This is a genomic window from Candidatus Poribacteria bacterium, from assembly GCA_016866785.1.
Classification (GTDB): domain Bacteria; phylum Poribacteria; class WGA-4E.
On record VGLH01000002.1, the window covers coordinates 1 to 105,406 of the forward strand.

The window sequence follows — 105,406 nt, forward strand, 5'->3', positions numbered from 1 at the left end:
TTAGCCAAGCCTTCGAGGGCGGCGTTCAGACCGTTGACGTACGCCTGATGGTGCAGATCGTGGTGGATCCGCATCGTCTGTTCGTCGATGTACGGCTCTAGGGCGTTGTAGTCGTAGGGCAGAGGCAGAAGCGTGTACGGCATGGTGACTCCTAGCTTGGTCATAGCAGACGGCGTGATATGCTGACTCGGGCTCAGCGGATCGTCCTGCGCCTCACCGATTTGGACGCGGGGTCGTCGTGAGTGTTGCCGCCTGGTCTGATTATAGAGGTCGTGTGTCTCGGGTGTCAATGCGAATGAGCGCGAGATGGCTTGCCGCCTATACGCTCGGCGGATACCATCCTCCATCGGGCTGGTCCGTCGCGATCACGCAGGTTGTCTGTAACCCAGCTTCTGACACTATATTCGGATTCTCATGTCCAGACGGAGCCCCAAGCACTCGTCGGCGAGTTCGCCAGCCCGCGATGGACTGACTGGAGACTCGGATTGTCGCTGATCCGCCTTGAACGCGTGACGAAAACCTTCGACCCGCAGATCGTCCTCGACGACATCTCGTGGCAGGTGGCGCGAGGAGATCGTGTGGGTCTGGTCGGAGCCAACGGCACCGGCAAGACGACATGCCTGGAGATCATGGCGGGTCTTCAGGAACCGACGCAAGGAGCCGTCTATCGCGCCAAGGGACTGCGGCTCGGATACCTCAGCCAGGACTCGTCGCTGCCGGAGGACCGACCTCTGCGCGACGCCATGCTCGACGTCTTCGCGGAACAGCGGAGGCTCGAGGAATCCATGCACGATGTGTCGGAGCGGATGGGGGCTGCGGACACGGATGCCGAGCTCGAGGAGCTGCTTGCGCGATACGACCGCCTCCAGCACACGCACGAGCTCCAGGGCGGATATGCGTACGAGCACCGGATCGACTCCATCCTTGGCGGACTTGGGTTCGACCCCGATGAGTTCGGCAAGCAGATCGGTGTGATGAGCGGCGGCGAAAAGGCGCGCGCATCGCTCGCTCGGCTGCTGCTCGAGGACCCGGAGCTCCTGTTGCTCGACGAACCGACCAACCATCTCGACGTCAACGCCGTCGAGTGGTTCGAGTCGTTCCTCGGCACCGAGTACAAAGGCGGATACGTCGTCGTGAGCCATGACCGGTACTTCCTGGACAAGGTGACCAAGAAGACCGTAGAACTGCGCGACCGCCGCATCACCGAGTACCGTGGCAACTACAGCCAGTATGCAAACACGCGCGAACGCGACGCCCTCGCCCAACAGCGGCAGTACGAGCTACAGCAGGAGTACATCGCACGAACCGAGGAGTACATCCGCCGCAACATCGCGGGTCAGAACACCAAGCAGGCTCAAGGACGCCGGAAGATTCTCAAACGCCTCGAGCGCGTCGAACGCCCAGACGCCGACAAGCCGCGCATCCGCGTGGACCTCAAGGCGCAGACGCGCGGTGGCGACGACGTGCTGATCGCGGACGACGCGGCGATCGACTACGGATCGGGTCCCGTCTTCTCAGGCGTGTCCTTCCACGTCCGACGCACGGACGTGTTGGGCATCATGGGACCGAACGGCGCAGGCAAGACGTCGCTCTTCCGCCTCATTCTGGGTGAAGAGGAGCCGGTTGGCGGGATCGTTCGAGTCGGTGGAGGTGTCGAAGTCGGCTATCTCGGTCAGGAGCACGATGGACTGCGGGAGGATCGCAGCGTGCTCCAGGAAGTGTGGGCTGCCATGCCCGCCAGCTCGACGGAGGGCGACGTTCGTTCGCTGCTGGCGCGGTTCCTGTTCTTCGGCGACGACGTGCTAAAACGCATCTCGACGCTCAGCGGCGGCGAGCGTAGCCGCGTTTCCCTATGCCGCCTGTTGTTAACGCGCGCCAATCTGCTGCTCTTGGACGAACCGACGAATCATCTCGACATCCCGTCCCGCGAGGCGCTGGAACAGGCGCTAGAGGTGTATCCGGGCACGCTCGTCATCGTTTCCCACGACCGGTACCTGCTATCGCGACTGGCGACCAAGCTGCTGGTCTTTGGCGACGGTACGGCGCAATTCTGGCAGCGCTCCTACGCCGAATGGGAGCGATGGCGCGCAGAGCAGCAGGATCGCGCCCGCGAGCAACGCGCAGAACCGAAGAAGCCTCCAGCCGCAGCCCAGTCGCAGCCCAAACCCAAGGGCAAGAAGTCAAAGGGAACCCCCCGCCCGGCGAAGCGTCCAGTAGAGGGGAAGGCAGACAAGCGGCGCTAGGTTGTCTCGACGCGGATCAATGCCACGGGAACGCATAGGAGGGCGTGTGCGTGTAGCGCCGCATGCCCAGCTCGAGGCGTATCGTCGCGCCCGGCGCCAGCCGCGCCACGAAATGCTTGCCGTCGACCGGCGTTTCGCCTCCGCCATCAACGATGCGCGCCGTGGTGAACGCGTGTTCGCCGAACGCTCCCGCCTGAACGAGCACGTCGCGGCTTCGCACTGCGTCGGTGTTCGCCAGCTCGACGACGACGCCATCGCTATCGATCCGGGAGACGAGCGCCGCCACGCCGTCAGGCAGACCGGGACGCCGAAGCGCCGGATCGAAGTAGCGCAGACTCGCGTGAAGCAGTCCTCCGTGGTAGATGACTCCCGGAGATCCCATCGTGAGCTGAACCAGGGCTTCGCACGCGACCGGGTTGATGTCTTGCCAGTGGTGAACGTCCCATTGGGACGGGTCGCCATCGTCGTGCCGCATGCGCTCCATCCGGCGGCACACTTCGAGGTACGTCGCTGACAACATCTGTTCGGGTAGGTCGGGGTTGCTTCCGTTCAGGTAGGCGTGCCACGCCTGCGGGCTGTACTGACCGCCCTTGCCGAATCGGCTCTGCTCGTGCCAGCGCTCCCGACCTTCGAGATGGTGGAGCCGGTCTCGGTCGGCGGCGCTCTGGGTCAGGTAGTCCAGGTGGATGTAGTACCGGGGGTCCGGCGGACGATACGTGAACCAGCCGGCATCTCCACGCCGATGCGGTACCTGGAACGCGCCGTCTCGTCGCTCGCCTAGCTCCCACAGGTAGTCGAGCTGTGAGCGATGCAGATCAAGATGCCGGTCGTCTCCGGTCAGCAGAAGTGCGTTGGACCCGGCGATCAGCGTCGATTCGAGGATGATGAACGCGCCGTGGGGCCATCGCCAGCCGTAGTAGCCTCCCCACCACTTACCGCCCATCTGCTCGCCAATGATGTTGTTCGGACCGACGTTATCCGGCATGACCCCGCCGTTGCGCCGCGTTCGCTCCTCCCAGGCGTCGAGGTAGTCGAGCACCCACGTTCGGTACTTCTCTTCGCCCGTGTAGAGATAGGCGTTCGTCACCAGACTGGTCGCGTTCAGGTTGAGCGGAACATCGCCGGGAACCATCCGCTGGTTCATCAGCTTGAGGATACGGTCGAACGTCTCGCCGTCGTTCCAGTCGGCGATGACCATTGGATCGCTGGCGTCGATGCCGGGCACGTCCTCGTACGGTGTCGGGTAATGCGCCAGCACCGGTCGATGAGTCTCCCAATCGACACCGGTCATCTCGAACCGAGGACCACGGCTCCCGTTGATCGGCGACCGGATCATCCGTCGCTGCGCGTCCCAGTTCGGTGCGCTGTCGTCCTCGCCGATGTACATCCCGGCGAATCGCAGGGCACGGGCGCGGTCTTGATGGACGGTCGGGTCCGCCAAGCCGAAGTAGTAGAAGTAGGTCGAGCTCTCTCCGTGGTGCATCCAGTCGTAGTAGGCGTCGAACTCGTTGTGGATTTGCCCGTAGCCGGTGAACTGCCAGGTCACGGCGTTCCACTCCCGCCGGGCGAGATCGTGGATCGCGTCGGAACCTCCGAGCGCGTAGAAGAGAGGAAAGCTCGTGAAGCTCTCGTAGGCGTCGTCGGAACCGTCCATGCCGGGCCACTCGTCGCGCCACACGAGCGTTCCGTCGGGCCTCGTGTACCGCCGGACATAGACGACCGCAGCGCGGTTCATGGTGTCGATCAGCAGGCGTTCCATGAGCGCCCACTGGGGCGGCGGGGCGGCTTGAGACGCGGCGGCGACCGGGACACCATTCATCGACATCGAGCTTGCCTCCACCTACGCGGTCGTCCTCGCGACTGCTAGCCGCCAGAGCCTCTGCGGAATGGGGTCGATCCTGTCATTCCCCTGCCTTCGGTCACTTCGATGGTCTGCCCCGCCGACACGTTGTTGAGCGTCTGCGTACGTCCAGAAGGAAAGCGTATCTGCACCTGACTGGCACGCGTCTGCGCACCCAAACCGAACGTCAGTACCAGCTCACTTGTCGAGCAATAGCTCGAGCCCGCGCGGACGACCTGCATCTGCGCCCGCCCTCCGGACGTCACGGTGACCACAGACCCAACACCCGATCGATTCGACTTCGTGCCGTCGCCGACGACTCGGATCCGAAGCGCGTTCGGCTTGGTCGTGTCGTTTCGATAGACGCGCGCCTTGCCGCCCGAGGCGGTCACGACGATATCCAAGTCGCCGTCGCCGTCCAAGTCGCCGTACGCCGCTCCGCGTCCGACGAACGCCGTCGCCATGCCGGATTCCTTGGCAACGTCGCGGAACGCGGTTCCGCCCTGACTGAGGAAGAGATGCGGAACCTGCTGGTAGAACACGTTCCGTTGGACCTTGTTGATCCCGTCCTCGACGTGACCGTTCGCCGTGAACAGGTCCAGCCAGCCGTCGCTGTTGGCGTCGAGGAACATCGCGCCGAAGGTCAGCGTCAGCAGGCTCGCCTTGCCCAGCCCCGTCTGGGGAGCGGAGTCGATGAACAGCCCGTTCCCCTCGTTCCGGTAGAGGCTCAGCATCTGGTTCGAGAAGTTGCCGATCACGAGGCTGAACCTGCCCGACCGGTCGAAGTCGCCGACATCGACTCCCATGCCAGCGCGGGCGACGCCGCCGTCATCGAATGCTACGCCAGCGACCATCGCAATTTCGTCGTAAGTCCCGTCCCCGTTGTTCTCGAACAAGAGGTTCGGCTGCGTGTCGTTCGCAACGAAGATGTCGTCCCAGCCATCGCCGTTGTGGTCGAACGCGACGACGCCCAGGCTCTTGCTGTTCGGCGCAACGACTCGCGCCTTCGTCGAAACATCCGTGAACGTCCCGTTCCCGTTGTTTCTGTAAAGTCGGTCCTGAACCCCCTTGTAGGACTCCGGCGTGCAGTAGGACTTGGTGACACCATCGAGTGTGCAGTAGATATCGGTCTCGGGCGTCCATTCGACGTAGTTGCAGACGTAGAGATCGAGGTACTGGTCACCGTCGTAGTCGAGCCAGGCGGCGCTCGTCGAGAAGGCGGGGTTGCGGATACCCGCGCTGCGCGTAACGTCGCGGAACTTGCCACCCCCCTCGTTCCGGAACAGGTGATCCTCGCCCACGCAAGCAATGTAGACATCCGCGTCGCCGTCGTTGTCGTAGTCGGCGGTTGACACCCCCATGCCGTACATGGGCATGGCGAGCCCGGACTGCTGCGTTCGGTCGGCGAATCGCCCGTCTGTCTGGATGTAGAACGCGGGTAGGTTCGACTTGCGCGTGGGGTGACCCGACCAGTCCATCCCGTTAACGAACAGCAGGTCGAGGTCGTCGTCGCCATCGGCATCGAACACGGCGACTCCGCTGCCCATGGTCTCCGGCAGGTACTTCGCCCCGAACGCCCCGTTGTTATGCTCGAAACGAACGCCCAGGGATGTCGTCGCATCGGCGAAGCGAACGGGACCTGTCTGCGCAACGACTCCCAAGCACGTCGCCCAAAGGACTGTCGCCTGCCAGACGGCTACAGCGCGGTTGAGCCGACGCGTGATACGTGGCATGTTGATCGATGACTCCCTGCGAGGAACGCACGTCAACTCACACCGAAGCGTCAAGACGCGAGTTGACATTACCGCACTTCGACAGCTCTGGGAAGTCGGCGGCATGCGGCGACGCTGGCGTGTACCGCCGATCCTGGAACGCAATCGACGGCGAGGAGACCTGGCATGGCTTTCCCGGTTTGCGGCGATGCGACCGTGCTTCCGCTGCACGAGAGGGCGCGCGTCGTCAACGAGGTGCTGGCGCGACGCTTCGAGCGTCTGCTCCCGTCGGTCATGCGCGAGACCGGCTTCGACATGTGGATCCTCGTGTGCAACGAAGACAACCACGATCCGGTCTGGCGCACGATGGTTCCCTGGCAATGCTGGGCTCCGATCCTGCAGATCGTCGTGTTCCACGACGCGGGCGGCGAGGGCATCGACCGCATCAACATCTCGCGCACGGACACGATGGGGTTGATGGCGTCCGCATGGGAACCGGAGACCGACGCGTGGGATGTCCTCGCTCGCATCGTACGCGAACGGAACCCGCGACGCATCGGGATCAACGAGTCGGATACGATCTGGGCTGCCGACGGACTCACCGCCACGCTCAAGAACCGCCTCCTCGACGCGCTCGGACCGGAACTCGCCTCGCGGACGGAATCGGCGGAACCGATGTCGATTCGGTGGCTGGAGACGCGACTGCCGGAGGAACTCGAGCTCTACACGCAGGCGTGCGCCATCGCCCACAGCCTGATCCGCGAGTGCTTCTCACGCCGCGCCATCACGCCGGGAGTCACCACCATCGAGGACCTTCGCTGGCACTACTGGCAGAGGGGGGCTGAGATGGGTCTGCCCGTCTCCTTCCCCCCGTTCTTCCTGCGGATTCGCAGCAACGCGATGCAAGAACGCTGGGGACCGGACGACAAGGCGATCCGCGCAGGCGACGTGCTCCATTGCGATGTCGGGGTCGAGTACTTGCGCCTCACGACCGACCATCAGGAGCTGGCGTACGTCCTTCAGCCTGGCGAAACGCAGGCGCCGCAGGGCTTCCGCGACGGGATGGCGCAGGCGAACCGGCTGCAGAACGTCTTCACGGGAACCTGGCAGGCGGGTCTGACCGGCAACGAGATTCTCGCCCGGGCGCTGGCAGCAGCGAGAGCCGCAGGGATTCCGAACCCGCGCATCTACTCGCACTCCCTCGGGCACTACCTCCATGAACCCGGTCCGTTGATGGGGCTGCCGTGGGAACAGGTATGTTGCCCGGGACGCGGGGACGTCGTGATGCACTACGACACGGTCTACACCGTCGAACTGAGCGTTACAGTTCCCATACCGGAATGGGGTAGTCAGGAAGTGCGCGTCATGCTGGAGCAGGATGCGGCGATCACCAGGAAGGGAGTGCGGTTCCTCGACGGTCGGCAGACGGCGTTCCACCTGATCTGACGACTTCTCACCAGCGTGGACTGATCGGCTCCCACGATGGGTCGAAGCGGCGCATCTCGGTCACGTCGTCGCGGCGATCTCGCCCCCAGCGGATGCGCGTTTCGGCGAGTTCGGCAAGCGCGTCTTCGTCCAGCGTGACGCCGAGCCCGGGCCCGTCGGGTACGCGGAGACATCCGTCCTCGAAGCGGAATCGCTCGCGGATCACGTCGTCCTTCGCCCACGGGTAGTGTGTGTCGCAGGCGTAGTCGAGATTCGGAATGCTGGCGCCGAGATGCACCATGGCAGCCATCGAAATACCGAGATGGCTGTTGCTGTGCATGCTGACGCCCCATCCGAGCCCTTCGCAGACCCGCGCGAGCTGCTTGCACGCGACGATGCCGCCCCAGGCGTGGTGATCGACGAGCACCACCTGCACGCAACCCGACGCGAAACCGGTTCCGATGTGCTCGAAGCGCGTCACGCACATGTTCGTCGCGAGGCGGAAGCGCGTCTCTCGTTGCACCTCCGCCATGCCGTCCTGCCCGCGCGTCGGGTCTTCGACGTACTCCATCGGGAGGTCGAGCCGCTCCATCTCACGGCATGCGCGGACCGACGCCGGAACCGACCAGATCGCGTTCGGATCGATCCGAAGCCCGATGCCATCGCCCAGATGGTCGCGCATCAGCCGGAGCGACTCGATCTCGTCTTCAGGTGACAACACGCCCCCTTTGAGCTTCAGCTCCCGGAACCCGAAGCGATCGACGAACTCCCGCGCCTGTCCGAGCATGGCATCCGGTGTGAGGACCTCTCCCGGCGACAGATCGGCAAACTCCACGTCGGGATGTACGTCGTTGGCGAACTTGTAGAAGAGATAGGCGCTGAAAGGCACATCGTCCCTCACTCGCCCGCCGATCAGATCGACCAGTGGTCTATCCGCGACCTTGCCCATGATGTCGAGACACGCGGTCTCCAAGGGAGCGAAGACGCCGCCCGCGATCTGCCGAACCTCCTCGAGCTGGAACGGGTCCTTGCCCAGGAGCTCCGGCGTCAGACGCGTGATGGCTTCCGCGCCGCCGTGGGACTCGCCCAGCCCGACGTAGCCGTCGTCCGTGAAGACCTGGAGGATGGTCCTCAGCGCGTACGGCTCGTGAATGCCGGTCGAGTTGCGCAGCGGCGGATCGGAGAACGCGATGGGCGTCGCCCGTATCTCTGAGATGCGCATGCCCAGCCTCCCTAGGAGCGGTAGGACGCGTTCTCTTGGATGTAGCCCTCGGTGAGGTCGCACGTCCAGAACGTCGCCTCGCCCGAACCGGCGTGCAGGTCAGCCCGAATGTGAAGCGGGTCGCGGCTGAACAGAGCCGTCGCATCGGCTTCCTGGTAGTCGGTTCGCATGCCGCCTCGGACGAGCTGCAGATCCTCGATCCAGAGGTCTGTGGCGTACGGGTCGAACGCCGCGCCGGAGTAGCCGATGGCGCACAGTATCCTGCCCCAGTTGGCGTCGTTGCCGTAGACCGCCGTCTTGACGAGGTTCGATTCGGCTACGGCGCGCGCGGCGCGTTCGGCGTCCCCATCGTCGCGTCCTCCGACGACGGTCACCTCGATGAGCTTCGTCGCCCCTTCGCCGCCATGGGCGATGCGGATCGCCAACTCCTGGCACACCGACGTCAGCGCATCCGCGAACTGGCGCTCGGAGGACGTGTGCGATTCGACTCGAGGCCCGGCTCCAGATGCGAGGATCAGCACGGTGTCGTTCGTGCTCTGGTCGCCGTCGACGCTGACGCGGTTGAACGAGCGCGCAACGGATTGCCGCAGCAGGATCTGGAGAAGCGCCGGATCGATGTCGGCGTCCGTGGTCAGGAAGCAGAGCATCGTCGCCATATTGGGCGCGATCATCCCCGCTCCCTTGCAGCATCCGCCGATGCGCAACGGGCTCCCGCCGACGCTCGTCTCGATAGCGTAGACCTTTGGCGTGGTGTCCGTCGTCATGATGGACCGAGCGAACTGGTCGCCGCCGCCGCGACCCAGAGCCCCGGCGGCTGCCGTGATTCCTTTCCGCACCGCTCCCATCGGCAACGGCTCGCCGATGACGCCGGTGGACGCCACGAGCACCTCTCGCGCGTCGATCCCAAGCAGACGCGCGGTTTCGGCTGCCATCTCGCGAGCGGCGGCAAGTCCGGGATCGCCGGTGCAGGCGTTCGCGTTGCCCGCGTTGACGACGACGGCTCGCGCGAACCCGTGGGTCTGAGCCAGGTGCTCGCGACACACGTGGATGGGAGCCGCCGAGAAGAGGTTCCTCGTGAACACGCCAGCCGCCGACGCACGACGGTCGCAGCGGATCATGCCGACGTCGTGGCGGTCGCGATAGCGGATTCCGCCTTCCCCGGATCCTGCCTCGAAGCCAACGGCGGCTGCGACTCCACCATCGATCACGTCGAACGTGTCTGACATCGGCGACTCCTTTGCCATCGGGTCGGTATTGGTGGCAAGTGTAGCCGCCGGTTGAGCGCCAATCCAGCCCATGTTGCCACTCGATGACAAGGCGCGTTCGACATGGGCGGAAACCGTGGCAAGGCTCCTACGAGCTCACCAGCAGCACCTTTCCCGTCTTCGACTCGTCGGCAACGCGATATGCCTCGGCGCCGTCCGTGATCGGGAACCGATGCGTTACCAGCGACTCGAAGCTGACACGGCGCTGCTCAAGGAACGACACGAGCTCGTACGACAACGGCAGCGACAGGACGAACGACCCCATCAGCACCAGTTCCCGGCTGATGATCTCGGTCGGGTTCAGTGTGGCTTCGACACTTCCCACGCCGCAGAACACGGCTTTGCCTCCGCGACGCAGACAGGCGACTGCGTTGCGTCGCCCTTCCGAGCTTCCAGACGCTTCGAAGGCGTGTCCGGGACCCTCGGGCCCGCATGCCTCTGCGATGCGCGACACGAGATCAGCACCGTCTGCTTGAAGAGCCGTGTCCGCGCCGATCCGACGCGCGAGCTCGACGCGTTCCGCGATCACATCGACGCCGACGACTCGGGCTCCCATCGCCTTGCCCACCAGCACGCCACTGAGACCCACGGGCCCCAGCCCGAAGACGACGAGGCTGTCGCCGACCGATACATCCAGCTTGCGGAGCGCCGCGTACGCGGTTCCCCCAGCGCAGGCGACGAACGCGCCGTCGGCGAAGCTGACCGAATGCGGCAACGACACGCAGTTGCGCTCGTCCGCCAGGATGTAGTCGGCATGGGAGCCATCGACGGGACCGCCGTACCCCCGCGCGCTGCGGCACCATTGGAACTTGCCGGCGGCGCATTGGCGGCAGTAGCCGCAGCTACGGTAGTGGTTGACGCAAACCCGGTCGCCGATCTGCACACGCTCCACTCCCGGACCGACTGCGTCCACGACGCCGCTCGGTTCGTGACCCGGGATCCGATGCGCCGAACCGGAGAGCTCCTGGGCGGAGCGCCGGTAGACGTGCAGATCGCTCCCGCAGATGCCGGTCTCCCGCATCGCCACACGCACTTCGCCGTGCCCGGGATCCGGGTCGGCGAAGTCGCGCACGGCGGCGCGCCGGTCCCCAAGCAGCACAACACCCTTCATCGTGGGCTCCTTGCGACGGACACGAGCGCTCGAACGCCGTCGAGCAGTCGGTCGGGCATGTCCAGCGAGAACGGCGCGGGCAGGAGGTAGTAGAGCTGGGAGGAATCGCCCTCGTAACCACCCTCTTCAATGATCTGGCGCGTCGGGATGTACGCGAGGACGTCCTCGGCGTATGCGAGAACCAGGGTGCGATGCCCAGGAAACAGCCCGCGCACGGCTTCCGCGATGCCGCCGCACACCTCGCCGCCCAGAGCGATGATCTGTGCGTTGTCGGAAAGCCGCAGCCAGTGCGCGTGGAGCTCAGCAGAGGATGGGGGAGCGCCGCCAGCCTCGATGGCAGCGATCTGCGGCTCCGCCCATGCCCGGAGATAGGGATCGCCCTTGTCGGCGATTGCGCGGAGCTCTTCCAGGCTCTTCGAGCCCTGCAGCGGAAGATCGATCCTCGACATCCGCGTGTCCAGGGAAAGCTCGACGGGCTCGCCAGGAGACTCCAGGGCAGTGAGAACCTCGTCGCGTAAGGTCTCGCCGAACGTTCGCGCCTGCTCGTACGTGCCCGCTTGGAACCGCGAGCGGTCCTCGGTGACGACGTTCACGCGAACGTCTCCGCAGGCTCCCTGGCAGAACATCGCCTGAGATCCATCGCCAAGGTTCGCCTCGAGCCCTCGCTGGGCGAAGCCTGGATAGTCACCGGAGAACTGATACCAGCTCAGCGTCGTCGGATGGCAGGCGATGGAGAACAGGACTACTGGCGGAGCCCCGCTGCGCTCGACGCGCAGCGCGGCGAGCTCTCGGTAGATCGACACGTCGGGGTTCGGCAGCATCTGGATCTGCCCGTTGACCATCTTGCGGCGATGGATGCCCAGCGTCGTCGAGCCTCGATGGAGTGTCGCGGACGCCGGGCGCATCGATTCGAGCGCATCCGTCGCGGCTTCGACGGTCTTCGCCACAAGCTGCGCGACGTACTCCGCCGGGAACCGATCAGGAGCCGTCGTCGTCCGAGTCGGGTCGACAATGGGACCGGAATGCGTGTGGCTCGCCGTGAACAGCACATCTTCGCGCGACAGGTCGGGATAGGACCCTCGCAGAGCCGCGCGAACCGCGTCGTTGATGCTGGGGTGCCATTCGATGATGTCCGCTGTGATGACAATGGTGCGCTTCCCAGAGCGATCCTCGATCGCCAGCGCCTTGACGATCAGGTCGTCTGCGACGTCTTCTGCGGGTCGCGTCCGCGACGCGTAGCCCGCCATCCAGACGCCGATAGGCGGCGTGATCGTCCGCCGCCCGGTTCCCGCTCGCATGGAGCATCCTCCCGACAACAGCGCCTACCAGTGTCGTATGCGAAAGTCGGCGTAGGTCCCCGACGGCTCTCTGGGTTCCACCGACGCCGTCTCCACTCGCGCGCCCGTGGATCCTCGGCGCATCCGCGTCACCAGTTCCTCGACCGCCTCGGGTCTGCCCTCGACGAACGCCTCGACGCGCCCGTCAGGCAGGTTCCGCACATAGCCGACGACCCCGAGGCGCTCTGCGAGCTCGAGCACGAACGCCCGGAACCCGACGTTCTGCACACGTCCGCTCACGAGGACGCGGCAGGCGACAATCGGCTCGTTCATGGCAACGCCTTCGCCGGGCGCATCGCACCTTGATCGACCGGGGATCATGCGCTATTAGAACCCCACCGACCTCCACCGTCAAGAGCAGCCGCCAGCGTCCCGCCACCGGACGCGCGGCAAGAGATCTCTTACGCCAACGATAGGGTTCCACATGCAGAAAGCGGTCATACTCGGCGAACGACAGGCAGGCTTGGTCGACGTTCCTGATCCGAAGGCGAAGGACGACTGGGTCGTCGTGAAGGTCCACGCGGCGCCCATGTGCACCGAGTACAAGGGATGGCTCGGAGGCGGCACATCCGATTTCATGGGTCACGAAGCCGCCGGCGAGGTGGTCGAAGTCGCGCAACCGGGCAAGGTCCGCGTCGGCGACCGCGTCGTCGTCATGCCGCAAACGCCTTGCGGCACGTGCGAGCTTTGCGTCGCGGGCGACTACATCCACTGCGAGCGACCGATCAACTTCCGCGAGTTCCACGGCACGCCGGAGGGAAATGCCACGATGGCGCAGTACCTGCTCAAGCCGTCCTGGCTCCTTCCGAAGGTCCCGGATGGCGTCTCGTACGAGCGCGCCGGGCTCGCGTGCTGCGCGCTGGGTCCCTCGATGGGAGCCTTCGAGACGATGGGCGTCGGTCGGTTCAGCACGGTTCTCATCACCGGGCTGGGACCGGTCGGGCTGGGCGCGGTCGTCAACGCCAGGTTTCGAGGCGCTCGGGTCTTCGCCGTGGACTCCGTACGGTTCCGCGCGGATCGAGCTCTCGCCATGGGCGCAGAGCGCGTGTTCGATCCGAACGAGGAGGACATCCCTCGTCAACTTCGGGAACTGACGGGCGGCAAGGGCGTCGATGCGTCGCTGGATTGCTCTGGGAACATCCAAGCGGAGCGCCTGGGTATTGACGCCACGCGTCGTAAGGGCAAGGTCGCTTACGTCGGCGAATCGGGAGCGGACCTGGCGATCCGCGTCAGCCCGGACATGATCCGCAAGGGGCTCACCATCATGGGGTCTTGGCACTACAACCTGAACCTCTTCCCGAAGATCATGCAGGTGATCCAGGAATCTGACCTGCTGGACTTGCTGGTGACCCACGTACTGCCGATGCGTGACATCCAGCGCGCGATGGAGCTCTGTGCGTCTCACGACACCGGCAAGGTGATCCTCCAGCCGTGGGCTTGACCATGTTGCTGGCGATGTCATAGGCATGTAATATGCCCGCCATGGCGAGGATGAGGTGGCGTTGGGGGTTTATCCTTGTGCTTGCATCTGCGACGTAACCTCATTACGGGCGACACGGAGTGCGCCCGGGAGACCTACAATGGCACAGCCGAGATCGAGCGTCAGAGTCGGTTGGGCATCCTGGCTTGCGCGGATCAGCATGTTCGTGTTGCTCTTCGAGGCGATCACGGGCCTCGCCATCACCTTCGGTCCTTTTCATCCGGTAGTCCAGTGGGGTGTCGTAGCGCACACGATCCTCGGCATCGCTCTGCTGATCCCCATGGCAGCCTACTATGCGTGGCACTGGGACGACTACAAATCCTACTCGCTCACGTACGTCGTGCTGCTGGGATACGTCGGCCTGGCAGGTCTGATCGTGTGCACGCTCTCCGGCATCGTCGTCACCTGGCAGGGGCTGTTCGGCATCAAGACCTCGTCGTTGTGGCGTACGATCCACTTGGTGTCCACATTCGTCGTCCTGATTCCCGGATTGCTGCACGTGGCATTCATTCTCTCCCGCGTGTGGTCGCGACCTGAGAGCCGCGCGTCGCGGGGCTTCGTCCTGACCACGGTTGTCGCGACCGTCGTCGGCATGGTCGCGATGGGCGTGCTCGGAGTCGTCTACTCGGGCACCGAGTACGTCAACGAGTTCCCATCGGACTACAGCTTCCTCTACGGTGAGGATCGAGCGTTCGCGCCGAGTCTAGCCCGCACGACGACCGGTGGAGCCTACGACGCTCGTTCCCTGAGCGGCTCGGAGTCCTGCGGCACGTCTGGATGCCACGAAGAGATTCTGGAGGAGTGGACCCCCAGCGCCCATCGATACGCGGCGAAGGATGTCCTGTTCCAGGGCATCCAGAACGTCATGGCGCAGCAGAACGGACCGGAATCGACCCGATACTGCGGTGGATGCCACGACCCCATCTCGCTGTTCTCCGGCACGAAGAACATCTTCGTGGAGGACCTCACAGGGCTTCAGGGCTATCAGGAGGGCGTGTCGTGCCTCGCGTGCCACGCGATCCGCGAGACGGACGTGCAGGGTAACGCGAACTACCTCATTGCCCAGCCCTCGGAGTACCTCTGGCAATGGAGCACGTCCGGGCTATCGCGAGTCATGCGCGACTTCCTGATCCGCACCTACCCAGCGCAGCACAACACGCTCAGCAAGCGGCTCTACAAGGCTCCTGAGTACTGCGCCGCGTGCCACAAGCAGTTCATCGACCAGGAGGTGAACCGCGTCGGATGGGTGCAGCTCCAGAACCAGTACGACAACTGGAAGGCGAGCCACTGGAATGCCGAGACGGAGGATCAGAAGCGCGATCCCAAGAAGTCCATCGAGTGTCGTGAGTGCCACATGCCGCTCGTGGATTCCAGCGATCCGGCGGCTGGCGACACGGGCGACTACAACCGCAAAGCGAACGACGGCAAGCATCGGAGCCATCGTTTCATCGCGTCGAACCAGATGATGCCAAAGCTGCTCGAGTTGCCGGGGTGGGAGAAGCAGGTGCAGTTGACCGAGGAGTGGCTGAAAGGCAGCTTCCCGGTACCAGAGATCGCCGACAAGTGGACTGAGGGCCCCATCGTCAAGATGGCGCTCGAAGTGCCTGAGTCCGTCGCCCCTGGCGAGAAAATGCCGATCCGCGTAGTGTTCACCTCAAACAAGGTGGGACATGACTACCCGACGGGCCCGCTGGACATCATCCAGAGCTGGCTCGAAATCCAAGTGACCGACCCGGATGGGAACGTCATCTTCACCAGCGGGACGCGAGACGACAAGAACTTCATTGAGCCTGGGTCGTTCCTCTTCAAGGCGGAACCGGTGGACCAATACGGGAACCTGATCGACCGCCACAACCTGTGGGAGATGGTCGGCGTCCGCTACCGTCGCGCGCTGTTCCCGGGTCACTCGGACGCTGTCGAATACAGTGTGACCTGCCCATCGGGCGTCGCATTGGCGCCGAACACCAAGTTCAAGCAGCCTACAGGGGACTCCGCCGCCAAGTCGATGGATGTGGACGCCCCGGCGACCGAGGGTGTCTACCGCGTGTCGGCGAAGCTCCAGTACCGCAAGGTGGACCAGTTCCTGCTCAATTTCCTTCTCGGCGAGAAGTCGGGCGTGAGTGCCCCGACGGTCGAAATCGACCGCGCCGAGGCTGAGGTCCGCGTCCGGAGGGGCACATGACCGGAGGCACTGGCGAGAATCCGTCGCGGCGCAAGCCTGGACGACGAGTCCGACGGCTACGGTGGACCCTCATCGGGCTCGCCGTAACCGCAGCGGTTGGGGGCGCTATCGGCATCGGCGCGTACTGGGCGTCGCGCCCGAAAGCGTATGAACCGGGCAGCGAGGACAAAGACATCACGTCCGTTCTCCGAAAGGACATCCCGGCGGACGCCCCCTCTCCCAAGCTCGTGGACGTCACGCGGGAAGCCGGCATCGCCGACTTCCAGACGTTCGTTGGGGCGAGGACGTCTCAACTCCCGGAAGATATGGGTCCGGGGATGGCTTGGGGCGACTTCGACAACGACGGCGACGAGGACCTCTTCCTCGTTAGCGCAGGCGGTCCGCTGACTGCCCCGGAAACCCAACTCGCGCCGTCGTCGCTCTTTGAGAACCGGGGCGATGGCACGTTCCAGAGAGTCGTCGGCTTTGCGGAGCCGCGTATCCACGGCATGGGCGCCGCATGGGGCGACGTGGACGGCGACGGGTGGCTCGACCTACTCGTCACAGGCTACGACGCTCTCCAGCTTTACCGGAACCGCCAAGGCAAGCTGTCGCTCGACAAAGGGTTCTCAGCCCCCAAGGGCTTCTGGGCAACGGCTTCGTTCGCCGACTACGACCAGGACGGCGACCTCGACCTGTACGTGTGCGGCTACGTCCAGTACAAGCCCAGCGATGGCTCGCAGCGAACGTCCACGCAGTACAGCTCTTCGGTTCCCTACACGCTGAACCCGTCTTCATACGAGCCGGAACAGAATCTCCTCTTCCGCAATCGCGGCGACGGGCGGTTCGATGAGGTCGCCGAGAAAGCAGGCGTCTCGAACCCGGAGGGACGCAGTCTGTCTGCCATCTGGCATGACTTCAACGCCGACGGATGGCTCGACCTCTACGTGGCGAACGACGTGTCCGACAACGTCCTTTGGCTGAACCGTCGAGGGAAGTTCGAGGACATCAGTCACGCAGCATGGGTCGCCGACTATCGCGGCGCGATGGGGCTCGCCGCAGCCGACTGGAACCGAGACGGCGACGACGACCTCTTCATCACTCACTGGCTGGCGCAGGAGAACGCGCTGTACGACTCCCTGTCCAACGACATGAAGGGACAGCCCGGAGCCGGCAGCGATGGGTTGCGGTTCATGGATATTGCGGATGCGCAGGGCTTGGGACAGGTGGCGCTGCAGTCGGTCGGTTGGGGAGCCGAGTTCGTCGACCTCGACGCCGACGGTTGGCTCGACCTGGTCGTTGCGAACGGTAGCACCATCGAGACGGAGGAGACACCGAAGCGCCTTCGCCCTCAGCCCATGTTCGCGTTCTGGGGCAACCACGGAGAGCGATTCTACGACTTGGCTCCCCTCGACCCGATTCTCGCGACGCCGAGAGTTGCGCGCGGGCTGTCGATGTGCGACTACGACCGCGACGGGGACATGGATATCCTCGTCTCGACGGCGGATGATGGCGTTCGGCTGTTCCGCAACGACATGCAATCCGGCAACTGGGCGGAGTTCCGGATCCGCACAAAGGACGGATCGGGCCCGGGACGCGATGGAACCGGCGCGACCGTCATCGTGACCGTTGGCGGCGTCCGCATCCGACGTTCGCTGTCCCCCGCGTCCTATCTCTCGCAGAGCTCGCGCGTCATTCACGTGGGATTGGGCGACGCGACTCGGATCGACCGACTGGAGCTCCTCTATCCCGGCGAGAAGCCCACGATCTACACCGACCTGGCGACGAACACCGCGTGGGAGCTCACCGTTGGCGACACGACGGCGCGACAGGTCGGCAAGTCGGCGGCAGGCTCGTCCGCCAAATCGTCGTTGAGCCGCGAGCAGGTCGTCGAGTTCTGGCGGCTGCACCGCGCTGGCATGGACGCCATCAAGCGAGACAAGGACTTCGCAAGAGCCGTCGGGTCCTTCCGGCAGGCGTTGGAAATCGACCCTAACCACGAAGACGCCCGGTACTACCTGGGCAACGCGCTGGCGGAGATCGGCGACATCGCCGGAGCCCTGAACCAGTTCGAGGCGTTGACGCGCGTCAATCCCAGCAGCCATCGAGGCTTCGCGCGTCACGGAACTCTTCTTGCCATCATGGCGAAGTCCCAGCGCGACCTCGATACGTCCCAATCGATCCTTGAGAAGGCGCTCGCACTCAACCCGGAGGAGACCGGCGCGCTGCTGACGCTTGGGGAAATCGCCCTGATGCGCGGCGACCTCGAGACAAGCCGACAGCGGCTCGAATGGGCTGCCCATAGCAATCCGCGAGCAACGGGGTCGTACTTCCTCCGAGCCTACATCGCGTGGAAAGCAAAGGACGCGGCTCGCTCGACGGAGCTGCTGCGCAAGGCGCGCGAGACGCTCGGGCCCGACTGGAAGCCCGAAGGAACTACCGCCGAAGGCGACGTGATCCACAAAGTGCACGACGACACGACCCCGCTCTCACCGTACTGGGACAGTTGGGATGGCAAGCCGAACCCGTCGACGGCGTTTGTGGCACTGGAGCGGGCGCTGCGCCTGCACTTCTGACACACGCGCTCGAGGAAGGACACGATGGATTCCCCTCGACTTCGTGGTTCCGACGGACCCCTCCGGTTCAGCGCCTACGTACCCGCCGAGAACGTGACGCGGCTCTTGTCAAGCGCCGAGGGACTGGACGAGGCGATCCGGCTGTGGCGCGCCAATGGCGTCACGAAGGTGTACCTCGACTGCCTTCGCGGCGGGCATTTCCCCGGCGAGCAAGTGCTCAGCACCGCGCGCGACACGATCCGACAAGCTGGGATCGGCGTCGCCGCAGGCATCACGCCGACTGCTGGCACGGGCAAGGCGTCGACGCACGGACGCTGGTGGCTGTGCTACACGAATCGGTCCACTCAACGAGAGTTGGCGGACATCGTCACGCGGACAGCGCGTCTGTTCGATGAGCTCATCGTCGACGACTTCCTCTGCACTCAGTGCCAGTGTGACGAGTGCCGGGATGCGCGTGGCACGTCAACGTGGGTCGATTACTACGCATCGCTCATGCGTCATATCGCCGCTGAGTGCATCTTGGGTCCTGCGCGAGCCGTCAATCCGGATATCCACGTCGTCATCAAGTACCCGCAGTGGTACGACCGGTTCCACGCCTTCGGATACGATGTGACGAGCCATCCGAGCCGCTTCGACGAGGTCTGGGTCGGAACCGAGATCCGCGATACACTGGTCGAGTATGTGCATCCGTACCAAGCCTTCGCCAACTACTCTTGGCTCGCGTCGCTGTCCGGGGAACGCATCGGCGGCGCGTGGTTCGACTTCATCAACTGCTACCCGGAGCGCTACGTCGAGCAGGCAGTGCAGAGCGTCCTCGCTGGAGCCCGCGAGTGCATCCGGTTCCACTACGATCCTGCGCTCTGGGACCCCGCCGTCGAGAACACAGCAGCGCTGTTGAGGGAGACCCTTCGCCTCGCCCGGCTCGCCGACGCACTGGGATCGCGCCGGGCGCAAGGCGTCACGTTCGTCAAGCCGACGGGCTCCGATGGCAGGGACGAGACCTACCTGCCGGACTATCTCGGCATGCTGGGGTTGCCACTCGTGATGGCGCACGAGTTCCCGGTCGAGGCAGATGCCGTCTGCCTCGCCGTCCACGCAGCCGGCGACGCGGATCTCTCCGAGCGGGCTCTCGCGTTCGCTCGCAGCGGCGGAACGCTCCTGCTGACGCCGGGCTACGTCGAAGCGATGGCGCACGACACGCATGTCCTCGAAGCGGCGGGACTTGCGAGCCCGCCCGTCGCTCGGAGCGACTCGTGGACGTTCCGGTTCGCCGTCGGCGGCGCACGAGCCGATGGCGAGGCGCACGTCCGGTTCAGCGCGCGTCCGGTTCCGGCAGGAGCGAACACGCTCGCATCGGCGATCTGCGCCAACGGTTCCTTCCCGGTGCTCACATCGCGTGCATATGGGCAGGGCACGGTGCACGTGCTGAACACGACGACCTTCCAGTACGCCGAGGGATCGGGACGCGTGACGACGGGCGAGCCCGTGTCGCTCCCCCATCTGCCGCAGGCAGTCGTCGACGCGATCCGGACTGCGGCTCTCCCCAAAGCGCCGGTCAGCGTGTCGGTTCGCTCTCAGGTTGGCGTCTACCGATTCGGCGACCTGTTCGTGCTGTGCAACTTCAACGATCAGGCTGTGTCGGCGGTTCTGTCCAGCGCGACAGCAACGGATGGACCCATCGTCGATCCGACCAGCGGCGAGCGAGTCGCGAGCTGGCAGGACGGCGAGACGACAGTGCGCATACCGAGACGCGACTACGTCGTACTTCGGGTTGGTGAAGGAGCCATGTGATGCTGCGGATCGCCATCACGGGCGCGGGCTCGATGGGAAGGGCTCACGCGCGATCCATCGGAACCTACGGGGCCCGCGTCGGCGCCGTCCATGATGTCAACGCCGAAGCAGCCAGCGCGCTTGCCAACGAGTGCGGCGCGGAAGCGGCTACGACCCATCTCGATGAGCTCTTCACGGGGGAGCCCGACGGGTTGGTGGTCGCGACGCCGCCGGCGTCACGTATCGAGCCGATCCGGCTGGCTTGCGAGCATGGCGTCGCATTGATGATCGAGAAGCCACCGGCGCTCACGATGCGCGATGGGCTCGCCTGCCAGCGCCTGGTCCGCGACGCAGGCGTGCTGGCGGCTGTCGGGCTGCAGCTTCGTTACCATCCGCTCTACGAACGGCTGCGCGAAATGCTCGCCGGTCAGACCATCCACCTGGCGCGGACGGTGTGCACCGTCGACTACTACCTCAGCTTCCGCATGAACCCATGGTTCCTGCAGATCGAGCACAGCGGCGGGCCCCTGCCGGAGCAGGCGGGGCACATACTCGACGCCCTGCGTTACGTCCTTGGCGACCCGAAGCCGATACGCGCCCACGCCTTCGCCGTCAAGAACATGGCGCACGACCGTGCCGAGTTCGACTCGGAGAACGCCATCCAGGTCTCCTACGAGCTCGACAACGGCGTCTTCGGGACGCACATGAACCACTGCGGGACCGAGCGATTCGCCTTCGACCTGGAGGTCACGGGTCCGCATCTGCGGCTCCAAGCCAACATCACCGAGGGTCGGATCAAGGGCTACCTGCACGGCAAGGACGTTGACGAACCAGCTCCGGCGCAGAGCTCGCTCGGGCTGGACAAGACGGCGGCGTGGCTGCGTGCCATCGAGACGGGCGATACGTCGCTTGTGCGCTCCCCGTTCGACGATGCGTTGCAGACGCTCGCGCTCATCGACGCAGCCGTGCGCTCCCGCAACTCGGGGGTGTTCGCCGATGTGAAGGGCTCCGATGGCTAGGGCTCGCGTGCTCATCACGGGCGGTTCCGGCTATCTTGCGGGCTCCATCGCATCGCGCCTGCGGCAATCCTGCGATCTCACGCTGATGGATCGTGTGGAACCGCCCGCCGACCGCTCCGACCTGCCGTTCAGTCGCGGGGACATCACGTCGTTCGATGACGTGCGTGCCGCCTGTCGTGATCAGGATGCTGTCGTGCACACGGTCGCGCTCGTCCGCGAGCGTTTCGGCAAGCCGCATGGGCTCTTCGCCGATGTCATGGTGAAGGGCACCTGGAACGTCGCCGAAGCGTGCGCTCAGCAGGGCGTGAGACGCATCGTCCACATATCGAGTGTCATCGCGTCCGGCACTCCGGCGCGTTCCGACCATCCGTACGCTGTTGGCGATCCGTGCGTCTACGCGCCCGGCGATCTTTTCTACTGCCTCGCCAAGCGACTCGCAGAGCAGGTCTTGGACGCGAGCGCACAGGCACACGGCTTTCGTGTGATCCACCTGAGACCCGGCATCATCGCCGGAGACGGGCTGAACCGCGAGCCTGCCAAGCCCGCAGGAGACCCGCGCTATTGGTTCATGCATGTCGATCCGCGAGATGTTGCGCAGGCGGTCGAGCTGGCGCTGGTATCAGACCTGACGTCGGGCTGCTACCACATCGTGGCAGGACGCGCCGACAGCCGGTACGAGTGGGAGAGCGCGACCCGTGATCTGGGCTACACTCCTGAGCACAACTGGAAGCACATCCCCGTCAGTGAGGTGAACCCATGACCGTCAAGGGCCAGCACGTCGTCGTCACGGGTGCTAGCCGTGGTCTGGGCAGAGCGGTTGCCGAAGCGTTCCTCGCCGCCGGAGCACGCGTCTGCGGAACCGGTCGCGACCCGGAAGCGCTCGAGGAGACGCGCTCGCGGCTCGAAGCCATCGGCGGCGACTTCGAGCTCGTGACCCTCGACGTCCGTCACGAGGAATCCGTCTGCGACCTGATGCAGCGGTTGGATCGACTCGATATCGTCGTCAACAACGCCGGCATTGCTCGCATCAAGCCGCTGCTCGATACGGCAACAGAGGAGCTGTGCCAGACATTTTCCGTCAACGTCGTGGGCGCGTTCGTCGTCATGCGCGAGGCGGCGCGTCGCATGGTGGCGTCGGGCGGCGGACTAATCGTCAACATCGCGTCCGACGCGGCGATCCGGGGCATCCCACGGATGGCTCCTTACGTCGCGAGCAAACACGCGCTGCTGGGCATGGGACGCTCCGCGAGCCTCGAACTGCGCGGATCCGGGGTGCGCGTCACCACATTCTGCCCGGGGCCCATCGCCACCGACATCTTGGGGCCCGGAACCGCGAGCCCAAACGCGATGACCTGCAAGTCGCTCGCAGAACTGATCGTCAGCATCGCATCGCTGCCGCCCAACGCAGAGCTGCAGGAACTCCTGATCCAGCCGTCGCCCGTCGTCTCCTAGCCGAACACAGATGGGAGGGTCCGCCCATGTCGGTTCCGCGTCTCTCGAACGATGCCATCGGTTGGCTGGCGCGTCGCGTCGCTGAAGCCTCCGCGAAGTTGCCGCGTGAGTTCGCGGACGTCGCGTCCTGGGAGGGCTGGCGCGACGACATGCGCGCTCGGCTCCGTTCCCGTATCGGCGTCCCGTATCTCGAACCGACGGAGGAAGCTGTCATTCGCAGCGACACGGTGATCGCCTCTCATGCTCGGCTTGAGCGCGTCGATATCCCCGCCGACGCCGACTACGCGATCCCTGCCTTCGTCGTGAAGCCGGCAGAACCGAAGGCAGACGGCGGACCTGGCATCGTGCTGTGCCCCGGATGGCCCCAGACGAAGTGGGAGCCGCAGTTCATGCGGTTCGGCGAACGGATGGCGAGGCACGGGTTCGTGACGGCGATTCTCGATCACGCGCCCTTCGGCGAGACGAGCCACAACACGATGCCCGGCGCGATGACCCACGTCATGGGCATCGGGAACCTGCTGGGCATCAGTCAGCTCGCGCTCCGAGCCGCCGAGGCGATGTGCGTCGGCGAGTACCTGCGGATGCGCGACGACGTGCGGTCGGATCGGGTAGCAATTACAGGCCTGTGCCAGGGCGGGATGACGACGTGGATGGCAGGCGGGCTCGACAACCGCTTCGCCGCCGTCGCTCCGGTCGCGTCGGGAACCACGTTCACGGCGTGGGCAGTCGAGATGAGCCGCTACCGGGCGCTCGGAGACGTGTCGCCCTATCCGTTCGGGCTCATCGAGGTGTGCGACACGGAGCACCTGCACGCGGCCGTCGCGCCGAGGCCCCTGCTCGTTCAGGCGAACACGCCGGACGACTGGTGGCCCCTCAGCGGGTTCCAGCAGATCGAATCGTTCTCGCGGCAGGTGTACGAGCTCTACGGGGCGGAGGAACGCTGCGAGTTCGTCGGCGAGATGCACGAGCACGCGATCACGGGGCCCTTCGCCGACCGACTCGAAGCGTTCCTCCTCAAGCACCTGGGCTAGAGCAGCGCCCGCAGGTAGTCCACGGACGCCTTCGTCGCCGCCGAGTATTCCTCGTCGGTCAGAACGCCGCCACCGTGGTCTTGGATGAACTTGAGCTGCGACGCGGGACCCTCCGCCGAGTCGTCGGCGCGTGTCCCAGCGAGAATCGTCCGTTCGACGGGGTTGACGAACTCGACCGTGAGGTGCCCTTCGTAGCCGACCGACTTGAGCGTGTCCACGATGTCCCTCCAGTTCACGTGCCCCAGACCCGGAGGCTTCCGGTTGCTGTCGGCGACGTGAAAGTCGAGGAGGCGCTTGCCCAGAGAGCGGATCGTCGCCAGCGAATCCTCTTCCTCGATGTTCATGTGGAAGGCGTCGACGCAGATGCCGATGTCCTCCCCGATGGCGTCCGCGAGGGCGACCGCCTGCTCGCCACGGTTGATGAAGTAGGTCTCGAACCGGTTGATCGGCTCGATGGCGATCTGGACACCGAGCTTGCGGGCGACGTCGGCGACACGCTTCATGCCATCGACCGCCCACTCCCATTCCTGCTCGATGGAGGCGTCCGGAGCCGTCTTTCCGACCGTCGCCGGCACGGTCGTCATGATCTGACCGCCCAGACCGGCGACCATGCGGATACAGTCCTGCAGGTAGAGGATCGTTCCCTCGCGGAGGTACTTGTCAGCGAGTGTGAGTCCCCGTCCTTCCGTCATGATCGAAACGGAACCTCGGCACGTGATCCCGTGCTTTTCGAGGGTCTTGCGCGTCTCGTCGATGGGGTACAGCTCCGGTTCGCCGCTGATCTCGATGGCGTCGTAGCCGAAGCGCGCCAACCGCTCGACGGTCTGTTCGAGCGGCTCGGGTCGCATCCAGTTGTGCATCCCGATCTTCATGGTCGTCTCCTCCGTGTCGTCGGGTCTCGGACGAGCTAGAAGGCGCGGTCGACGAACTCGCGGTCGTGGACGTTGACGGGCACCTTCGTCAGCTCCTGAACGCCTCGGGCGACGTGCTCCGCCAGCCGACGAAAAGCCTCTTCGCCCTTCTCCGCCGTCGCCCTCAGCGGATTCCCGATGACGCCGCTCTCGATGAACTCGTGGTGATCCATCGGGAACGTGAAATACTTGTAGCCCTCGAACTCGACGTCGGGCATACCGTCCTTCTTCTCGAAGCTCTTGGGGAGGTATTCGGGGATGTGCGCCTTCGTGAACTCCGCGCGCTCCATGCGCACGAACTCCTGGCTCCAGGCGAGGTCTTGGGACGTCTCCAACTCGCTGGCGTGCCAGCCGGGCGTCTCCTCGGGCGGGTTCTCCATGAGTCCCTTGAGGATGCCGACGTAGTTCTCCATGTAGGGCTTCACAAAGGCGATCAACGCGCCGGTTTCGTAGCGCAGCTTGCGCAGGATAGGATCGACGATCTTCACATTGGAGCCGTGTCCGTTGATGAAGATGATCCGGTTGAACCCATGGTGGATGAGGCTCCGCGCGACGTCGTACATAAGGTTCAGCAGCGTCGTGCTGCGAACCGTGATCGTGCCTCGCCCCTCGCCCGGACGGTGCATGTGCTGGGGCGAATAGCCCATCCAGATGGGCGGCGTGTGCAGCACGGCGATCTGGCTGCAGACCCGTCGCGATATCTCGACGGCGGTCAGCGTGTCCGTCCACAGCGGCAGATGGGGCCCGTGCTGCTCCAGACTCGCCATCGGAACCAGCACCGTGTCCTTGTGCTGGAGGTACTCCTTGATGTCCGTGATCGTCAGCTCAGCCAGATTCCACGATCGGAACTTAGCTCGGAACTCCGCATCGCTCACGCGCGATCCTCCTTCGCCATGACGTTCAGGAACACATCCGCCACCTCCAGTCCGAACGCCGTCTCGTTCACATGGCGGTCGAACATCATCACCGGGATGTCACTTCGCAGGTCGGCTCGCAACGCGGCAAGGAAGGCAGCGTCCGCGTCGGGATTCCAGAACGGACCCGTCGGCGTGTTCGGGATCGACAGTCCGCGTGTCGGAACCGCGATGACGACCGATCCCTTCGCAGGATTGAGCCTCTCGGCGAACAGGTGACCCAACTGGATCATCTCGTCGTGCGATGTGCGCACGAGTGTGTACTCAGGATTGTGGTCGTAGACCGGGCGGTCTCGCAACGGCTCGGGGACCGTCCCGGCGTTGAAGACGCTGAAGTCGATGCAACCGGGAACGATCACCTGCGGGAGCCCGACGGCTCCGACGCGCTTCAGGCGGTCCGGTCCGCCGTCGTGGATGCCCCCGACCATCGGGTCGTAGACCTCGTTCGTCGTGAAGTCGATGACACCGACGAACTGCCCCGCCTCGGCGAGCTCCTCCATGGCGGGCCCGCCGACGCCGTTCGAGTGGAAGATGACCGCCTCGTACCCGTGTTCCGCGAGACGCGTCTTCAGCGACATGACTGCCGTCGTCGTGTTCCCAAGCATCGTGACGGCGACGTACTTGCCCTCGGGCTCGGGCAGCTCGTGGCCATGCGCGAGCATCCCGGCTATCGCCGCCGCGACATTGTCGAAGACCGTGCAGGCGACGGGATTCAGCCCGAGGATGTCCACGATCGAGTGGACCGTCATGATATCGCGCGTGCCGACCAACGGCGCGAAGTAGTGCTTCCCCGACGCGATGGGCGAGACGAGCACCTTCGGCACGCCGACTGGCAGCACCATCATCGCCGCAGCGCCCATGACGGCTCCCTCGGCGCCGCCCATGCTCACCATCGCATGGCACTTCCCTTGTCGGTATAGCTCAAGGGACAGCGTCCGAAGCGCCTCGCGCATCCCGTGGACGGCACGGCCCCGGCTCCCTGCGTTCCGAAGCTGCTCGATCGTGAAGCCGCCGTACGTCGCGGCTTCCGCGCGGGAGATGTCCGGCTCGATGCCCAACGGCTCGCCCAGGATACCCGAATCCACGACGATGGGAGACAGCCCCAGCGACCGTAGGCGATCCCGGAGATAGGCGATCTCGGGGCCCTTCGTATCGAGTGTCCCGATGACAACGACGCTCTTGCTCATGCGTTGCGTCTCCTCGATTGCCGTCAGGCGACGTTCGCGGCGAGCAGCTCGTAGAGCCCCTGCACGCGCACGCCGAACTTCGGGGCGTGCTTGGCAAGCTGCGCCAGTGTGCCGGAGCACTCGGTCACGACCGTCTCCGCCCCGACGTTCTTGGCGTCATCGAGACGCGAGTACGTCAGGTGGTTCGATATCTTCGGCTGCGTGAACTGCAACGCCGTGTTGCCCGACGGGTGCGCACGCTCTCGCCGCCAGAAGAGCTCGACCGGCGGACCCCCGACGACCGTACCCAAGAGCCGACGCGGGGCTTCGTGACGCGATGCGACTCGGACAGCGTGCGTCGGATCGACATAGGCGCACTTGCCCAAACCGTCCGCCGCGCGGAGCCGCAACCGACCCGACTCCGCCGCCCCAGACAGGAACGACACGACCTCGATCACCTCGACGCCGTCAGGCAGAGCCAGCCCGAGCCGTTCGTCGTAGAGCCGCGCGAAGGCGTCGTAGTCGCCAGCCGAGAGGACGAACAGCCGCCGCGCTCCCGTTGCAGCGAGCTCCGCCAGGTTCGCCTCTGCGATGCTCTTTGCCGTTTCGTAGAGTCCGAGCGACGCCGGCAAGTAACCGCTGTTCCGCCCAACACCGATCAGGGCTGGCTTTACGCCTGCGCGTTCGAGGAGGCTGAGTGCGGCGTCGAGCGCCGAGCTCCAGGCGTGTTTCGCGTCGTCCCCCACGAACAGGGCGTCCGCCGCCTTCGCGACGGGGTCCGAGGACGATGGTTCGCCATACGGGTTCCCGAACTGGCGAAGCCTCGCGTCCAGGTCAGCGACGACGTCAGGCATCAGACCTGCCGAGATCACCGACTGCCTTGCCAGTGCGATGGCGTCTGGCAGCGCCTGATCCGTCACGCAGTTGGCGCGGCATGTGCCGCAGTCGGCACAAGCGTAGAGGACATCGACCGTCTTCTCGTCCCACGCGATCAGTCCGCGCTCGACCGACGCGATGAGCAGACCCCAGCCGTGGGGCGTGAGCGACTCGCGCCGCGTCACGTGCCCGACTGGGCAGACGTGCCGGCACATGAGGCAATAGCGGCAGTTGTCGCTGATCGGAGTGGAGTCGATGATCTGCATGGCGGTCTCCTAAGCTCCGAAGCCGATCTTGCCGGGGTTCATGATGCCGTTGGGGTCGATCGCCTTCTTGAGGCTGACGAGCAGGTCCCACGCGGGCCCGTACTGCATCCGCGCGAAGCGGCCGAGCTTCAGTCCAACCCCGTGGTGGTCATTGATCATCCCGCCGTGCTCGAAAGACGCCCGCACTGCCGTGGTCCAGACGCGGTTGTGGAGGGTGAGCGCCTCTTCGGCGTCCTCGGGCGGCTCCTCGATGATGAACCGGTCGTAGAGGCTGACACCCCAGTGGTACCAGTGCGAGAAGTGTCCGATGTACTGGACGCCATGGTCGGCGTAGGTCTCCTCGACTGCGCGCTTCTTCGCCCAGTAAAGCGCCTCGATCTTGTCATAGGTCGTGACCGTCTCCGTCGTGCCGTACATCCACGGAAGCTTGAGGCTCTTGGGCGGGTAGTAGAAGTCGTAGCGATGGTTCCACCAGCGCTCGCCGGGCTCCCTGCCCAGGTCGCGTGCGCCGAGCTCGTCGAAGATCGCCATCGCCTTCCGTTCCTGGAGCGCGGCGATGTCCGGGTCGCCGTCGAACCCGACGACCATGTAGGAGCCCTCGAGCTCGTAGCCGAGCACGCGCTTCACCTGCGACGCCGTCGAATGTGCGTCGTAGAGCCGAATGACGAACGGATCGAGCCGCCGCGTCATCAGCCGTCGTCCCGCTTCGAGAGCCTTCGACAGGTCCTCGAACAAGAGCGCTCGGAGATACCGCGCCTCCGGGATATGATCCACCTGAACCGTCGCCTCGGTGATGATGCCCATCGTGCCCTCAGCCCCGAGGAAGATGCGTCCGAAGTCGGGACCGGACGAGTGGTTGGGGACAGCCGGCGTGCGGATGATCGTCCCGTTGGGGAGAACGACTTGCATCGTCATGACGAGGTCTTCAGCTTTTCCGTACTTCGTGCTGATCGTACCGGTTCCTCGCGCGGCGAGAAAGCCAGCGAGCGTCGCGCAGTTGGAGGATGCGGGATAGTGAGGGAAGGTCAAGCCCTTCTCGTTGAGCGCCCACTCGAGCTGCTCGTTGATGATCCCCGCCTGCGCTGTGGCTTTGAGCGACTTCTCGTCGATCTCGATGATCTTACTGAGCCGCTTGGTATCGACGACGATGCCTCCGTGCGTCGCCAACGCTCCGCCCTGCGTTCCCGATCCGCCGCCGTAGGGTACGACGGGAATCCGGTACCCGTTGGCGATCTTCATGATGTCCGCGATCTCTTCCGGAGACCCCGGATGCACGATGACGTCCGGCTTCGACAGCGGCTGGCCCCTGTCGAGCCACATCTGCGCCATCCACGACCAGTCGGTCGAGTAGACGAGCCGATCCGTCTCGTCCGTCGAGACGAACGCCTCGCCGACAACGTCCTCGAGCTCGCTCCGGACCATCTGCCCGAATATGCCCAACGCCATTGCTGCCCCCGATGTGACGGATTGCCTCTTCCCAATGCCCGACGTGCCGTGGATTGATGCCTTCCGCGCCTGTGTGCTAAGGTCGTGTCCCGCGACACGACCCGCGCGCTCCGAGGAGTCCCACTCATGCGTTGCCCGGCGTCGCTCATGTGCCTGCTGGCAGCAGTCGTCCTCTCGCCTTCGGCGTTGTCGCCAGTGTGTGCCGAACCGATCGTGCCGACAAGCTGTCTGATGATCGCTCGCGTCGCCCGGACCGGGCGAACGCCTCTTCACACAGACTTCGTCGAGGCTCAGATTATCCGCGACGCCCCGCCGCCGCAAGAGGGAGACGCCATCGCCTTGGCAGACGGCGAGAGCGCCGTCTGGGAGCGGTCCGAGCTCGACGCCGACGGGAACTTCTCGGGCTCGTTCCGAGGCGGATACGCCTATGTCGCCGTGGACGTGCCGGATGCGCGTGTGATGATCCTCGAAGCGTCAGGCACGCGGGAGGTCACGGTCAACGGAGAACCACGCGTTGGCGATCTCTATGGCACAGGGATCGTTCGGCTTCCCGTCCGTCTCCGCTCAGGCAGGAACGACCTCTATTTCGCCGCCGGGCGAGGCCGGCTGCGCGTCCGACTCGTCGAGCCCGACGCTCCGTCGATGATCCAGGCGCCCGACATGACCCTTCCCGACCTCATTGCCGGCGAAGCCTCCGACATGTGGAGCGCTGCCGTGGTCGTCAACGCCTCATCGGCTGCGCTCACTGGCGCGCGGATCGCCGCCCAGATCGGCAACTCAGTTGTCGAGACGGACACACCGGCGATCGCGCCGCTCAGCATGCGCAAGGTCGAGTTCCGCATCGCGGCAGAGCCGATCGCTGACCACACCGAAGTCCCGCTCCGGCTGACGCTCCTGAGCGCGTCCAGAGCCGCCCTTCACGAGCAGACGACGACCCTTCGCGTCCGCACCTCGACGCAGACGCGAAAGGTGACGTTCGTCAGCGGTATCGACGGGAGCGTCCAGTACTACGCGGTGAATCCCTCCTACGGTGAGTCCGGCTCCCGTCCGGCGCTTGTACTGACGCTCCACGGCGCGGGCGTCGAAGCCATCGGTCAGGCGGACGCCTACTCGCCGAAGTCGTGGGCGCACATCGTCGCGCCGACGAACCGTCGCCCCTACGGTTTCGATTGGGAGGATTGGGGCAGGATCGACGCCATCGAGGTGCTCGACTTGGCACAGTCATCGCTGCGCACCGATCCGTCGCGGACGTACTTGACGGGACACTCCATGGGCGGGCACGGCACGTGGCAGGTGGGAGGTACGGTTCCGTCGCGCTTCGCCGCCATCGGGCCCAGCGCTGGGTGGATCAGTTTCCGCACGTACAGCGGCCGGCGCGAACCGGACTCGCCCAGCTACTTCGGCGACGGGCTCCTGACGCGTGCTGCGGCATCGAGCGACACGCTGGCGCTCGTGCCGAACTACGAGCACTACGGCGTCTACGTCCTCCACGGCGACGCCGACGACAACGTGCCGGTCGAGCAGGCGCGACAGATGCGCGAGCAGCTCGAGCCGTTCCACAAGGACTTCCAGTACTTCGAGCAGCCGGGCGCGGGGCACTGGTGGGACGCGTCGGACGAGCCGGGCGCCGACTGTGTGGACTGGGCACCGATGTTCGATTTCTTCGCCCGCCACGCCGTGCCTTCTGACCGGGCAACACGACGCGTCCGGTTCATCACTGCGAATCCGTCGGCGTCTGCCGACTCTCACTGGCTTCGCATCGAGGCGCAACAGCGGGCGCTAGTACCGAGCTCGGCAGATGTGACCATGGACCCACACCGACGCCGGTTCCGTGGAACCACGGAAAACGTCGAGAGGCTGTCGCTCGACGCGTCGGTACTGACCGACGGAGAGATCGTCGTCGAGCTCGACGGTTCGCACCTCACGGTTCCAGCGCCAACGAACGGTCGGCTGGTCCTGGCACGTACGCCCGATGGCTGGACTCATGCGCCGGCTGCCGATAGCTGGTCGAAGGGCCCAGTGCGCGGTGGGCTCTTCAAGGCAGCCTTCACCAACCGGTTCGTGTTCGTCGTCGGGACGCGCGGCTCGGAAGCCGAGACGACTTGGGCTCGGGCGAAGGCTCGGTACGACTCCGAACAGTGGTGGTATCGCGGAAACGGTTCTGTCGAAATCATCGACGACGCGGCTTTCTCGCCGTCGGAGTACACAGACCGGAGCGTCATTCTCTACGGGAACGCCGACACGAACGCCGCGTGGAGCGTCCTGCTTCCCGACTGCCCGGTACGTGTGACACGGGGATCGGTCGCCATCGGCGACAGGGCGGTCCAGGGGGATGACCTGGCGTGCCTATTCGTCTATCCACGAGCTGACAGCGACACGGCAAGCGTCGGTGTCGTCAGCGGAACCGGCATCGTGGGCTCGCGCCTCACAGACCGCCTGCCCTACTTCCTCTCCGGCGTTGGGTACGCCGATGTGACCGTGATGGGTTCGGAGACGCTGACGGAACCGACGGCAGGCGTCCGGGTCACCGGCTTCTTCGGCAACGACTGGAGCGTCGAACGCGGCGAGTTCGTCTGGCGCGACGCCGCTCCGTGACGCGCACGACCGCGGGAAGGACAACCCATGGCTCGACCCAACATCATCTATCTGCACTCGCACGACACAGGTCGGTACATCCAGCCCTACGGTTACGACGTGCCGACGCCCAACTTCCAGCGGCTCGCCGACGAAGGCATCGTGTTCCGCCATGCCTTCTGTGCGGCTCCGACCTGCTCTCCGAGCCGAGCCGCGCTCCTCACAGGCCAGTCCGCACACTCCAGCGGCATGTTGGGGCTCGCGCATCGCGGCTTCTCGCTGAACGACTACCGGCAGCACATCGTCCATGTCTTGCGGGAAGCCGGCTACCGGTCAACGCTGTGCGGCGTGCAGCACGTCGCGCGAGACGCATCCGCCATCGGGTACGACGAGATTATCCTGACCCCCGGCCGCGATATCGCCGGAGCGGCAGCGCGGTTCCTGTCGAACGCTCCGAGCCAGCCGTTCTTCCTGTCGTGCGGATTCTTCACGACGCACCGCGAGTTCCCGCAACCGGGCCCGGAAGACGATCCGCGCTACTGTCGTCCTCCTGCGCCATTGCCTGACACATCGGAGACGCGGCGAGACATGGCGGCGTACCGCACCTCAGCCCGGCAACTCGACACAGACATCGGAACCGTCCTCGACGCCCTCGAGGCGTCCGGACTGGCTGGGAACACGCTCGTCGTGAACACGACCGATCACGGGCTGGCGTTTCCCGGGATGAAGTGCAACCTGACCGACCACGGGATCGGCGTTCTGCTCATCATACGAGGTCCCGGAGGCTTCAGCGGAGGACGCGTCGTCGACGGGATCGTGTCGCACATCGACATCATGCCGACGCTCTGCGAAGTCGCCGGTATCGACGTTCCGTCGTGGGCGCAGGGGAAGTCGCTAATGCCGCTCGTGCGCGGCGACGCGGACGAGGTAAACGAGGACGTCTACGCCGAAGTCACCTACCACGCCGCGTACGAGCCGCAGCGCGCGGTGCGCACGAAGCGGTGGAAGTACATCCGTCGCTACGGGAACCAGCCGACGCCGGTGCTGCCGAACTGCGACGACAGCCCCAGCAAAAACGTGTGGCTAGAGAACGGATGGCGCACGCGGATCGTCGCACGCGAGCAGCTCTACGACCTGGCGTTCGACCCGAACGAGACGTCCAGCGTCGTCGCGGATCCCGCGATGGCAGACGTGCTCGCGGACATGCGCGGTCGGCTCGACCGATGGATGGAACGCACGGACGACCCGCTGCTGCGCGGCGATGTGCCCGCGCCATCCGGCGCGCAGGTGAACGACCCCCTTGGGCTGTCGCCTCGTGAGCCGACGATCCCCGTGTCCTGAGTTGCCTTGGCGCCTTTGGAGGCAACGTCGATGGAAAACCCATCAACTGTACCAGCACGACCCAAGAGGAGAGCGCGTCCCATGCTCCTCCCGACGCTCGTCATGGCGGCGCTTGCCGTTGTCCTGGTGTTCGTGGGCTACCGCAACGGGACGAACCAGCACATCGCAGGGGCGAAGCTGGCAGGGAATATGCTGCTGTCGATCCTCCCGCTGCTCGTCTTCGCGTTCCTGGTGGCAGGCATGATGCAGGTGCTCATCCCCCGCGAGCTGCTCTCGAAGTGGATCGGGGCGGAATCGGGGTGGCGCGGCATCCTGATCGGAACCGTGGTCGGTGGCTTCATGCCGGGCGGGCCCTACGTCAGCCTGCCGGTCGTGCTCGGACTGTTGAAGGCTGGGGCGAGCGTCGGCACGTCCGTCGCGCTCCTCACGTCGTGGTCGCTCTGGGCGGTCGCCCGGTTGCCGATGGAGATCGGGATACTCGGCTGGCGGTTCACGCTCGTGCGGTTCGTCAGCACGTTCGCGTTCCCGCCCATCGCGGGCTGGCTTGCTCAGGCTGTCTTCGGAAACTTCCGCGTGACGTGAGCCTACGCGCGGAACAAGTCGCCCATGCGCCGACCCAGTACCTTGGCGGCGACGAGCAGCGCGACCGTGAGCAATCCCATCGCCAGGACGCCCATCGCGCTGGCGACGTACTGTCCGTCTCCGAGGCGGTTCGACAGCTCGTAGATGACCTTCGTGATCGGATCGTAGCCGACCGCGAGACCGCCCAGGATCAGACTGTCTGACACCTCCAGCATGGCGAACGAGAACGCCAGGATAGCGCCGGCGATCAGGTTCGCCGTCACGAGCGGCAGCGTAATCTTGAGCATCGTCTGCGCCGGTGTGGCGCCCAAGTTGCTCGACGCCTCTTCCAGCGTCACGCTCGTCTGTTGGAACCCCGCCACCGCCGACCTCATCATGTAGGGCAGCCGCCTGACCGAATAGGCGATGATGAGTAGCACCGTCGGGTTGATGCGCGGATTGAAGATGTCTAGCGCGTTTCCCTCGGCGAATACGCCGATCCCGAAGCTCCCGACGTAGCCGAACGCCATGACGATCCCCGGCAGCGCCAGCGGCATCATCGCGGCGGCGTCGAGCGTGTTGCGGAACGGGATGCGTCGTCGGGTCAGCATCCACGCCAGTGCGACGCCGAGAACCAGGTCGATACCCGTGCTGGCGATGGAGTACTTGAAGCTGTTCTGGATGCTGCGAAGGGCGTCCAACGACTGCTCGCCGCCTCCGGGGGCGAAGATGCGCCGGTAGTGGTCCCCGACGAACTCGCGCGGCAGGATGCTGCCCATCCACTCCACCTGCTCATAGAGTCCACCGGACCACGTGCCTGCCTGAGCCACCGAGGTCAGCACAACGCTGATGTGCGGCAGGATCGCGATAGCAGTCACGCCCAGTACGACGAAGTAGACGAGCGGTATCCGCCAGCCCTCCGCCTTCACCTCCAGCGATCCGGTGTGACCTCGTGCCATCATCTCGTAGCGCCTCGACCCGGCAAGGCGCTTCGCCACGAAGAAGAAGAACGCCGTCAGCAGAATGACGATGACGACGAGTGCGTACGCTCCCTGCGAGGACGCGACCTCGCGGCTCGCGTCGAAGATGCGCACCGGCACGACGCTCCGATAGTCGAACATGAGCGGCGTTCCGAGATCGGTGAATGCCCAGATGAAGACGAGGATGGCCCCGGCGAAGCAGCCGGGCATCATCAACGGCAGCGTGACGGTTCGGAACAGCGTGAAGCGGTCGGCTCCCATGTTCCGCGCGGCATCTTCCAGGTTCGGATCGACGTTTGCCAGGGCGGCTGCGACGTTGAGGTACATGATCGGGTAGAGGTGGAGCGTCGAGAGGATGACGACACCCCAGAACTTGTGCGCGTCGCTCCCCCCGAACCAGTCGATGGCGCTCGCCTTCGACATGAGTCCGAGCTTCATCAGCAGCGAGTTGACGCTGCCGTAGACGGCGAAGAGCTGCTTGATCCCGACGGCTCCGACGAACGGCGGCATGATCATCGGAACGAGGATGACGCCCTGGAGCAGCCCCTTGCCAGGAACCGAGTAGCGCACCAGCACATAGGCGAGAGGCAGGCTGAGCAGCGTCGTCGTCATCGTCGTCGCGGCAGCCACAACGATGCTGTTCCAGATCTCGCGCGCTTCCTGCGAGTCCAGGCGAAAGAAGCCGACGTTGAAGTTGCCGCCGAGGAAGAAGGCTTCCTTGAGGATGTAGGCGACGGGGTACACGAGGAAGGCGGCGAAGAAGACGATGACGCCCGCCAGGAGGGCGCTCGTACCCCACGTGAGGTCGAACTGCGAAGCCCAACGCCGGAGCCACGCCATACAGTACCCCGACCTCGGTCAGTGGAGCTCGGTCACTTCGCCTTCGCGGCAGCCGCGTACTTGTCGCGCGCGAACGCCCGCCACTTCGATACGGTGTCCTTGCGGGTCAGCGCGTAGTCGTCGCTGTTCCACCGTTCGGACAGCGCGTTCGCCTCGGATTCGGTGATGGGCATCGCGGCGAAGGCAGCGCGCGCCGATTCGGACGCCCCGGAGACGCTCTTCCAGGCGGCGGTGAGCTCCTTCGCCGAGTCGATGAGGAGCGAGCCGTAGAGATCGTTAACGAGGCTCCAGCGCCGTCCGCCCAGTTCGGCGTCGTAGTGTACCGTGTTCTGGATCTCGAACGGGTTCGCGGCGATCAGGCGCTTGTCGCCGAGCTCGTCGTAGAGCCCCGGTAGCACGCTGGACCGCGCGACGACTTCACTCTTGGGTCCTCCGGGCTCGCCGACAGGCAGCATCAGGAGCTTTTGGGCATCAGGAGTCAGGCAGTATTCGACGAACCGCTTGGCGAGCTCCATGTTCGGAGCGCCCTTGAGGATCGCGATGGCGTCCGGGTTGATGACCGAAAGCCCCTCCGGAGTGACGTAGGCGATCTTGTCTGCCCCGGTCTTCACCATCTGGGCGTAGGCGTAGAAGTCGATGACAGGTCCGTAGATGACGTTGCCGAGGGCGACCTCGTTGGGTACGTCGCTCGCCCCCGCGGTAAAGGACTTCACGTTCGCCGCCATCTCGGTCAGGACGCGCCAACCCTTCTCCCACCCGTACGCCTGCAGGATGATCTCGTAGATCATGTGCCCGCTGCCGCTATTGCGCGGGTCCGGTGCGGCGATCTTGCCCATCAGCGCCGGATTCGCCAGGTCTTCCCATGTCGCAGCGGTGGGCAGGTTGAGCTGCGTTTGGAGGAGACGGTTGTACATGATCCCGAACCCCGCGAGCGCCACTCCGTACCAGCGGTACTGCTCATCGTAGACCGGCACGCCGGCGATCTGCCTACCGACGGCGCTCAGGATGGTACCGGGAACCGGGTACGGTTCCAGCAGATTCTGCTCGACGAGTTGCAGGTAGGAGTCGGTGCCTCCGCCGAAGAACAGGTCCATGTTGATGCCGGACGGCGAGCGCTTGTACTCTGATACGATGAAGCGCATGATCTGGGACGTGCCGCCCTGGTCGAGCCATTCGACGCCGGCATCCATGCCGTGGTTCGCCTTCATCCACGCCTGGAAGCCTGCCGTGAACTCATCGCGGAGGGCAGGCGGATGGGGCGACAGGATGCGAACCTTCTGAACGTCCTTCTGCGCTTCCTTCTTGCCGCAGCCCGAGGATCCGAGCAGAACGACTGCCGCCGTGACTGCGAGCCAAATAGCCTGACGCATACGCACCATGGATCGTCCTGCCTTCGCCGTCTGGGTTCAGCGGATGAACCGCGTCACGAGCTGGGGTTTCACGATCAAAAGGATGAAGATCACGAGCAGTATGAGATACCACACCGCGCGCCGGATCGATGCGCGAGCCCGAGCCTGCCGCTGTTCCGGCGTCTTGGGACGCGTGAGGAAGTCGAGCATCGAAACGTCTCCACGAGCCGACGGTACACCGCGTATCGTCCAACGTCAAGCGGATGCGGCTCTAGCGGATGAGCCGCCAGCCGTCGGCATCGACCGCGAGCGCTCTCGCGCCAGCGTGTTCGTCGTACGCGCTGTTCATCTCGTCAATGGAGTCGAAGTAGCCGATCCCGTGAACCGCCCCGAACGACTCGCCCGCGGCGACGCGCCTCCCGCCGAGCTCGTGGATGAAGCAGACGTACCCGCGCTGGTGGCACCACGACTCGTAGACGGTCAAGGGGTCAAGCGCCATTCCCCCCAACCAAGTGCCGTTGGCGAGCTCGTAGGCGCGGATGAACCGGTCCGGTGTCGCCTCGCCGCGCTGGTACAGGAACCGCGCGTCTGGCGGGAACTCTGACTGGAACCGCGAGGCTGGGATTGTCCCGGCGTAGCTCAGGTAGATGCGGCGAAATGTGTCGCCGCCCGTGTGCTTCAGATGCCCCGGCATGTCCGTGCGAAGAATCAGTCCATCGACCGTGTTGACGCTCTCGACGCGATCGTACGCGAGGAACCACCGGACGCCGTCCGGGAACACGAGCCACTGATGCCATCGCGAGCCCGGGCGGTACGGAGGGCGTGCTTTCGTCCACGTGAACGACAGGTGCACCGCGACGAAGCCATCTCCCCGGACCGTCTCCCAGCCGACAGAGCCGGCCTGCGTGCATATCTGGGGTGTCTCCACGTAGCGCTTCGCCAGGCTCCCGTGGTACGCGTTCCGCCATTCGTAGCGCATGTCCGAGGGCGTCGAGTCGTCGTCCTCTCCGGGCTCCATCAGGAAGTCGACGATCATCAGCCCGAATCCTGGGTCGCGCGACCCGGACTGGCGGTCCACGAAGCTCCCCGCCATCACACCGGAGACGTACCCGGTCGTCGCGACGCGAGCCGAATAGCGGTCCGTCTCGACGTGAATGACGCCGCCGCGCGCTTCGACCTGTGCCATTCGTGCGCCCCTTTGCGAGTCGATGTAGAATCCGTGTTCGCCACTTGCCCTGCGCCGACCACACGGTGAGGAGTTGCCGATGACCGACGTTTCTGCCGCCGTCGAACGGTTCCATCGCGACGGATATCTCGTGCTTCGCGGCGTGCTCTCCGGCGACGAAGTCGCCGTTCTGCGCGAAGGCGTCGAGCGCGCGTTCGACGGGCCCGACAGCGGCTACGGGCCCTGCATCCGAACCGCGATGTTCGAGCGCGATCCGGCGTTCGAATCGCTGATCGACCATCCCAGCGTGATCGACATCATCGAGGCTCTGCTGGGGTCCGACTGCCATCTGATCGCCGATAGCTCGCTCAAGACGGGACCAACGCAGAGCGTCGCGCCTGGCTTCCACGCGGATGAAACGGTTCGGTTCCCGCTGCCGGAGGGCGTCGAGCTCGACCCTCGAATCATCATGCATCCGTTCGTCGTCAACATGAACTTCTATCTCGTGGATGTCGATGAGGAGCTTGGACCAACGGAACTGGTACCCGGCAGCCACCGCAGCGGTCGGAACCCAGCGCCGGGCGCGCCCGTCGAGTACAAGGGGAACGGGCCCGTGATGGCGACCGGCAGCGCGGGAGACACCATCATGTGGCACGACCAGACGTGGCATCGCGGCGCTCCGAATCGCTCTCAGGACCGTTGGCGGTACGTGCAGCAGGGAGCCTACGGACGACGGTGGGTGTCACAGCGGTTCTACCCGTTCATCAACCGGAGCATCTCCGAGGAGATTTTGGAGCGGGCGAACCCACGCCGACGTCGACTGCTGGGCGTCCATCCACGGGGCGCGTACGGTTGATGGCATGTCAGAAGATGAAGTAGATGAACGGGTTGTAGGCTTGTACGGCGAGCATGGCGAGGGACAACCAAAGCAAAGCGAGGCACGCCGCCGCCTTCAGCCACGACAGCCTCTCCGTCCAGTCCAGCGCCTGAGGAGCTGTCCAGACGACAACTCCGGCACAGGCGAACGACATGAGCAGGTAGGGCTCTCGAAGCACGGCACGGACGACATACGCGGCTGGTTGCGTCGGCGTGACTCCAACCATCGTCGACAGGTACCGCACCGAGTCGCCGAGAGAGTCCGACCGAAACACCACCCATCCGATCAGCACGACCAGGAACGTCGCGACGACCCGTACCGGCTGAGGTAGCGCACGATGGAGGCTCCGTTTGCCCTGAGTCCGTTCCACAGCAAGCGCGATCCCGTGCAACGCGCCCCAGACGACGAAGGTCCATGCTGCGCCGTGCCAGAGCCCTCCGAGCAGCATGACGACCATCAGGTTCACGTAGGTCCTGACGGGTCCGCGACGGTTGCCTCCGAGCGGAATGTAGAGATAGTCGCGCAGCCATGTCGAAAGCGAGATGTGCCAACGCCTCCAGAACTCGGTGATCGACGCCGACCGGTACGGCGAATCGAAGTTCTTGGGGAACCCGAATCCCAGCAACATGCCGAGCCCGATCGCCATGTCGGAATAGCCGCTGAAGTCGAAGTAGATCTGGAACGCGTATCCGACCGCGCCATACCAAGCGTCGAGCGGTGTCAACGACGAGGCTCCGAACGCCGTGTCGGCGATCTTCCCGCACGGATTCGCCAGCAGCACCTTCTTCGACATGCCGAGAGAGAAGAGCGCGGCTCCGCGAGCGAACTTCGCGACCGTGTGACTTCGGTTCCGCAGTTGGTCGGCGACAGACGAGAACCGGATGATGGGTCCCGCCACAAGCTGCGGGAACATCGAGACGTAGCACGCGAAGTCGACGAAGTTGGTCAAAGGCTCCGCCTTGCCGCGGTACACGTCGATGGTGTAGCTCATCGACTGGAACGTGTAGAAGCTGATCCCCAGCGGAAGCGTCACGCGCAACGCGGTCTCCCAACGCGCCGCCGTTAGCCCGAGCGATGAGACGAAAGCATTGTAGTTGTCGAGACCGAAGTTGAAATATTTGAAGAAACCCAGCAGCGACAGGTTCGTCACAACGGACACGGCGACGGCGGCGTGACGAATCCGGCTCGAGGCAAGGCTTTCGGCTGCGCGACCGATCACCAGCCCGCACGCGTAATCGACCAGCGTCGATGCGAACATCAGGAAGACGAACTTCGGGTTCGCCCACCCGTAGAAGACGTAGCTGGCGATGGTGAGAACCAGATGACGGACGCGGCGTGGCGCGATGAAGTACGCCGCCAGCGCCGCCGGCAGGAAGTAGTAGACGAAGATGTGGGAGCTGAAGACCATCCCCGGTCACGCCCTACGGGACGACGTAGTAGTAGGGCACGTCCGGGTCGGGTTCCAGCGTGTCGGACGTGTACACGCCGGAAAGCTGCGGGTTGGCGTCGAGCGGCTCCAGAACCAGCCGACGCGGATCGCCGCCAGACGGCAGACGCAGCGGGCTACTGTCGAGGATTCCCCACTCCACGAGACGGATCCGCTCCGGAGTCGCTTCGCCTGCACCGACAACGCGGTATTCCGCTGCTACGAGCGCTTCGCGATAGGGTGCGATCTCCTGCACGGACGGAACGTCTGACCTCGCCATGAGCACCGCCTCTACGTCGATGGAGCTCCGGTGCGCGCGGCTGAAGAGGATGTTCCTGTAGGCTTCGTAGGAACCGAGGGCCTCGTTCGGCGACAGCGCCCGATCGTACACCGCGACGCCTTCCAGCGCGCCGGACCAGTCGCGCTCCCCGCTCCATTCGTCGCCGAACAGGAAGCGGTGGGTCGACCAGTTGTCGAAGCCTCCTTGGACGACGTTCGTGTCGATGATCGTTTCGCCGTTACGGTAGGCGATCAGCCTGCCCGGAACGTAGGTCACGACCACATGCGTCGGTTCCGACGCCGGTACGTCGAAGAGCTGGACTTCAGGGCTGACGCCGTTCGTCCCGGTCTTCGGCGTCCGCAATCGGAAGACGAGTCGAGCCCCGTCCTGCCCGAGCGTGAAGTTGCGGCTTCCCGAATCGGTCGAGAAGGTGGCGATGCGCGCGGGTCCCGACTGCCGATCCGATGCGGGCATGATCGTCGCCTCCAGCGTCAGGGCGCTCGTTGCGCGAAGGCGGTCGAGTATTGCCGCCGACACGCTGTCCGGGGCGATGAACGCGCCGTTGGCGAGCCACATCGCCGATGCGCCGGTGAGTACCCCTCGTCCCCGCGGGCGCAGCACGACGTTCGTGCCGGAGTCGCGGTCGTCTGCCGTCTTCCATGCGAACACCAGCCCATCCCTCGAAACGGGCCACGTCGGTCGGCGCACGGTCACGGCCTGCTTCTTCATGCGGTTGGGCTTCTGGGCCCGGTCGAACACGCCTTCAACCGCCAGCGTATCTTCCTTGCCCAGGTCAGCCCGAGTTCGGATGGTCAACTGCGTGCCGGAGTCATCGAGCGACCAGGACTCCACGCGTCTCCCTGAGTCGAACCGGAGGCCAGGCTTGTTCAGCGTCACCGGTTCGTCAAACACGACGACCACCTCGCGTCGCCCTCGAAGGACGCTCCGCAGCACGCGAGGAGGCTCTGCCGGGAGGGCTTCGACTCTCCCTCGGCGTTCGATTCCGTCCACGACTGCCCTCACGACGTAGGTTCCCGGCGTCGCGTACGTGTGCCGGGCGGACTTGCCCGTGGCACCGTCTCCGTAGCCCCACGAATCCACACGTCCGCCCGGAGGTGTGGGGAACGTGATGGTCAGGGGCACTTCGCCGCGATGCCTGCCGAGCTCCAACGGAGCGACGAACACGTTCGGGTACCGGTCGACACCTGCGTCGAACGTCATCCGAACCGGCTTGCCGACGATCTCCAACGTGGCGGGGTCCGACGGCGCGACGAACACGTCGTAGTCCGAGTTGTCGTGGTCGTGCTGGTCAGGCGATGCGGCGAATGTGAAGAGCCGACCATCTGACGAAAAGTGAGGAAAGTAGACGTAGTTGCGCTCCGGCGGAAGACGCGCGTCGTCGAGCGCCAGGATCGTCGAGGGCTCGTTCGTTGACAGTCGGACGCGATTCACGGGTCCGCCGGCTCCCGCCATCCAGTAGCCCCACACGCCGTCGTGCGAGAAGTACGCCTCGCAGCCGCCGTATGCCGGTTGCTCCGTGATCTGCCGGCTCTTGGCGTCGTAGAGAGCGAACTGCGCCGGATGCCCACGCGTCGCTCGCGTCATCGTCGCGTTGATCAGCCAGCCGTTCTCCGGGTGCCCCTGCGTCGTCAGCGGCGTTGAGGTTCCCGAGCGGACGTCGAATCTCTGCGACACTCCGTCCCCGTCGATGTAGGCGAGCGCCTCGTCACTCAGCCACACAGCGGATCGGTCGCCGCCGTAGTTCCGCGCATTCTCGACCAGGACGCGCCGCTCGCCGGTCGCCATGTCAACGAGGTAGAGGGGAGCCTTCGCGGACCGAGCCGCGAGGTGGGCAGCGTCGCCGCGTGGATAGCTGATGTAGACGAGGCGTTTGCCATCCGGCGAGATCATGGGCGAGAAGTGGTTTCGTCCCGGTTCTTCCGGGCTGAGTTGCCTGGGCGGCGAGCCGTCCAAGTCGCGCATCCAGATGCGCCACAAGCCGGTACGGTTCGACTCCCATACGACGAAGCCGCTGCCGACAGCGGCAAGCTCTTCGAGCTCGGCGGCAGACGGACCTGCCGCTGCCACGCCAGTACGAGCGAGCGTGATCAAGAGAAGGACTGCGGTCGCAGCCCAGCGACCGTTGGTACGTTCCGACATGGTATTGCCTGCTTACAACTCCTGGCGGCTGGGTTCCCAATGACATGATGGGACACAAATGACAAGCGCCGATGAGCATGCTGTTAACGTGTGTGGCGCCGGATCGCGGCTACCCGGCGGTCGAATCGGTTGCGGTTAGCGAGGAGCCATACGGGGCCAGGCGAGCTCCATCCCCTGCGAGCGGAGCAGGCTCTGGAAGCTGGAAAGCAGCTCTTGGGATGCTCGTGTTGCGCGTGGTGACGCGTTCCGGTCGATACAGTACGCCGCCAGCGCGCCAGCAGCTTCGCCGATGTTCCACTCGACGGGGTGGAGCCGGTAGCAGCCGTTCGTGATGTGAGTGACGCCCAGGTTCTTGCAGCCGGGAATCAGGTTCTCGACGCGGACCGGAACCAGTGAGCCCAGCGGAATCTGAAACGGCAAGGAGCTCACGTCGATGTAGTTATCGCCGCCGGAGCTCGGATGCAGATCGATCCGGTAGCTGCCGACGCCCACGGAGTCCGCGAACGGCTCCGCCGAGACCTCTTCGCGCGGCCTGCCGGTCAGGGCAGCTCTCGCGTCCGTCCCGACGTGCTGCTCCACGACAGTGAACTCCGCCCGGATGCGGCGTGACTCGCGCATGTAGGGATACTTCGCCAGTCCGTCGGGCGTGCCCACGATATCCCGCCTGAGTCGCAGACCTCGCCATCCTTCGCCGCCGTCGGACCGCGGAGCCGCAGTCTGCAGCCAGTAGAGCAGCGACAGGCTGAGCTGCTTGGCGCGCTCGACGTGCCGGTCCGCCTCTTCTGCGCTGACTCCGACCAGGTTCCCCAGCCAGTAGTCGTTCATGGGCCAGTTGACGAGACAGACGTCCGACCGCAGTGAACCGCGCTCGAAGTTGGCGGCGTGCAGGATACGTCGGTAACGCCACAGCCCGGACGCCTCACCGGAGCTCTCGCGCTCCGGATCGAACGCGTAGCCGCGCCGCTCCAGCGTGATCGGATGGCACCCAATCAACGAGAGCAGGGGTCCTGTCCATGGCGGCGTCATCGCCGGCACGTAGTCGCGCCAGAACGCCCACTCCGCCGGGGGATCGATGGTGTGATCCTCGCCGGGCAGGTAGTCCATGGCGAAACAGCAGGTGAAGGCTTGGTGATTGTCCGGCTGAGCCTCACTCGGGGCGTGCGGCTCACCGGTCTCCGCCTGCGACTCGGCTCCCGTCACGAACTCCGTGCCCGTCAACGGCAGTAGGTCGCCGAGCTCCGTCGCATCGATCACGTAGCTGGCGCGGATCGTCGTCGGATGCCCCGTTGGCGTGTGCATGACGGTCACGGCGCGTACCCGATCGCCTTCCATGTCGGCGGACACGGCGCGCGTGTCGAGGAGCAGTGCCAGGCGGCCGCTGTTCAGGTGGGGCGCGAGCATGTCGCTCAGCACGGCGAGCGCGGCGCGAGGCTCGTGACACAGCCGGGATACGTTGCCGTTGCCGGGGTTGAGGTCGGCTCGACGGGACGCTTCGCCGGTCAGCGGATAGGTGCGCCGGTAGTAGTCGCGCACCCCGTCGCGGAATGCGCGATAGGATCGAGTCGCTCCGAACTGCTCGATCCACGGATGCTCGTCGGGGGGAACGGCTTGCTGCGTGAGCTGGCCGCCGATCCAATCGGTTTCCTCGGTCAGAACCACGTTCCGGCCGGACCTCGCTGCTGCCAGCGCGGCGGCGCACCCCCCGGTTCCGCCGCCGACCACGAGTACGTCTGTGACGAGCTCGCCCGGACGCCCATTCCGCGTCGCCCATCGAGGTTCGTTCATCTCCGGCTCCCGTGATGCCGTCGGTCGTGACAACTGTCGCGAGTTTCGCTCATCGCGGACCCATCCGCAACCTGCGCTGCGGCTCGGCTCGGTCGTTGTCGGAGTACGACCCGTGTGATACGCTCTGGCGCATCGGCACGGGCCCGATCCGTTCGACCCCACGACAAGGAGCGACGCTGTGGCAAGCACACCGATACGCGGCGCAGTCATCGGCTACGGGGCAGCCTTCAACATGGGCAAGCATCACGCCGTTGCCATGAACCGAACCGAGGGCATTCAGACCGTCGCGATCGTTGACGTGGACAAGGCTCGCACTGAAGCCGCCAAGGCTGACTTCCCGGATGTGCAAACGTTCAACAGCGTTGCCGACCTCATCTCGTGGGGCGAGTTCGATGTCGCGGTCAATGTCCTGCCGCACTCGCTGCACCATGGACCGACGCTCGCGTGTCTCCAAGCTGGCAAGGGAGCCATCGTCGAGAAGCCGTTCACGATCACCATCGCTGAAGCCACCGAGCTGATCGAGGCGGCGAAACAGAAGAACGTGGTATTGACGGTTCATCACAACCGACGATGGGACGCCGACTTCTGGACTCTGAAGGGACTCGTCGCCAGCGGCGTCATCGGTAAGGTCTTCAATATCGAGATGTGGGGCGGCGGCTACGGCAAGCCGAATCCCAACTGGTGGCGCAGCGTCAAGCGTGTCAGCGGCGGCGCGTTCTACGACTGGGGAGCCCATTTCCTCGACTGGCTGCTGAACGTCATTCCCGAGAAGATGGTCAGCGTGACGGGCTTCTTCCACGATCTCGTGTGGCACGACATCAGCAATGAGGATCACGTCCACGCCATCATCCGCTTCGCCAGCGGATGCAGCGCCGACATCCAGATGTCGCAGATCGCCAAGATCGGCAAGCCGAGATGGCGTCTGCTGGGTTCGCACGGCGCGATCATCGACGCGGGCGGGAACAAGTTCAAGGTCTACTCCGAGGTTCCCGGACAGGAGAAGGAACAGGAAGTCGCCTACTCCGGCCGACCTGGACCGTCGTTCTACGAGAACTTCGTCGCCCACGTGAACGACGGAACGCCGCTCATCGTGACCGCCGAGGAAGCGCGGCGCGTCATCGCCGTCATGGAGCTCGCCGAGAAGTCGTCGCGCACCCATCAGGCGGAGACGATCCCGTACGAGTTCTAGCTCGAAGGCGTGCTGAGGAAGGCTCGATGCGGATCGGTGTCGCGCAGTTCTATCACGAATCCAACTCGTTCTCGTCGACCTCGACGCGAGAGGTGGATTTTCGCGACACCTCCGCATCGGGACCTGCCCTTCTCGACAGATGGCGCGATACGAACAGCGAAATCGCCGGAGTCATCGACGCAGCCGAGGAGTCGGGATCAACGTCTCAGCCCGTCGAGCTGGTTCCCCTGACGGGAGCGTGGGCATGGCCCTCCGGTCCCATCGTGGACGAGTTCTACGTCCGCTTTCGCAACGATCTGGCGCAGCGCGTTGCGAGCGCCGGTCTGGACGGGCTCCTGCTTTCGTTGCACGGAGCCGCCATCACGACGGCGCGCGCGGACGCCCAAGCAGATCTGTTGGCGGCGATCCGGGGGCGTGTCGGAGCGGCGCTCCCCATCGTCTCGACGCTCGACTTCCACGCCAACCTGTCGCCGGAGGTCGTCTCGGCGCTCGATGCGCTCGTCGGGTATCGAACCTATCCGCATGTCGATTACCGCGAACGCGGGGCCCAGGCGCTGCGACTGACTGCGGAACTGGTCGAGACCGGGCTGAGACCCCAGACCGGCTTCACGCAGCCGCCGATGATGCCGGTCCCGCAGCGGCAAGGCACGTCGGGCAACCCGATGGCGGCAATCATGGCGCGCGCCCGCGAGATCGAGTCGGCGCCGGACGTGCTCGTCGCGAACGTGTTCGGCGGGTTTGCCTACGGCGACTCGCCAAGTGCAGGCTTGTCTGTCGCGGTCGTCTCTCGTGAGAGCCACGAAATCGCTCAGAACTACGCCGACGAACTCGCGATGATGGCTTGGACGTCACGCGCCGAGTTCGTTCCTGACCTCCTCAGCCCGCGCGACGCCGTGCGGACCGCCTACAGCCACGACAGCGGCTTGTCCGTCCTCGTGGATGTCGGGGACAACGTGGGGGGCGGTACGCCGGCAGACGGCACGGTGCTTCTCTCGGAACTGCTGAGAGTCCGAGCGGAACGTGCCGCCGTCGTCCTATGCGACGGCAAGTCGGTGCGCGAGTGCGTGCAGGCGGGCGTTGGCGCGGAAGTCCGCCTGCGAGTCGGCGGCAAGACCGACGGCTGGCACGGCGCGCCGGTCGCTGTGACGGGACGTGTCCGCATGCTCTTCGACGGCGAGTTCACGAACGTCGGGCCCATGCGCGAGGGAATCACGGAGCGTCAGGGATTGACGACTCGCGTGACGGTCGGTGGCATCGATCTCCTGCTGACGACGCGTCGATTGCCGCCGTGGAACCTTGAGCAGCTTCGCGCCGTCGGTATTGAGCCGACGCGTCTGCGTGCGTTCGTCGCGAAGTCCGCCGTGGCGTTCCGAGCCGCATGGGAACCGATTGCGGACCGGGTCATCGAGGTGAACACACCGGGGTTGACGTCTGCCGATCTCTCCGCGTTCCCGTACAAACACGTTCGCCGACCCGTCTTCCCCCTGGACGAAGCGTGCGCGCCCGGGAGGGATCGGTAGTGGGCAAGGTTCAGTCCGAGCCTTTGGTCAAGCCGATCTGCGGGGCTCTCTTCATCGACCCGATGGTCCTTGAGCAGGCGTGGGTTGCGCTCGAAGAGATGCTGGGTCCGCGACAAGATACCTCGGAGCCGGTGGCTTTCACGTACTCGACGTACTACGATGCCGAGATGGGCCCGGGAATCCGCCGCTGCTACGCTTCGTTCGCCAGCCCTGTGGACGCGGGATTCCTCGCGTCTGCCAAGCACGCGACGAACCGCATCGAGCGAACGCTGGCGCAGCCCGACGGCCGCCGACGCGTCAACCTCGACATCGGCTATCTCGGCGCTGGGCAGGTCGTTCTCGCCACGACGAAGGGCGTCAGCCATCGTGTTGCCATCGGCAGAGGAATCTACGGCGAGCTCACCTACACGTTCGCGGAGGGCGAGTACCGACCGCTTCCGTGGACGTACCCCGACTACCGCGACGAAGGCACGCGGTCGTTCTTCCTTCAGGTGCGATCCGACTACATGAGGCAGCATCAGGCGTGGAGCAGCTCTCCCGGAGCTCGCCACTTCACGCGACGGAGAGAGAGTGCATGAATCGCCACGGTGCAACGCGAATCCTTCTGCTCTGTGCGTTGGCAGCCTGGGGCTCCCAGGCATTCGGATGGGGGTATGAGGCGCACAAGCTGATAACGCGGAAGGCGTGCGACGCAATGCCGGAGCCGGTCCGCGGCTTCTTCATCTCGCATTCCGACGAGCTCGCCGAGCGCTCCCTCGATCCCGATTCCTGGCGCAAGACGGACAAACTGGAGCACTCCAACCACTTCCTGGATATCGACTACAGCGGCTTCGGTCCGTACCCGTTCTCGGACCTTCCCAGGTCGTACGCCGAGGCGTCCGCGAAGTTCGGCGAGGAGGCACTCGACCAGTACGGGCGGCTTCCCTGGCGCATCGACCGCTACATGGAGGATGCCGTCCGCGCGATCAAGTCGGGGGACCCGGCGAAGGTCGTCGGCGTTCTCGGAGCTTACAGCCACTACATCGAAGACGCGCACATGCCGCTTCACGTCGTGATGAACTTCAACGGTCAGTTGACCGGGCAGCGAGGCGTCCACGGACGGTGGGAGTGGAACATGGTTGACCGGCATCTGCCGGAGCTCAGCGCGGCAGTGCTCGCGGATCCGTCGAAGGTCGCACCGGTAGAACAGCCGTTGGAGACGGCGTTCGAGATCATCTTCGACTCGTACGGCAAGCACTTCGCTCTGCTGGACGCCGACCGCCACGCGGCGGCTGGCATCGAGGGCGACCTGGAGGAGAGCGACGTCTACTTCGACCGGCTGTGGCGCCGTTCCAACGAGCTTTGCATCGCGCAAATGACAAGAGCCGCTGAGTACGTGGCGAGTTTTTGGACGACCGCATGGGAGCGCGCAGGCAAGCCGAAACTCCCTGCGGACGTTCCAGCACGGCGCGAACGGGCCCGCGACCTGGGAATCCGCATCGGGTCTCGAACGCCGGGTCCTCTGAACGCGATCACCGACGTCCTGGGCGTACGGGTCGGTCACGTCACTCATGTCCGAGGTAGCGGCAAGAACGCGGTCCGCACCGGCGTTACGGCGATCGTGCCTCGCGATGACATCTGGCACCGGAAAGCTCCCGCTGCTGTGTTCGCCATGAACAGCAACGGCGAAGTGATGGGTTCCCACTGGATCCGGGAAGCCGGCAGCCTCGAAGTGCCCATCGTGCTCACCACGACCCTGAACGTCCCGGCGGCGGCGGCTGGTGTAGTCGAATGGATGGTTCGTGTGCACCCGTCGATGGGCAGAGGCGACGACGTCGTGCTGCCCGTCGTCGCGGAGTGCGACGATTCTGGGCTCAACGACTCCCAGGCTCGCGCGGTCACAGCCGAGGACACCGTTCGCGCGATTGAGACATCTCGGTCGGGCCCCGCCGAGGAGGGGTCGGTCGGGGCTGGTACCGGGCTCAGGAGCTACGGGTTCAAGGGCGGCATCGGCACGGCGTCGCGCGTCATTGAGGGCGGATACACGGTGGGTGCCCTGGTCGAGGCGAACGGCGGACGTAGGTCAGAGCTTCGAGTCGATGGCGTCCCCGTCGGCGAGGAGATCGCCGACCTGCTGCCGACTCGACCGGATCCCGAGAAGTCGTTCATCGTCGTCGTGGCGACGGACGCGCCCCTCGATGCCCGTCAACTGGAGCGCGTCGCCAAGCGGGCGTCATGGGGCATCGCCCGAACCGGAACCGTCGGTAGACACGGCAGCGGCGACTTCGTGATCGCCTTTTCCACCGCGAACCCGATGCCCCACATGCCCGACGAACCGACGTATCCCGGTGTCTCCTTCGTCGACGCGCACATCAACGAGCTCTTCGCAGCAACCATCGAGGCGACGGAGGAAGCGATCGTCAACGCGCTCGTCGCGGCGGAGACGATGGTCGGCTACGGCGGCGCGACAGCGCACGAACTGCCGAGTGATCGGCTGCGCGCGATCCTGTACCGCCATGGCAGGCTCTTCCCGTCCTCGACCCAGCCAGTGGAGGCGGCGGAATGAGATTCAGAACGCTCGGCGCATTCGCACTAGTCGCGTTGGCGCTCGCCTCGGGCTGTCGGCGCGGAGACCAGACCTCGACGGAACTGCATGTGTTCGCCTGGTCCGACTACTTCACCGACGAGGCGATCCAGCGGTTCGAGAAGGAGCACAAGGCTCACGTCGTCCTCGACACGTACGAGAACAACGAGGACCTCGTCGCCAAGCTCCAGGCGGGCGTGAGCGGGTACGATGTGGTGGTGCCGTCGGACTACGCCGTGAAGCAACTCGCCGAGCTCGGGCTCCTGGAGCCGCTGAACCGGGGCAACGTCCCGAACCTGCGAACCCTCGATACGAACTTCCTGAACCAGTACTTCGATCCCAGCAACCGGTACTCGGTTCCCTACCTCTGGGGCACCGCCGGGATCGGTTACGACTCGACCAAGGTCACGCCCCCGCCGGTGAGCTCCGCCGTCCTATGGGATAAGCAATACGGCGGCAACATCAACATGCTCGACGACGTGCGCGAGTCCTTCGCCCTCGCCCTCAAGCGGCTGGGCTACTCCGTCAACACGCGTGAACCGAATGAGATCACGGCGGCTCAGGAGCTCCTCATCCAACAGAAGCCGCTGGTGCGCAGCTACACAACCGAAACGGACGTGCTGATGCTCTCCGGTCAGGTAGTGCTGACGCACGCGTGGAGCGGCGATGTGCTGCGCGTCGCCGAGGAAGCCCCTCACTGGAAGTACGTGATCCCCGAAGAGGGGAGCACGATCTTCATCGACAACCTGTGCATCCCCAAAGGCGCGCCGAAGAAGGAGCTCGCCGAGGCGTTCATCAACTTCATCATCCAGCCGGACGTGATCGCCGGCGTCACCGCCTTCACGCACTACGCGAACTGCGTTCCGGCGTCGAAGGAGCATTTGCCGCCTACGCTGCGCGACAACCCAGTGATGTCGCCGCCCGAAGATATCATTCGACGGCTGGAACCGCTGCAGGACCTCGGTGAACTACAGACGCTCTACGGAGACGCCTGGACCGCCGTCAAGGCAGCCCAGTGAAGAATCCGCGATTGGTTTGGCTCCGCGTCCTCGTTCTCGCCGTCCTTGCCCTTGGGGCGGCGGTCGTCGTCGCGCCGCCGTTGCTCGAGTCGCGGCACGTCGCCCAGGCGATCAGCGATCTGGAACTCCTGTCCGACGCCGCCAGGCAGTACCTGCACCACACCGGCAAGACCTGCGAAGAACTCCAGGCACTCATCGACGATCCAGGCGTCGCCGGTTGGCGCGGGCCCTACTTGGCAAGTGACGCCGTACCGCCGACGCCCTGGGGCGGCTCCTATCGGATCGATGTCGCTCGCGGGGTCGTTGGGATCGCCGCAGACGCCGCGCGCGCGCCTGAGAAGTTCCGTCTGGGAGGCATCGCCGAGCTGTCCCAGGCGGTGCGAGCGGATCCGCATTGGTGGGCGGACGACAATGGTCCACGCTGAGGCGGCGATCGCTGCCGGAGTCGTCGGGATGTGCGTCGGCAGCTTCGGGAACGTCGTCGCCCACCGGATCCCCATCGGGCAAACGCCCTGGTTCCCGCAACGCTCCTACTGCCCGCATTGCCAGTCGTCGATCCGCTTCCGCGACAACATCCCACTGCTGAGCTTCTTTCTGCTGCGGGGCAAGTGCCGGGACTGCCATGGGCCCATCTCGTGGCGCTACCCGGTGGTCGAGGCTGTGACTGCGCTCGGGTTCTCGCTGGCGTTCTTGCTGCACGGACTGTCCATGCGGGCCCTGAGCGGGTCCCTTTTTGCCGCCGTTCTTGTCGTCCTCGCAACGACGGACTCGGAGCACGGCAGACTCCCCACCGCCGTCGTGGCTTCAGGAGCCGTCCTTGCCGCGTTCGTTGCGCTCGCGCGCGCGCTGAGCGAGGGCGCTGGCAGCCTTTGGCATGTCGCATCGGCGGCGCTCACCGGGTTGGGACTGCTGGGATTGGTGCGCTGGGTCGCCTCGAGATTGGCGCGCCGGGAGGCAATGGGGTTGGGCGATGTCAGACTGGCGGGGATGATGGGACTCTACATCGCCTCGCCGTCGCACACGCTGCTGGCAATCGTCCTGGCGTCCTTGGCAGGGGCATTGTGGGGAACCGTTCTGATCGCCATGGGACGCGCGCGGATGGGAAACCAGATGCCCTTCGGACCATTCCTCGCCGTAGGCGGGATCGTGTCGTTTCACGCCGGGGAACCGATCCTGGGCTGGTACCTCCGGCTTTTCGCCCGGTGATCCCTGCGAGGTGGCAATGACTCGCCTGGCGTACGTGCTGTGCCGTATCGCTGCTTTGTGCTGCGGCTCACAGCGCCTGGGCGCTCTGTCGCGCGGCGAGCTCGAGTCGGTCATGGCGCTCTACGCGCACCAGCCTTGGCATGTCCGGGCGCATGTCGGCGCGCGCGCGGCAACGCTCTCGGACGTTCTGCGTCACATTGATGCCCTGCCCGACGATGCGAGCGTGCTTGACGTCGGATGCGGCTACGGGTTCGCGTCCCACTGGGCGGCGCGGGTTCCGACCAGGCAGGTCGTAGGCATAGACGCCTCGGCTGGACGTGTCGCCATCGCAACCAGCGTCGCGTCGCGCGGCAATCCGTCGTTCCGGGTCGAGGTCGTCGAGAACGCCACGGGGGTGGCGACGTCGCTCGACGGCGTGCTGTGCGTCGATGTGCTCCTCTATCTGGCGCAGGTCGATCAGGAGCGGCTGCTTGCCGCGCTCCGCTGTCGGTCGACGGATCAATCCCGTCTCATCGTCAAAGATACGCTGGCGACGCCGAAATGGAAGCTGGCGTGGACGCGCGCCGAGGAGCGGATCAAGCTTCGCGCCGGTCTCTATGGCGGGTGCGCCAGAGGTACCAGCGTAACGTACCGGACTGAGGACGATTGGCGCGACTGTCTGACACGCTGCGGCTGGCGCGTCGTCTCGTTGCACCGGCATGGACATGTGTCGCCGTACCCTGGGTTCATCGCAGTGTGTCACGCAGGCTAGGGTTCGCGTCGGCGTGTGCCATGGTGACAACGCCATCGATGCGGGGCTGTGGTGAGAGTCGCGCCGCGTCGCGGGTCCTCGGTGGCATGGTAGTTGCGTGGAGTGCCGCGTGACGACTGTCTTCGTACGCGATGCGGCATGTCGTGTGCTGCGGATTGGCTTGGGCGATGCAGAACGCATCATTTGGCGCGGACTCAGCCTCGACACCGACGTTGCCTCCGACGGTCCTCATCGTCGATGACGATGAGGTCACGCTCGAGCTCCTGCGCCAGGTCGTCGAGAGGGACGGGTACCGCTGCCTGACCAGCGGAGACGGGCAATCCGCCCTCACGCTCTACCTGACGCACGACGTCAGCGTCGCGCTTGTCGACCTGGAGTTGCCCGATGTAAGCGGAATCGAGCTCTTGCGATTGTTCCGCGCCGAGCGGCAGTGGGTTCCCGTGATGCTAATGACTGGGAACCCGTCCCAGAAGGCGATGATGGAAGCCGCAGAGGCTGGCGCATACACGTTCCTGACGAAGCCGCTCGACCTGCTGGGGCTTCGTCGTCTGCTCGCGAAGTCGAGGACAGCGACACCCTCGTACCAATTGACGATGTCACGAGTCGAAGTAAAGCGTTCGTCGGTCTTCATCCGATGGAGCCGATGGATCGTCGGCAAGGACTGAGAAGCCGGCACGTACCGGCAATGCGCACCTGACAGGAAGGGAATCCGTCACCGATGGGCAAAGTCATAGGGATCGATCTGGGAACGACGAACTCGTGCGTGGCGATCATGGAGAACGGCAAGCCCGTTGTCGTCGCCAACTCGGAAGGTGCGCGCACAACGCCCTCGGTCGTGGCGTTCACCAAGGACGGTGAGCGGCTCGTGGGCCAGGCGGCGAAACGACAGGCAGTGACAAATCCCAAGAACACCGTGTTTTCGATCAAGCGATTCATGGGACGCAACTACAACGAGGTCACCAACGAACTCGCCCAGTTCCCGTACGAGGCGGTCCGCGCCGACAGCGGCGGGGTCAAAGTGCGCGCGGCCGGAAAGGAGTACACACCGCCCGAAGTCTCCGCGATGGTGCTCCAGAAGATGAAGCAGACCGCGGAGGACTACCTCGGCGAGCCGGTCACGCAGGCAGTCGTCACGGTGCCAGCCTACTTCAACGACGCGCAGCGACAGGCGACGAAGGATGCGGGCAGGATCGCCGGGCTCGACGTCCTGCGAATCATCAACGAGCCGACGGCGGCATCGCTCGCCTACGGCCTCGAGAAGAAGAAGGACGAACGCATCGCCGTCTTCGACCTCGGCGGCGGGACGTTCGACATCTCGATCCTTGAGATCGGCGACGGCGTCTTCGAGGTGAAGTCGACCAACGGCGACACCCACCTGGGCGGCGATGATTTCGACCAGGTCATCATCAACTGGCTCGCCGACGAGTTCAAGCGCGACAACGGGATCGACCTGCGCAAGGACACGATGGCGCTTCAGCGACTCAAGGAAGCCGCTGAGAAGGCGAAGATCGAACTCTCCAGCTCGATGTCCACCGACATCAATCTGCCGTTCATCACAGCAGACGCCAGCGGACCCAAGCACCTGAACGTACCGCTGTCGCGCGCCAAGCTGGAACAACTCACCGAGGAACTGATCAACCGGACGCTCGAGCCGTGCCGCAAGGCGCTTGCCGACGCCAAGGTGACGGCAAACGGCATCGACGAGGTCGTCCTCGTCGGCGGCATGACGCGCATGCCCAAGATCCAGCAGGTGGTACGGGAGTTCTTCGGCAAGGAGGCGCACAAGGGCGTCAATCCCGACGAGGTCGTTGCGGTCGGAGCGGCTGTCCAGGGCGCGGTGCTCAGCGGTGACGAAGGCGTCAAGGACGTCCTGCTGCTCGACGTAACGCCGCTTTCGCTCGGGATCGAAACGCTTGGCGGCGTGATGACCAAACTCATCGAGCGCAACACGACGATTCCGACGCGGCGGAACCAAGTGTTCACGACCGCCGAGGATGGTCAGACGAGCGTCGATATCCACGTGCTTCAGGGCGAACGCGAGATGGCTGCCTACAACAAGACGATCGGCAGGTTCCGTCTCGACGGCATCCCACCGGCTCCTCGAGGCGTGCCGCAGGTCGATGTGACGTTCGATATCGACGCGAACGGCATCCTCAACGTCTCGGCAAAAGACACGGCGACCGGCAAGGAGCAGAAGATCACGATCACGGCTTCGTCCGGGCTCAGCGAGCAAGAGATCAATCAGATGGTCAAGGACGCCGAGTCCCACGCCGACGAAGATCGCGCCAAGCGCGAGGAAGTGGATACGCGCAATCGTGGCGAGCAGCTTGCCTATCAGACCGAGAAGCAGCTCAAGGAGTTCGAAGGCAAGCTGTCGGATGACGTGAAGGGAACCGTCGAGACGACTCTCAAGACCCTCAAGGAGACGCTCGAAGGTGGCTCGACGGCAGCCATCAAGTCGGCGACCGAGGAGCTCCAGCAGGCGTGGTATCAGGCATCGGCGACGCTCTATCAGCAGGCGGGGGCTCCGGGCGATGGCGGAGCCGAGCAGGCTGCTGGCGGCAACGGAGCCGACGACGACGTGATCGACGCGGACTACGAAGTCGTCGACGACGACAAGAAGTAGACCCGATCAAGGGAACGCGAACGAGGAGGGCTGGCGTCAGCGCCAGCCCTTCATCGCTTGAGGCGCCGCCGCCGAACGACCGCCACGATGACCAGGTACGCGACTGCAGCCATACCGGCGACCGTAGAGCCTCCGAGGAGACCGTGCCCGAACCGCGGATCAGCCGAAGCGCCTTGCGCGACCAGACGCGACGCGTACCCGAAGTACGTGTAGGCGGGACGCCGGGTACCATGGCAACCGCTGAAGCCGCAGCATAGGGCAGGAACCGTATCGGCGTCAGTCCAAAGGCGTAGTTCAGCAAGCCGAATGGAAAGAGCGGCACCAGGCGCACGACCACCACGTACTTCCAGCCGTCCTGCTCTATGCCCGACCATACGACGCGCGCGCGCGATCCCAGCGCTCGATCGAACCAGTCGCCAGCGGCATGTCGCGCGATCAGGAAGCTCACGCTGGACGCCACCATGGCGCTCGCCAGTGTCAGCGACGCACCGACCGTCACGCCGAACACGTAGCCACCGGCGAGCGTCAGCGGGATACCGGGCAGCGCCATCGCCGCGATGAATACGTACGCAGCGCAATACGCGAGGAGCGCCCAGCTTCCCATCTTGGAGAGTCGCGCAGCCAGCGCGTCGGAACCGACCTCATGGCGTAGGAGCCAGAAGCCTCCGATGGCGACCGCCAGCCAGGCGACGACGGCCAGGGCGCGTCGCAGCGCCACACCGCGTGACGCCTGTCTCTGGCGACCTCTCATGAGCTCGTGGGTTTCCGCGCGGTGATGTTGATGCGGTCGGAGTTGCCGTGGTAGCGCGAGAACGTCCAGGCGTCGAACGCGCTCAGGTAGTCGAACCCGCGCTCGACCAATATGCCCTTGATCTCCGGGACTTCGAAGATCCTCTGGATGTGCGTCTCGACGTGTCGCTCGAACAATCCATCCGGGCGCGCGATGAAGAACGTGAGCTCGGTGCAGCAGGTGGCGTCGTGGCGAGAGTAGACGTTCTTCCAGACGTAGGAGTATCTCGGCTCGTTCTCGGCGAACGTGTTCATGTGGAAGTGCTCGACGATGTTCCGCTCCGTGGTCACATCGAACGCGAACAAACCGCCTGGCTTGAGAACACGCCACACGCAATCGACCACTTGGCGGAGCTCGCGCGCGTCGCGCGCGTAGTTGATGCTGTCGTAAAGGCACAGGACGGCATCGAAGGGCTCCCCGAACGAGAAGTCACGCATGTCGCCCTGCACCCACTCGACCGTGACGCCGCGCTGGCGTGCCTTGTCCGCGCCGACATTCATCATCTCCTGAGCGCGGTCGAGCCCCACGACCTCGAATCCACGCTCAGCCAGCGGCACGGCGACCGAGCCCGTCCCGCACGCCAGGTCCAGCAGCCGTCTGGGCTTGACTTCGTAGTGCCGGAAGAGATCGATCACGTAGTCCACCCACCGACGGTAGTTGACGTTGGACATTATCTCGTCGTAGGCGTACGCGAACCGGCTGTATGGCACGACGTCCGACACGCGCATCTCCGAAGGGATGGGCAGATCGTCAGGAACCCAAGGGAATGTCACGCAGCACCAGCCACGCCAACGATCCGCAGGCTTGGACGATGCTCGCCACAATCCCCGGCACAAGCGAGCGAGAGCGCACGAACAGGTATCCGTTCGCCGCTCCCAGCGCTACGAGAGGCACAAACGACAGAGCCGATCCGGACGCCACCGCAAACGCCACGGCGGCTCCCCACACCGATAGATGGACTGTGCGTTTCTGACGCAGCATCCGAAGCAGCATGCCTCGGAAGAAGATCTCGCTCCCGAGGGGTCCCAGCGCGAGCACCGTCGGGAGAATCAGCACCCACAGCGGGTCAGATGTCTGCGTCGGAAACAGTTGAAGCACCTGTTGACGCTCCTCGCGCAGCACCGGCACGAGCGACGCCGCCAGCTCGAACAACTCCCCAAACGCGAATACCGCCGCGCCGGCTCCGACCCCCATCACGAGTGCGCCGCGCAGATCGTCTGTGTGGAGCCCGATGTCCTCGAGCGACCAGCGGAACCTTCCGTTCAACATCCAGATGCACAGGACGGCGAAGAGCGCCGACTTCAACAGCTCGAGCGACCAGAGGATGTCCGGGGCAAGGAGCGCTTGCAGCGTGCGCGGCTCGGACGTATCGGTCGGGAGCTTGCCCATGGCCGTCAAGACGACCATCCCGACCATGAAGCTGATGACCCACGACACGAAGAAGATGGCGACGAGGTCGCGCGCGCGCCAATCGGCACGTGTTCGCCGAGGCATCTCCTCGCGAGCGATCATCAACTCGCAGTGGCTGCACTGACGAGTGTCCACGGGGTTGTGCCCGTCGCATCGCGGACACCGCCAGTAATACGGTGGCGGAACCCGCCAGACAAAGAACGGGAGACCCAGCACGCCGGCAGTCACGACGAAGAGCAAGCCCTGAAAGATGCTTTGGGCGATCGCGTCCATGCACCTTGCCTAGCATGCGCGCGAGACGATGGCAGACCGGACCAGCCGCGCCATGCTATCACCGCGCATGTAGACGAGTCAAAGGCTCCGAACCTACGACAGACGCGCCTGGATGCCGGTCTGCTCCGCGAGACGGAGGAGGCTCGCCAGGCGCTCTGGAGACTGGGTTCCGCCGGACACGGTGTAGGGCATTCCGAGCCATTCGTACTTGGCTCCGGCTGAGGCGTTGTAGGGCAGGAAGGAGATGGCAGTCAGACCTGTATCTCGCATGAAGTCCAGGATTCCGACTACGTTCTCGTCAGTGTCCGTCACCGATGGAATCAGCGGAACGCGAATCTCGACGTTTCGTCCCGCGAGGCGGCGCGCGTTCTCGAGGATTCGCCGGTTCGATGCGCCGGTCCATGACCGGTGCGCCTCGTCATCGATGAGCTTGAGGTCGTAGAGCACGAGGTCGGTGTGTTCGAGCACTCGCGCCAACGGCTCCCAGGCGGACATGCCGCATGTCTCGATGGCGGTATGGATGCCGCGCTCTCGGCAGCCTTGGGCGATCGCCGCAGCGAACGCGTGCTGCAGCGTGACCTCGCCGCCGGTCAGTGTGATGCCGCCGCCGGAATGATGGAAGAAAGCCTTCATCCGCGACGCCTGATCGATGACCGCGCCCGCTGTGGTCTCGTACCCCTTGATGGCGACCGCCTGGTTCTGGCACACGGAGACGCACCGCCCGCAGGCGTCGCAACTCTCCCAGTGGACGTGGTGCTGCTCGTCTGCGACCTCGTGAACGTCGTTGGGGCAGACTTCGGCGCATGCCCCGCAGAACGCGCAACGGCTCCCGGCGAACACGAGCTCGGGGTCGGCGTCCTGCGACTCCGGGCTGTGGCACCATGCACACGTCAGCGGACAGCCTTTGAGATAGACCGCCATGCGCACGCCGGGACCGTCGTGCACGGCGAACGTATCGACGTCGAACACGACGCCACGGACTTCGCCCGAGGTTCCAGACGGATCGGTCATGACCGACCCTCCTGGCGGCGGATGTGGTGATCCTGTTGCTCGCGGCTGAGCATCGTGAAGTAGGCGCACCATCCTCCCATGCGAACGCGAAGGGAGCGGTACCGGTCCGGGTCGCGTTGAGCCGCGCGGAGCTCCTCCGTGTCGGCGACGGTGAGCGTCATCATCGCGCCGCCTGCATCGACGAACCCGCGCACCAGCCCGGACATGCGCGTCGTGCCCTCCTCTCCAGCCACCAGATGCCGCGCCACTCGCAGGTCGATGGGACCGCCGGCAGGCAGGTTCTCGTGGTGCATCTTGGAGTAGGACAGGATCGCGGCGGTCAAGCCGGCAGCATCGCGTCCGAGCGCCGGTGAGAAGTTGCTCGCGACGGGTTCCCCGGATCGACGACCATCGGGCGACGCGCCCAGTCCTTCGCCGATCCCGATGTACCACGAGAACGTGCCGACGCCGCATGGAAAGCGGATCAGCGAGGCGTGAGACACCGCGTGCCGCGCCACGGCATTGGTGAAGGCGTCGATGACCTGTCGTCCCATCGCGTCGGCGACCGGGTCATCGTTCCCGTACTTCGGCGCGGCAATGAGCTTGGCGCGCAGCGGTCCCCAGCCCTCGAAGTCCACGTCTAAAGCGTCGCACAGCTCAGTCATCGACGCCTCGCGCCGCTCGAAGACGGTCTGTCGGATCGCCGTCAGGGAATCGATGGCGTGCGACGCGCTCTCGGCGAGCATACCGAACGTGCGATAGCGGGCTCCGCCCGCCGTGAGATCGCGGCGGCTTTCGACGGCTCCTTCGATCAGGGCGCTCAGCAGTGGCACGGGCGCGATGGTCGATCGGTTATCGACGGTCGAAGCCACGCGCTGGACGACGTAGCCGACCATCGCGTCGATCTGCTCCTCGAACGCTTGCCACACGTCGTCGAAGGACGAGAAACGACGCGGATCGCCTGGATCGGGTCCGTGCGTGCCCGGAGGCGGGTCGCCCTCGCCTCGTCGATGGTTCCCTCGGTTCAGCGCCCTCTCGAGGCATAGCATCAGGCTCAGACGCTGGAACCGGAAGTCGGTCCGCCCGGGGATGATCACTTCCCAGCAGCCGTCGTTCGTGTAGTCGCGCGCGTCGGGCTGGTCGATCCCGATGCGCATGAGAGCCGGAACTAGCGCTTCGTCGTTGAAGAACGCCGGCATTCCGCCACCGTCCTTCAGCACTTCGCACGACGCGCGGATGAGTTCCTCCGGCGACCGCCGGTGGACGCGCACCGTAAGCAGCGGATTCGTCATCCGGTTCCGTCGGTAGCTCTCCAGCAGCAAGAACGTGAGTGGATTCGTGCCGTCGTCGCCGTTCGGCGTCACGCCGCCGACGATGATGTTCTGCAGCCAGTGGTTTGTGGCATCGACGCTGTCGCGACGGGTTCCGCGCTGGGAGGATGTGTCGTGCCGCGTCTTGCTGCTTGGGCCCTTGGGCTCATCCTCGCGCGCCTCAGGGCGTTGATCGTCGGTCGTCTTGGCTCGCTCGTTGAACTTCAGCGTGAAGCAGTCGACGAGCTCCGCGCCAAAGCCGAGGTCGATGGTTCCCTGCGTGAGATCTGTCTCGAGGTAGGGAGCGGCGTACTGGTCGAGACGCCCGACGGCGTTCCCGTTCATGGTCGAGTGGAAGATCATGTGGAGCAGCCACACGCTCTGCAGCGCCTGCCAGAACGTCTGGGCTGGTTCGCTGGGAACCTGCCGCAGATTCGCCGCCATGGTGCGAAGCTCGACGCGGCGCTCCAGCGTCAGGTCAGCGCGTTCGGCTTCGGAGTCACAGCGCTGCGACAGCCGATCGGCGAAATCGCAGACAGCGTCGCACGCGATTTCCACCGACCGAAGAAAGGCGAGTTCGTCTTGGGTCCGTGCCGACGTCGCTTGGCGCCGGGCGTCTTCGGCGATGGCGCGGAGCCCCCTGCCGAGCAGGCGAGGGTAGTCCGGGACGATGTGACCAAAGACCGAATGGATGCTCAGTCCCCGGCTGGATGCCGCAGCCTTCTCCTCGGGAGTCACGTAGTCTGGGAACCCGCGTTCGGCGTGGATGCGTGGGTTCTCGAGCGTCATCGATCCGGCGATGAGCTGATCGTCCCACAGATCGGTCGGCATCGCCTCCAGCTTGGCGCAAATCGCGAGCGCCTTTCGGACCGCCAATGGCTCCGACATGTGCGCCTCGTCGATGCGAGGTGGGCAGCGGAACTCGGCGGGAGGCTGCTCCATGGCGTCGCGGACGCGGCGACGCAGCGACTCCACGCGAGGCGTGCTGGGCAGCTTGCGGATCACATCGGCGTTCATCGTCGGACTCTCCTCTCGCCGACTCGGCTGAAAACCGAGCCCCGGGTCATCGCTCCACAGTCGCCGTCGAGCCCTTGTCGCTCCGTGTCCGGTGGCTCTCAGATGCCATGGGCCCAATCGATTCCACTGGGACAAAGGACGGAAGCGCGGGTTGGCGCGTCGCCTGCCCGCATCCGGCGCACGGCATATGGGAGCCCTTCCGGCTTCGAACCCCCTGGGCAATGAGCGCCACCACAGCCGCGCTCACCGTGGCGAACGCAGCGGCTTCCTGCCACATGAGCCGCCTCCTCTCGACCGCCTAGACCAGCGCCGTCGTCACCGCCTTCGCGATGAACGCTGCAGCATAGGCAAGGACAGCCATATAGCTCCACGCGAACACGGGCCAGCGCCACGAGCCCGTCTCACGCCAGATCGTCGCCACGGTAGACATGCACTGCAGCGCGATCACATAGAACACCAGCAGCGACACGACCACCGGCAACGTGAACACGGGATTCCCGGCGTGCGGACCCAACTGCCAGGTGGCAGACCGGAGACGATCTGCCAGCGGCGAAGTGTCCTCGGTCACATCGCCGACGCTGTAGATCGTTCCGAGCGTGCTGACGAACACCTCTCTGGCGGCAAACGACGACAAGATGCCGATGCCGATCCTCCAGTCGAAGCCCAGCGGCGAGATGACCGGTTCCATCAGGCTTCCCAGTCTACCTGCGAAGCTGACGCGCAGCATGGCGGACGCCTCTTCCGCTTCCAGCGACGCGAGTTGCTCGTCTACGTCGAACGCTTGTTCGGCGGCGATCAGATCGCGACGCGACGCGTACTCGCCCGCGATGACCGGCGACTTGGGATAGGATGCCAGGAACCACATGATCACAGACACGCTCAGGATCACGGTTCCAGCCCGTTGAAGGAACATCCGCGCGCGGTCCCACATGTTCAGCAGAACCGACCGGATGTTCGGCAGTCGATAGGGAGGCAGTTCCAGAATCAGCGCCGGTGTTTCGCTGCGGAAAAGCGTCTTCTTCAGAAGCAGCGCGACACCGATGGCGATGACGACGCCAGCCGCGTAGAGGGTTCCCAAGACCAACGCCTTCGTCATCGCAGACCCCGCGATGAAAGTCGCGATGATGAGCGTATAGACAGGCAGGCGAGCGCTGCAGGTCATTAGCGGCGCGACGAGGATCGTGACGAACCGGTCCTTCCGGTTCTCGATGGTCCGAGTCGCCATGATGCCCGGCACGGCGCACGCGAACGAGCTCAGGAGGGGGATGAACGCCTTGCCGTGCAAGCCCACGCGCCGCATCAGCCGGTCCATCATGAACGCGGCGCGCGCCATGTAGCCGGTGTCTTCCAGCAACCCGATGAAAAGAAACAGAAACAGAATCTGGGGCAGGAAGATGACCACGGAACCGACTCCGGCGACGACGCCATCCACGAGCAGGTCTCGGAAGGGCCCGGGACCCATGCGAGACGACAACGCCGCTGCGAGGGCGGTCATTCCTCGGTCGATCCAATCCATCGGAACGGCAGCCCATGCGAAGATCGCCTGAAAGACCAGACCCATCAGGATGAGAAACGTCAACGGGCCGGCGACTCGATGGGTCAGGATCGCATCGGCGCGGTCGCTGCGGCTGGGTCGGGTCGCGTCACGGCGTTGCACGCAATCCCGGGTGATCCCCCGAATCCAGCGATATCTGGCTTCCGCCTCGAAGGCTTCCGGGTCGAACCCCTCGGCAGTCAGCGTGGAGCGTCCCGTCTCTATGGCGCTGCGTAACGCTTCCGACGTCGGACGTCCCCAGACCTCCCCGACGGACACAGCGCCTAGACACCGAATGGCTTCGGCGTCGGCCTGTGCCGTCGTGTATCCTCGATCCGACCGGAGGAGAGCGGCGACCTCGGCGATAGCGCGTTCCGCCCCTTCGGAGAGTCTCCATCGCCTTTCGGGCGGAACCGGGGGATCGCCGGACGCCAGAAGCGACAGGAGACCGTCGATTCCGATTCCTCTGCTGGCGCACATCGGCACGACGGGAACGCCGAGCCTGCGAGACAACTCCGGGGCGTCGATGACAACGCCTGAACGCTCCGCCACGTCGATCATGTTCAGCGCGATGATCGTCGGCGCCCCCAGGTCGAGCACCTGTCCGGCAAGATATAGGTTGCGGTCGAGGTTGCTGGCATCGACGACGACGACAACGACGGTCGTTCGCGGCGTGTCTTTCGCTTCGCCCAGGATAACGGTCCGCGCGATGCGTTCCTCGGGCGAACGGACGGTGAGGCTGTATGTCCCCGGAAGGTCGAGGACGTCGTGGAGGGCAGTTCCGAGCTGGAGGATACCCATCTTGCGCTCGACGGTGACGCCAGGGTAGTTGCCCACCTTCTGGCGCAGCCCAGTCAGCGCGTTGAAGAGCGTGGTCTTACCGGAGTTCGGGTTGCCAGCAAGCGCGATAACGTGCTTGGAAGACGCGGCGGCGACTGCGCCCGCAGCGGCCTGCCTCATCGGATCGTTCCTCGGAAGCTACTGCGCTACGCGGAAGCCTTCGCGCTCGACGTCGATGTAAGAGGCTTCGTGCTTGCGCAGCGAAAGGTGGTATCCACTAACCAGCAGTTCGATCGGGTCGCCGAACGGCGCGTACTTCAGCAGCTTGACGGGCTCGCCGCGAAGGAGTCCCATCTCCATGAGCCGCGTTCTGACCGAGGGCTCTCCGCCCACTCGGACGATGGTTGCCGATTCCCCGGGCTTGAGTTGAGAGAGAGTCATGTTCCGGTAGTGCCTCGCACCAGATGACCTGGTATGATGTTGCGACTCAGTCTCGCTATAGGGTCCAAAAAATGCGTCGGCACTCCTGCCGAACGTCTTCGACACTAATCTAGCACTTGGGGCACATCGCTGTCAACGGTCGGTGCGGGTCGTATCAGCCGCACTCGACGAGTCGGACGTCGCTCCGAGGCGCAGCGCCGGCAGATGGTTGGACAGCACGTCCGCGTCGTAGTTGAAGAGGACGAAGCCCTGCGCCCCGAGCTCGCGCAACGTCACGACCTGACGCACGACCTGTTCGGAGGTCAGTCCTGGCGCTGAAGCCCCGATGCCCGGGTACAGCGGCACCCTCCCGCCGACCGTCCCCAACTGCGCCTCCACGAGCCGGCGAAACCGCGCGTCGTTGTCCGTGTAGTCCATCGGGCACACGAAGTCGAGATAGCCTTCCTGAATCCATGCCGCCCAATCCTGCCCGACGGTATCGCGACACGTTGGGTAGTCCGCGAAGACAGCAGCCGACACCTGAACCCCGGGTCGCGCTTCGCGAACGCGCTGGTTGACGGCCCGCACCAGGGCGGTGATCTGGTTTCGTCGCCAATCGGCGAACGCAGCGGCGAGGCTTCCCGTCGTGGCATCGGCGGGCCACTTGCGGACGAGCTTGCCCGTGGCTCGCTGGAACCGCTCAAGGCACCCGTCGCAGAAGCACGAATCCGAGTCCGGGTACCGAATGTAGTCGAAATGGATTCCGTCCACCGGGTATCGTCGTACGACTTCGACCATCGACTCCGTCTCGAGCTCCAGGTTCCGTGGATCCGACGGGCAGAGCCACAGCCGTTCGGATCCATCGCGGTGTCGCTGCAGCCTCTTCTCAGCCCGCATGCGAGCGACGAAGCTGTCGGGAGCAGTGGAGAGGCCCCAGTTGACTTTCCACACGTGCACGGCGATCCCATGGCGGCGAGCGGCGTCCAGGCATTCTTGGATCTGGTCGCCTCGCTCGGAGACCTCCGCAGCAACCGGCAGGATGTCGCTCGGGTAGTAGGCGAGCCCTCCCCACAGCATGTTGGGCAGCACCGCGTTGAACCCCTGGTCCGACAAGCGACGAAGGGCTTCGTCCCACGTCAGCCCCGGCACGCCGAACGCCGAATGGCACCAGACCGCCCGGAACTCATCGGGCTTTGGCGGAACCGACGCATAGTACACCGAGAGCGATGCGCGTCGCGCTTGGGAGGCGAGGGCAAGTGCGTCGCCCGGGCTCCCAGCGTCCAGTGCTCGCTTCGCCGCAGCCGCGAGGTTCGAGCTCTCCGATCCGTACGGCTGATCGTTGACGCCGACTGCCGAAGGCATCGCGGGCGGGAGCTCGTCGAAAGCGGGCTCAACCCATGTCTTCGACAAGCCGGGCAGCAGACGACATAGCAGCGCGCGAACGAACTGCACCTTGGCGTCGCGATCTCCCGGCAGCAGCACGTGACCGATGAACGCTCCGTTCGCATTGACCGTCACTGCGGGGAGCCCGGTGTCCTCGCCCGATGCGCGTTCCCAGTAGCCAATCGCCTGTGCGCTCGTCGCTCTCGGCACGTTGACGTTCCACGAGCCCTGCAGCACCCGTTCCGGCGAACCCGCGAACGAGCGCTCAAACCGGATCGCCGAATACTCACCGGGCTCGCGTTCCTGCCGCCATGTCGAGCCCTCGATGCCAAGCAGCCCCGCCAACGTGCTCGGCAGCGAATAGCAGACGATGACTTTCCCGCCGGCTCTGACGAAGCGAACCAGCTCGCGCCCGGCTGCAGGCGGAAGGTCCGGCGTGTGGGCGAGCACCGCGACGCGCACGCCGTCGAGACTCCCGACGCGCACGTCGCCCGCTGTCACCACGTCCCTTGGAAGGCGGGCTGCCTCCAAGACTCGCGACCACTCCCGCGCGAAGCGTTCCGTCTGGGAGCTGCCTGCTCGGATAATGCGGATCAGCGGCGCGTTGGACGCGGCGTGGCTGTCACGCGCTGGCGTCAGCAGGAGCGCCGTCGCAAAGGCGGTGACAATGCTCAGCAGATGGGCTGCGGGTGTGCACCTGTGGGTCATTCGTACCCGAACTCGCGCAGCATCGCGTCTTTCTCGCGCCAGCCTTCACGAACACCGACCCACAGATCGAGGAAGACCTTCGTGCCGAGGAACTGCTCAATGTCTTCTCGCGCCGACTGCCCGATGGACTTGAGCATCTCGCCTCCCCGACCGACGACGATCATCTTCTGATTCGCACGCTCCACGTAGATTGATGCGCGGATGTAGATGCGGTTCGCGCCTTCCTCTGCCACGAACTCCTCGATCACGACGGACGAGGCGTACGGGACCTCCTGGCGCGTGCGCAGAAACACCTTCTCGCGGATCGTCTCCGCGACGAAGAATCTCTCCGGGAGCTCGCTCATCTGGTCAGGTGGAAAGAGCATGGGGCTCTCAGGAAGGTACTTCTCCATGCAGTCGAGGAGTCGGTTCAGACCCTCGCCACGCCGGGCAGCCACGGGCACCATCTCGGCGAAGAGGTCTCGCTTCCCGTACTCGTCGAGGATCGGTAGCAGCAGCGGCTTGGCGATGCGATCGATCTTATTCAGGACGAGCAACACGGGTCCTCGGTGCCCAGGGAGCTGCTGGAGAATCACATCGTCTGCGCGGTGGGGCGCGGTGCTGGCGTCGATGACATAGAGGACGAGGTCTGCGTCGCGCGCGGCATCGAACGCCATCTTGACCATGCGCTGCTGGAGGCGGTATCGTGGCTCCACCACACCTGGCGTGTCGAGAAACACGAACTGCGCGCGCGATGTCGTCAGGATCCCCGAGATCCGGTTCCGCGTCGTCTGCGGCTTGCTCGTAACGGCAGCGAGCTTGCTGCCGACCAGGGCGTTGAGCAGCGTGGACTTCCCGACGTTCGGCCTGCCGAGCAGGCTGGCGTATCCAGCCCGGAACGGCTGAGCGGACGCACCCGATTCGAGCGTCTGTGTCGAGTCATCAGACATGGTGAGGTCCGGAGAGTCGTCAGCGCCAGGTACTGGGGCGCGACAATCATATCACCCGGCAGTCCGTGCGGGTAGGGCGCACTACTGATTAGGTCCGCAGCCATCTCCGATTGCGTCACCGGACAGGAGGTCAACAGATGAAACTCGCAAGCGCTCGAACCGCCGTCCTGCTTGGCGCTGCCTGCCTGGCGACGCTTGGGGCTCGCGCTCCAGATCGTCAGACGATCGTCTTCACATCCACCCGCGATGGTGATCGCGAAATCTACACGGTGGACACGCTGGGACGGAATCCGCGCAACCTGACGAATCTGGTCGGGAGCGATCTCGCGCCGTTCTGGTCGCCCAAGGGAACGGCAATCGCGTTCACCTCCAAACGGTCGGGCAACGACGAGCTCTACACCATGGGTCCCGACGGCGAGGACTTGCGCAACCTCACGAACCACCCCTCGGCGGACATCTGGGCGGCCTGGTCGCCTAACGGAGCCGATATCGCGTTCGTTTCGGATCGCCACGGCAACTACGAGATCTACGTCACCGACGCCGAAGGAACCTCGGTCCGTCGATTGACGTTCGAGGGCGCTGCCGACATCCAGCCATGTTGGTCGCCGGACGGTCGCTACATCGCGTTCGCGTCGAACCGCTTCGGCCGGTACGAAATTATGGTCATGGATCGTGACGGCGCGAACGTGGAGAACGTTTCCCGCGATCCAGCCGTCGATGTCACGCCGCGATGGTCGCCCGACGGCAAACAGCTTCTGTTCACATCGGACCGGTCAGGGAACGACGAAGTCTGGGCAATGAATGCCGACGGGACGAAGCCCCGCAACCTGACGAACCACCCGTCGACGGACTCGCTGGGAACCTGGTCTCCGGACGGCAAGTGGATCGCCTTCGTGAGCGACCGCGAGGACGATGGCGACATCTTCGTGATAACCACCAATGGCGAAGGCATCCGCAATGTGACGAAGTCGCCCGGTGTCGACAGTTGGCCCTCGTGGTTCGACCCAGCCAAAAGGAAGCCCTCGCCCATCGCGAAGAAGCTTGAGATATGGGCGCGCCTGCTTGTCGCCGAGATGCCCAAGAGCCAGTAAACGCTTGCGCCAAGGAGTCGTGGTGTCGAAGCTGAGCATTGCGATCATCGGTTCGGGCGGCATGGCGAACCACCATGCCAGGGAGCTCGCCCAGGAGAGCGATGTCACAATCGCCCTGGTGGCGTCGCGCAACCGCGAGACGGGCGAGGCTCTTGCCCACCAGCACGAAGCGCGGTACGCCCCCCAGTGGGAGGACGCCATCGCCGATGGACGCATCGACGCCGTCGTCGTGTGTACGCACAACGCCTCTCACGGCGAGATCATCCTCGGAGCGCTCGGAGCCGGCAAGCACGTCCTCAGCGAGTACCCCCTTGCGCGGTCTATCGAGGAAGGGCGCGAGATCGTGCGCCAGAGCACCGACGGCGAGTCGATCCTGCGATTGACCCACTCCGAGACCGTGTCGGGCATGCATCGCGCTCTTCGACGCGAATCGCGGGCTCTCGGTTCTCTTCTTCTGTCTTCGTTCGTTCGGTTGACTCCCGGACGAGGTTCCCGACCCGAAGTACTGTTCAATCTGCCGGTGTCAGGTCCGCCCGCGCATTTCTTCATCTACCACGTGTATCCCGTGGTAGACCCATTCGGGCCCGCCGCGTGGGTCGATGCGTCGTGCATCTACGAAGGACTGCAGCCGGACGGTCGCTACGACCGGTTCGTTAACGTCGTGACGGCGGGAATGGTCGGAGGCGGTATCGCGCAGTGGACGTGGGCGGGCGGCATCGAGATCGACAGCGCGAAGCAGGAAGTGCGCTACGTGATGTCCGACGGCACGCTGCATCCGGGAGGCGATGGCTGGGTCAGCTCTCGGCGCGACGGGTCAAAGGGTGTTCACTCGGACACCGATGGGTCGGACTCGCTTTACGCCCAGTGGCTCCGAGAGATCCGAAACGGCGAGACCGCGCGAGCTCGGGCGGACGCGCTCACGGCATTCGAGGCGATCAACCTGTCTCTGTCCGCGGAGAGGGCGATGGCAGAGGGGCAGCGCGCCGTGTTGGGGCGTTGAGCCTCGTGAGTCAGGACTTCGCGTTGCTCCCGGTGCACTCGCAGAGGTATCCTCCCTGGCACATGCAACGCACAGCATTCTGAGAGCTACCGACGCACAACGGTCAGAGGGAGACGATGAAGACTGCGGCAATAGCACTGACGGCGGTGCTCGCGGCGGCGACGCTCACGGCATCCGCCGCTCCGATCAAGATCAACTGGGAAGACGGCAAGCTCGACGCCTGGTCTGCGGTCGACGAAAAGGACCTGGGAGACAAGGGCCCCTCCAACTGGGTCATCGCAGCCGGGCCCATCGACGGCAAGGCGCTGAACCAGACCTCCAACATCTGGGGAGACGCGACAGACACGGTCGCGATCGGCACGTTCTTCATCTACAACGCGGCGGAGTTCGTCAGCTTCACGCTGGACGCGGACGTCGTCGCACAGGACAACGACGGTGTCGGCATCGTCTGGGCGTACAAGAGCCCGGAGGAACACTACCGCATGTTCATGATGCTGGACGCCAGCAATCCGCCCAACGGCGAGAAGGGTCCGTGGCGCAAGTTGGAGAAGCGGCTCGGACCCGGCACAGGCTCGAAGCTGCCCTTCTACGACAAGCCGATGGACATCAACAAGGGAGAAGCCTACTCCCAAGGCGCCAAGATGCACTGGCGACTCGAGGTCAACGCTGGCGAGTTCAAGTTCGCGCTCGACGGCAAGGATGTCCTCAAGGGCAAGGACACGACCTACTCGAAGGGCAAGATCGGGTTCCAGCTCTACGCCGAGAGCAACATCTTCATCGACAACATCGCCATCGAGGACTTGGGTCTCGCTGTCTCGCCAGCCGGTAGGCTTGCCTCCGCCTGGGCTGACCTGAAGCGATAGCCGTCCCGGAACACACAGCCCATCAGATGGCGTGCCGCACCTCGTAGATCGCGGCACGCCGTCCCAGCAGTTCGATCTGCCAGCGACGGCGCAACTTCCAGACCGACGTCCCTTCCAGCGCGCGCTCTAAGAGCCGGCTTCGGCTTGTCAGCAGTATCATTCTGCCCTCTGGAGCCAGGACCCGAGCGGCTTCGCGCAGGAACGCCGGATAGAGCGCGGCGTTCGACTCCTCCGACCCGACTTTGATGCCGAACGGCAGGTTCGTCACGAGCGCCGAGACGGAACCCGACCCGAGCGGCAGAGCTCCGGCGTCCCATTGATGCAGCCCGATGGGCTGGAACCGTGGACCAACGTTGGCTCGCGTCGCGGCAACAGCAGAGGCTGCGTGATCGCCGCCGATCAGCAGGCGGTATCGGGCGTCATCCCCACGCTCGATGAGGATCGTCCCTGCTCCGCACATCGGATCGAGGAACACGTCGTCCGGGCTCGGTTCAGACAAGTGGACCATGCACCGAGCTACGACGGGGCGCAGCGACGCTTCCACATGCGCCGACTTGTAGGAGCGATGCCGCATGGTCCGGTCGGATAGCCGGACGCCGCACAGGAGCTCGTCCCCATCCTGCCGCGCCCAGACCTCGATGTGGGCATCGTCTTCGACTTCGCGCCAGCGAGGGAACCTCGACCCGATGGCAGCGCCGATCCGCGTCTGGAGATCGACGCGACGGTACGCGTGAGCGTCGTGGACGCGCTGGCAGACGACACGGTAGGTGATCCGGTGGGCGCGCGACCGGCGCAGTCCGCGCAGAACCGCAACCGCTGCGTCGAATCGGTCGCGTCGCATGACGAGGGCTTCCGCTTGTCGCAGCCCATCGCGCTCTCGTGAGATGGTCCCGGAACCGACCAGCGCGAAGACGTCCTCCGTCGTCCTGAGACGGAGGAGCCGGGCAGCGTCGCCGCCGTACTCGAAGTGGACGATACCCCGCGACGTCGGCGACGAGGTAGCGCTGTCGAGGCGACGAGCGATCTCTCGGCTCGTCAGCTCCTCGAGACCGATCGTCGTGAAGGCGTAGAACCTCATGCGAGGTCGTTGAGGGCAGCCGCCAGCCCGTCTTCGTCGTTTCCGCCGGTGATGCGAAACCCCAGACGATGGAGCTCAGGAGCCGCGTTCCCCATCAGGACGCCATGGCCGGCGTACCGGAGCATGTCAAGATCGTTCAGATTGTCTCCGACCGCCATAATCTCGTCGGCTGTCAGCCCGCGCTCGGCTGCGATCTGCTGGAGCGGCAGAGCCTTCGTCACGTCGTGATGGGCGATCCCGATATACCCGATGCGCCCGCCGTGTGCCGGAATGACGCTCACGCGCGAACCGAGCCGTTCGGCAACCGCGCCAGCGAGCTCGCCCGTACGCGCCTTCGGAGCCGTGAGCATGACCTCCAGCGCGTTGCCGGAGAATCCGGTCAGGTCATCGACAAGGGTGACGTAGGCGGCGTTCCGCTGAACGTAATCGCGGAAGTAGGGCGCCAGACTCTCATCCGCGCGCTCAGGAGCCATGCAGAAGATGCGCGTGAACGGATCTCCGGAGTCGTCTTGGAAGGCGAGCGGATAGGCGTCGAGCTCGTCGGCGAGCCGTCCGGCGGCGTGGATGATGTCTTCAGACACGCGGCGCGCGTAGAGGTAAGAACCGTCGCGGCGACGCAGAGCGGCTCCGTTGTGGAGCCCGTACAGGGCTGGCACGTAAAGGTCGCCCGCGACCGCCATCGCGGACTCGAAGCGCCTGCCCGACACAATGGCGATCTCAATGCCCAGTCGGTGCGCGCGGTCCAGGGCTCGGTGTGTCGCATCGGTGATGCGCCCCGACGGATCAAGGAGCGTCCCGTCGATGTCGATGCCGACGAGCCGCACTCCGCGCGTCACGTCGCCGCGCCTTCATGGTGCTGCTCGACGAGCCGCGACACGACGTCGAACGAGGGCTTGAGCGCCGGATACAGGGCTCGATAGACGCCGTAGTAGTCCTCGTACCGCCGGACGTTTTCGGCGACAGGGGTCGTCTCGGTCTGCTTGCGGACGAGTGCGTCCGCCGCCGCTTCGCAGGACTCATAGACTCCCGCGCCCACGCCTGCGAGGATCGCAGCGCCGAACGCCGGGCCCTCGGCGATGTTGATCGTCACGACGGGAGCGTTGTAGATATCCGCCTGCATTTGTCGCCAGACCGCGCTGCGCGCTCCGCCGCCGGTCGCGGTGATCTCCGTGACCGCCAGCCCCTGCGCTCGGATGATCTCCAGCGAATCGCGCATGCCGAACGTGATGCCCTCCATCGTCGCGCGGATGATCTCAGGCTTCGCGTGCCGCAGCGTCAGCCCGAAGTAGACGCCCTTGGCGTTGGCGTCGGCGTGCGGCGTCCGCTCGCCGGTCAGGTAGGGCAGAAAGACGAGACCCTCGCTCCCGACCGGAGCGTCTGCCACCGCTTGGGTCAACACGTCGTAAGGATCGGCTCCGACTGCGAGCGCGTGCTCTTTCTCGGCGACTGCAAGCGCATCGCGGAACCAGCGGAACGCGCCGCCCGCCGAGAGCATCACGCCCATCGTGTACCATCGGTTCGGGACGGCGTGGCAGAAGGTGTGCGCCCGCAGGTTCGGATCGACCAGCACTTCGTCCGTGTGCGCCAAGACGACGCCGGATGTGCCGAGGCTGGCGCTGACCCGTCCCTCCCGGACGATGCCATTGCCCACCGCGCTGCACGCGTTGTCCGCGCCGCCAGCCATCACGGGGGTTCCCTTGGCGAGGCCGGTCTTTTCGGCAGCGTCCGCCGTGATGCGCCCGGCGACATCCACGGACTCGCAGATCGGCGGCATCCAGTCCGATGGAATCCCCAGAGCGGACAGAACCCGGTCCGACCACCGACGTTCGCGGACGTTGAACAGAAGCGTTCCGGCGGCGTCGGACACCTCCATCGCGAGCTCGCCCGTCAGTCGGAGCCGCACGTAGTCCTTTGGCAGCAGGATGCGCTTCACCTGCTCGAACACGCGGGGTTCATGCCGACGCATCCACAGCACCTTGGGAGCCGTGAATCCTTCGAGAGCCGGGTTACACGTCTCCGACAAGAGCGTTTCTCTGCCGACAGTGTCCGTGATCTCGCGGCATTGCTCCGTCGTGCGGACGTCACACCAGAGGATGGCAGGACGCAACGGCGTGTGATTGCTGTCGAGCAACACCAGTCCGTGCATCTGTCCCGAGAAGCTCAGCCCGCGGATGTCGGACGGCTTGGCGCCGGAGTCGTGGATGACCCGCCGGATGGTCTTGACGGTCGCCTCGTACCAGTGGTTCGGGTCCTGTTCCGCCCACTTGGGTCGGGGTGTGGAGAGGGGATACTCCTCCAGCGCACTCGCCACCAAGTCGCCGTCTTCGGAGACGAGGATCGTCTTAGCCCCGGTCGTGCCGACGTCGATGCCCAACAGGTATGCCACAGTGCCGCCCTTTCGTGACGATGGGTCCCTGAAGTGACGCCATTGTGCCGCGCGGATGCGTGTCCGGCAACGGGATCGACGGGCAGCGGCTCAGAGCGCCCGCAGATATGCCAGCAGGATGTCGGGTCGGTTCGTGCTGATGCCGCTCACACCCAGCCCGATCATCGCCTTCTGCTCGCGCAGCGTGTCCGGGTTCCATGCGCGGATCTCCAGCCCGGCGGATAGCGCCCGTTCGACGATCCCGAGACGGACGTTCTTGTATTGCACGCCGACCGCACTCGCGCCGATGTCAACCGCCCGCGCGATGTCGGAATCCGATGGGTTCGAGATGATCGCGCCGATCCGCAGGTCATCGGACATCTGCCGGACACGCTCGACCCGGTCGAGGGCAAAGGACGTGAACACGACCTCTCCCTCCATCTCCCGCGTCCGGACGCACTCGACCGCCGCATCCTCGACGCCCTCACCCTTGAGCTCGCACAGGAGCCGAATCCTGCCCTGTGTCACGGCGAGCACCTCGTCGAGCGTCGGAACCTGGTTCCCGTCGCCCGCGTCGAGCGCGCGGATCTCGTCAAACGTCAAGTCGCGGATCGCGCCGGAACCGTTCGTCGTGCGGTTGACAGTCGCGTCGTGCATGACAACCAGCCGGTCGTCACGGGTAAGGTGGACATCGCATTCCGTGTAGGTGCACCCGAGCCGAATGGCGTACTCGAACCCCGGTACCGTGTTCTCCGGCAGAACGCCCGCCGCTCCCCGATGCCCGACGACGTAGACCATTCGTTAGCCTCCCAAAGCTCGCTGAATACCTGACGCTCAATCGGCTAGCCCGAAGCACGAGCCAGCGGTAGAATGCCGCGCGTAGCTGATCGCGTCACCGAGGAACCGCACCATGTCCGAGCACCACCTGTCCGAGCCGGTCGTCCTGGCAATCGACATCGGTTCGTCATCGACGCGCGCGATCCCTTTCGACGCCAGCGGCAACGCCTTCGCCGACACGACAGCGACCCGGAGCCATGCGGTCCGCGCGACTCAGGACGGCGGAGCGACCCTCGACGCCCTCGAGGTCGTCGAAGGCGTGGTCGCCTGTGCTTCGGAGTCGTACGCTCGACTTGGTGACCGAGCTGCGTCGCTCCGAGGCGTCGGCATTTCCATTTTCATGCATTCTTGGCTCGGAGTCGATGCCCAGGGTGAACCGACCACGCCCGTTATCATGTGGTCGGACACCCGTAGCACCGCCGAAGTGACATTCCTTGCGCGCGAGTACGGAGCGGATCGGTTCCACCGTGAAAGCGGTTGCCCTCCGCACACGTCTTACGCTCCACCGAAGTACCTCTGGCTCAAGAAGCACGACCCGGGCGCCGTCCGGCGGACGCGACGCTGGATGAACATCGGCGACTTCGTGCTCTACCGGCTCTTCGGCAGCGAAGGCAGTAGCCGGTCGTTGGCGTCGTCTTTGGGGCTCCTCAGAGCCGACACCGGAGACTGGAACCGCGACCTCCTCGACTTCCTGGGCATCGCCGCCGAATCGATTCCCGAGTTGGTTCCACATGACACCCGCTTCGAAGGTGCGTCGGGCCCGTACCACCAAGCCCTGGGACCCGCAGGGCTGCTGCCGTGGTTCCCCGCAAGCGGCGACGGCTCCTGTAGCAACGTCGGCAGCGGAGGCTTCGACGCGTCCACGTACGCGCTGAACCTGGGAACCAGCGGGGCTCTGCGAGTGCTCGACCGCTCGCTGCCGCGTCACGCTCCCGAAGGGCTGTGGTGCTACCTGACAAACGACGACCGTCCCTTCATCGGGGGCGCGATCACGAATGCCGGAAGCCTGTTCGCCTGGCTGTGCGACCGACTGAGGCTCGAGCCCGGCGACAAACTGGAAGCGGCATTGGCGACTATGGAGCCCGACAGCCACGGGCTGACGATGCTGCCGTTCCTCATGGGCGAGCGCAGCGTCGGGTGGCGGGGAGACGCCACGGCGGCAATCGTCGGGCTACGCGGCAACACGTCGAGTCTGGATATCCTGCGCGCGGGCTTGGAGACGGTCGCCCTGCGCATCGGGCTCATCCTGGAGCGCCTTCGCCCGGTCTCTCCGAACACCGATCGCATCGTCGCGGGAGGCGGAGTCACGAAGTCGGCGGCGTGGATGCAGATCATGTCGGACGTTCTGGAGGTTCCCTTGTATGAGAGCGAGGAGCTTGAGGCGTCCGCGCGGGGGGCTGCCGTCTTCGCCCTGCACGCTCTCGGCGACATCCCCGACTTGAGCGCGGTCCCTGCACGGCTCGGGCGTTGCTACGAGCCCCGTCCTTGGGCGTCCGAGCGCTACCGCGCAGCCCGAGCGCGCCACGCGGACCTCTACGGCAAACTGGTTGGCGGCATCGACGCCTAGGTTCTATCATTGGCGAGATGCGTTGCTGCTCTCTCGCCGGATGGGACCCTGACGCATGTTCCGCAACCTGTTCCGCAAGGGCGACAAGCCCGCCACGCCAACGACCGAAGCACGACCAGCGAGCCCGAGCCCCATTCCTGCCGAGACGCCAGCCGAGCCCGCGCCGAAGAAGACGGGCTTCTTCCAGCGGCTCCGCGAAGGCTTATCCAAGACGCGGGCGAACCTCACCGACCAGCTCGCCGGTCTGCTCCGTATGGGACGCCGCATCGACGATGACTTGATCGACGAGATCGAGGAACTGCTCATCCGCGCGGACGTCGGCGTCAACACGACGATGGAGCTCATCGAACGCGTCCGCGAGACGGTGAAAGCCAAGGGACTGAGCGACGCCGGCGATCTGCACGGCGTCCTGAGGGACGAAGTCCTGAGAGTCCTCGGTGACCAAGCAGCGACAATCGACACGACCACGGCGAAGCCCTTTGTCATGCTCGTGGTCGGCGTGAACGGAGTCGGCAAGACGACCACAATCGGCAAGCTGGCTTCGCGGTACCGGAGCGAGGGCAAGCGCGTGCTGGTCGCCGCCGCAGACACGTTCCGAGCGGCAGCCATCGATCAGCTCGAGGTGTGGTGCCAGCGAGCCTGCGTCGAGATCATCAAGCAGGCGGAGGGGTCTGACGCCGCCGCCGTCGTCTTCGACGCGATCGCCGCGTCGCGTTCGCGCGGAACGGACGTGCTGATCGTCGACACGGCGGGTCGGCTCCACACGAAGACGAATCTGATGCAGGAGTTGGCGAAGATCAGCCGCGTCGCTTCGCGGGAAGTGCCGGACGCTCCGCACGAAGTGCTGTTGGTTCTCGACGCGACGACGGGACAGAACGCGGTGAGCCAGGCGCAGAAGTTCCGCGAGATCGTGCCGGTCTCGGGGATCGCCTTGACGAAGCTCGACAGCACGGCGAAGGGCGGCATCGTGATCGCCGTGAAGCACGAGCTCGATATCCCGGTGAAGCTGATCGGGATCGGCGAAAGCATCGAGGACCTGCGCGACTTCGTTCCGAGCGACTTCGTCTCCGCGCTCTTCACGCTCTCGAGCGACGAGGAGTCCCAGGGATGAAGTCTCATCTCCGCTGGACGAAGCACGAGGACCTCGCCATCCGCAAGACGCCGACCGTCGGGCGCGAGGAATACCTCGACCACATGACCTTCCAGGCGAACGTACGCCCTCTGTTCACCGAGATCTTCGGACCCATCATTGGTCTGAAGGAGGAATGGCTCGAACAGGGCGCGACGCCCGATGAGTTGGACTTTTCCGCGTTCCGGTACCGTTGCACCAGCCACGGCGGCGTACCGGTCAACACCGGATGGATCGGCGGCGACCGGGAAGTGATCCTCGAGGAGACCGACGACTACCGGATCACTCGCGACCGCATGGGCAGGCGCATGAAGCTGCACAAGAACGTCGCGACCCTCGCTCTGCCGATGGATCACCCGGTCTCGACGATGGACGATTGGCGGCGCATCAAGCACCACTACGAGTTCTCCGAAGCGCGCTTCGGAGACGGATGGGAAGAGATCGCGAGGCGACACTACGAAGCCGGTCGCGTCGTTACCGTCGGCATCCCGGGTGGCTTCGACGAACCCCGGCAGCTCATGGGCGAGGAGGGGGTTTGCATCGCGTTTCACGAGAACCCCGAGCTCATCCACGACATCCTCGCGACCATCGGCGACACGGCGTTTCGCGTGCTCGAGCACGTCAGTTCGGCGGTCCGAATCGACCAACTGAGCGTTCACGAGGACATGGCGGGCAAGAGCGGACCTCTCGCCGGTCCCGCTCAGATCCGCGAGTTCATCGCGCCGTACTACCGGCGCATCTGGGACCTGTTGAGCGATCGCGGAGCCCGGCTGTTCGACCAAGACTCAGACGGAGACATGAACGCCGTCATCCCGGCGTTCCTCGATGCGGGTGTCAACGTCATGCACCCCTTCGAAGCCGGCGCGGGAATGGATGTCGTTCAGGTACGAGAACGCTTCGGCAACCGGCTCGCGTTCTACGGCGGCATCGACAAGCACATCATCCGCCGGACTCAGGGCGAGATCGTCGCAGAACTCGAATACAAGATTCCACCGCTCGTACGCTCCGGCGGATGCGTTCTCGCTCTCGACCATCGCATTCCCAACGGCACGCCGCTCGCCAACTACCGCTTCTACCTGCAGAAGGCGTGGGAGATCATCGAGCGCGAAGCCTCCACGACCGGCATCGCCTCCTAGCCCCCGTTCTCGCCCATCACATTCGTGCTCTTTGGCGTGCGCTTTGGTGGAATAAGCCCGGTCGTTCCGCATCCTGGATAGCGCGATGATGGGTTTGTCGAGCCACGGAAAGGCGCGCTGGATGGATGGTTCCACACTCAAGCAGCGCTTCGGCGAGCTTGTGGCGGAGCACCGCCACGAGGTCGTGATGCTTTGCCTGTCCATCGTGGGCAGCCCGGAAGAGGCTGAGGACCTGGCGCACGACGCCTTCGTCGAGGCGTACCTGAAGCTGGAACAACTGCGCGAAGCAGACAGGTTTCCGTCGTGGCTGAGAACCATCGCGCGGAACGTGTGTCGAATGTGGCTGCGGAGGCAGCGACGACACGTGCCGTGCCCCTGCGACGTGCCCGTGTCACGCGACGCGCACGACACGGCTCCTGCGCTGGCGGACGCGTACTCGCAACTGTCGCCAGACCACCGGTTGGTCGTCAGCCTGCACTACGGCGAGGGGATGTCCTATCGCGGCATCGCGAGCTTTCTGGGTCTGCCCATCGGAACGGTGATGAGCCGGCTCCACCGCGCGCGCCTGTCGATCAGGACGACCATGGAACGGGGCGGAACGCTGAGAGGATCGGACATGACATCGGAACCGGACTTCGCCGCCGACATCGATGCTGAGATCGCGCTGCTGCTGGACATGTTTCGGGAGGACCCGCAGGCGGCAACGCGGTTGTCCGTCGTGCTCGAGCACTCGCCGGAGCGCCTGCGTCGGCTGGTCGCCGAGCCGGGTCGCCCGGAGACGCTCGATCAACTGGGAGCCCTACTACCGAGGCTTGGGAAACCAGCGTACGACGCGGTCGTGGACGCGGTTCTGGGCACCGACGCATCGGCTCGCGCCAACGCCGCCCGGGTGCTGGCGCGCTGGGCTTCGGTGGCAAGAGACGGAGGGGGGGCATTCACGGTCGCAGCGCCGCAGACGTACTGGATCCTCGACCGCGCCCTCGCTTCGGACGGTGCGAGTGAGCTCGTCGCGGAAACGCTGCTCGCCATCGCCGAATCGGCGTCCGACCCATGTACGCGCAATCTCGTGACCGAGGCTCTGCTCTGTCTGGATACCGCGTACCCAATGCTCGTCGCGCGAGCGCGTGAAGCCGTTCCCGACGACCTGAAGCGCGAGCGGCGCGCGCTCCTGTTCGCCCTCTGCCGTCACGGCGCGAAGGCATGCGACGAGTTCGTCAAGGACCTGATCGCCTTCGACCCGGAGGTCCGTCGCGTGGCGCTGGAAGTCATCGGCGCGGTGGCGACGGGACGGTCGCGGGCAGGCGTTGGCGTCGAATGCGAACCGGCCGACCTGGCGCTTCGCAAGCGCGGCATCGCGCACTACGCCGCCGTCGCGCCTCGGAACACAGACGGCGACCAGCTCGCGAACACGCTCGACGCACTCGGGGCTCTGCTGGAGGATACGGACCCTGAGACCGTCGAAGCGGCGATCCGGGCGATCGGCCTGTACGCCGAGCCCGTCCATCAAGATCGGCTCCGGCGGCTGGCGCAGGATGCTCCCGCATCGGTTCGGGCCGCCGCGCTCCACGCGCTCGGATCGTATGCGTACGAGAACGCCCATGTCTTGCTCGCATCGGCGGCCGACGACGATGCGACGGTGCGCACGGCAGCCGTCATGTCGCTCCGGAGGGTGCAGTTGCCGAACGATGCGCCGCTGGACGTCCCGTGGGCTGGCCACGCCGATTCCGCAGTGCGCGAGGCGGCGAAGATGACCCGAGCCATGGCAAGCGTCGCTCGAGGCCATCTGCCGCCGGAGATCGAGGAACGGAAGCGACGGCAGGCTGAGCGTGAGGACCGCCGGAGGAAGCGCCTCGACGGCGCGGAAGCGCAACCGGCTGGCCGACCTGCCCACAACATCTCGGTCGAGGCAGCCGTGCGCGCGCTCCCCGAAGTGGACAGTTGGGGCGAGCTCGAGATCACGCGACGCATCGGGTCCGTGTGCTGGGACTACTCGACGACGCGGCGGTTCCTCGTCTCCGGTGGACGCCACCGCATCATGACGCGGGACAACGGGGTGTATCGGCTCACCGATTTCGGCCTCGCCGTATGGCGCGTCGAGCGGCGGCTGGCGGCCGCCTACCTGGCACCACCGGAGCCGGGGAGCACATAGAGGTCGCACATCGGCGGGCTGGATGTCGGTGTCTCCAGTATGTCCGCCAGCGTCGTCTCGGAAAATGCTCGCTCGAACTGTGCGATCGCGTCATCGAGCCGTCGGTGCAGGGGACACAGAGCCACGCCGTGGGACTCGAGCTCCAGTGGGCACGTGTGGATCCGCTCAATCGGATCGACCGCGTTGACGACCTCCAGCAGCGTAATGGCGGACGGCTCACGGCGCAGGCGGTAGCCCCCGCCAAGTCCTCGTTGTGCGTGTACGAGTTTCGCCTTGCGGAGCATCTGCATCACCTTGGCGAGATAGTCCGCCGGGACCTTGGCGATCTCGGCGATCCGAGCCGTGGTCATGCCTTGCTCGCTCTGGGCAAGGCATATCGCAGCGCGTAGCGCGTACTCGATAGTGTAAGAGAGCATGGTAGGCTTTCTATAACAGATAAATCGCTCTTGAACTCCACTTTATCCCATGCTAAGATCATAGGCAAGGATTCGCGTCTCGCACTTCGAGGAGTTCCCGATGCCCATGTTGGATCCCAACGCCACTGTTGGCGCGTTCGTGACGGAGCGTCCAGGCAGGTCTCGCGTGTTCGAGGAGTTTGGCATCGACTACTGCTGCGGCGGAAAGACCTCGCTGTCGGCTGCGTGCGAGCAGGCGGGCATCGAAGTCGATCAGGTGCTGGCGGCAATCACGGACGCCGATGCCTCGACGGGTCCCGATGACATCGACTGGTCGCAGAGGTCCGCTCTGGACCTCGTAGGGAACATCGTCGAAACGCACCACGCGTATCTGGTTGCCGAGCTCCCGCGACTGGAGGGGCTGACACGCAAGATCGCGCGCGTGCACGGCGACAACCACCCGGAGCTTCGCACCGTCGCCGACGTGTATGCCGCTCTACAGGAGGAGCTCCGCTCGCACATGATGAAGGAAGAACAGATCCTCTTCCCCATGGTCGAGGAGCTCACGTCGGCTCAGGTGCGCCCTCGGTTCCACTGTGGCAGCGTCAACAACCCGATGGGCGTCATGGAGATCGAACACGACAACGCTGGCGGCGCTCTCGTCAAGTTGCGCGAACTGACGTCCGACTACTCGCCACCGGAGGACGCGTGCAACACCTATCGGGCGGCGCTCGACGGACTCGCCGCGCTTGAGCGCGATCTGCACATGCACATCCACAAAGAGAACAACATCCTGTTCCCGATGGTCAGCGCGATGGAGGCATCCCTACCAGCGCGGGCTTGACCCGGCTCCGCAGACAGGACGGAGTGCGCGCGCCCCGTCCTGTCGAGGGCGATGCCGTCAGGACAGAGACTTCTCGAACGCGTAGCACGTGTCAACGGCTCGGTACCCGAAGTTCGAATAGAACACGATGGCGCGGTGGTTCCGCACGTTCGTGCTGATGAGCGCGTCGCGGTAGCCGACCTGCCTCATCTCCCGCACGGTTCGCGCGAGGAGATAGGCTCCCCACCCTCGACCTCGGTAGTCCTCGGCGACGCCCAGCCACTCCGTGAAGAAGGTCGCGTGGACGGACTCGTCGTCCGAGAACTTGCCCACCGACGCCGACCAGCACTCGCCGATCTCAACGCCGTCCTTCACGGCATGCACGTGGATGTCCGGCAACGCTCCGCGACCGTCTTCGAACGCGACGACGGTCTCTACGCCGGACTCCGGCGCCGCGACATCCGGCGCGGCGGCGTCAGACCATTCGAAGAACACCTCGCCGTTGTTGATGGTATACCCCCGCAACTGAGCCAAGCCAAGTACGTGCGCCAGGCGATCCGACAGCAGTCCGAACCCAAGGTGGTAGAACCGGTAGCTCGTCGTGTGCGGGAACGCCGTGACGCTTCGGACGCCGAGGCTTCGAAGCACATCCTCCGTACCGGCGAGCACGCGTTCGCCTGCTGCGCGTGCGCCGGGCTGGTGTGTTAAGAACCGAATGACGCCGGTCGGCTCGCCGCTGCATTCGGGCTCCCGGACGGCGAAGTGCGAGTAGGCGTCGATGCCGCTTCGGTCGCGCGAGACGAGGATCGTCTCATCGCGTAGGTCTGCGAAGGGCTCCTCCTTCTCGCTGACACGCGTGCGCGCCACGAACTCGGACTCGGTGACTCCGTAGCAGAACGGCACGTCGCGCATCTGCTTCAGATAGAACAGCCGGAGCTCGGCAACGTCGCTGAGCGCGATGCGTTCGATGCTCACAAGGCACTGCCTCCATTGCTGGAGCTATCCACGTCCGCCCAGGTACCTGTCGCGACCCTGGGCGAGCGCTCGCATCTTCCCGTCTGCGACGCTCCGCTGAAGCATCCAGAACCCGCAGTCCGGGTGGACGTATCGGACTCTCCCGGGCCCCAACGCCCTCTCCGCCCTCTCGATGGTTCGCGCTATGTCGTCGGGCGACTCGATCTCGTTGTCCTTGATGTCCACGACGCCCAGCCCGATGCCGATGTCGGCGCGAAGATCGCGCAGCACGTCCAGCTCAGCATAGCCGCGACGCGAGAACTCCAGCACGAGATGGTCGGCTCGCAGAGCGTCCATGAAGGGGGCGAGGGATGCGTAGAGCCCCTGCTGCACCGTCTGACCGCCGTAGTTGCCGAAGCACAGGTGCACCGCCTTCTCGCCCGGAATGCCGTCGAGAACGCGGTTGATCGCCCGCGAAGCCCATTCCGAATCTTCGGGATGACCCGCGATGTTCGCTTCGTCGACCTGGATGACGTCGGCATCGATCGTCTTCGTCTGCTCGTGAAGCACGTCGGCGATCGCCATGGCGACATCGGCGCGGTTCCCGTAGTGTCGATCCATGAGAACCTTCGAAAGCATGTGCGGGCCCGTTAGCGTGAACTTGGTGCGCCGGTCAGTCAGATGGCGGAACGACTCGAAGTCCTTTGCGAGGTCGAGCGTGCCGGAGCCGATGTCGGCGGCGACCACACCGGCGGGCTCGCGCCGGTAGCGCAATCCCTCGTCGCGGGAGAACTCCACAGTGTCCCGCGCCGTGACGGACGTCTCGATGCCGCTCATCCGGCGCACAAAGTAGTCGACCATCCCGTTCGTCTCGGGATGGTTCACATCGAAGCGGTAGAGCTCGCCGTCAGCGACGACATCGATACCTGCCAGTTCCTGCGTCCGCACGACCACCATCGTCGCATCGCGAAGGTGGGGTCTGGAAGGGTACGCCTTCAGCCAGTCTGGCGTCGGATAGCTGCCAACGACGGTCGTCAGTATCTCGGACGTGGGCATCGAATCCTCCTGCGTCGGGATCGGTTGACGGTACTGTACGAATGCGCAGGCTGTGCCGCAACACGCGCGATGCGCGTCAGACGCCAGGCTCCAGGCGCAGCACCGGTTCGAAGTCGATCTGCGCCCCGAACGCGTCCGCCAAGCCCGCGAATCGTCCGCGCCCAACGTCGATAGTCGGCACATGCGCCAGCGAACCCAGGACGGGCACGTTCGTCAGACGCGCGACGACATCGGGGTTCGTCCGCTCGGCGATTCCGTCCTCGTCGCCGTCCGAGCCGTTGAGCACGATACCGGCAACGTCCCAGCCGCGTGTGCGCGCAAACTCGACGGTCATCACCGTGTGGTTGATGGTGCCCAAACAGCGACGAGCGACGACCCACATCGGCAGTGGGAAGATCGCTCGCAGGTCTGCGACGAGCGCATCGTCTGTTACGGGAACCGCGATGCCTCCCGCCCCCTCGACGACGACGAACGCATACCGGCGGCAGAGCCCTTCGAACGCCTCCCGGACGATATCCAGGTCGATGATCATGCCACTGCGCTCTGCAGCGACGGCAGGAGCCAGAAGTTCCCTCAGGCGAACCGGGTTGATGGCAGTCAAGGGGTCGTCGATACCTGCGCACGCTCGCAGGAACCTGGCATCCTCCGATACGAGTTCGCCGTCCTCCCATTCGCACCCGGTCGCGAAGGGCTTCATCACACCCACGGAAACGCCTCGACGCCGCAGGACGGCAGCCAGCCCTCCGGCAACGACGGTCTTGCCGACTCCTGTGTCCGTACCCGTGATGAACACACCGCGCATCGCCAACGGCAGGGCTCCTAGAACACGCCGGTTTCACGCGCCGACGCGACGAGTGTTTCGACCGCCTTCGCCAGGTCCTCCGCCGTGTGCGTTGCCATCACGGAGAGGCGCAGGCGGCTTGTGCCTTCGGGCACGGTCGGAGGACGGATCGCCGACGCGAGTAGCCCCCGCCGCTCGCATGCCTCTGCCAGGCGAACCGCGTCGCGCGCAGGTCCGATGAGCAGCGGAACGATGGGCGTTTCACCGGACGGAACGCGGAAGCCGTGGCGCCTGAGTTCTGAGCGCAGATAGGACGAATTGCTCCGAAGCTGCGACACGAGCTCTGGCGACGACTGCAGAATCGTAAGCGACTCCCGGGCGGCGGCGAGCGCCGCCGGAGGCAGTCCGGTCGAGAACACGAGCGACCGAGCTTTCTGCCTGAGGAGCTCGACGACGGCATGCGAGCTCGCCACATAGCCGCCGAGCGCTCCCAGAGCCTTGCTGAGCGTCCCCATCTGGAGCAACGCCGGGTGGTCAGTCAACCCGAAGCGCTCTGCTGTGCCAAAGCCCGCCGGACCGACCGTTCCCAGCCCGTGCGCATCGTCCAGGAGCACACCCGCGCTGAACTCCTCGGCGAGCGCGCAGACCGCGTCGAGTGGCACGATGTCGCCGTCCATGCTGAACACACCGTCGGTCACGATCAGCACTCGGCGGAACGCGTTGCGGTCTCGGAGCGAGAACGCGATGTGGTCGGGGTCGCCATGTGCGTAGACCCGCTTCTCGGCGCGAGACAGCCTGCATCCATCGATTAGCGAAGCATGGTTCAGCGCGTCCGAGAGGATCAGGTCCCCTTCGCCGACGAGAGCCGGGATCGTGCCTGTATTTGCCGCGTAGCCACTGGAGAACACGACAGCGGCGTCGGTTCCCTTGATTCGCGCCAGGTCCATCTCCAGGTCGGAGTAGAGGGCCAGGTTCCCCGTCGTCAGACGCGATCCGCCGGAACCGGAGCCATACCGGCGCGTGGCTGCCTCGGCAGCAGCGACAACGTGGGGGTGGGTCGCCAGCCCGAGGTAGTTGTTGGAGCCGAGGACAAGCATCTCTCGCCCGTCCATGCGGACGCGAGGCTCAGGCGACGACTCGACCCACCGCAACCGGCGCTCGAGATCTGCAGCGCGGCGTTCCGCCAACTCCGTGCGAATCGGGTCATCCCAAAGCACGTTCCGGCTCCAGTCACCAACACGTCCACGGTCGATTCCCGACACGATTATATGCGCCGGACTGCCACCTGACACTTGACTTGTCGGCTCATGTGCGATACGACTGGCGTTCCCAAGGTCTGAGGTGTCCCGCCCGATACCGTCTAGGAGGACGGCATGCTCTGTGACATCCTGCTCGCGGCAGCGGTCGCCGGATCCGCCGCCACCTCGGAGCTGCCGGTTCTGGTGTGTCCCAAGCTCCCGGCGGGAACGGCTCCGCCCACGATCGACGGAAGGCTGGACGATCCGGCGTGGCTCCTGGCGGAGCGCGCTGAGCTGCGCCTCGCGGCGACCGGCGAGACTCCCAGGCAACCGACAACGGCAGGGCTGACGTGGGACGACGAATACCTCTACGTCGCGTTCGACTGCGTGGATGCTGACACCGAACCCAACGCGACGATGATCCGGCGCGATGCCAACCTGTGGGAGGAAGAGGTCGTCGAGGTGTTCCTGTCGCCATCCGGCGAGCTCCATACCTACGCGGAACTGGAAGTGAACCCTCTGAATACCTTGTTCGACGCAATGATTCTGAACAACGGTCGTCGGACACAAGTGCTGCGTGACTGGAACATGGAGCGCATCCGCCATGCCGTCGCAACGACCTCCACCGGTTGGTCGGTCGAGATGGCTCTGCCGCTCGATGAGTTCTACACGGCTCCTCATGCGCCGCCCAAAGTCGGCGACGAATGGCGGATGAACCTCTACCGGATCGACCGATCGGAGCCCGGCGCGCCAGAACTGTCGTCCTGGTCGCAAACCCTCATCCCGAACTTCCACAACGCGTCTCGCTTCGGGTACCTGCGGTTCGGCGACGAGCGCACGCCTCGCTAGCCCGCCGGAGCCCGCTCTCAAGAGCCACGGTCAAGGAGAACACCGAATGCCCCATTCCCCGCGCCGCCGACGCCATGTCCTCGCCGCCCTCGCCCTCCTGATCGCCGCGCCGCTTGCCGCGCGAGCCCATGTCGGCGACCACGCGTCCGTGCACGACACGGTCGCATCGGTGGTCGAGCGGATGCGTCGCGACCTGACCCCGACGGCTCTCGCCTCGCTGACCGTGGCGCGCGTCGAGCAGTTCCTGACTGACGCGGAGAAGGAGACGCTCGGCACGGAGCATATCTCGTTCACGGCGAACATAGCGATCACGGTGTTCGTCCTCCGCGACAAAGCGTCCGGGGATGCTCCGTTCTGGTTGCCGCTGCGCGGGTTCTCCCGGCGAGACGCGGAGGCGACGGTCGCCAGCCGCACGTTCGAGGTCTGGGCGAAGCCGTTCGAGGTGGGCTGGGTCGGTCTTGGAGTCAACTCGCTGTCGGGAGGCGGCGAGCACTACTTCATCGCGGTCGCGCCTCAGAAGGCAGGAGCCTCGGTTCAGCTCACCGACATCTACCCCGGGACGCACACGGTCGGCGTGCTCAAGGTCGGCGAAGCGCCCTACACGGACCGATCGGAGACGCTCGAAGCGGTTCCTGCGGAACTCGATGGTCAAGTGCTCCTCCGAGGTACTCGCGGTAGGCGCGACGACGCCCGACTGACCAATCTGTTCCGCCTGACGCGCCATCCGTCGTCGAAGAAGCCCGATCAAGTGGTTCTCACGTGGGCGGGGAACCCTCAGACCACCCAGGCGATCCAGTGGCGGACGTCAACCGAAGTGCCGACCGGAGCCGTGCTGTACCAGCGGAAGTCCGACCGCAACCGGTTCGACCCCCGCAAGCCGATGATCGCCAAGGCGGAGACGAAGCGGCTGGAGACGCCGGACATCGCCAATGACCCGGTCGTGCACCGGCACACGGCGTTCCTGTATCACCTGGAGCCCGGGACCACCTACGTCTACGCCGTCGGCGACGGCTCGGACGACGGCTGGGGCGAGTTGGAGGAGTTCACGACAGCGCCAGCGGGAACGGAGCCGTTCTCGTTCATCTACATGGGCGACGCCCAGAACGGGCTGGACCGCTGGGGCAGCCTGATCCACGGCGCCTATCGCGACCGTCCCGACGCCGCATTCTACGTCATGGCTGGGGACATCGTGAATCGCGGAGCCGAGCGCGACGACTGGGACGACCTCTTCCACAACGCGAAGGGCGTCTACGACCGCCGCCAGCTCGTTCCAGCCATCGGCAACCACGAGTACCAGGGCGGGGCTCCGAAGCTCTACCTCGACCTGCTCGCGGTCCGCGGCAACGGTCCAGCCGACATGGAGCCGGAGCACGCCTACTCGTTCGAGTACAGCAACGCGCTGTTCGTCGTGCTGGACTCGAATCGTTCGGCGGAATCGCAGGCGGCGTGGCTGGAGGAGCAGCTCGCCTCGTCGAAGGCGACGTGGAAGTTCGTCACGTACCACCACCCGGCGTACTCATCGGCTCCCAATCGCGACAACAAGTCGATCCGCGAGGTCTGGGGGGCGCTGTTCGACAAGTACCACGTGGACATGGCGCTCCAGGGTCACGACCACGCCTACCTGCGAACCTACCCGATGAAGGACGGGAAGCGCGTCGAGTCGACCAAGGAGGGCACCGTCTACATGTGTCGGTGTCCGGCACGAAGATGTACAGCCAGGACCCGCGCGACTACACGGAGTTCGGCATGACGAACGTGTCGACCTACCAGGTTCTGGACATCCAGATCAGCGGCGACCGACTCGTCTACCGCGCCTACGATATCGACGGGAACCTCCGCGACTCGATCGTCATCGAGAAGTAGAGGAGTCCCGCCATGGCTGCGACGATAGCAGCCCATCCCGAGGTCGCGGCTGCCATCGACCTCGTGAAGGCTGGCTTGCAGGCAGATGTCGATGCGGGCGAGACGGTCGGCGTCTCGGCGACGGTTGTCATCGACCAGGAGATCGCGTGGAGCGGCGGCTTCGGCTTGCGTGATCTCGCCTCGCAGGCTCCCGCGACGTCGGACTCGGTCTACCGGATCGCGTCGATCACCAAGCTGTTCACTGCTTCGGCGATCATGCACCTGCGCGATGCCGGCAAGCTGAACCTCGACGATCTCGCCGCGACCCATGTTCCCGAGTTCCGGCTCCGAGGGGTCGGTGATGATTGCCCACCGGTCCGCTTGCGACACCTCATCTCACACACTTCGGGTCTCCAGAGGGAACCGGACGGCGATCACTGGCTCAGCCACAACGCGCCTTCGACGGAGAGCGCCCTCGCGGCGCTCGACGGGCATCCGCTGCTCTACCCGCCGATGACTCAGCTCCATTACTCGAACCTTGGCTTCGGTGTGCTGGGCATGGTCGTTGAGCGGCTGTCGGGCATGGCATTGGGGGAGTACGTCGCCAAGCACCTGTTCGGACCGCTCGCCATGTCGCGCAGCAGCTACGACCTGACGGCGCGTGTCCAAGAGACGCTGGCGACGGGCTATTACCCCGGCTCCGGCGGCGAGCCGCCCGAACCCGTCGACCAGTGGTGGCTCGGAGCCCTCGCAGCCGGGGGTGGCATCTACTCGAACGTGGACGACCTGAGCCGGTTCGTGATGATGCAATACCGTGACGGGCCCGCTGGCGACGGGCAACCTCTCGCCGGAAGCACGATTCGAGAGATGTGGAACCCGCTGTTCCTCCACCCGGGCACTCGAAACGGACACGGCATCGCGTGGGCGATCGGCGACTTGAGCGGCGCTCGGACCATCGGTCACGGCGGCTCCGTGGACGGCTACCGAACCCAGCTAGGGATTCTGCCGGATCAGCGTCTGGGCGTCGCCGTCTTTGCGAACACGACCTACAACACGTCGGGAGCGTGCAACCGCGCGCTGGAGATTCTGTCGCCGGTGCTCGCCCGGGTCCGCCAACGTCAGCCCAAGACGCCACAGCGGTACGATGTGCCCGAAGGAGCCCAGTACGAAGGCATCTACGCGTGGAAGGGCTTCGGCGAGCGCTACGTCGCGCATCGGGATGGCGAGCTCGTGCTGCTGGGATCCGCCGCTGCGCCGCTCGCAGGAGCGCCGCGTCTCGACCCCGACGGGCCCGACCGGTTCCGCATTCGCGGCAGCAGCGATGACGGCGAGCTCGCCCGCTTCGAGCGCGACGCCGACGGAGCCATCGTACGGCTGTGGGTCGGAGCCTATCCCCATCGTCGGATGAGCGAGGGTTGACCCGATGCCCAACGTGCGGATCGGCATGTGCCAGATACGAGTCGAGGGCGGACGCCCCGAGGAGAACCTGTCTCGCGCAGCAGACGCGGTCGCCAGTGCCGCCCGCGACGGCTGCGACGTGGCGCTGCTGCCCGAATGCCTCGATATCGGGTGGACCCATCCGGCGGCGCGCGAACTCGCACAATCAATCCCTGGTCGTCACTCGGACGCCATCGCCGATGCCGCGCGTAGGTCGGGAACCTACATCGTCGCTGGGCTCGTCGAGCGTGCCGGAGACCGGCTGCACAACGCCTCGATTCTCCTCTCTCCAACGGGCGAACTGCTGTTGACGCATCGGAAGATCAACGAGCTCGGCATCGGACTGGACCTCTACTCGCCCGGCAGGTCGCTCGCGGTCGCCGACACGCCGTTTGGGTGCGTGGGAATCCCCATCTGCGCCGACAACTTCCCCGAGTCGCTCGACATCGCTCGCGCGCTGTCGCGCATGGGCGCGCGCCTGATCCTCTCGCCGTGCGCCTGGGCGGTTCCTCCGGGGTTCGACAACGAGGCGACCCCGTACGGCGGGCTGTGGCTGGGAGCGTATCGCACGCTGGCATCGGAACGCGGCGTGGCCGTCGTTGGCGTCAGCAACGTGGGAACCATGGACGCCGGACCGTGGCAGGGGCACGACTGCATCGGCAGGTCTCTCGCCATCGGCTCGGACGGTGCCACGGCAGCGCATCTGCCGTTCGGCGTAGACGCAGAGGTCGTGGGCGTCGTCGATGTGCCGGTAGGCTAGACGGGCTGCGGCGGCGCGATGCCGTACATCTCGTCTGGTCCCAGTTCGCGCGGATGGCGTGGGCGGAGCGCTCGGCGCGACTCGTAGCAGAGATGGCAGGCGTCGACGTAGCGTTCCTCAGGTGAGAAGCCGTCTTCCATCGCCATGCGAGCGAGTTGCGTGGGCCCGCCCCGGAGAAGCGCTCCGACGATGGGATGCGCCTCGGGGTCGTAGGCGCGCGCCACGTCCGCGATGGACTGCGAAGCGGCGTTCCCGATGGATATGCCTTGGCAGGCGTGAAGGTTCCCGTGCCGGTCCAGGTGAACCCGCCGAGGTGATGCGAGGGCTTCCTTCGGGCAGGTTGGGCACTCCTGCCACGCGACCCCTTCGCGTGTATCCTTCGGCGCCAACGCGTGCGCCGCTCTGCCTCTGAACATGACGGACTCGATCCGCGACACCATCTTGCCCGTCCCGATGCCGAGCCGCTCGGCAACAGCAATCGCCGTATCGACACGCTCAGAGGGGACATAGACCGTGTGGAAGACGTCTGTGCTCGTCAGCAGCTTCGTCAGCCCGGCGCGAACGAGCGGGACGAGCGCGTTTTCCGCGTCCTGCTCGGATCTCGCCCAGAAGCAGTTGGAGAGCACATCGACGGGGAGCCCGTGTCGATGGCAGACTTCGACGGCGGCAAGGAGCTCGTCGTAGTAGACGAAGGGCTCGCCGCCCTCGATGGCGGCGGACGTGATCGTGCCCAGGTCGGATGCGCCGATCAGATAGGCGTCGATGTCGTCTGCCGACATAACGCCGCTCTGTTCGGGACTGCCCCAGACGAAGCAGTGGTCGCAAGCAGCGGAGCAGCGGTAGGTGAGCAGGAAGTGGATTCCTGTTAGCGAAGCGGCTGACATGCTGCGCTCTTTCTGTTCTTCGGCTCCGCCGTTGCCGTCGCGCTTGACGTCCTCCATAATAGCCGCCTGACCTCGCGCGCGCATCCACACGCATCCTGAGGTACCTCCATGTCTCCATCGAGTCCATGGCGCAACGGGTGTTCCGGAGCCGTCTCTCTCACGTTCGACGACGGGCACCCATCGCAGCTTCGCACCGTCATCCCGGTTCTCGACCAGCACGGCTTGCAGGGGACGTTCTACGTGAATCCCCGCGCAGACGACTACGTGGAGTGGCTCAAGCCGTGGCGCGAGGCTCACGCGTCGGGGCATGAGATCGGCAACCACACGATCCGGCACGTGTGCTCGCGGAACTTCGGATGGAACGCCGACGCCAAAGGGCTGGAGGACCTGACGCTCGCCGACATCGAAGCCGACGTGCTCGAGTGTTCGCGTCGCCTGCGCGAAGGCGTGCCGGAACAATCGGACTTCTCGTTCTGCTACCCCTGCTACCAGGACTTCGTCGGCGAGGGAGCCAATCGTCAGAGCTACGTCCCGGTCATCGCGCGTCACTTCCTGGCGGCGCGCGCGAAGGGCGAAGCCGCGAACCATCCCCGCCTCGCCGATCTCGCATCGCTCTGGTCGTTCCCTTGCGAGCGCATGTCGGGTCCTGAACTCGTCGGACACGCAGAGCGAGCCGCTGGTGAGGGTCGTTGGGTCATCCTCACGTTTCACGGCGTCGGGGAAGGGCACCTGCTCGTCGGGGAGTCCGAGTTCCGCGAGTTGTGCGGCTTCCTGAGACGACATCGCGGGCGGATTTGGACCGCGCCAGTCATCCAGGTCGCCAAGTCGGTCGACGCTTGGCGTCGGGACACGTCAAGCGCCCTATGAGCCCCGATCTCCACCTCATCTACAACCCAGCAGCCGGCAAGGGACGGAGCTCGCACGAGGTCCAAACCGCTTGCGCCGAGCTCGAGTGCGCCGGGGCCCAGGTGACCGTTCTGCGGACCGAAGCGCCGGGACATGCCACCACGCTCGCGCGACGCGCGGCGGAGTCGGGCATTCGGACGGTCGTGGCGTTCGGCGGGGATGGCACGGCGCGCGAGGTCGCCGCCGGGCTGCACGGATCGGGTTCTCGGCTGGGCGTCCTCCCTGCGGGAACCGGCAACGACTTGGCGCGCTCGCTCGGCATCCCGTCGAAGCTCCCGGACGCCGTCACCGTCGTCGTTGGGGGTGCCGAACTCGCCATCGACCTCGGATCGGATTCTGATGGACTGTTCACGGGCGTATGCGGCGTCGGGTTCGCCGCCGAAGTAGCCTACGAGGCGAACCGGTTCCACTGGATTCACGGTTCCCCCGCCTATTTCGCCGGCGTGTTTCGCGCGCTCATGCGCCTGCGCCCCGTGCCGATGCGCATCTACCTGGACGATGACGTGGTCGAGCACTCCGCCGTCTTCGTCATGGCGCAGAACACGCCCTACTGCGGCGGGGGTCAGTGGATGGCTCCGCAGGCGTCGTTGACGGACGGCAAGCTTGACGTGGTCGTCGTCTCGGAGATCAGCCGGATCGAACTCGTACGAACCTTCCCCAAAGTCTACAGTGGCGAGCATGTGACGCATCCGGCGTTCCACGTCTACCGGTCATCCACCGTGCGCGTCGAGAGCCAAGAGCCCCTTCGGAAGATGCTTGACGGCGACCACGTCCAACCCACGCCGATGGACGTCCGAACCCTCCCGGCGGCGCTCAAGGTGCTCGTCCCTCCAGGAACCGCTGTCTGACCGTCACGGCGCACCTCAAGACCGTTGCCGGTTCGTACCTCGTTGTGCGACAATGGCGAGGTCGTAGGAGACCGACGCCATGCGGAACACTCGCGCGACGAAGCTCCCGCTCTACCAGCCCTGGATCGACGAGGACGACATCGCCGCCGTCGTCGAGGTGCTGCGGACGCCGTGGATCGGCATGGGCGCGCGCGTCGGCGAGTTCGAGCGGCGCTTCGCCGAGCTCGTCGGGGCGGAGCACGGCATCGCGGTGAGCTCGTGCACGGCTGCGATCCACCTGTCCTTGCTCGCAGCCGGGATCGGTCCCGGCGACGTGGTCATCACGACGCCGTACACGTTCACGGCGACGTCCGAGGCGATCCTTCACACCGGCGCTCAGGTACGGTTCGCCGACGTCGATCCGCACACGCTGAACCTCGACCCGGACGCCGTTCGACAGGCACTGACCCCCGACGTCCGCGCCATCGTGCCTGTGCACATCGCGGGGATGCCATGCGACATGGGAGCCCTCTTGGCGATATGTCGGGAACACGGGCTGAAGCTCATCGACGACGCGGCGCACGCCATCGGAGCCCGTGTCGGCGAACAACGCATCGGTTCGTGCGGCGACGCGACCGCGTACAGCTTCTACCCGACGAAGAACATCACAACCGGCGAAGGCGGCATGGTGACGACGAACGACGCCGACCTGGCGGCGCGCGTCCGGCGGCTTCGTTACCATGGCCTCAGTCGCGACACTTGGGCCCGGAGCACGACTCGACAGCCGTGGACCTACGATGTCGTCGAGCAGGGGTTCAAGTGCAACATGACGGACATCCAGGCGGCGCTGGGGATTTCGCAACTCACCAAGTTCGACCGCCAGATGGAGATTCGTAGTCGGATCGCTCAGCGGTACTTCGATGCGCTCGGGTCGTCTCCGGCTCTGGACCTGCCATCGACGCCTGCAGACGGCGTTCACGCGTGGCATCTGTTCGTCGTTCACCTGCACTTGGATCGGCTAGGCATCGACCGGGACGAGTTCGTGACGGCGATGAACGACCGCAACATCGGCGCGCTCGTCCACTACACGCCGTTGCACCTCATGACCCACTACCAGCGCATATGCGACGTCGGTCCGGGCGACCTCCCCAACGCGGAGAAGGCGTTCTCACGAGTCGCCAGCCTGCCGATGTGGCCCGGAATGTCCGATGACGATGTGGGCGACGTAGTTGCGGCGGTCGAAGAGATCACGGCAGAGCATGGGCGCGGTGACGCAGCGCGGATTGGTGATCCGGTACAGCCCAATGCCGCGACGTGACGCTGGGAACCTGTACCGTGCGGATGACCCTCGCCTCGGAGCGCGGCGCATGGAGGGGGCGGCACCCCGGCTGTCGCTCGTGGCGACCGCAGCGACGGCTCGGATGGCGTCGCAGACGGACGACGTACTCGACGTCGGGGAGTTTGCGCGAGCCGCCGCGTCACGGTTCGCGCTGGGAGCCATCGAGGTTCCGACATCGCTGATGAGCGGCAGAGCGGGCGCAGGCGGATCAGGAGTCACGCTTACGGCTGTGCCAGAGGGCGTATGGCTGAACACGCTCATCGATGACTCGGACCTCAGCCTCAGCCAAGGCGGTGAAGGCGCTTTGTCAGCGGCGGTGGCGTGGATCCGAGCGGCGCGTCGTTTGGGCTGCGCCCATGTGACGGTCATCCCATCAGTCGGCGGAGAAGGCTACGACGCCGTCGCTGTGGCTCGCGCCTGTCACGCGTGTGCTGAGGAAGCGCGCGACGCCGGAGTCCGCATGCTCTTGGGGAACCAACGCGTCGCTCCCGGATGTGAGCCTGATTTCGTCGATCTGCTTCGGTCGCTGGATCCAGATGTCCGAGCGCTTGTCGATGTCAGCGCGGTTCCGCCATCGTCTCGAGAGGCGGCGCTGAGGGACCTCGCGCCTGTGGTCGCTGCCGTCCACGCGACGACGTACGACTTCGACGAGTACGGCGAAGACCGTCGGACGCCCATCGGGTACTGCATCAGAAGGCTCACGCGGTCGTCTGGCGCCGAGTGGCTGGGCATCCGGTACGCGGGCGGCGAAGACCCCGATGTGGGAATCGACAAGTCCAAGCGGCTACTCGAAGGCTGTGCCTAGTGCCGAAACTCCAGACCGAGACGGTATCCACGCAGATCGGCGATGTCCGAATCGCAGCGTCGTCCGACGCCATCGTCGTCGTCGGACTGCCCAAGAGCGATGAGTTCGAGGCAGAGTGCGCTCGCTGGGAACGCTCCCATCCCGCGACACGTCCCGGGTCGTCTGCGGCGTTGGTTCGCCGCGCTGCTGAAGCCATCGTGGCGTACTTCCGTGGGGACATGGCGGCGTTGAGTGGCGTTGCTACCGATCCAGACGTTGCGCCAGCGACGCGACGCGTTCTCGACGCGGTCTCCGCGATCCCGGCGGGCTCGACTCTCGCCTACTCGGACATCGCCAAGAGACTCGGGTACGGCAAGCTGGGTCCTCGGTTCGTCGGAAGCGCGAACGCGCGCAATCCGGTGCCGTTGTTCATCCCGTGCCATCGCGTCGTCGGAAAGGACGGCAGCCTGGTCGGGTACGGGGGAAGTGTGGAGCTGAAGCAGTGGCTCCTGAACTGGGAGCGCCACCACACGGCGCAACGTAACCCAGTGTAGCGGGTCGTGTGCTCATCACGTCACTGCGGAAGGAATGGGTCGATGCGAGGCATCATCGTCGGCGTCGGCGGACGAGCCAGAAGCTGGTACGACACCTGCAGGCGCCACCGAGACGTCGAGCTCGTCGGCTACGTCGAGATTTCGCCGGAACGGCGCGAGCGCGTCATATCGGAGTGGGGACTTCCGCGCGACGAGGTTCACGATTCGCTGTCGAACGCGTTGAAGGCAGCCGAGGCGGACTTCGTGTGCGACGTCACGCCACCGGCGGCGCATGAGCGCGTAGCGCTGGAGGCATTCGACGCTGGACTCCACGTGATCGGCGAGAAGCCCCTCAGTGACACGTTCGAGGCAGCGTATCGCATGGTCGCTGCCGCCGAGCGCGCCGGCGTGACGCACGTCATCACGCAGAACTATCGGTTCGGCAGAACGCCTCGGACTGCGCACCGGCTTCTCAAGGAAGGTGTCGTCGGGGGCCCGGAGCATGCGGTCGTAGGGTTCTACATGCCGTGGGCGAAAGCTCCCGGCACTCACTACGTCACGATGCCCTATCCGCTCATCACCGACATGGGGATCCACCACTTCGACATGCTGCGGTACGTCCTGGACCGGGAGCCGGTGAACGTGCTCGCCAAGACGTGGAACGTGTCGTGGGGCTGGCACGCCGGGGACGCCGCTCACACGGCGATCTTCGAGTTCGAGGGCGGTCTGACCGTGACGCACCACTCGCTTGGCGCGAGCGTCGGGAAGCGCACGTCCTGGAACGGCGACTGGCGGATCGAGGGGCCCAAGGGCTCGCTGACATGGGAGGACGACGCACTGTTCTGGACGGGCAACCCCGCCGGACCCAAGGACGGGCGCGAACAGTTGCCTCTGGACGAGCTCCCGCTCGGAGGTCAGGACGCTCTCTTGGAGGAGTTCGTGAGCGCCATCCGTGAGGGTCGCGAACCGGAGTGCAGCAGCCGAGACAACATCAAGTCCCTCGCGATGGTGTTCGCAGGAATCAAGAGCGACAAGGAGAAGCGCCAAGTCGATATCGCGGAGCTGTTCGAGAGCTAGCTGCTACCGGTGACTGAGGGACCTCCTCGTCGGACAGAAGCGATCTGCCCGACGCGGGGCCCGGACCAAGGAGGCGATGCCAATGTCAGGCAATGTCACGCTCGAGGTGGGAGTCGTTCGGTTCGACGTTGAGTACCGTCGCTTCGGCGGCGACCGTGGTCCAGCGATTCGGGTGTTCGGCAATGTCGATGGCAAGGACACCCAGTTGCTCCGATTCGACTGCTTCGACACGGCGCCGCACTACCACTATGACCCCACCGGCTTCGACGGCTACCACAGCCTCGACCGCGCCGTCGTGCCGGATGTCGTCGCGTGGTCGCTCGTGCAGGTTCGCGACAACCTGCGAACGATGGTGAAGACCGCCGGGTACCGCGACCTCGCCGAGAAGATCGATGCGGCGGCGGTGGCGGCGTCTGTGCCGGAGTTGCGACGCGCCGTCGATCAGGTGTCTCAGGAGTAGGTCGGGTAGAGGGCAGGCGCATGGCGCGTCGGACGCGGGCACGAACGCCGGTCTTCCAGAACTATGGCGGGCACTACCATCTCGTCGTCGAACGCGCCGAGGATTTGGCGGCTGTCGTCGCTCTGGACGACGGTCGCTGGGTCGCAACGAGTTGCCCGGTCACGGGATTGGAAGCTGACCCCGCATTCCTCGCGTTCCTGGACGCCGACGGCAACGGTCGGATCGTCAGCGATGACGTGCGCGCGGCGATCCAGTGGACCACAGACGCGCTGCATCCATCGTCGTCGTGGCTCGACCGAACGCCTGCGGTTCCTATCGACCTTATCCGCACAGATACGGCGACAGGTGCGGCTCTCCTCGCATCAGCCAAGCGTGTTCTGTCGAACCTGGGATCCGCCGACCAGGCGGACATCCATCTCGATCAGGTGCGCGACCGCCGACGCATCATGTCCGAAGCCGTCTTCAACGGCGATGGCGTCATTCCGCCCTCGTTCGTGGCTGACCCGGACGCTGCCGCATTGGCTCGAGACCTGATCGCCTGTCTCGGCGGGGCGGAGGACGTGTCCGGCGCGCAAGGCGTCGACGATGCGACGCTCGACCGGTTCCGCCAGGAGGCGACCGCCTTTCTGGCGTGGCACGACCAAGGAACCGCCGACAGCGGACCGAACCAGGTGATGCCGTTCGGCGATGCGACGCCGGCTGCGGCTGCGGCGGTCGCGTCGATCCGAGCGAAGGCGGAGGAGTTCTTCGCCCAGTGCGCGTTGGTGCGCTTCGACCCGCGCGCTCTGGACCGTCTCACTCCGCCGCTGGACGGGCCCGACCCGCTGGACGTGTCAGACCCGGAGGCGATCCGGGCGCACCTCCGTCGCGCTCCGTTGGCAGCGCCCGACGCCTCCGGCGTCCTGCCTCTGATCGACGGGTTCAACGAAAGCTACCGGTCGGAGCTATCGGCGCTCCGCGACAACGCGCTCCTGCCCGCGCTGGGGGAGCCGCCGGAGACGCTGGACGAACCCACCTGGCGGTCGCTGTTGTCGCGCCTCGCGCCCTATGGCGCGTGGACGGCGTCCAAGCCGAGCACGCCGGTCGAAGGCTTGGGCGTAGATCGGCTGCGCGAGCTGCTCGCGTCACCGCACGACGCGGAGCTGCGACGGATGATCCTAGCCGACCGCGAGGTCGGCGACGAGCTTCGCCAAGTGCGCGAGCTCGAACGTCTCGTGCTCTACCATCGATGGCTCGCGACGTTCGTCAATAACTTCGTCAGCTTCCCCGATCTGTTCGCCCCCCATGCGCGCGCGATGTTCGAGGTCGGTACGTTGGTCATCGACGGACGGGAGATGGCGTTCTCCGTGCTCGTCAGCAATCGGGCGGTACACGCGGCTCTCGCCAAGAACAGCGGCATGTTTCTGCTGTACCTGCAGATCACGGGCTCGCAGCCGCCCGACAGCCGCGAGGTCGTCGTACCGGTGACAAGGGGCTCCACGGCGAACCTCTACGTCGGTCGTCGAGGCGTCTTCTTCGACCGGACTGGCAGGGAGTTGGACGCTCAAATCACGCAGGTCGTCGAGGGTCCCGTCAGTCTGTGGGAGTCCATGAAGGAACCTATCCGGCGCGCCCGCGCGCTCGTCGCCGGTAGAACCGAGCAACTGGCGGCAAGCGTCCAGAAGGAGGCGGAGACGCATCTCACGACCGCCACGACCAGCGTTGAATCGCGTGTGCAGACGGGGATTCGCACGGCTCCGAGCGCCGCTGCGGTGTCACAGACCGCAGAGCTCCCAGCGGCTCCTCAGCCACCGCCGCTCGACAGCGCCTCGCCAACGCCTCCGCCTCCCGCGTCGGGCAAGGGCTCTGGCACCGCCCGAGACCTGATGATCGGAGCCGGATTCGTCGTTGCGGGGCTCGGCACCGCGCTCAAGCTGATCACCGACACGGCGACCAAGCTCGCCGAGCCCGGCGCGGTGCAACGGCTCCTCGCCACCGCCAGCGCGACGTTCGGCGTCTTGTTCACGGTCGTCATGTTCGTCACCGCCGTGACTGCATGGCTCCGTCTTCGTCGGCGGGACCTGGGCATTCTGCTTCAGGCGTGCGGGTGGGCGCTCAACGGGCGCGTGTTGGTCAGGCGGCGCATGGCCCGGCTCTTCACGCGCGTGACCCGTCTGCCGAGCGGATCGCGTCGCCGACGAAAGGACCTCGTGGGTCCCCTCGCCAAGATCGCCCGCCAAGCAGCGTGGCAGCGCTGGACGTCGGGTTGACGGGCCGAGGGCGTCGTTGCTAGACTCGAAGTGTCGGTTCCTTGCTTCGTTCTTGAGTCGCGCTGCCTGTTCGACCTCTGGAGGTCGCTCCATGCCGACGGGAACGGTCCTTTATTTCGCTCAGCTCGATCCTGTTTGGCAGGACTGGGTGCAGATCGTCAACGTAGGCAACGCGCCGGCAAAGGTGGTCGCGGTTGCGCGAGATGAGAACGGCAACGCCATCTGGTCGAAGGAGAACACGCTCTCCCCGTTTGTGGGATGGAACCTTGCCGTCGAAGAGGTGAAGGTCACCACCTCGCTGCAGGTCTCTGCGAACCAGCCCATCGTCGGTGAGCGTCACTGCCACTTGGGAACACAGGTGCTCGATTTCGCGGGCGCGTGTGTCGAGGACAAGACGGTGGGCAGGCGTCTGTTCTTCCCGGAACTTGTGGCAGGCGCAGGGGAATGGTTCCGGTTCCTCAATGTGGGGAACGCCGATGCCCATGTGTCGTTCTGCACGCGCACCGTTGACGGACGTATCGTTCGCCAACTCAGCCACGTGATCCCTCCGTCCCGCTGGTGGCAGGTCGGCGACGCTGAGATGGGCGACATCCAGGGCACCGTCGAAGTCACGAGCACGCAACCGATTGTCGGCGAGCGCCACCTACATTACCAGGGCGGCAAGACCGCCGTGGGACAGCTTGGGCAAGTGTTGGACGACTGATCCGAGCGCTCCTACCTCCGCACATGGTCTCCGTCGATAGGGGGCACGCCGCATGTCCGCGCATGTCAAGCGCCACATGGGTATCGGCAGCAATGTTGTCGATGTGATCTACCGCACGAACCAGATCGCCGGACCCGACCTCAAGACCTACCTGCTGCCTGACGAGTCCGGCGATGTCCACGTCGAAGTCGTGGGCGGGGTTACGCTGAACCACCTGGCTTGGGCAAGGCTCCTCGGCGTGCCGACGGGGCTGTTCGGCTACCAGGGCAACGATCACCACGGCACGGTCATCCGCGGCACGATGGATCGCCATCGCATCGACCGGTCGAGCGTCCGTGTCGTGGACGGGGCGGCGACCGGGTTCTCGGTCATCTACGTCGATCCTGACGCTGAACGCGCGATCTACATGTTTCGGGGACCCACAGGAACCACGACCCCGGAGAACATCCGCGCCGACTTCGCTGACGCCATCCGCGACGCCGCCATGGTCTCGACGGAGGTCTCCCAACTACCGCTCCCGACGGTGATCGAGGTGCTCCGCATCGCACGCGATGCCGGCGTTCGTACCTTCCTGGACGTCGACGTATCCCCGGACTTCTGCGTCAACGTCGCCAAACTGGGGTCGCGCGATGAGCTCGAGGCGACGATCCGGCTCGCAGATGTCGTCAAGCCTGCCAAGTCGGCGGCAGTTCAGCTATCGAGCGAAGAATCCGCCGAGAAGCAGGCGCAGTCGATCCACGCGAAGTACGGGTCCAAGCTGGTGGCGATCACCGACGGCGGGAGGGGAAGCGTCTTCGCCGACGGCCACGAGACACTTCGCGTGCAGGCGAGCGAAATCAAGGCGGTCGACACCACCGGCGCTGGCGATGCGTTCTTCGGTGGAATGATCGCCGGGATCCACTTCGGTCTCGACATGGAAGCCACCGCCCGGCTCGCCAACGCTTGCGGAGGAGCTTGCTGTCAGGTGGTGGGAGCGTTCCCCGTCCTCGGCACGAGCCGGCATCACCTCATGGAGCTCTACTCGGCTGGCTGGCCCCACGCAACCGAGGACGACACTCCTCCCAAGAGCCGGGCAGCGCACGTCGGCGTGCGGACGCTCAGAGCCGAAGCCGAAGCGCTTGCCGGCATCGCCGGTTCGTTCTCAATGGAGTCGCTCGACGAGGCGGCGCACCACATCATGCTTGCCGACCTAGGCCGCAAACGCGTCCACATCACGGGCGTCGGGAAGTGCCGCCATGTCGGCCACAAGATCGCGGCGACCTTCGCCAGTCTTGGAACACCAGCCTACTTCCTCGATCCTCTGGATGCCCTCCACGGCGACAGCGGAGCCGTCATGCCCGGCGATGTCGTCCTTGCCATCTCCAACTCCGGCAAGACCCAGGAGACGGTCGCGACCGTTCAGCTTCTGGAGCAGAATGGCGCCACCGTCATCGCGATGACGTCGTCCGCGGAGTCCCCGTTGGCGAGGCTGGCGTCCGTGGTGCTTCTGGTCCCGGTGGAACGCGAAGCGGATCCGCTGGGCCTCGCTCCCACCTCGAGCACAACCTGCCAACTCGCCGTCGGCGATGCGCTCGCCGTCACGGTGGCATCGCTTCGAGGGTTCACTCGTGAGGACTTCGGCCGCCACCATCCGGGCGGCGTTCTAGGCGAGAGAGCCCGCGCGCACTAGCCCACGCTGACGACCACGCAATGAGAGAGGCGGCCGACGCTCATTGCGTCGACCGCCTCTGTGTCTTGCTCCGAACGGTCTAGCGGGAGCTGCCCGCCGCCGTCTGGACGAGGTAAGCGCGGATCGCGACGTATTGCGCGCGTGCGTAATTCAGCGCTCTCGACACGTACTCGTTGCCAGGCGTCATCGGCCGACCCTGAGCATCCACGAACTTGGTCATGAGACGGTTGTACCAGTCGAGGCCCTGGTCCCACTTCTCTATCGCGACATAGCTGTCGCCGATCTTCGTCATCGCGATCATGGACGACGAGGCCGTGGGATAGTCTCTCAGCAACTGCTCGTAGCGCTGGATCACGCGCCCGAGAGCCTGTTCCTTGTTCGCGGCACCCAACGCGGCGTTCTGAGCCTGCTCGATGGGCCCGTATTCGAGGGCGGCGAGCAGTTCCTCAGTTTCCTCGGCGTAGCCCCGCGCGGCGCTCTTCAGCTCTGGCGAAGCGCTCTGCAGAGTCAGCACACGGCGGTACTGATCGAGCGCCTGCTTGAGCTTAACGATGCGCTGAGCTTCGTTCGTGATCGTGGACGCCTCGTTGTAACGGGCGTTCGCCACGTTCAGCGTGGCTTCCGGCGCGAACTTGCTAGATGGATACTCGCGAGCCAACCGGTCGTACGTCGCGTATACCTGCGCCTCGTTGCCGAGGTTGAAGTAGCACGCGGCGGCGCTGTAAAGCGATTCCGCAGCGCTCTCATGGCGCGGGTAGGAGCTCACGACAGCCAGATACGCCGTGAGAGCCCTCTGGAAGTCCTGGGCCGCGAAGTAGGCTTCGCCGACCTGGTACTGCCAGAGCCCGGCTTCCGGATCGCGCGGATAGCGCTGAGCCAGTTGCGACAGCATCTGCGCCGACCGGCTGAAGAGTTGCGGATCGTTCTCAGAGCCGCGCGCCAAGTCGTAGTACGCAACGCCTGCGTAGTAAAGCGCCGTCTTGATGTCATCATCGGACGCTTCCACTAGCTTCCGCGAGGCGTAGTCGACGAAGCGCGGCAGGGCATCGACAGCGACCGGCAGGTCCTGCGGACCATGGATGGCATAGGCGATCTGCCCAGCCTGGTAGAGCGCTGGACCCGCGTAGACGCGGGCGTTATCCGGCGCCTTGTCCAACGGCTGCGCGTACTCGACGGCTTTCAGGTACTCCTGGATCGACTGCCGAGAGATCCGCTTGTACTCGGTGTTTGCGGCGTTGGGCGTATTGTCGAAGACGGCTCGCGCCTGCCGCGCACGCAGGTTCGCGACCTGGTACTGAGCCTGGACCTTCTGGACGACATCACCAGACGTCAGCGCGCGGTCCCGGGCAGCCTCCGCCTGCGCCATCGCCTGACCCACCTTGCCCGTGAGGACGTAGAGGTCGGAGATGCGCATGCCCGCGTCAGCGACCATCAGCAGCACATTCGCGTCCTGATCGTTCACGAACTCGTTCTGGAGCGCCGTGAACGCGCTGATCGCCTCGTCGTTCTTCTTCTGGTCGCTCAGCAGAATGCCCGCGCGGTACAGCGACTGGGCGCGGATGCGTCCGTCGTCGGCGACTTCGGCGGCGCGCAGATAGCTTGCGGCAGCCTGGACGGGATCGCCGAGCTGGTTCTCATACATGTCCGCGATGGAGAGCAGCGCCCGGCTTTGGTTCCCCGCTTCTTCGGCGTTCTGGGCGATGTAGTCGTACTCGCGAATGGAGTCGGTCGTTCGTCCGAGTTGCGCGTACAGCTTCGCCAGCTCAATGTGCGAGGCGAACACGAGAGGCTTCTTGTCCGGGTCGGTGACCTGCGCTTCCATCGCCGTCACCTTATTCAGCGTATCGATCGCGTCGACGGGTTTGCCGGATTTCGACTGGGCAAGGCCCTGCGTGTAGTAAATGCTGACGAGAAGCGACGGATCGGGCTCAGCCCCCAGAGCCTTCGCCGTCAGTTCCGCCGCCTGGGCGAATGCAGCCTGCGATCCGGCCTGATCGGTCTCCGTCGTGGCTTCGCCCACCTTGAAAGCGCTCACGCCAGCTTGATACCACGCAAGCGCGGCGTACTCGCCCTGCGGGTACATCTCAGCGAGTGCCTGATACTCAGGAATGGCTTCCGGGAACCGTTCACGCTCGAACAGAAGGTTCCCGACCTTGAGCTGAGCCGTCGAACGAGCGGCCTCGTCGGCGCTCGCGGCATTGGCAACCGCCTTGAGTCGGACGATCATCTCATCGACGTTGCCGGAGCCGAGTTTCTCAAGCGCGAGCACCTTGAGCATGTTGCCCGAGTTGATCGCCTTCTGAGCGCGCGGTTCCTCGCGGTCGCCGAATGTCGCGATCAGTTCGTCCGCGAGCGTGACGACTTCCTCCCACGAGGCGTTTCCGGCTTCGGCAAGCGCCTTCGTCGACAGGACGATGCCGTACATCGCGTCCGGCGCGTTTGTGCTGCTCGGGAAGTTCGTCACGACGTTGCGGAACGCCGCGATGGACTGGGTCAGCGTTTCCTGCGTGCGCGGCTCGATCGAGTAGAGGGACACGCCGACCAAGTATCGGGCGGCATCCACGTAATCGCTGTTGGGGTACTTGTTTGCGACATCGCCGTAGGCGACGGCGGCTTCGGCGTAGCGCTCGGCGCTCCTCAGCAAGTCCGCCTGGCGGATCGCCCCAAGCGACTGCCACGTCTCGCCGAGAGCCGCGTTGGCGGCAATCGCCTTGTAGTGGTTGATCGCCTGGTCGATGTTGCCTTCCTTCTCGTAGGTCTCGCCGATGAGAACCTGGGCGCGGCCGTAGTTCTCGCTCATACGGGGGATGAGCGCGTACGTCGCGCGGGCTTGTTGCCATTGCGAGAGCCGTTCGTGGACGAGGCACTTGTTCAGAACCGAGTTCTCGAGCAACGGGCTGCGCTCCGGGAACTCGTAGTTCATGTCGAACTTGTCGTCCGAGTAGCGGTCGATGGCAGCCTGGAGAGGCGCAGCCGCCTTCTCGTAGTAGGTGTTATCGTTGCTGGTCTCAGCCAGCTTGACGTAGCCCACGCCCTGCTGGAACAGCGAGCGCAGCTTGACGGCGTAGAACTTCGGCAGGTTCGGATAGCTCAGAACCTTGGCGTACTCGGCAATCGCGACCTCGTACTTCTCTTGGTCATACATGATGTCGCCGAGCTTCATCTGAATCTCAGACGCCTGCAGGTCGAAGTCGGGGTCGGACTTGTGCTGCTCGATGAACGCCTGTCCTCGAGCCAACACCTCATCGCTACGTCCGAGCTCGCTCAGGCTCCACAGCGCACCATAGAGGGCGTAGGCAGCCAGCGATTCCTCAGGATAGCGCTCCATCACCGTGTCGTACCACGTCACGGCGTTCTGGAAGTCGCGAATCTGGTAGTACGCCTCGGCGATCTGGAAGGTCGCGTGGGGCTCGTATTCGGAACCCGGGTGCTCGTTGATGACTTCCTGATACGAAGCGATGGCGTTCCGGTAGTTCTCCTCGTCCGGAGACTTCGCCCTCGAGTTCGCTGCGGCGAACTTCATGTAGGCTTCGGCAACACCGTAGCGCGCCGCCGGGACATACGGGCTGGTCGGGTACTGCTTGACCACCATGCGGTATGCCGTGACCGCCTGCGGGAATTCCTCCGCCTCGACGTAGTTGTCGCC

86 protein-coding genes are annotated in these 105,406 nt (G+C 65.2%); 46 read left to right on the plus strand and 40 right to left on the minus strand.

Features of this window, described 5'->3' with window-relative positions; genetic code table 11:
- A partial coding sequence (locus FJZ36_00425; GenBank protein MBM3213372.1) for a superoxide dismutase occupies nt 1-143 on the minus strand: 143 nt, incomplete at its 3' end.
- 168 nt (nt 144-311) lie between these two features.
- On the opposite strand from FJZ36_00425, the gene FJZ36_00430 reads away from it, so the two are divergent.
- A complete protein-coding gene (locus FJZ36_00430; GenBank protein MBM3213373.1) occupies nt 312-2,243 on the plus strand; it encodes an ABC-F family ATP-binding cassette domain-containing protein in 1,932 nt (643 codons plus the stop codon).
- Between the two features lie 16 nt (nt 2,244-2,259).
- Here the strand turns inward: FJZ36_00430 and FJZ36_00435 are convergent, their stop codons facing one another.
- Both FJZ36_00435 and FJZ36_00440 read right to left on the minus strand, forming a co-directional pair.
- The gene (locus FJZ36_00435; GenBank protein MBM3213374.1) at nt 2,260-4,068 is read right to left on the minus strand and encodes a hypothetical protein; all 1,809 of its coding nucleotides are present in this window, start codon (nt 4,066-4,068) and stop codon (nt 2,260-2,262) included.
- A gap of 38 nt (nt 4,069-4,106) precedes the next feature.
- Nucleotides 4,107-5,921, minus strand: a complete 1,815-nt coding sequence (locus FJZ36_00440; protein MBM3213375.1) for a CRTAC1 family protein — start codon at nt 5,919-5,921, stop codon at nt 4,107-4,109.
- Between the two features lie 60 nt (nt 5,922-5,981).
- Between FJZ36_00440 and FJZ36_00445 the strand changes: the two genes are divergently transcribed.
- Nucleotides 5,982-7,241 carry an aminopeptidase P family protein gene (locus tag FJZ36_00445; protein MBM3213376.1) on the plus strand — a complete coding sequence of 420 codons (1,260 nt, stop codon included), beginning with the start codon at nt 5,982-5,984 and terminating at the stop codon, nt 7,239-7,241.
- Between the two features lie 7 nt (nt 7,242-7,248).
- On the opposite strand, the gene FJZ36_00450 is transcribed toward FJZ36_00445, so the two are convergent.
- The 5 genes from FJZ36_00450 to FJZ36_00470 all read right to left on the minus strand — a co-directional run bounded on the left by FJZ36_00450 (nt 7,249) and on the right by FJZ36_00470 (nt 12,428).
- Nucleotides 7,249-8,442 (minus strand): glucarate dehydratase, encoded by a 1,194-nt coding sequence (locus tag FJZ36_00450; GenBank protein MBM3213377.1) that lies wholly within the window; start codon nt 8,440-8,442, stop codon nt 7,249-7,251.
- Between the two features lie 11 nt (nt 8,443-8,453).
- Nucleotides 8,454-9,668 (minus strand): bifunctional glutamate N-acetyltransferase/amino-acid acetyltransferase ArgJ, encoded by a 1,215-nt coding sequence (gene argJ, locus FJZ36_00455; protein ID MBM3213378.1) that lies wholly within the window; start codon nt 9,666-9,668, stop codon nt 8,454-8,456.
- Between the two features lie 127 nt (nt 9,669-9,795).
- Entirely contained in the window at nt 9,796-10,818 is a 1,023-nt protein-coding gene (locus tag FJZ36_00460) for a zinc-binding dehydrogenase (protein MBM3213379.1), read from the minus strand.
- Nucleotides 10,815-12,116, minus strand: a complete 1,302-nt coding sequence (locus tag FJZ36_00465; GenBank protein ID MBM3213380.1) for a hypothetical protein — start codon at nt 12,114-12,116, stop codon at nt 10,815-10,817. Before FJZ36_00465 ends, FJZ36_00460 begins: the two co-directional genes overlap by 4 nt.
- 24 nt (nt 12,117-12,140) lie before the next feature.
- A complete protein-coding gene (locus FJZ36_00470; protein MBM3213381.1) occupies nt 12,141-12,428 on the minus strand; it encodes an acylphosphatase in 288 nt (95 codons plus the stop codon).
- 151 nt (nt 12,429-12,579) lie between these two features.
- On the opposite strand from FJZ36_00470, the gene FJZ36_00475 reads away from it, so the two are divergent.
- The 8 genes from FJZ36_00475 to FJZ36_00510 all read left to right on the plus strand — a co-directional run bounded on the left by FJZ36_00475 (nt 12,580) and on the right by FJZ36_00510 (nt 23,644).
- Nucleotides 12,580-13,596 (plus strand): zinc-binding dehydrogenase, encoded by a 1,017-nt coding sequence (locus FJZ36_00475; protein MBM3213382.1) that lies wholly within the window; start codon nt 12,580-12,582, stop codon nt 13,594-13,596.
- A gap of 139 nt (nt 13,597-13,735) precedes the next feature.
- Complete coding sequence (locus FJZ36_00480) at nt 13,736-15,817, plus strand: hypothetical protein (GenBank protein MBM3213383.1); 2,082 nt, start codon at nt 13,736-13,738, stop codon at nt 15,815-15,817.
- Entirely contained in the window at nt 15,814-18,372 is a 2,559-nt protein-coding gene (locus FJZ36_00485) for a tetratricopeptide repeat protein (GenBank protein MBM3213384.1), read from the plus strand. The genes FJZ36_00480 and FJZ36_00485 overlap by 4 nt, the downstream gene beginning before the upstream one ends.
- Before the next feature lie 24 nt (nt 18,373-18,396).
- The gene (locus tag FJZ36_00490; GenBank protein ID MBM3213385.1) at nt 18,397-20,163 is read left to right on the plus strand and encodes a hypothetical protein; all 1,767 of its coding nucleotides are present in this window, start codon (nt 18,397-18,399) and stop codon (nt 20,161-20,163) included.
- Complete coding sequence (locus tag FJZ36_00495) at nt 20,163-21,161, plus strand: Gfo/Idh/MocA family oxidoreductase (GenBank protein ID MBM3213386.1); 999 nt, start codon at nt 20,163-20,165, stop codon at nt 21,159-21,161. The genes FJZ36_00490 and FJZ36_00495 overlap by 1 nt, the downstream gene beginning before the upstream one ends.
- Nucleotides 21,154-21,921 carry an NAD(P)-dependent oxidoreductase gene (locus FJZ36_00500; protein ID MBM3213387.1) on the plus strand — a complete coding sequence of 256 codons (768 nt, stop codon included), beginning with the start codon at nt 21,154-21,156 and terminating at the stop codon, nt 21,919-21,921. Before FJZ36_00495 ends, FJZ36_00500 begins: the two co-directional genes overlap by 8 nt.
- Nucleotides 21,918-22,613, plus strand: a complete 696-nt coding sequence (locus FJZ36_00505) for an SDR family oxidoreductase (protein ID MBM3213388.1) — start codon at nt 21,918-21,920, stop codon at nt 22,611-22,613. Before FJZ36_00500 ends, FJZ36_00505 begins: the two co-directional genes overlap by 4 nt.
- A 26-nt stretch (nt 22,614-22,639) precedes the next feature.
- Nucleotides 22,640-23,644, plus strand: coding sequence for a hypothetical protein (locus FJZ36_00510; GenBank protein MBM3213389.1), 1,005 nt, complete (start codon nt 22,640-22,642; stop codon nt 23,642-23,644).
- On the opposite strand, the gene FJZ36_00515 is transcribed toward FJZ36_00510, so the two are convergent.
- Genes FJZ36_00515 through FJZ36_00535 form a run of 5 tightly spaced genes read right to left on the minus strand, consistent with a single transcriptional unit; the run spans nt 23,641 to nt 29,223 of the window.
- Nucleotides 23,641-24,516 carry a sugar phosphate isomerase/epimerase gene (locus FJZ36_00515; protein ID MBM3213390.1) on the minus strand — a complete coding sequence of 292 codons (876 nt, stop codon included), beginning with the start codon at nt 24,514-24,516 and terminating at the stop codon, nt 23,641-23,643. The two genes, FJZ36_00510 and FJZ36_00515, sit on opposite strands and share 4 nt — an antisense overlap.
- 35 nt (nt 24,517-24,551) lie before the next feature.
- Nucleotides 24,552-25,430 carry a creatininase family protein gene (locus FJZ36_00520; protein MBM3213391.1) on the minus strand — a complete coding sequence of 293 codons (879 nt, stop codon included), beginning with the start codon at nt 25,428-25,430 and terminating at the stop codon, nt 24,552-24,554.
- Nucleotides 25,427-26,656 (minus strand): UPF0261 family protein, encoded by a 1,230-nt coding sequence (locus FJZ36_00525; GenBank protein MBM3213392.1) that lies wholly within the window; start codon nt 26,654-26,656, stop codon nt 25,427-25,429. The genes FJZ36_00520 and FJZ36_00525 overlap by 4 nt, the downstream gene beginning before the upstream one ends.
- Nucleotides 26,657-26,679: 23 nt before the next feature.
- Nucleotides 26,680-27,777, minus strand: coding sequence for a (Fe-S)-binding protein (locus FJZ36_00530; protein MBM3213393.1), 1,098 nt, complete (start codon nt 27,775-27,777; stop codon nt 26,680-26,682).
- 9 nt (nt 27,778-27,786) lie between these two features.
- Nucleotides 27,787-29,223, minus strand: a complete 1,437-nt coding sequence (locus FJZ36_00535; GenBank protein MBM3213394.1) for an FAD-binding oxidoreductase — start codon at nt 29,221-29,223, stop codon at nt 27,787-27,789.
- A gap of 126 nt (nt 29,224-29,349) precedes the next feature.
- Here FJZ36_00535 and FJZ36_00540 point away from each other — a divergent pair, with 126 nt between their 5' ends.
- The 3 genes from FJZ36_00540 (at nt 29,350) to FJZ36_00550 (ending at nt 33,720) form a co-directional block, all read left to right on the plus strand.
- Nucleotides 29,350-31,818: an alpha/beta hydrolase gene (locus tag FJZ36_00540; protein MBM3213395.1), complete on the plus strand. Its 2,469-nt coding sequence runs from the start codon at nt 29,350-29,352 to the stop codon at nt 31,816-31,818.
- Between the two features lie 27 nt (nt 31,819-31,845).
- Nucleotides 31,846-33,138, plus strand: coding sequence for a sulfatase (locus FJZ36_00545; GenBank protein MBM3213396.1), 1,293 nt, complete (start codon nt 31,846-31,848; stop codon nt 33,136-33,138).
- An 81-nt stretch (nt 33,139-33,219) separates the two neighbouring features.
- Nucleotides 33,220-33,720 carry a permease gene (locus FJZ36_00550; GenBank protein MBM3213397.1) on the plus strand — a complete coding sequence of 167 codons (501 nt, stop codon included), beginning with the start codon at nt 33,220-33,222 and terminating at the stop codon, nt 33,718-33,720.
- Between the two features lie 2 nt (nt 33,721-33,722).
- On the opposite strand, the gene FJZ36_00555 is transcribed toward FJZ36_00550, so the two are convergent.
- From FJZ36_00555 to FJZ36_00565, 3 genes are all read right to left on the minus strand, one after another.
- Nucleotides 33,723-35,519, minus strand: coding sequence for an iron ABC transporter permease (locus FJZ36_00555; GenBank protein MBM3213398.1), 1,797 nt, complete (start codon nt 35,517-35,519; stop codon nt 33,723-33,725).
- Nucleotides 35,520-35,551: 32 nt separating this feature from the next.
- Complete coding sequence (locus FJZ36_00560; protein MBM3213399.1) at nt 35,552-36,898, minus strand: extracellular solute-binding protein; 1,347 nt, start codon at nt 36,896-36,898, stop codon at nt 35,552-35,554.
- A gap of 241 nt (nt 36,899-37,139) precedes the next feature.
- Nucleotides 37,140-38,054: a hypothetical protein gene (locus tag FJZ36_00565; GenBank protein ID MBM3213400.1), complete on the minus strand. Its 915-nt coding sequence runs from the start codon at nt 38,052-38,054 to the stop codon at nt 37,140-37,142.
- Nucleotides 38,055-38,133: 79 nt separating this feature from the next.
- Between FJZ36_00565 and FJZ36_00570 the strand changes: the two genes are divergently transcribed.
- A complete protein-coding gene (locus FJZ36_00570; GenBank protein MBM3213401.1) occupies nt 38,134-38,889 on the plus strand; it encodes a phytanoyl-CoA dioxygenase family protein in 756 nt (251 codons plus the stop codon).
- A 7-nt stretch (nt 38,890-38,896) separates the two neighbouring features.
- On the opposite strand, the gene FJZ36_00575 is transcribed toward FJZ36_00570, so the two are convergent.
- The 3 genes from FJZ36_00575 to FJZ36_00585 all read right to left on the minus strand — a co-directional run bounded on the left by FJZ36_00575 (nt 38,897) and on the right by FJZ36_00585 (nt 44,561).
- Nucleotides 38,897-40,318 carry an MBOAT family protein gene (locus FJZ36_00575; GenBank protein MBM3213402.1) on the minus strand — a complete coding sequence of 474 codons (1,422 nt, stop codon included), beginning with the start codon at nt 40,316-40,318 and terminating at the stop codon, nt 38,897-38,899.
- A gap of 13 nt (nt 40,319-40,331) precedes the next feature.
- Nucleotides 40,332-42,776: a hypothetical protein gene (locus FJZ36_00580; protein MBM3213403.1), complete on the minus strand. Its 2,445-nt coding sequence runs from the start codon at nt 42,774-42,776 to the stop codon at nt 40,332-40,334.
- A 135-nt stretch (nt 42,777-42,911) separates the two neighbouring features.
- Nucleotides 42,912-44,561: an FAD-dependent oxidoreductase gene (locus tag FJZ36_00585; GenBank protein MBM3213404.1), complete on the minus strand. Its 1,650-nt coding sequence runs from the start codon at nt 44,559-44,561 to the stop codon at nt 42,912-42,914.
- A 232-nt stretch (nt 44,562-44,793) separates the two neighbouring features.
- On the opposite strand from FJZ36_00585, the gene FJZ36_00590 reads away from it, so the two are divergent.
- The 10 genes from FJZ36_00590 to dnaK all read left to right on the plus strand — a co-directional run bounded on the left by FJZ36_00590 (nt 44,794) and on the right by dnaK (nt 55,435).
- Nucleotides 44,794-45,750, plus strand: coding sequence for a Gfo/Idh/MocA family oxidoreductase (locus tag FJZ36_00590; protein MBM3213405.1), 957 nt, complete (start codon nt 44,794-44,796; stop codon nt 45,748-45,750).
- Nucleotides 45,751-45,776: 26 nt separating this feature from the next.
- Nucleotides 45,777-47,270, plus strand: coding sequence for a M81 family metallopeptidase (locus FJZ36_00595; protein MBM3213406.1), 1,494 nt, complete (start codon nt 45,777-45,779; stop codon nt 47,268-47,270).
- Nucleotides 47,129-47,848 carry a DUF4416 family protein gene (locus FJZ36_00600; protein MBM3213407.1) on the plus strand — a complete coding sequence of 240 codons (720 nt, stop codon included), beginning with the start codon at nt 47,129-47,131 and terminating at the stop codon, nt 47,846-47,848. The genes FJZ36_00595 and FJZ36_00600 overlap by 142 nt, the downstream gene beginning before the upstream one ends.
- The gene (locus tag FJZ36_00605) at nt 47,845-49,815 is read left to right on the plus strand and encodes a hypothetical protein (GenBank protein MBM3213408.1); all 1,971 of its coding nucleotides are present in this window, start codon (nt 47,845-47,847) and stop codon (nt 49,813-49,815) included. The genes FJZ36_00600 and FJZ36_00605 overlap by 4 nt, the downstream gene beginning before the upstream one ends.
- A complete protein-coding gene (locus FJZ36_00610) occupies nt 49,812-50,852 on the plus strand; it encodes a spermidine/putrescine ABC transporter substrate-binding protein (GenBank protein MBM3213409.1) in 1,041 nt (346 codons plus the stop codon). Before FJZ36_00605 ends, FJZ36_00610 begins: the two co-directional genes overlap by 4 nt.
- Nucleotides 50,825-51,277 (plus strand): hypothetical protein, encoded by a 453-nt coding sequence (locus FJZ36_00615; GenBank protein ID MBM3213410.1) that lies wholly within the window; start codon nt 50,825-50,827, stop codon nt 51,275-51,277. Before FJZ36_00610 ends, FJZ36_00615 begins: the two co-directional genes overlap by 28 nt.
- On the plus strand, nt 51,138-52,058 hold the full coding sequence (locus FJZ36_00620; GenBank protein MBM3213411.1) for a prepilin peptidase: 921 nt from the start codon (nt 51,138-51,140) through the stop codon (nt 52,056-52,058). Before FJZ36_00615 ends, FJZ36_00620 begins: the two co-directional genes overlap by 140 nt.
- Nucleotides 52,059-52,074: 16 nt before the next feature.
- A complete protein-coding gene (locus tag FJZ36_00625) occupies nt 52,075-52,809 on the plus strand; it encodes a methyltransferase domain-containing protein (protein MBM3213412.1) in 735 nt (244 codons plus the stop codon).
- A gap of 131 nt (nt 52,810-52,940) precedes the next feature.
- Nucleotides 52,941-53,474 (plus strand): response regulator, encoded by a 534-nt coding sequence (locus FJZ36_00630; GenBank protein MBM3213413.1) that lies wholly within the window; start codon nt 52,941-52,943, stop codon nt 53,472-53,474.
- Nucleotides 53,475-53,527: 53 nt separating this feature from the next.
- The gene (dnaK, locus tag FJZ36_00635; protein ID MBM3213414.1) at nt 53,528-55,435 is read left to right on the plus strand and encodes a molecular chaperone DnaK; all 1,908 of its coding nucleotides are present in this window, start codon (nt 53,528-53,530) and stop codon (nt 55,433-55,435) included.
- Here the strand turns inward: dnaK and FJZ36_00640 are convergent.
- The 10 genes from FJZ36_00640 to FJZ36_00685 form a co-directional block, all read right to left on the minus strand.
- Nucleotides 55,263-56,186, minus strand: a complete 924-nt coding sequence (locus FJZ36_00640) for a TVP38/TMEM64 family protein (GenBank protein ID MBM3213415.1) — start codon at nt 56,184-56,186, stop codon at nt 55,263-55,265. The two genes, dnaK and FJZ36_00640, sit on opposite strands and share 173 nt — an antisense overlap.
- On the minus strand, nt 56,183-56,998 hold the full coding sequence (locus tag FJZ36_00645; GenBank protein ID MBM3213416.1) for a methyltransferase domain-containing protein: 816 nt from the start codon (nt 56,996-56,998) through the stop codon (nt 56,183-56,185). The genes FJZ36_00640 and FJZ36_00645 overlap by 4 nt, the downstream gene beginning before the upstream one ends.
- Entirely contained in the window at nt 56,976-57,908 is a 933-nt protein-coding gene (locus tag FJZ36_00650; protein MBM3213417.1) for a CPBP family intramembrane metalloprotease, read from the minus strand. The genes FJZ36_00645 and FJZ36_00650 overlap by 23 nt, the downstream gene beginning before the upstream one ends.
- A 93-nt stretch (nt 57,909-58,001) precedes the next feature.
- Nucleotides 58,002-58,991, minus strand: coding sequence for a glycyl-radical enzyme activating protein (locus FJZ36_00655; GenBank protein ID MBM3213418.1), 990 nt, complete (start codon nt 58,989-58,991; stop codon nt 58,002-58,004).
- On the minus strand, nt 58,916-61,225 hold the full coding sequence (locus FJZ36_00660; protein ID MBM3213419.1) for a hypothetical protein: 2,310 nt from the start codon (nt 61,223-61,225) through the stop codon (nt 58,916-58,918). The genes FJZ36_00655 and FJZ36_00660 overlap by 76 nt, the downstream gene beginning before the upstream one ends.
- 46 nt (nt 61,226-61,271) lie before the next feature.
- The gene (locus FJZ36_00665) at nt 61,272-61,502 is read right to left on the minus strand and encodes a hypothetical protein (protein ID MBM3213420.1); all 231 of its coding nucleotides are present in this window, start codon (nt 61,500-61,502) and stop codon (nt 61,272-61,274) included.
- 21 nt (nt 61,503-61,523) lie between these two features.
- The gene (gene feoB, locus FJZ36_00670) at nt 61,524-63,719 is read right to left on the minus strand and encodes a ferrous iron transport protein B (protein MBM3213421.1); all 2,196 of its coding nucleotides are present in this window, start codon (nt 63,717-63,719) and stop codon (nt 61,524-61,526) included.
- A gap of 18 nt (nt 63,720-63,737) precedes the next feature.
- Nucleotides 63,738-63,980: a ferrous iron transport protein A gene (locus tag FJZ36_00675; GenBank protein ID MBM3213422.1), complete on the minus strand. Its 243-nt coding sequence runs from the start codon at nt 63,978-63,980 to the stop codon at nt 63,738-63,740.
- A gap of 132 nt (nt 63,981-64,112) precedes the next feature.
- Complete coding sequence (locus FJZ36_00680) at nt 64,113-66,050, minus strand: hypothetical protein (GenBank protein ID MBM3213423.1); 1,938 nt, start codon at nt 66,048-66,050, stop codon at nt 64,113-64,115.
- A complete protein-coding gene (locus tag FJZ36_00685) occupies nt 66,047-66,979 on the minus strand; it encodes a GTPase Era (GenBank protein MBM3213424.1) in 933 nt (310 codons plus the stop codon). The genes FJZ36_00680 and FJZ36_00685 overlap by 4 nt, the downstream gene beginning before the upstream one ends.
- A 137-nt stretch (nt 66,980-67,116) precedes the next feature.
- Here FJZ36_00685 and FJZ36_00690 point away from each other — a divergent pair, with 137 nt between their 5' ends.
- The 3 genes from FJZ36_00690 (at nt 67,117) to FJZ36_00700 (ending at nt 69,933) form a co-directional block, all read left to right on the plus strand.
- On the plus strand, nt 67,117-68,070 hold the full coding sequence (locus FJZ36_00690; protein MBM3213425.1) for a hypothetical protein: 954 nt from the start codon (nt 67,117-67,119) through the stop codon (nt 68,068-68,070).
- Nucleotides 68,071-68,092: 22 nt separating this feature from the next.
- The gene (locus FJZ36_00695) at nt 68,093-69,070 is read left to right on the plus strand and encodes a Gfo/Idh/MocA family oxidoreductase (protein ID MBM3213426.1); all 978 of its coding nucleotides are present in this window, start codon (nt 68,093-68,095) and stop codon (nt 69,068-69,070) included.
- A 116-nt stretch (nt 69,071-69,186) separates the two neighbouring features.
- Nucleotides 69,187-69,933, plus strand: coding sequence for a hypothetical protein (locus FJZ36_00700; protein MBM3213427.1), 747 nt, complete (start codon nt 69,187-69,189; stop codon nt 69,931-69,933).
- A 22-nt stretch (nt 69,934-69,955) separates the two neighbouring features.
- Here FJZ36_00700 and FJZ36_00705 read toward each other — a convergent pair whose 3' ends face one another.
- From FJZ36_00705 to FJZ36_00720, 4 genes are all read right to left on the minus strand, one after another.
- A complete protein-coding gene (locus FJZ36_00705) occupies nt 69,956-71,011 on the minus strand; it encodes a methyltransferase (protein ID MBM3213428.1) in 1,056 nt (351 codons plus the stop codon).
- Nucleotides 71,008-71,847, minus strand: a complete 840-nt coding sequence (locus FJZ36_00710) for a hypothetical protein (GenBank protein MBM3213429.1) — start codon at nt 71,845-71,847, stop codon at nt 71,008-71,010. Before FJZ36_00710 ends, FJZ36_00705 begins: the two co-directional genes overlap by 4 nt.
- Entirely contained in the window at nt 71,844-73,397 is a 1,554-nt protein-coding gene (gene xylB / locus FJZ36_00715) for a xylulokinase (GenBank protein MBM3213430.1), read from the minus strand. The genes FJZ36_00710 and xylB overlap by 4 nt, the downstream gene beginning before the upstream one ends.
- Before the next feature lie 90 nt (nt 73,398-73,487).
- Complete coding sequence (locus tag FJZ36_00720; protein MBM3213431.1) at nt 73,488-74,174, minus strand: hypothetical protein; 687 nt, start codon at nt 74,172-74,174, stop codon at nt 73,488-73,490.
- Nucleotides 74,175-74,286: 112 nt separating this feature from the next.
- Between FJZ36_00720 and FJZ36_00725 the strand changes: the two genes are divergently transcribed.
- From FJZ36_00725 to FJZ36_00740, 4 genes are all read left to right on the plus strand, one after another.
- A complete protein-coding gene (locus FJZ36_00725; GenBank protein MBM3213432.1) occupies nt 74,287-75,780 on the plus strand; it encodes a carbohydrate kinase in 1,494 nt (497 codons plus the stop codon).
- A 55-nt stretch (nt 75,781-75,835) separates the two neighbouring features.
- The gene (gene ftsY / locus FJZ36_00730; protein ID MBM3213433.1) at nt 75,836-76,891 is read left to right on the plus strand and encodes a signal recognition particle-docking protein FtsY; all 1,056 of its coding nucleotides are present in this window, start codon (nt 75,836-75,838) and stop codon (nt 76,889-76,891) included.
- Complete coding sequence (locus FJZ36_00735; GenBank protein MBM3213434.1) at nt 76,888-78,045, plus strand: hypothetical protein; 1,158 nt, start codon at nt 76,888-76,890, stop codon at nt 78,043-78,045. The genes ftsY and FJZ36_00735 overlap by 4 nt, the downstream gene beginning before the upstream one ends.
- Nucleotides 78,046-78,130: 85 nt before the next feature.
- Nucleotides 78,131-80,194 carry a sigma-70 family RNA polymerase sigma factor gene (locus tag FJZ36_00740; protein MBM3213435.1) on the plus strand — a complete coding sequence of 688 codons (2,064 nt, stop codon included), beginning with the start codon at nt 78,131-78,133 and terminating at the stop codon, nt 80,192-80,194.
- Here FJZ36_00740 and FJZ36_00745 read toward each other — a convergent pair.
- A complete protein-coding gene (locus tag FJZ36_00745) occupies nt 80,161-80,610 on the minus strand; it encodes an Rrf2 family transcriptional regulator (protein ID MBM3213436.1) in 450 nt (149 codons plus the stop codon). The genes FJZ36_00740 and FJZ36_00745 overlap by 34 nt on opposite strands.
- Nucleotides 80,611-80,710: 100 nt before the next feature.
- Between FJZ36_00745 and ric the strand changes: the two genes are divergently transcribed.
- Entirely contained in the window at nt 80,711-81,433 is a 723-nt protein-coding gene (ric, locus tag FJZ36_00750) for an iron-sulfur cluster repair di-iron protein (GenBank protein ID MBM3213437.1), read from the plus strand.
- 57 nt (nt 81,434-81,490) lie between these two features.
- On the opposite strand, the gene FJZ36_00755 is transcribed toward ric, so the two are convergent.
- From FJZ36_00755 to bioF, 4 genes are all read right to left on the minus strand, one after another.
- Nucleotides 81,491-82,387, minus strand: a complete 897-nt coding sequence (locus tag FJZ36_00755; GenBank protein MBM3213438.1) for a GNAT family N-acetyltransferase — start codon at nt 82,385-82,387, stop codon at nt 81,491-81,493.
- 24 nt (nt 82,388-82,411) lie between these two features.
- Nucleotides 82,412-83,422 carry a cobalamin-independent methionine synthase II family protein gene (locus FJZ36_00760; GenBank protein MBM3213439.1) on the minus strand — a complete coding sequence of 337 codons (1,011 nt, stop codon included), beginning with the start codon at nt 83,420-83,422 and terminating at the stop codon, nt 82,412-82,414.
- Nucleotides 83,423-83,498: 76 nt separating this feature from the next.
- Entirely contained in the window at nt 83,499-84,230 is a 732-nt protein-coding gene (bioD, locus tag FJZ36_00765; protein ID MBM3213440.1) for a dethiobiotin synthase, read from the minus strand.
- Nucleotides 84,231-84,241: 11 nt separating this feature from the next.
- Entirely contained in the window at nt 84,242-85,771 is a 1,530-nt protein-coding gene (gene bioF / locus FJZ36_00770) for an 8-amino-7-oxononanoate synthase (protein ID MBM3213441.1), read from the minus strand.
- On the opposite strand from bioF, the gene FJZ36_00775 reads away from it, so the two are divergent.
- The 4 genes from FJZ36_00775 to FJZ36_00790 all read left to right on the plus strand — a co-directional run bounded on the left by FJZ36_00775 (nt 85,577) and on the right by FJZ36_00790 (nt 90,329).
- Entirely contained in the window at nt 85,577-86,290 is a 714-nt protein-coding gene (locus FJZ36_00775; protein ID MBM3213442.1) for a hypothetical protein, read from the plus strand. The two genes, bioF and FJZ36_00775, sit on opposite strands and share 195 nt — an antisense overlap.
- A gap of 46 nt (nt 86,291-86,336) precedes the next feature.
- The gene (locus FJZ36_00780) at nt 86,337-88,040 is read left to right on the plus strand and encodes a metallophosphoesterase family protein (GenBank protein MBM3213443.1); all 1,704 of its coding nucleotides are present in this window, start codon (nt 86,337-86,339) and stop codon (nt 88,038-88,040) included.
- 125 nt (nt 88,041-88,165) lie between these two features.
- On the plus strand, nt 88,166-89,551 hold the full coding sequence (locus tag FJZ36_00785) for a beta-lactamase family protein (GenBank protein MBM3213444.1): 1,386 nt from the start codon (nt 88,166-88,168) through the stop codon (nt 89,549-89,551).
- Between the two features lie 4 nt (nt 89,552-89,555).
- Complete coding sequence (locus tag FJZ36_00790) at nt 89,556-90,329, plus strand: carbon-nitrogen hydrolase family protein (GenBank protein MBM3213445.1); 774 nt, start codon at nt 89,556-89,558, stop codon at nt 90,327-90,329.
- On the opposite strand, the gene FJZ36_00795 is transcribed toward FJZ36_00790, so the two are convergent.
- Nucleotides 90,326-91,297, minus strand: coding sequence for a hypothetical protein (locus tag FJZ36_00795; GenBank protein ID MBM3213446.1), 972 nt, complete (start codon nt 91,295-91,297; stop codon nt 90,326-90,328). The two genes, FJZ36_00790 and FJZ36_00795, sit on opposite strands and share 4 nt — an antisense overlap.
- 24 nt (nt 91,298-91,321) lie before the next feature.
- Between FJZ36_00795 and FJZ36_00800 the strand changes: the two genes are divergently transcribed.
- The 10 genes from FJZ36_00800 to FJZ36_00845 all read left to right on the plus strand — a co-directional run bounded on the left by FJZ36_00800 (nt 91,322) and on the right by FJZ36_00845 (nt 101,760).
- Nucleotides 91,322-92,080 carry a polysaccharide deacetylase gene (locus FJZ36_00800; GenBank protein MBM3213447.1) on the plus strand — a complete coding sequence of 253 codons (759 nt, stop codon included), beginning with the start codon at nt 91,322-91,324 and terminating at the stop codon, nt 92,078-92,080.
- Nucleotides 92,077-92,967, plus strand: coding sequence for a diacylglycerol kinase family lipid kinase (locus FJZ36_00805; GenBank protein MBM3213448.1), 891 nt, complete (start codon nt 92,077-92,079; stop codon nt 92,965-92,967). Before FJZ36_00800 ends, FJZ36_00805 begins: the two co-directional genes overlap by 4 nt.
- Before the next feature lie 79 nt (nt 92,968-93,046).
- Complete coding sequence (locus FJZ36_00810; GenBank protein MBM3213449.1) at nt 93,047-94,264, plus strand: DegT/DnrJ/EryC1/StrS family aminotransferase; 1,218 nt, start codon at nt 93,047-93,049, stop codon at nt 94,262-94,264.
- A gap of 49 nt (nt 94,265-94,313) precedes the next feature.
- Nucleotides 94,314-95,090, plus strand: coding sequence for a hypothetical protein (locus FJZ36_00815; GenBank protein ID MBM3213450.1), 777 nt, complete (start codon nt 94,314-94,316; stop codon nt 95,088-95,090).
- Entirely contained in the window at nt 95,090-95,623 is a 534-nt protein-coding gene (locus tag FJZ36_00820; GenBank protein ID MBM3213451.1) for a methylated-DNA--[protein]-cysteine S-methyltransferase, read from the plus strand. The genes FJZ36_00815 and FJZ36_00820 overlap by 1 nt, the downstream gene beginning before the upstream one ends.
- A gap of 42 nt (nt 95,624-95,665) precedes the next feature.
- Entirely contained in the window at nt 95,666-96,679 is a 1,014-nt protein-coding gene (locus FJZ36_00825) for a Gfo/Idh/MocA family oxidoreductase (GenBank protein ID MBM3213452.1), read from the plus strand.
- A gap of 82 nt (nt 96,680-96,761) precedes the next feature.
- Nucleotides 96,762-97,139, plus strand: a complete 378-nt coding sequence (locus tag FJZ36_00830; GenBank protein ID MBM3213453.1) for a hypothetical protein — start codon at nt 96,762-96,764, stop codon at nt 97,137-97,139.
- A 20-nt stretch (nt 97,140-97,159) separates the two neighbouring features.
- Nucleotides 97,160-99,388 (plus strand): hypothetical protein, encoded by a 2,229-nt coding sequence (locus tag FJZ36_00835; protein ID MBM3213454.1) that lies wholly within the window; start codon nt 97,160-97,162, stop codon nt 99,386-99,388.
- A gap of 91 nt (nt 99,389-99,479) precedes the next feature.
- A complete protein-coding gene (locus FJZ36_00840) occupies nt 99,480-100,091 on the plus strand; it encodes a hypothetical protein (GenBank protein MBM3213455.1) in 612 nt (203 codons plus the stop codon).
- A 52-nt stretch (nt 100,092-100,143) separates the two neighbouring features.
- Complete coding sequence (locus FJZ36_00845; GenBank protein ID MBM3213456.1) at nt 100,144-101,760, plus strand: SIS domain-containing protein; 1,617 nt, start codon at nt 100,144-100,146, stop codon at nt 101,758-101,760.
- A gap of 79 nt (nt 101,761-101,839) precedes the next feature.
- Here FJZ36_00845 and bamD read toward each other — a convergent pair.
- The coding region (gene bamD / locus FJZ36_00850) for an outer membrane protein assembly factor BamD (protein ID MBM3213457.1) at nt 101,840-105,406 on the minus strand (3,567 nt) is incomplete at its 5' end.

Excerpts from the sequence above, each read along its gene's own strand:
- FJZ36_00675 (MBM3213422.1), bottom strand. The coding sequence starts at position 63,980 with ATGACTCTCTCTCAACTCAAGCCCGGGGAATCGGCAACCATCGTCCGA.
- FJZ36_00485 (MBM3213384.1), top strand. The coding sequence starts at position 15,814 with ATGACCGGAGGCACTGGCGAGAATCCGTCGCGGCGCAAGCCTGGACGA.
- FJZ36_00685 (MBM3213424.1), bottom strand. The coding sequence starts at position 66,979 with ATGTCTGATGACTCGACACAGACGCTCGAATCGGGTGCGTCCGCTCAG.
- FJZ36_00720 (MBM3213431.1), bottom strand. The coding sequence starts at position 74,174 with ATGGTCTACGTCGTCGGGCATCGGGGAGCGGCGGGCGTTCTGCCGGAG.
- ric (MBM3213437.1), top strand. The coding sequence starts at position 80,711 with ATGCCCATGTTGGATCCCAACGCCACTGTTGGCGCGTTCGTGACGGAG.
- FJZ36_00545 (MBM3213396.1), top strand. The coding sequence starts at position 31,846 with ATGGCTCGACCCAACATCATCTATCTGCACTCGCACGACACAGGTCGG.
- FJZ36_00830 (MBM3213453.1), top strand. The coding sequence starts at position 96,762 with ATGTCAGGCAATGTCACGCTCGAGGTGGGAGTCGTTCGGTTCGACGTT.
- feoB (MBM3213421.1), bottom strand. The coding sequence starts at position 63,719 with ATGAGGCAGGCCGCTGCGGGCGCAGTCGCCGCCGCGTCTTCCAAGCAC.
- FJZ36_00725 (MBM3213432.1), top strand. The coding sequence starts at position 74,287 with ATGTCCGAGCACCACCTGTCCGAGCCGGTCGTCCTGGCAATCGACATC.
- FJZ36_00515 (MBM3213390.1), bottom strand. The coding sequence starts at position 24,516 with ATGAAGATCGGGATGCACAACTGGATGCGACCCGAGCCGCTCGAACAG.
- FJZ36_00775 (MBM3213442.1), top strand. The coding sequence starts at position 85,577 with ATGCTCTGTGACATCCTGCTCGCGGCAGCGGTCGCCGGATCCGCCGCC.
- FJZ36_00565 (MBM3213400.1), bottom strand. The coding sequence starts at position 38,054 with ATGGCACAGGTCGAAGCGCGCGGCGGCGTCATTCACGTCGAGACGGAC.
- FJZ36_00760 (MBM3213439.1), bottom strand. The coding sequence starts at position 83,422 with ATGCCCACGTCCGAGATACTGACGACCGTCGTTGGCAGCTATCCGACG.
- FJZ36_00655 (MBM3213418.1), bottom strand. The coding sequence starts at position 58,991 with ATGGTGCGCCTACTTCACGATGCTCAGCCGCGAGCAACAGGATCACCA.
- FJZ36_00665 (MBM3213420.1), bottom strand. The coding sequence starts at position 61,502 with ATGTGGCAGGAAGCCGCTGCGTTCGCCACGGTGAGCGCGGCTGTGGTG.
- FJZ36_00505 (MBM3213388.1), top strand. The coding sequence starts at position 21,918 with ATGACCGTCAAGGGCCAGCACGTCGTCGTCACGGGTGCTAGCCGTGGT.
- FJZ36_00465 (MBM3213380.1), bottom strand. The coding sequence starts at position 12,116 with ATGCGAGCGGGAACCGGGCGGCGGACGATCACGCCGCCTATCGGCGTC.
- FJZ36_00735 (MBM3213434.1), top strand. The coding sequence starts at position 76,888 with ATGAAGTCTCATCTCCGCTGGACGAAGCACGAGGACCTCGCCATCCGC.
- FJZ36_00790 (MBM3213445.1), top strand. The coding sequence starts at position 89,556 with ATGCCCAACGTGCGGATCGGCATGTGCCAGATACGAGTCGAGGGCGGA.
- FJZ36_00530 (MBM3213393.1), bottom strand. The coding sequence starts at position 27,777 with ATGCAGATCATCGACTCCACTCCGATCAGCGACAACTGCCGCTATTGC.
- FJZ36_00570 (MBM3213401.1), top strand. The coding sequence starts at position 38,134 with ATGACCGACGTTTCTGCCGCCGTCGAACGGTTCCATCGCGACGGATAT.
- FJZ36_00705 (MBM3213428.1), bottom strand. The coding sequence starts at position 71,011 with ATGAGGTTCTACGCCTTCACGACGATCGGTCTCGAGGAGCTGACGAGC.
- FJZ36_00510 (MBM3213389.1), top strand. The coding sequence starts at position 22,640 with ATGTCGGTTCCGCGTCTCTCGAACGATGCCATCGGTTGGCTGGCGCGT.
- FJZ36_00640 (MBM3213415.1), bottom strand. The coding sequence starts at position 56,186 with ATGAGAGGTCGCCAGAGACAGGCGTCACGCGGTGTGGCGCTGCGACGC.
- FJZ36_00690 (MBM3213425.1), top strand. The coding sequence starts at position 67,117 with ATGAAACTCGCAAGCGCTCGAACCGCCGTCCTGCTTGGCGCTGCCTGC.
- FJZ36_00840 (MBM3213455.1), top strand. The coding sequence starts at position 99,480 with ATGCCGACGGGAACGGTCCTTTATTTCGCTCAGCTCGATCCTGTTTGG.
- FJZ36_00475 (MBM3213382.1), top strand. The coding sequence starts at position 12,580 with ATGCAGAAAGCGGTCATACTCGGCGAACGACAGGCAGGCTTGGTCGAC.
- FJZ36_00595 (MBM3213406.1), top strand. The coding sequence starts at position 45,777 with ATGCGGATCGGTGTCGCGCAGTTCTATCACGAATCCAACTCGTTCTCG.
- FJZ36_00575 (MBM3213402.1), bottom strand. The coding sequence starts at position 40,318 with ATGGTCTTCAGCTCCCACATCTTCGTCTACTACTTCCTGCCGGCGGCG.
- FJZ36_00800 (MBM3213447.1), top strand. The coding sequence starts at position 91,322 with ATGTCTCCATCGAGTCCATGGCGCAACGGGTGTTCCGGAGCCGTCTCT.
- FJZ36_00535 (MBM3213394.1), bottom strand. The coding sequence starts at position 29,223 with ATGGCGTTGGGCATATTCGGGCAGATGGTCCGGAGCGAGCTCGAGGAC.
- FJZ36_00700 (MBM3213427.1), top strand. The coding sequence starts at position 69,187 with ATGAAGACTGCGGCAATAGCACTGACGGCGGTGCTCGCGGCGGCGACG.
- FJZ36_00650 (MBM3213417.1), bottom strand. The coding sequence starts at position 57,908 with ATGGACGCGATCGCCCAAAGCATCTTTCAGGGCTTGCTCTTCGTCGTG.
- FJZ36_00445 (MBM3213376.1), top strand. The coding sequence starts at position 5,982 with ATGGCTTTCCCGGTTTGCGGCGATGCGACCGTGCTTCCGCTGCACGAG.
- FJZ36_00630 (MBM3213413.1), top strand. The coding sequence starts at position 52,941 with ATGCGGCATGTCGTGTGCTGCGGATTGGCTTGGGCGATGCAGAACGCA.
- FJZ36_00490 (MBM3213385.1), top strand. The coding sequence starts at position 18,397 with ATGGATTCCCCTCGACTTCGTGGTTCCGACGGACCCCTCCGGTTCAGC.
- FJZ36_00525 (MBM3213392.1), bottom strand. The coding sequence starts at position 26,656 with ATGAGCAAGAGCGTCGTTGTCATCGGGACACTCGATACGAAGGGCCCC.
- FJZ36_00815 (MBM3213450.1), top strand. The coding sequence starts at position 94,314 with ATGGAGGGGGCGGCACCCCGGCTGTCGCTCGTGGCGACCGCAGCGACG.
- FJZ36_00745 (MBM3213436.1), bottom strand. The coding sequence starts at position 80,610 with ATGCTCTCTTACACTATCGAGTACGCGCTACGCGCTGCGATATGCCTT.
- FJZ36_00585 (MBM3213404.1), bottom strand. The coding sequence starts at position 44,561 with ATGAACGAACCTCGATGGGCGACGCGGAATGGGCGTCCGGGCGAGCTC.
- FJZ36_00605 (MBM3213408.1), top strand. The coding sequence starts at position 47,845 with ATGAATCGCCACGGTGCAACGCGAATCCTTCTGCTCTGTGCGTTGGCA.
- FJZ36_00470 (MBM3213381.1), bottom strand. The coding sequence starts at position 12,428 with ATGAACGAGCCGATTGTCGCCTGCCGCGTCCTCGTGAGCGGACGTGTG.
- FJZ36_00500 (MBM3213387.1), top strand. The coding sequence starts at position 21,154 with ATGGCTAGGGCTCGCGTGCTCATCACGGGCGGTTCCGGCTATCTTGCG.
- FJZ36_00845 (MBM3213456.1), top strand. The coding sequence starts at position 100,144 with ATGTCCGCGCATGTCAAGCGCCACATGGGTATCGGCAGCAATGTTGTC.
- FJZ36_00550 (MBM3213397.1), top strand. The coding sequence starts at position 33,220 with ATGCTCCTCCCGACGCTCGTCATGGCGGCGCTTGCCGTTGTCCTGGTG.
- FJZ36_00785 (MBM3213444.1), top strand. The coding sequence starts at position 88,166 with ATGGCTGCGACGATAGCAGCCCATCCCGAGGTCGCGGCTGCCATCGAC.
- FJZ36_00600 (MBM3213407.1), top strand. The coding sequence starts at position 47,129 with ATGGGAACCGATTGCGGACCGGGTCATCGAGGTGAACACACCGGGGTT.
- FJZ36_00580 (MBM3213403.1), bottom strand. The coding sequence starts at position 42,776 with ATGTCGGAACGTACCAACGGTCGCTGGGCTGCGACCGCAGTCCTTCTC.
- FJZ36_00555 (MBM3213398.1), bottom strand. The coding sequence starts at position 35,519 with ATGGCGTGGCTCCGGCGTTGGGCTTCGCAGTTCGACCTCACGTGGGGT.
- FJZ36_00440 (MBM3213375.1), bottom strand. The coding sequence starts at position 5,921 with ATGCCGCCGACTTCCCAGAGCTGTCGAAGTGCGGTAATGTCAACTCGC.
- FJZ36_00680 (MBM3213423.1), bottom strand. The coding sequence starts at position 66,050 with ATGACCCACAGGTGCACACCCGCAGCCCATCTGCTGAGCATTGTCACC.
- FJZ36_00460 (MBM3213379.1), bottom strand. The coding sequence starts at position 10,818 with ATGAAGGGTGTTGTGCTGCTTGGGGACCGGCGCGCCGCCGTGCGCGAC.
- FJZ36_00620 (MBM3213411.1), top strand. The coding sequence starts at position 51,138 with ATGTCGCTCGCGGGGTCGTTGGGATCGCCGCAGACGCCGCGCGCGCGC.
- FJZ36_00825 (MBM3213452.1), top strand. The coding sequence starts at position 95,666 with ATGCGAGGCATCATCGTCGGCGTCGGCGGACGAGCCAGAAGCTGGTAC.
- FJZ36_00805 (MBM3213448.1), top strand. The coding sequence starts at position 92,077 with ATGAGCCCCGATCTCCACCTCATCTACAACCCAGCAGCCGGCAAGGGA.
- FJZ36_00590 (MBM3213405.1), top strand. The coding sequence starts at position 44,794 with ATGGGCAAGCATCACGCCGTTGCCATGAACCGAACCGAGGGCATTCAG.
- FJZ36_00540 (MBM3213395.1), top strand. The coding sequence starts at position 29,350 with ATGCGTTGCCCGGCGTCGCTCATGTGCCTGCTGGCAGCAGTCGTCCTC.
- FJZ36_00450 (MBM3213377.1), bottom strand. The coding sequence starts at position 8,442 with ATGCGCATCTCAGAGATACGGGCGACGCCCATCGCGTTCTCCGATCCG.
- FJZ36_00740 (MBM3213435.1), top strand. The coding sequence starts at position 78,131 with ATGATGGGTTTGTCGAGCCACGGAAAGGCGCGCTGGATGGATGGTTCC.
- FJZ36_00610 (MBM3213409.1), top strand. The coding sequence starts at position 49,812 with ATGAGATTCAGAACGCTCGGCGCATTCGCACTAGTCGCGTTGGCGCTC.
- FJZ36_00795 (MBM3213446.1), bottom strand. The coding sequence starts at position 91,297 with ATGCGCGCGCGAGGTCAGGCGGCTATTATGGAGGACGTCAAGCGCGAC.
- dnaK (MBM3213414.1), top strand. The coding sequence starts at position 53,528 with ATGGGCAAAGTCATAGGGATCGATCTGGGAACGACGAACTCGTGCGTG.
- ftsY (MBM3213433.1), top strand. The coding sequence starts at position 75,836 with ATGTTCCGCAACCTGTTCCGCAAGGGCGACAAGCCCGCCACGCCAACG.
- FJZ36_00835 (MBM3213454.1), top strand. The coding sequence starts at position 97,160 with ATGGCGCGTCGGACGCGGGCACGAACGCCGGTCTTCCAGAACTATGGC.
- argJ (MBM3213378.1), bottom strand. The coding sequence starts at position 9,668 with ATGTCAGACACGTTCGACGTGATCGATGGTGGAGTCGCAGCCGCCGTT.
- FJZ36_00435 (MBM3213374.1), bottom strand. The coding sequence starts at position 4,068 with ATGTCGATGAATGGTGTCCCGGTCGCCGCCGCGTCTCAAGCCGCCCCG.
- FJZ36_00560 (MBM3213399.1), bottom strand. The coding sequence starts at position 36,898 with ATGGTGCGTATGCGTCAGGCTATTTGGCTCGCAGTCACGGCGGCAGTC.
- FJZ36_00625 (MBM3213412.1), top strand. The coding sequence starts at position 52,075 with ATGACTCGCCTGGCGTACGTGCTGTGCCGTATCGCTGCTTTGTGCTGC.
- FJZ36_00780 (MBM3213443.1), top strand. The coding sequence starts at position 86,337 with ATGCCCCATTCCCCGCGCCGCCGACGCCATGTCCTCGCCGCCCTCGCC.
- FJZ36_00480 (MBM3213383.1), top strand. The coding sequence starts at position 13,736 with ATGGCACAGCCGAGATCGAGCGTCAGAGTCGGTTGGGCATCCTGGCTT.
- FJZ36_00495 (MBM3213386.1), top strand. The coding sequence starts at position 20,163 with ATGCTGCGGATCGCCATCACGGGCGCGGGCTCGATGGGAAGGGCTCAC.
- FJZ36_00810 (MBM3213449.1), top strand. The coding sequence starts at position 93,047 with ATGCGGAACACTCGCGCGACGAAGCTCCCGCTCTACCAGCCCTGGATC.
- FJZ36_00660 (MBM3213419.1), bottom strand. The coding sequence starts at position 61,225 with ATGAACGCCGATGTGATCCGCAAGCTGCCCAGCACGCCTCGCGTGGAG.